Source organism: Brevibacterium spongiae (assembly GCF_026168515.1).
GTDB classification, from domain to species: Bacteria; Actinomycetota; Actinomycetes; order Actinomycetales; family Brevibacteriaceae; genus Brevibacterium; species Brevibacterium spongiae.
The window spans coordinates 2814325-2927955 of sequence record NZ_CP093443.1 but is presented as its reverse complement, the minus strand read 5'-3'; the positions used below and the strand labels follow the sequence as shown (position 1 = coordinate 2927955).

The 113631-nt window shown below is 65.3% G+C and carries 111 protein-coding genes and 3 tRNA genes (2 of these 114 cut by a window edge); 53 read left to right on the top strand and 61 right to left on the bottom strand.

Translation table 11 applies throughout. The annotated features are described in order from the left end of the window. Both L1F31_RS13185 and L1F31_RS13180 read right to left on the bottom strand, forming a co-directional pair. Window positions 1-462, bottom strand: the 5' portion of a protein-coding gene (locus L1F31_RS13185; RefSeq protein ID WP_265417733.1) for a DUF58 domain-containing protein. It extends 423 nt beyond the left edge of the window; the window shows 462 of its 885 coding nt (coding positions 1-462); it begins with the start codon at window positions 460-462; its stop codon lies beyond the left edge, outside the window. Window positions 463-474: 12 nt separating this feature from the next. Then, the gene (locus L1F31_RS13180; RefSeq protein ID WP_265417732.1) at window positions 475-1470 is read right to left on the bottom strand and encodes an AAA family ATPase; all 996 of its coding nucleotides are present in this window, start codon (window positions 1468-1470) and stop codon (window positions 475-477) included. 597 nt (window positions 1471-2067) lie between these two features. Between L1F31_RS13180 and nrdH the strand changes: the two genes are divergently transcribed. From nrdH to L1F31_RS13155, 5 genes are all read left to right on the top strand, one after another. Then, window positions 2068-2313 (top strand): glutaredoxin-like protein NrdH, encoded by a 246-nt coding sequence (gene nrdH / locus L1F31_RS13175; protein ID WP_265417731.1) that lies wholly within the window; start codon window positions 2068-2070, stop codon window positions 2311-2313. Window position 2314: 1 nt separating this feature from the next. Next, entirely contained in the window at window positions 2315-2728 is a 414-nt protein-coding gene (gene nrdI / locus L1F31_RS13170) for a class Ib ribonucleoside-diphosphate reductase assembly flavoprotein NrdI (protein ID WP_265417730.1), read from the top strand. A gap of 5 nt (window positions 2729-2733) precedes the next feature. Continuing rightward, window positions 2734-4860 (top strand): class 1b ribonucleoside-diphosphate reductase subunit alpha, encoded by a 2127-nt coding sequence (gene nrdE, locus L1F31_RS13165; RefSeq protein WP_265420443.1) that lies wholly within the window; start codon window positions 2734-2736, stop codon window positions 4858-4860. A 197-nt stretch (window positions 4861-5057) separates the two neighbouring features. Continuing rightward, entirely contained in the window at window positions 5058-6029 is a 972-nt protein-coding gene (gene nrdF / locus L1F31_RS13160; protein WP_265417729.1) for a class 1b ribonucleoside-diphosphate reductase subunit beta, read from the top strand. A 146-nt stretch (window positions 6030-6175) separates the two neighbouring features. Next, window positions 6176-6682, top strand: a complete 507-nt coding sequence (locus L1F31_RS13155) for a hemerythrin domain-containing protein (RefSeq protein WP_265417728.1) — start codon at window positions 6176-6178, stop codon at window positions 6680-6682. Between the two features lie 93 nt (window positions 6683-6775). Here L1F31_RS13155 and L1F31_RS13150 read toward each other — a convergent pair whose 3' ends face one another. The 6 genes from L1F31_RS13150 to sdhC all read right to left on the bottom strand — a co-directional run bounded on the left by L1F31_RS13150 (window position 6776) and on the right by sdhC (window position 12133). Then, window positions 6776-6946 (bottom strand): hypothetical protein, encoded by a 171-nt coding sequence (locus L1F31_RS13150; RefSeq protein ID WP_265417727.1) that lies wholly within the window; start codon window positions 6944-6946, stop codon window positions 6776-6778. A gap of 390 nt (window positions 6947-7336) precedes the next feature. Further along, window positions 7337-8566, bottom strand: a complete 1230-nt coding sequence (locus L1F31_RS13145) for a D-alanyl-D-alanine carboxypeptidase family protein (protein ID WP_265417726.1) — start codon at window positions 8564-8566, stop codon at window positions 7337-7339. Between the two features lie 180 nt (window positions 8567-8746). Further along, window positions 8747-9535, bottom strand: a complete 789-nt coding sequence (locus tag L1F31_RS13140) for a succinate dehydrogenase iron-sulfur subunit (protein ID WP_265417725.1) — start codon at window positions 9533-9535, stop codon at window positions 8747-8749. Further along, a complete protein-coding gene (gene sdhA, locus L1F31_RS13135) occupies window positions 9535-11295 on the bottom strand; it encodes a succinate dehydrogenase flavoprotein subunit (RefSeq protein WP_265417724.1) in 1761 nt (586 codons plus the stop codon). The genes L1F31_RS13140 and sdhA overlap by 1 nt, the downstream gene beginning before the upstream one ends. Window positions 11296-11304: 9 nt before the next feature. After that, window positions 11305-11754, bottom strand: a complete 450-nt coding sequence (locus tag L1F31_RS13130; protein ID WP_265417723.1) for a succinate dehydrogenase hydrophobic membrane anchor subunit — start codon at window positions 11752-11754, stop codon at window positions 11305-11307. 1 nt (window position 11755) lies between these two features. Beyond that, entirely contained in the window at window positions 11756-12133 is a 378-nt protein-coding gene (gene sdhC / locus L1F31_RS13125; protein ID WP_265417722.1) for a succinate dehydrogenase, cytochrome b556 subunit, read from the bottom strand. Window positions 12134-12467: 334 nt separating this feature from the next. On the opposite strand from sdhC, the gene L1F31_RS13120 reads away from it, so the two are divergent. The 5 genes from L1F31_RS13120 to L1F31_RS13100 all read left to right on the top strand — a co-directional run bounded on the left by L1F31_RS13120 (window position 12468) and on the right by L1F31_RS13100 (window position 17793). Then, window positions 12468-13577, top strand: a complete 1110-nt coding sequence (locus L1F31_RS13120; RefSeq protein WP_265417721.1) for a mannose-1-phosphate guanylyltransferase — start codon at window positions 12468-12470, stop codon at window positions 13575-13577. Window positions 13578-13799: 222 nt separating this feature from the next. Next, window positions 13800-14972 (top strand): amidohydrolase, encoded by a 1173-nt coding sequence (locus tag L1F31_RS13115; protein WP_265417720.1) that lies wholly within the window; start codon window positions 13800-13802, stop codon window positions 14970-14972. A gap of 92 nt (window positions 14973-15064) precedes the next feature. Further along, on the top strand, window positions 15065-16210 hold the full coding sequence (locus L1F31_RS13110; RefSeq protein ID WP_265417719.1) for a BMP family ABC transporter substrate-binding protein: 1146 nt from the start codon (window positions 15065-15067) through the stop codon (window positions 16208-16210). A gap of 42 nt (window positions 16211-16252) precedes the next feature. Next, the gene (locus L1F31_RS13105) at window positions 16253-17356 is read left to right on the top strand and encodes an adenosine deaminase (protein WP_265420442.1); all 1104 of its coding nucleotides are present in this window, start codon (window positions 16253-16255) and stop codon (window positions 17354-17356) included. Next, complete coding sequence (locus L1F31_RS13100) at window positions 17353-17793, top strand: hypothetical protein (RefSeq protein ID WP_265417718.1); 441 nt, start codon at window positions 17353-17355, stop codon at window positions 17791-17793. Before L1F31_RS13105 ends, L1F31_RS13100 begins: the two co-directional genes overlap by 4 nt. Window positions 17794-18025: 232 nt before the next feature. Here L1F31_RS13100 and L1F31_RS13095 read toward each other — a convergent pair whose 3' ends face one another. The 4 genes from L1F31_RS13095 to L1F31_RS13080 form a co-directional block, all read right to left on the bottom strand. Further along, the gene (locus L1F31_RS13095; protein ID WP_265417717.1) at window positions 18026-19261 is read right to left on the bottom strand and encodes an FAD-dependent oxidoreductase; all 1236 of its coding nucleotides are present in this window, start codon (window positions 19259-19261) and stop codon (window positions 18026-18028) included. 213 nt (window positions 19262-19474) lie between these two features. Further along, window positions 19475-20185, bottom strand: a complete 711-nt coding sequence (locus L1F31_RS13090) for a hypothetical protein (protein WP_265417716.1) — start codon at window positions 20183-20185, stop codon at window positions 19475-19477. A 177-nt stretch (window positions 20186-20362) separates the two neighbouring features. Then, a complete protein-coding gene (locus L1F31_RS13085; RefSeq protein WP_265417715.1) occupies window positions 20363-21052 on the bottom strand; it encodes a GNAT family N-acetyltransferase in 690 nt (229 codons plus the stop codon). A 74-nt stretch (window positions 21053-21126) separates the two neighbouring features. Beyond that, window positions 21127-21621, bottom strand: a complete 495-nt coding sequence (locus tag L1F31_RS13080) for a MarR family winged helix-turn-helix transcriptional regulator (protein ID WP_265417714.1) — start codon at window positions 21619-21621, stop codon at window positions 21127-21129. 197 nt (window positions 21622-21818) lie between these two features. Here L1F31_RS13080 and sucC point away from each other — a divergent pair, with 197 nt between their 5' ends. The 3 genes from sucC (at window position 21819) to L1F31_RS13065 (ending at window position 25387) form a co-directional block, all read left to right on the top strand. Next, entirely contained in the window at window positions 21819-22988 is a 1170-nt protein-coding gene (sucC, locus tag L1F31_RS13075) for an ADP-forming succinate--CoA ligase subunit beta (RefSeq protein ID WP_265417713.1), read from the top strand. A gap of 18 nt (window positions 22989-23006) precedes the next feature. Further along, the gene (gene sucD / locus L1F31_RS13070) at window positions 23007-23903 is read left to right on the top strand and encodes a succinate--CoA ligase subunit alpha (RefSeq protein WP_265417712.1); all 897 of its coding nucleotides are present in this window, start codon (window positions 23007-23009) and stop codon (window positions 23901-23903) included. Window positions 23904-24244: 341 nt separating this feature from the next. After that, on the top strand, window positions 24245-25387 hold the full coding sequence (locus L1F31_RS13065) for a threonine aldolase family protein (RefSeq protein WP_265417711.1): 1143 nt from the start codon (window positions 24245-24247) through the stop codon (window positions 25385-25387). Between the two features lie 58 nt (window positions 25388-25445). On the opposite strand, the gene L1F31_RS13060 is transcribed toward L1F31_RS13065, so the two are convergent. Both L1F31_RS13060 and L1F31_RS13055 read right to left on the bottom strand, forming a co-directional pair. Continuing rightward, entirely contained in the window at window positions 25446-26615 is a 1170-nt protein-coding gene (locus L1F31_RS13060; protein ID WP_265417710.1) for an RtcB family protein, read from the bottom strand. Window positions 26616-26994: 379 nt separating this feature from the next. After that, window positions 26995-27405, bottom strand: coding sequence for a universal stress protein (locus L1F31_RS13055; RefSeq protein WP_265417709.1), 411 nt, complete (start codon window positions 27403-27405; stop codon window positions 26995-26997). A gap of 327 nt (window positions 27406-27732) precedes the next feature. Here L1F31_RS13055 and L1F31_RS13050 point away from each other — a divergent pair, with 327 nt between their 5' ends. The 7 genes from L1F31_RS13050 to L1F31_RS13020 all read left to right on the top strand — a co-directional run bounded on the left by L1F31_RS13050 (window position 27733) and on the right by L1F31_RS13020 (window position 36995). Next, window positions 27733-29109 carry an MFS transporter gene (locus L1F31_RS13050; RefSeq protein WP_265417708.1) on the top strand — a complete coding sequence of 459 codons (1377 nt, stop codon included), beginning with the start codon at window positions 27733-27735 and terminating at the stop codon, window positions 29107-29109. Between the two features lie 244 nt (window positions 29110-29353). Next, on the top strand, window positions 29354-30148 hold the full coding sequence (locus L1F31_RS13045) for a DeoR/GlpR family DNA-binding transcription regulator (protein WP_265417707.1): 795 nt from the start codon (window positions 29354-29356) through the stop codon (window positions 30146-30148). Next, window positions 30145-31236, top strand: a complete 1092-nt coding sequence (locus L1F31_RS13040; RefSeq protein ID WP_265417706.1) for a 1-phosphofructokinase family hexose kinase — start codon at window positions 30145-30147, stop codon at window positions 31234-31236. Before L1F31_RS13045 ends, L1F31_RS13040 begins: the two co-directional genes overlap by 4 nt. Then, window positions 31233-33503 carry a PTS fructose transporter subunit IIABC gene (locus L1F31_RS13035; RefSeq protein WP_265417705.1) on the top strand — a complete coding sequence of 757 codons (2271 nt, stop codon included), beginning with the start codon at window positions 31233-31235 and terminating at the stop codon, window positions 33501-33503. Before L1F31_RS13040 ends, L1F31_RS13035 begins: the two co-directional genes overlap by 4 nt. A gap of 29 nt (window positions 33504-33532) precedes the next feature. Next, window positions 33533-35203 (top strand): phosphoenolpyruvate--protein phosphotransferase, encoded by a 1671-nt coding sequence (gene ptsP, locus L1F31_RS13030; protein WP_265417704.1) that lies wholly within the window; start codon window positions 33533-33535, stop codon window positions 35201-35203. A gap of 161 nt (window positions 35204-35364) precedes the next feature. Continuing rightward, complete coding sequence (locus L1F31_RS13025) at window positions 35365-35646, top strand: HPr family phosphocarrier protein (protein ID WP_265417703.1); 282 nt, start codon at window positions 35365-35367, stop codon at window positions 35644-35646. A gap of 53 nt (window positions 35647-35699) precedes the next feature. Beyond that, window positions 35700-36995, top strand: coding sequence for a methyltransferase (locus L1F31_RS13020; RefSeq protein ID WP_265417702.1), 1296 nt, complete (start codon window positions 35700-35702; stop codon window positions 36993-36995). 86 nt (window positions 36996-37081) lie between these two features. On the opposite strand, the gene L1F31_RS13015 is transcribed toward L1F31_RS13020, so the two are convergent. From L1F31_RS13015 to L1F31_RS13005, 3 genes are all read right to left on the bottom strand, one after another. After that, window positions 37082-37513 (bottom strand): nuclear transport factor 2 family protein, encoded by a 432-nt coding sequence (locus L1F31_RS13015; protein ID WP_265417701.1) that lies wholly within the window; start codon window positions 37511-37513, stop codon window positions 37082-37084. 107 nt (window positions 37514-37620) lie between these two features. After that, entirely contained in the window at window positions 37621-38592 is a 972-nt protein-coding gene (locus L1F31_RS13010; RefSeq protein ID WP_265417700.1) for an HAAS signaling domain-containing protein, read from the bottom strand. Next, window positions 38589-38936, bottom strand: coding sequence for a PadR family transcriptional regulator (locus L1F31_RS13005; protein WP_265417699.1), 348 nt, complete (start codon window positions 38934-38936; stop codon window positions 38589-38591). The genes L1F31_RS13010 and L1F31_RS13005 overlap by 4 nt, the downstream gene beginning before the upstream one ends. Window positions 38937-39030: 94 nt before the next feature. On the opposite strand from L1F31_RS13005, the gene L1F31_RS13000 reads away from it, so the two are divergent. Both L1F31_RS13000 and L1F31_RS12995 read left to right on the top strand, forming a co-directional pair. Next, window positions 39031-39660: an HAD family hydrolase gene (locus L1F31_RS13000; protein ID WP_346732465.1), complete on the top strand. Its 630-nt coding sequence runs from the start codon at window positions 39031-39033 to the stop codon at window positions 39658-39660. 17 nt (window positions 39661-39677) lie between these two features. After that, a complete protein-coding gene (locus L1F31_RS12995) occupies window positions 39678-39866 on the top strand; it encodes a hypothetical protein (protein ID WP_265417697.1) in 189 nt (62 codons plus the stop codon). Between the two features lie 14 nt (window positions 39867-39880). Here the strand turns inward: L1F31_RS12995 and L1F31_RS12990 are convergent, their stop codons facing one another. Both L1F31_RS12990 and L1F31_RS12985 read right to left on the bottom strand, forming a co-directional pair. Next, window positions 39881-41248 carry an APC family permease gene (locus L1F31_RS12990; protein WP_265417696.1) on the bottom strand — a complete coding sequence of 456 codons (1368 nt, stop codon included), beginning with the start codon at window positions 41246-41248 and terminating at the stop codon, window positions 39881-39883. A 120-nt stretch (window positions 41249-41368) separates the two neighbouring features. Beyond that, window positions 41369-42250 (bottom strand): carbon-nitrogen hydrolase family protein, encoded by an 882-nt coding sequence (locus L1F31_RS12985; protein WP_265417695.1) that lies wholly within the window; start codon window positions 42248-42250, stop codon window positions 41369-41371. Between the two features lie 99 nt (window positions 42251-42349). Here L1F31_RS12985 and L1F31_RS12980 point away from each other — a divergent pair, with 99 nt between their 5' ends. From L1F31_RS12980 to L1F31_RS12970, 3 genes are read left to right on the top strand one after another with little or no spacing between them, the layout of a single operon-like run. Next, window positions 42350-43171, top strand: coding sequence for a FadR/GntR family transcriptional regulator (locus L1F31_RS12980; protein WP_265417694.1), 822 nt, complete (start codon window positions 42350-42352; stop codon window positions 43169-43171). Then, a complete protein-coding gene (locus L1F31_RS12975; RefSeq protein WP_346732464.1) occupies window positions 43168-43713 on the top strand; it encodes an ASCH domain-containing protein in 546 nt (181 codons plus the stop codon). Before L1F31_RS12980 ends, L1F31_RS12975 begins: the two co-directional genes overlap by 4 nt. Continuing rightward, window positions 43710-44339, top strand: a complete 630-nt coding sequence (locus L1F31_RS12970; RefSeq protein ID WP_265417693.1) for a maleylpyruvate isomerase family mycothiol-dependent enzyme — start codon at window positions 43710-43712, stop codon at window positions 44337-44339. The genes L1F31_RS12975 and L1F31_RS12970 overlap by 4 nt, the downstream gene beginning before the upstream one ends. A 55-nt stretch (window positions 44340-44394) precedes the next feature. Here the strand turns inward: L1F31_RS12970 and L1F31_RS12965 are convergent, their stop codons facing one another. Beyond that, window positions 44395-44835, bottom strand: coding sequence for an anthrone oxygenase family protein (locus tag L1F31_RS12965; RefSeq protein ID WP_265417692.1), 441 nt, complete (start codon window positions 44833-44835; stop codon window positions 44395-44397). Between the two features lie 147 nt (window positions 44836-44982). On the opposite strand from L1F31_RS12965, the gene L1F31_RS12960 reads away from it, so the two are divergent. Continuing rightward, window positions 44983-45615, top strand: coding sequence for a MerR family transcriptional regulator (locus L1F31_RS12960; RefSeq protein ID WP_265417691.1), 633 nt, complete (start codon window positions 44983-44985; stop codon window positions 45613-45615). Here the strand turns inward: L1F31_RS12960 and L1F31_RS12955 are convergent. From L1F31_RS12955 to L1F31_RS12915, 9 genes are all read right to left on the bottom strand, one after another. Then, window positions 45593-45931, bottom strand: a complete 339-nt coding sequence (locus tag L1F31_RS12955; protein ID WP_265417690.1) for a hypothetical protein — start codon at window positions 45929-45931, stop codon at window positions 45593-45595. The genes L1F31_RS12960 and L1F31_RS12955 overlap by 23 nt on opposite strands. Then, a complete protein-coding gene (locus L1F31_RS12950) occupies window positions 45928-46392 on the bottom strand; it encodes a GNAT family N-acetyltransferase (protein ID WP_265417689.1) in 465 nt (154 codons plus the stop codon). Before L1F31_RS12950 ends, L1F31_RS12955 begins: the two co-directional genes overlap by 4 nt. 213 nt (window positions 46393-46605) lie before the next feature. Beyond that, window positions 46606-46687, bottom strand: a tRNA-Leu gene (locus L1F31_RS12945). A 164-nt stretch (window positions 46688-46851) separates the two neighbouring features. Further along, entirely contained in the window at window positions 46852-47325 is a 474-nt protein-coding gene (gene bcp, locus L1F31_RS12940) for a thioredoxin-dependent thiol peroxidase (protein ID WP_265417688.1), read from the bottom strand. A gap of 132 nt (window positions 47326-47457) precedes the next feature. Continuing rightward, complete coding sequence (locus L1F31_RS12935; protein ID WP_265417687.1) at window positions 47458-49227, bottom strand: acetyl/propionyl/methylcrotonyl-CoA carboxylase subunit alpha; 1770 nt, start codon at window positions 49225-49227, stop codon at window positions 47458-47460. A gap of 3 nt (window positions 49228-49230) precedes the next feature. After that, window positions 49231-50916 carry a 5-oxoprolinase subunit B/C family protein gene (locus L1F31_RS12930; RefSeq protein WP_265417686.1) on the bottom strand — a complete coding sequence of 562 codons (1686 nt, stop codon included), beginning with the start codon at window positions 50914-50916 and terminating at the stop codon, window positions 49231-49233. After that, the gene (locus tag L1F31_RS12925; protein ID WP_265420440.1) at window positions 50913-51689 is read right to left on the bottom strand and encodes a putative hydro-lyase; all 777 of its coding nucleotides are present in this window, start codon (window positions 51687-51689) and stop codon (window positions 50913-50915) included. The genes L1F31_RS12930 and L1F31_RS12925 overlap by 4 nt, the downstream gene beginning before the upstream one ends. A 56-nt stretch (window positions 51690-51745) precedes the next feature. After that, window positions 51746-52528 carry a LamB/YcsF family protein gene (locus L1F31_RS12920; RefSeq protein ID WP_265417685.1) on the bottom strand — a complete coding sequence of 261 codons (783 nt, stop codon included), beginning with the start codon at window positions 52526-52528 and terminating at the stop codon, window positions 51746-51748. 17 nt (window positions 52529-52545) lie between these two features. Next, window positions 52546-53853 (bottom strand): NRAMP family divalent metal transporter, encoded by a 1308-nt coding sequence (locus L1F31_RS12915; RefSeq protein WP_429860928.1) that lies wholly within the window; start codon window positions 53851-53853, stop codon window positions 52546-52548. Between the two features lie 210 nt (window positions 53854-54063). Here L1F31_RS12915 and L1F31_RS12910 point away from each other — a divergent pair, with 210 nt between their 5' ends. Then, window positions 54064-54702 carry a GntR family transcriptional regulator gene (locus L1F31_RS12910; RefSeq protein ID WP_265417684.1) on the top strand — a complete coding sequence of 213 codons (639 nt, stop codon included), beginning with the start codon at window positions 54064-54066 and terminating at the stop codon, window positions 54700-54702. 413 nt (window positions 54703-55115) lie between these two features. Here L1F31_RS12910 and L1F31_RS12905 read toward each other — a convergent pair whose 3' ends face one another. The 11 genes from L1F31_RS12905 to L1F31_RS12855 form a co-directional block, all read right to left on the bottom strand. Beyond that, window positions 55116-57797 (bottom strand): phage tail tape measure protein, encoded by a 2682-nt coding sequence (locus tag L1F31_RS12905; RefSeq protein ID WP_265417683.1) that lies wholly within the window; start codon window positions 57795-57797, stop codon window positions 55116-55118. 702 nt (window positions 57798-58499) lie between these two features. After that, window positions 58500-59234, bottom strand: coding sequence for a hypothetical protein (locus L1F31_RS12900; protein ID WP_265417682.1), 735 nt, complete (start codon window positions 59232-59234; stop codon window positions 58500-58502). 24 nt (window positions 59235-59258) lie between these two features. Next, the gene (locus tag L1F31_RS12895; RefSeq protein ID WP_265417681.1) at window positions 59259-59498 is read right to left on the bottom strand and encodes a hypothetical protein; all 240 of its coding nucleotides are present in this window, start codon (window positions 59496-59498) and stop codon (window positions 59259-59261) included. 26 nt (window positions 59499-59524) lie between these two features. Then, window positions 59525-59998 (bottom strand): hypothetical protein, encoded by a 474-nt coding sequence (locus L1F31_RS12890; protein WP_265417680.1) that lies wholly within the window; start codon window positions 59996-59998, stop codon window positions 59525-59527. A 348-nt stretch (window positions 59999-60346) separates the two neighbouring features. Continuing rightward, entirely contained in the window at window positions 60347-61639 is a 1293-nt protein-coding gene (locus tag L1F31_RS12885; protein ID WP_265417679.1) for a DUF3631 domain-containing protein, read from the bottom strand. Beyond that, a complete protein-coding gene (locus L1F31_RS12880) occupies window positions 61636-61986 on the bottom strand; it encodes a FliH/SctL family protein (protein ID WP_265417678.1) in 351 nt (116 codons plus the stop codon). Before L1F31_RS12880 ends, L1F31_RS12885 begins: the two co-directional genes overlap by 4 nt. Then, window positions 61979-62317 carry a hypothetical protein gene (locus L1F31_RS12875; RefSeq protein ID WP_265417677.1) on the bottom strand — a complete coding sequence of 113 codons (339 nt, stop codon included), beginning with the start codon at window positions 62315-62317 and terminating at the stop codon, window positions 61979-61981. The genes L1F31_RS12880 and L1F31_RS12875 overlap by 8 nt, the downstream gene beginning before the upstream one ends. Continuing rightward, window positions 62310-62543 (bottom strand): hypothetical protein, encoded by a 234-nt coding sequence (locus tag L1F31_RS12870; protein ID WP_265417676.1) that lies wholly within the window; start codon window positions 62541-62543, stop codon window positions 62310-62312. Before L1F31_RS12870 ends, L1F31_RS12875 begins: the two co-directional genes overlap by 8 nt. Then, entirely contained in the window at window positions 62540-62926 is a 387-nt protein-coding gene (locus L1F31_RS12865) for a hypothetical protein (RefSeq protein ID WP_265417675.1), read from the bottom strand. The genes L1F31_RS12870 and L1F31_RS12865 overlap by 4 nt, the downstream gene beginning before the upstream one ends. Then, window positions 62923-63396, bottom strand: a complete 474-nt coding sequence (locus tag L1F31_RS12860; RefSeq protein WP_265417674.1) for a hypothetical protein — start codon at window positions 63394-63396, stop codon at window positions 62923-62925. Before L1F31_RS12860 ends, L1F31_RS12865 begins: the two co-directional genes overlap by 4 nt. A 415-nt stretch (window positions 63397-63811) precedes the next feature. Then, a complete protein-coding gene (locus L1F31_RS12855) occupies window positions 63812-64045 on the bottom strand; it encodes a helix-turn-helix transcriptional regulator (RefSeq protein WP_265417673.1) in 234 nt (77 codons plus the stop codon). A 108-nt stretch (window positions 64046-64153) separates the two neighbouring features. On the opposite strand from L1F31_RS12855, the gene L1F31_RS12850 reads away from it, so the two are divergent. Together L1F31_RS12850 and L1F31_RS12845 are read left to right on the top strand one after the other, a co-directional pair. Then, window positions 64154-64975 carry a helix-turn-helix domain-containing protein gene (locus tag L1F31_RS12850; RefSeq protein ID WP_265417672.1) on the top strand — a complete coding sequence of 274 codons (822 nt, stop codon included), beginning with the start codon at window positions 64154-64156 and terminating at the stop codon, window positions 64973-64975. Beyond that, window positions 64968-66149 (top strand): tyrosine-type recombinase/integrase, encoded by a 1182-nt coding sequence (locus tag L1F31_RS12845; RefSeq protein WP_265417671.1) that lies wholly within the window; start codon window positions 64968-64970, stop codon window positions 66147-66149. Before L1F31_RS12850 ends, L1F31_RS12845 begins: the two co-directional genes overlap by 8 nt. 80 nt (window positions 66150-66229) lie before the next feature. Here the strand turns inward: L1F31_RS12845 and L1F31_RS12840 are convergent. The 6 genes from L1F31_RS12840 to L1F31_RS12815 all read right to left on the bottom strand — a co-directional run bounded on the left by L1F31_RS12840 (window position 66230) and on the right by L1F31_RS12815 (window position 71443). Beyond that, window positions 66230-66302, bottom strand: a tRNA-Lys gene (locus L1F31_RS12840). A gap of 155 nt (window positions 66303-66457) precedes the next feature. After that, complete coding sequence (locus tag L1F31_RS12835; protein WP_265417670.1) at window positions 66458-66778, bottom strand: GroES family chaperonin; 321 nt, start codon at window positions 66776-66778, stop codon at window positions 66458-66460. After that, window positions 66771-67055 carry a DUF3618 domain-containing protein gene (locus L1F31_RS12830; protein ID WP_265417669.1) on the bottom strand — a complete coding sequence of 95 codons (285 nt, stop codon included), beginning with the start codon at window positions 67053-67055 and terminating at the stop codon, window positions 66771-66773. The genes L1F31_RS12835 and L1F31_RS12830 overlap by 8 nt, the downstream gene beginning before the upstream one ends. 96 nt (window positions 67056-67151) lie before the next feature. Continuing rightward, a complete protein-coding gene (locus L1F31_RS12825; protein ID WP_265417668.1) occupies window positions 67152-67871 on the bottom strand; it encodes an ASCH domain-containing protein in 720 nt (239 codons plus the stop codon). A 36-nt stretch (window positions 67872-67907) separates the two neighbouring features. Next, window positions 67908-69521: a hypothetical protein gene (locus tag L1F31_RS12820; RefSeq protein ID WP_265417667.1), complete on the bottom strand. Its 1614-nt coding sequence runs from the start codon at window positions 69519-69521 to the stop codon at window positions 67908-67910. A gap of 224 nt (window positions 69522-69745) precedes the next feature. Then, on the bottom strand, window positions 69746-71443 hold the full coding sequence (locus L1F31_RS12815) for a hypothetical protein (RefSeq protein WP_265417666.1): 1698 nt from the start codon (window positions 71441-71443) through the stop codon (window positions 69746-69748). A gap of 225 nt (window positions 71444-71668) precedes the next feature. Here L1F31_RS12815 and L1F31_RS12810 point away from each other — a divergent pair. The 5 genes from L1F31_RS12810 (at window position 71669) to L1F31_RS12790 (ending at window position 76632) form a co-directional block, all read left to right on the top strand. Further along, window positions 71669-71741 (top strand) — tRNA-His (locus L1F31_RS12810). A 252-nt stretch (window positions 71742-71993) separates the two neighbouring features. After that, window positions 71994-72422, top strand: coding sequence for an organic hydroperoxide resistance protein (locus tag L1F31_RS12805; protein ID WP_265417665.1), 429 nt, complete (start codon window positions 71994-71996; stop codon window positions 72420-72422). 20 nt (window positions 72423-72442) lie between these two features. After that, complete coding sequence (locus L1F31_RS12800; protein WP_265417664.1) at window positions 72443-73282, top strand: PfkB family carbohydrate kinase; 840 nt, start codon at window positions 72443-72445, stop codon at window positions 73280-73282. A 75-nt stretch (window positions 73283-73357) separates the two neighbouring features. Then, on the top strand, window positions 73358-74281 hold the full coding sequence (locus L1F31_RS12795) for a dihydrodipicolinate synthase family protein (RefSeq protein ID WP_265417663.1): 924 nt from the start codon (window positions 73358-73360) through the stop codon (window positions 74279-74281). 212 nt (window positions 74282-74493) lie between these two features. Next, window positions 74494-76632 carry a choice-of-anchor I family protein gene (locus tag L1F31_RS12790; protein WP_265417662.1) on the top strand — a complete coding sequence of 713 codons (2139 nt, stop codon included), beginning with the start codon at window positions 74494-74496 and terminating at the stop codon, window positions 76630-76632. A 131-nt stretch (window positions 76633-76763) separates the two neighbouring features. Here L1F31_RS12790 and L1F31_RS12785 read toward each other — a convergent pair whose 3' ends face one another. Together L1F31_RS12785 and L1F31_RS12780 are read right to left on the bottom strand one after the other, a co-directional pair. Continuing rightward, the gene (locus L1F31_RS12785; RefSeq protein ID WP_265417661.1) at window positions 76764-77585 is read right to left on the bottom strand and encodes a siderophore-interacting protein; all 822 of its coding nucleotides are present in this window, start codon (window positions 77583-77585) and stop codon (window positions 76764-76766) included. A 168-nt stretch (window positions 77586-77753) separates the two neighbouring features. Beyond that, the gene (locus L1F31_RS12780) at window positions 77754-79085 is read right to left on the bottom strand and encodes a glutaminase (RefSeq protein ID WP_265417660.1); all 1332 of its coding nucleotides are present in this window, start codon (window positions 79083-79085) and stop codon (window positions 77754-77756) included. Window positions 79086-79305: 220 nt separating this feature from the next. On the opposite strand from L1F31_RS12780, the gene L1F31_RS12775 reads away from it, so the two are divergent. Genes L1F31_RS12775 through L1F31_RS12765 form a run of 3 tightly spaced genes read left to right on the top strand, consistent with a single transcriptional unit; the run spans window position 79306 to window position 80945 of the window. Continuing rightward, window positions 79306-79827, top strand: coding sequence for a hypothetical protein (locus tag L1F31_RS12775; protein WP_265417659.1), 522 nt, complete (start codon window positions 79306-79308; stop codon window positions 79825-79827). A gap of 18 nt (window positions 79828-79845) precedes the next feature. Further along, window positions 79846-80214 carry a hypothetical protein gene (locus L1F31_RS12770; RefSeq protein ID WP_265417658.1) on the top strand — a complete coding sequence of 123 codons (369 nt, stop codon included), beginning with the start codon at window positions 79846-79848 and terminating at the stop codon, window positions 80212-80214. Window positions 80215-80255: 41 nt separating this feature from the next. Then, on the top strand, window positions 80256-80945 hold the full coding sequence (locus L1F31_RS12765) for a hypothetical protein (RefSeq protein ID WP_265417657.1): 690 nt from the start codon (window positions 80256-80258) through the stop codon (window positions 80943-80945). Between the two features lie 93 nt (window positions 80946-81038). Here L1F31_RS12765 and L1F31_RS12760 read toward each other — a convergent pair whose 3' ends face one another. From L1F31_RS12760 to L1F31_RS12730, 7 genes are all read right to left on the bottom strand, one after another. Beyond that, window positions 81039-81392 (bottom strand): antitoxin, encoded by a 354-nt coding sequence (locus L1F31_RS12760; protein ID WP_265417656.1) that lies wholly within the window; start codon window positions 81390-81392, stop codon window positions 81039-81041. Between the two features lie 288 nt (window positions 81393-81680). Beyond that, complete coding sequence (locus tag L1F31_RS12755; protein ID WP_265417655.1) at window positions 81681-83273, bottom strand: SulP family inorganic anion transporter; 1593 nt, start codon at window positions 83271-83273, stop codon at window positions 81681-81683. Window positions 83274-83299: 26 nt separating this feature from the next. Continuing rightward, window positions 83300-84538 carry a M20 family metallo-hydrolase gene (locus tag L1F31_RS12750; RefSeq protein ID WP_265417654.1) on the bottom strand — a complete coding sequence of 413 codons (1239 nt, stop codon included), beginning with the start codon at window positions 84536-84538 and terminating at the stop codon, window positions 83300-83302. Between the two features lie 81 nt (window positions 84539-84619). Next, entirely contained in the window at window positions 84620-85357 is a 738-nt protein-coding gene (locus tag L1F31_RS12745; RefSeq protein ID WP_265417653.1) for an LmeA family phospholipid-binding protein, read from the bottom strand. Beyond that, window positions 85357-86076, bottom strand: coding sequence for a LutC/YkgG family protein (locus tag L1F31_RS12740; RefSeq protein ID WP_265417652.1), 720 nt, complete (start codon window positions 86074-86076; stop codon window positions 85357-85359). Before L1F31_RS12740 ends, L1F31_RS12745 begins: the two co-directional genes overlap by 1 nt. After that, the gene (locus L1F31_RS12735) at window positions 86073-87596 is read right to left on the bottom strand and encodes a LutB/LldF family L-lactate oxidation iron-sulfur protein (RefSeq protein WP_265417651.1); all 1524 of its coding nucleotides are present in this window, start codon (window positions 87594-87596) and stop codon (window positions 86073-86075) included. Before L1F31_RS12735 ends, L1F31_RS12740 begins: the two co-directional genes overlap by 4 nt. After that, window positions 87593-88588, bottom strand: a complete 996-nt coding sequence (locus tag L1F31_RS12730; protein WP_265417650.1) for a (Fe-S)-binding protein — start codon at window positions 88586-88588, stop codon at window positions 87593-87595. The genes L1F31_RS12735 and L1F31_RS12730 overlap by 4 nt, the downstream gene beginning before the upstream one ends. Window positions 88589-88877: 289 nt before the next feature. On the opposite strand from L1F31_RS12730, the gene L1F31_RS12725 reads away from it, so the two are divergent. Then, window positions 88878-89798, top strand: coding sequence for an SCO6745 family protein (locus L1F31_RS12725; protein ID WP_265417649.1), 921 nt, complete (start codon window positions 88878-88880; stop codon window positions 89796-89798). 24 nt (window positions 89799-89822) lie between these two features. On the opposite strand, the gene L1F31_RS12720 is transcribed toward L1F31_RS12725, so the two are convergent. The 3 genes from L1F31_RS12720 to orn all read right to left on the bottom strand — a co-directional run bounded on the left by L1F31_RS12720 (window position 89823) and on the right by orn (window position 92595). Beyond that, a complete protein-coding gene (locus L1F31_RS12720; protein WP_265417648.1) occupies window positions 89823-91487 on the bottom strand; it encodes a SulP family inorganic anion transporter in 1665 nt (554 codons plus the stop codon). Beyond that, window positions 91484-91855, bottom strand: coding sequence for an ArsR/SmtB family transcription factor (locus tag L1F31_RS12715; protein ID WP_265417647.1), 372 nt, complete (start codon window positions 91853-91855; stop codon window positions 91484-91486). The genes L1F31_RS12720 and L1F31_RS12715 overlap by 4 nt, the downstream gene beginning before the upstream one ends. 155 nt (window positions 91856-92010) lie before the next feature. Then, on the bottom strand, window positions 92011-92595 hold the full coding sequence (orn, locus tag L1F31_RS12710; RefSeq protein ID WP_429860969.1) for an oligoribonuclease: 585 nt from the start codon (window positions 92593-92595) through the stop codon (window positions 92011-92013). Window positions 92596-92811: 216 nt separating this feature from the next. On the opposite strand from orn, the gene L1F31_RS12705 reads away from it, so the two are divergent. The 3 genes from L1F31_RS12705 (at window position 92812) to L1F31_RS12695 (ending at window position 97300) form a co-directional block, all read left to right on the top strand. Beyond that, a complete protein-coding gene (locus tag L1F31_RS12705) occupies window positions 92812-94431 on the top strand; it encodes a DUF8094 domain-containing protein (protein ID WP_265417645.1) in 1620 nt (539 codons plus the stop codon). A gap of 146 nt (window positions 94432-94577) precedes the next feature. Beyond that, entirely contained in the window at window positions 94578-95564 is a 987-nt protein-coding gene (locus L1F31_RS12700) for a tetratricopeptide repeat protein (RefSeq protein ID WP_265420438.1), read from the top strand. Between the two features lie 167 nt (window positions 95565-95731). Beyond that, window positions 95732-97300, top strand: a complete 1569-nt coding sequence (locus tag L1F31_RS12695) for a hypothetical protein (protein WP_265417644.1) — start codon at window positions 95732-95734, stop codon at window positions 97298-97300. Window positions 97301-97364: 64 nt separating this feature from the next. Here L1F31_RS12695 and L1F31_RS12690 read toward each other — a convergent pair whose 3' ends face one another. Then, complete coding sequence (locus L1F31_RS12690) at window positions 97365-97757, bottom strand: hypothetical protein (protein ID WP_265420437.1); 393 nt, start codon at window positions 97755-97757, stop codon at window positions 97365-97367. Between the two features lie 38 nt (window positions 97758-97795). Continuing rightward, on the bottom strand, window positions 97796-98146 hold the full coding sequence (locus L1F31_RS12685; protein ID WP_265417643.1) for a hypothetical protein: 351 nt from the start codon (window positions 98144-98146) through the stop codon (window positions 97796-97798). Window positions 98147-98260: 114 nt separating this feature from the next. Between L1F31_RS12685 and L1F31_RS12680 the strand changes: the two genes are divergently transcribed. The 10 genes from L1F31_RS12680 to L1F31_RS12635 all read left to right on the top strand — a co-directional run bounded on the left by L1F31_RS12680 (window position 98261) and on the right by L1F31_RS12635 (window position 111582). Then, a complete protein-coding gene (locus L1F31_RS12680; protein ID WP_265417642.1) occupies window positions 98261-99472 on the top strand; it encodes a cysteine desulfurase family protein in 1212 nt (403 codons plus the stop codon). Further along, complete coding sequence (mnmA, locus tag L1F31_RS12675) at window positions 99469-100689, top strand: tRNA 2-thiouridine(34) synthase MnmA (RefSeq protein WP_265417641.1); 1221 nt, start codon at window positions 99469-99471, stop codon at window positions 100687-100689. The genes L1F31_RS12680 and mnmA overlap by 4 nt, the downstream gene beginning before the upstream one ends. A gap of 60 nt (window positions 100690-100749) precedes the next feature. Next, window positions 100750-102864, top strand: a complete 2115-nt coding sequence (locus L1F31_RS12670) for a S9 family peptidase (RefSeq protein ID WP_265417640.1) — start codon at window positions 100750-100752, stop codon at window positions 102862-102864. After that, entirely contained in the window at window positions 102830-103966 is a 1137-nt protein-coding gene (locus tag L1F31_RS12665) for a uroporphyrinogen decarboxylase/cobalamine-independent methonine synthase family protein (protein WP_265417639.1), read from the top strand. Before L1F31_RS12670 ends, L1F31_RS12665 begins: the two co-directional genes overlap by 35 nt. Beyond that, complete coding sequence (gene ligA / locus L1F31_RS12660; RefSeq protein ID WP_265417638.1) at window positions 103963-106131, top strand: NAD-dependent DNA ligase LigA; 2169 nt, start codon at window positions 103963-103965, stop codon at window positions 106129-106131. Before L1F31_RS12665 ends, ligA begins: the two co-directional genes overlap by 4 nt. Window positions 106132-106352: 221 nt before the next feature. Next, complete coding sequence (locus L1F31_RS12655; protein WP_265417637.1) at window positions 106353-106865, top strand: hypothetical protein; 513 nt, start codon at window positions 106353-106355, stop codon at window positions 106863-106865. A gap of 156 nt (window positions 106866-107021) precedes the next feature. After that, window positions 107022-107327, top strand: a complete 306-nt coding sequence (gene gatC, locus L1F31_RS12650) for an Asp-tRNA(Asn)/Glu-tRNA(Gln) amidotransferase subunit GatC (RefSeq protein WP_265417636.1) — start codon at window positions 107022-107024, stop codon at window positions 107325-107327. Between the two features lies 1 nt (window position 107328). Continuing rightward, entirely contained in the window at window positions 107329-108831 is a 1503-nt protein-coding gene (gatA, locus tag L1F31_RS12645) for an Asp-tRNA(Asn)/Glu-tRNA(Gln) amidotransferase subunit GatA (RefSeq protein ID WP_265417635.1), read from the top strand. Continuing rightward, on the top strand, window positions 108828-110309 hold the full coding sequence (gene gatB, locus L1F31_RS12640; protein WP_265417634.1) for an Asp-tRNA(Asn)/Glu-tRNA(Gln) amidotransferase subunit GatB: 1482 nt from the start codon (window positions 108828-108830) through the stop codon (window positions 110307-110309). Before gatA ends, gatB begins: the two co-directional genes overlap by 4 nt. Window positions 110310-110547: 238 nt before the next feature. Further along, on the top strand, window positions 110548-111582 hold the full coding sequence (locus L1F31_RS12635) for a hypothetical protein (protein ID WP_265417633.1): 1035 nt from the start codon (window positions 110548-110550) through the stop codon (window positions 111580-111582). 4 nt (window positions 111583-111586) lie between these two features. Here the strand turns inward: L1F31_RS12635 and def are convergent, their stop codons facing one another. Continuing rightward, window positions 111587-112159 (bottom strand): peptide deformylase, encoded by a 573-nt coding sequence (gene def / locus L1F31_RS12630; protein WP_265417632.1) that lies wholly within the window; start codon window positions 112157-112159, stop codon window positions 111587-111589. A 324-nt stretch (window positions 112160-112483) separates the two neighbouring features. Here def and cysK point away from each other — a divergent pair, with 324 nt between their 5' ends. Continuing rightward, window positions 112484-113410 carry a cysteine synthase A gene (gene cysK, locus L1F31_RS12625; protein WP_265417631.1) on the top strand — a complete coding sequence of 309 codons (927 nt, stop codon included), beginning with the start codon at window positions 112484-112486 and terminating at the stop codon, window positions 113408-113410. 118 nt (window positions 113411-113528) lie between these two features. Beyond that, a protein-coding gene (gene epsC / locus L1F31_RS12620) for a serine O-acetyltransferase EpsC (protein WP_265417630.1) crosses the window boundary here: on the top strand, window positions 113529-113631 show its 5' end (the start). Its footprint extends 644 nt past the window's final position; only the first 103 of its 747 coding nucleotides appear in the window; it begins with the start codon at window positions 113529-113531; its stop codon lies beyond the right edge, outside the window.

Below are 113631 nucleotides of genomic sequence, written 5' to 3'. Positions count from 1 at the left end.
GCCGGATTCGGCGAGGATCTGCTGCAGAAGATGTTCGAGGTGGGCTTCGCTGCCCTTCCGGGGTGAGGCGGTGGTGCGGTCGGCATCGCCATGGATGAGCATGACGTCGTCGCCGTGGCGCACGGCGAGGTAGCCGACCATCCCGGCCATGAGGATCGCCAGGTGACGTTTGTCCGCACCGGCTGACGTCACGGCGTCGAAGTTCCGGGACGAGTCGACGACGAGGCCGAGGATGTGCCGACGGTGGGCGACATAGCGCTTGACCAGGGGCTCCGTGTGCCGTGCCGTGGCCTTCCAATCGATGTCGCGGATCTCGTCGCCGGGAATGTAGTCGCGCAGGTCATCGAAGTCGAGGCTGTGGCCGTGGAACACCGACGAATAGTCGCCGTCGAGGAGGCGCCGGGTCCGCCGGTGGGCATGGATGGTCATCCGCGCCTTGATGCGATTGAGCAGGACAGTCATCGGTGCGGCCGATCAGGGGGTGGGCACAGCCATGAGGAGGGCATCGACGACCTGGGCGCTCGTGATGTTCTCGGCGGCGGCTTCGAAGTTCAGTTGGACTCGGTGGGCGAGGACCCGGTGGGCGAGGTCCTTGATGTCTTCGGGGATGACGTAGTTGCGGCCGCGGATCATCGCCAGCGCCCGGCCGGCATTCGTGAATGCGATCGACGCACGCGGGCTGGCCCCGTACTCGATGAAGGGAGCGAACCGGCCGAGATACTTGCCCGTATTGCGGGTGGCGTGGACGAGTTCGACGAGGTACCGGGTGATCGCCGGGTCGATGTAGATGGTGCTGGCATAGCGCTGCATGGTGACGACGTCGTCGAGCGTGCAGGCAGGTTCCGGGACCGAATCCTTGTCGAAGACACCCGAGTCGAGGCGGGAGAGGATCTCGACCTCCTCGTTCGGACTCGGGTGGGTGAGCAGATCCTTGATCATGAACCGGTCGAGCTGTGCTTCGGGCAGCTGATAGGTGCCCTCCTGCTCGATCGGGTTCTGCGTGGCCATGACGAGGAAGGGGCGGGGGAGTTCGAAGCGTTTGCCTCCGATCGTCGTCTGCTTCTCCTGCATGGCTTCGAGCATCGCCGACTGGGTCTTCGCCGAGGAGCGGTTGATCTCGTCGAGGAGGACGATGTTGGCGTGCACGGGACCGAGCACGGTGTTGAATGAGCCCTCGTGCGCGTTGTAGATCTGTGAACCGATGATGTCGGCCGGCAGCAGGTCGGGAGTGCACTGGATGCGGGAGAACTTGCCGTCGACGGCATTGGCCAGGGCCGCTGCGGCAGTGGTCTTCGCCAGACCGGGGACGCTTTCGAGCAGCAGGTGACCGCTGGAGAGGAGGCCGATGAGCAGTGACTCGCGCAGACGCTGCTGGCCGACGACGAAGTGGTCGAGGTAGGACTCCAGGCCTTTGAGGATCGACTGTGCGTGTGCGATCTCCTGAGTGTTCGCCGGTGCCGTTGCCGTCATAGTCGTGGGCCTCTCGATTCGTTTCGGTGTGGTCTCCAGCATATTGGCTGGGACTGACACAGCGACAGCCGAAGTCGTTGCAGAGCTGACACACGTCGTCATCCCGGCGGTCTTGCGGGGGCTGGGCTCAGGACTCAGGCGATTCTCATGTCAGGACCGAGCTGTAGCGTCGATGGGACCGCGGAAGGAAGGGCCGCGGTCGAAGTGAAACGAGAGGAGGCGATGTGCGGAGCATGAATGGTCCCGACACACCCACAGGCAAAAATTTTTCCTGTGGAAAGCGGTGGATAACGGAGGTGGAAAATGGGCCGAGAAATGCCTCGTCGATGACTGTTCCCAGTGTCCGCGCTGGTGATCGAACTACAAGGGTGTTGTTCACAGCCTGTGGACGAATGTGGACGGTGAGGACACAGGGTGTGGAAGCTTCGAATGACACTGGTGTAACACTGGATATAGGGGTAAGGTCGTACCCGAACACAACATCTAGTGGTCACCCCTGAGCCAGCGCCTCGTGATTTTCATCATGATTCGCGGGATCGAGAGGGTCGGCCGCATCACACAGAACGCGGAGCCGCAAGGCAGAATGAAGGAGTCGTCATGATCACCGTGTACACCAAGCCAGCTTGCGTCCAGTGCAATGCAACCTACCGCGCGCTCGACGCCAAGGGCCTGAAGTACAAGTCGGTCGATCTCAGCGTCGATGAGAACGCTCTCGACGTCGTCAAGGCCATGGGCTACATGCAGGCCCCCGTCGTTGTCACCGACAACGATCACTGGTCGGGATTCCGACCGGACAAGATCGCCACCCTCACCGGCGAGCAGAACGCTTCCGTCGTGGCCTGAAATGCTTCTCGTCTACTACTCCAGTAGCTCAGAGTTCACACACCGCTTCGTCGGCAAGCTGCGCCATCCGGGTCGCCGGATACCGGTGCTGACGAAGCAGGAGACACTGAGAGTCGATGAACCGTTCGTCCTCATGACTCCGACCTACGGGGCCGGCCGCAATCAAGGAGCCGTCCCCAAACAGGTCATCAAATTCCTCAATATCGAAGAGAACAGGCGCCACCTCATCGGCGTCATCGGAGCCGGAAACACGAACTTCGGCGAAGATTACTGTCGCGCGGCCAAGAAGGTCGCCGCCAAATGTCAAGTACCCCTCATGTACCGAGTCGAACTCCTGGGCACCCCGGAGGATGTCGACGCTGTGAATCTAGGATTGGACAAACTGTGCGCGAGCTCGCTGAAGACCGCAATGTAGAGGACATCATCCGCGAAGAGACGGATCTGGACTACCATGCGCTCAACGCCATGCTGAATCTGTACGACGAAGACGGACGGATTCAGTTCGAACGTGACAAGCAGGCTGCCCGGCAGTACTTCCTGCAGCACGTGAATAACAACACAGTCTTCTTCCATGACCTCAAGGAGAAGCTGGACTACCTCGTTGAGAAGGACTACTACGAGCCCGAAGTCCTCGAGCAGTATTCCTTCGACTTCATCGAGACGCTGTCGAAGCGGGCGTATGACCACAAGTTCCGCTTCCAGACGTTCCTCGGCGCCTTCAAGTTCTACACCTCGTACACGCTGAAGACCTTCGACGGCAAGCGCTACCTCGAGCGCTTCGAGGATCGCGTAGTCATGGTCGCTCTATTCCTCGCCCGCGGCGATGAGACGCTGGCGACTCAGCTCGTCGACGAGATCATCAGCGGTCGCTTCCAGCCGGCCACTCCGACCTTCCTCAACGCCGGAAAGCGCCAGCGCGGTGAGCTCGTCTCGTGCTTCCTGCTGCGTATCGAAGACAACATGGAGTCGATCGGCCGGTCCATCAACTCGGCTCTGCAGCTGTCCAAGCGCGGCGGCGGTGTGGCCTTCGCGCTGACGAACATCCGTGAGTCCGGTGCCCCGATCAAGAAGATCGAGAACCAGTCCTCCGGTGTCATCCCGGTCATGAAGCTGCTCGAAGACTCCTTCTCCTACGCCAACCAGCTGGGAGCCCGTCAGGGTGCCGGTGCCGTGTACCTGCACGCCCACCACCCCGACATCTACAAGTTCCTCGACACCAAGCGTGAGAACGCCGATGAGAAGATCCGGATCAAGACCTTGTCTCTGGGCGTCGTGATCCCCGACATCACCTTCGAACTCGCCAAGCGCAACGAGGACATGTACCTCTTCAGCCCCTACGACGTCGAACGCGTCTACGGTGTGCCCTTCTCCGACATCAACGTCACCGAGAAGTACACGGAGCTGGTCGACAACGCAGCGATCAAGAAGAAGAAGATCAACGCCCGCGAGTTCTTCCAGACGCTTGCCGAGATCCAGTTCGAGTCCGGCTACCCGTACGTCATGTTCGAGGACACGGTCAACAAGGCCAACCCGATCGACGGCAAGATCATCATGTCCAACCTGTGCTCGGAGATCCTCCAGGTCTCCGAACCCAGCAAGTACGACGATGATCTCGGCTACGACGTGGTCGGCAAGGACATCTCCTGCAACCTGGGATCGCTCAACATCGCGCTGACGATGGATTCGGAGAACTTCGGACAGACCATCGAGACCGCGATCCGCGGCCTCACCGCCGTCGCCGAGACCTCGGACATCCAGTCCGTTCCGTCGATCGCACGCGGCAACGACATGTCGCACGCCATCGGCCTGGGCCAGATGAACCTGCACGGCTACCTCGCCCGTGAGCACGTCTACTACGGCTCCGACGAGGGCCTGGACTTCACGAACATGTACTTCTACACGGTCGCCTACCACTGCGTGCGGGCGTCGATGGAGATCGCGAAGGAGCGCGGCGAGACGTTCGCCGGCTTCGAACGCTCGAAGTACGCCACCGGCGAATACTTCGACAAGTACACCGATGAGGTGTGGCAGCCGCGCACCACGCGCGTCAAGGAGCTCTTCGACGAGGCGGGTGTGCACATCCCGACCCAGGAGGACTGGCGCGAGCTCAAGGCCCAGGTCGCCGAGCACGGCATCTACAACCAGAACCTGCAGGCCGTTCCGCCGACCGGTTCGATCTCCTACATCAACAACTCGACCTCGTCGATCCACCCGGTGGCCTCGAAGATCGAAATCCGCAAGGAAGGCAAGGTCGGGCGCGTCTACTACCCGGCTCCTTTCATGGACAACGACAACCTCGAGTACTACCAGGACGCCTACGAGATCGGCTACGAGAAGATCATCGACACCTACGCCGAGGCCACGAAGCACGTGGACCAGGGACTGTCGCTGACGCTGTTCTTCATGGACACCGCCACCACTCGCGATATCAACAAGGCGCAGATCTACGCCTGGCGCAAGGGCATCAAGACCATCTACTACATCCGGCTCCGGCAGCTCGCACTGCAGGGCACGGAGGTCGAGGGCTGCGTCTCCTGCATGCTCTGATCCACAGGCACGGCGGACCGATGAGAATCGGTCCGCCGGCTTCGTGCAGGGTCCGCTCGGTTCGTGGACTGCTTGGACACAACGAACAGTGAGACCCGCAATTCGGATATTCGTCTGCAGAGCAGACCGCTGAACCTCAGCACGAAGATGACTTCGTGACTATCGCAGAACAAGACTTTTTGGGAAGAGAGATTGCGTTGGAGAATCTGACTCTGGCTTCGCATGTCGACGCCATCAACTGGAACCGCGTCGTCGATCCGATCGACGACGAGGTGTGGGACCGACTGACCGGCAACTTCTGGCTGCCGGAGAAGGTGCCGCTGAGCAATGACATCCCTTCGTGGGCGACGCTGACCGATGACGAGAAGACGCTGACGATGCGTGTTTTCACTGGCCTGACCCTGCTCGACACGATCCAGGGAACGGTCGGGGCGATTTCGCTCATCCCCGATGCCGTCACCCCGCACGAAGAGGCGGTGCTGACGAACATCGCGTTCATGGAGAGCGTGCATGCGAAGTCGTATTCCTCGATCTTCTCCACCCTGTGCTCGACGAAGGAGATCGACGAGGCGTTCCGCTGGTCACGTGAGAACACGTACCTGCAGTCGAAGGCCGACATCATCCTCAGCTACTACCGGGGAGACGATCCGCTCAAGCGCAAGGTCGCCTCGACGCTGCTCGAGTCGTTCCTCTTCTACTCCGGCTTCTACCTGCCCATGTACTGGTCGGCACACGCGAAGCTGACGAACACCGCCGACCTCATCCGGCTGATCATCCGCGACGAGGCCGTGCACGGCTACTACATCGGCTACAAGTACCAGAAGGGTCTGGAGTCGCAGTCCGAGGAGCGCAAGCAGGAGCTCAAGGACTACACGATGAACCTCATGTTCGAGCTCTACGAGAACGAGGTCGCCTACACCCACGACATCTACGATTCGGTGGGATTGGCCGAGGACTGCAAGATGTTCCTCCACTACAACGCCAATAAGGCGCTGATGAACCTCGGCTATGAGGCGATGTTCCCCAAGGAGGTCACGAAGGTCAACCCGGCCATCCTCGCGGCGCTCTCGCCCGGCAGCGATGAGAACCACGACTTCTTCTCCGGTTCGGGTTCGTCCTACGTCATCGGCAAGGCAGAGAACACCGAAGACGACGACTGGGACTTCTGACCCAGTCTCTGAGACCAGAGATTCGAAGCGGCCCACTCGAGCGATCACGCTCGGGTGGGCCGTTTTCATACGTGCGGAAATCACAGTGGCACAATCGGAAGACGAGGACGATGTCCTCAGGTCGAGAGTCGAAGGAGTTGCACATTATGACGGACTCAGCAGCAGACGAGAGCGCAGGCCTCAGCGTCGGTGAGGTACTTGAGCGCGATCACCACCGCATCGACGGATATTTCGAGAAATTCGCGCAGTCTCTGTCAGGAGATGGGCCGATCGATGTCGAGGCGTTCACCACGGGTGCGGCAGGGCTGCGACACCATATCTACGTCGAGGAGGTCCTGCACTTTCCGGCGATGAAGGCCGGAGGGCTGATGGGTCCGGTCTTCGTCATGCTCCGTGAACACGGGGAACTGTGGGATCGCATGGACGAGATCGCAAGCAAGCTGGAGGCGGGCGCGAGCAGCGGTGAGATTGCTGCCCCGGTCTGGGAGGCCCTTGAAACCGGTCTGGAAGCGCACAATGACAAGGAGGAGAAGATCCTCTACCCGGCCGGCGACGATCTGCTCACCGCCGACCTCGGCGAGGAGATCCTCGAAACGCTGGCGAACCCAGATATCCCAGAAGGGTGGACCTGCGAGATGTCAGGTCGCAGCTGACCGGAACTGTGAATGACTGACGCCCACCCGCTGCGTAAAACCCGGCAGCGCGTGGGCGTCCTCTTCAGTTCAAGCGATCAGACGATCACGCCTTCAAGCGGCGGCCATCGGCGTGATCTCACGCAGCGAATTGCCGGTGAAGACCAGGATGCGACCGGTCGCATCCTTGATGGTGACCTCACCGGGGGACTGGCGGCTGATCTTGGGTTCGATCATCTTGGCGTGGTCGAGTCCGCGCTGGACCCACTGTGGGAACTCAGACATGGTTCCCTCCTTTCTTCAGTTGTGAATAGCAGGCATCGACGCGAGCTATTCCTCAGGTTCAAAAATCGGCGACTGGGTGATCGCCATGGGGATCTGCGATTCGAAGAGATACGGTGTCCGGAACATTCATCTGCAAAGTCAAACCATGATCGGGGCCTGCGACTTCAAAACATGTCGTCAGGAGCAACGCAACGATCGGTTCGATGAATGCGGACAACTTCGAACGCAGAACACCACTCTAACCTGCCGGAGCGGACAATGTCCACTCGATTTCCGATGTCCTCCCCGAGGCGGCCCTGAGACAGCCCCGAGGTGGCCCTGAAGCGACTCCGAAGCGACCCCGTTGTCGGCTCTAGACCGACCCACCGCCGAGGTCATGTCATCGTGTCGTCAGCGACGGCCCTGAATGCGCGCCCTGAGCCTGGCCCAGAACACAGCGGTGAGGACGAGCAGGACGATCCCTGCGGCGAGCAGCCCGAGGGCCAGCGGATTGTCCATCGCCGCACTCAGGGATCGTGATGCCACCGTGGTGGCCGAGTTTTCGGTCCCACCTGCGGATGACTTGTCCGCAGACTCCTCGGAAGCTCCGTCTGCGGCCCCTCCGGCGTCGCTGCCGGTGCCCGAGGCGGTGGGTTCCGCCTCGGCAGAAGCTTGGACTCCCACCGGCACGGTCTGCAGCGATTTCGGCTTCTTCTGCGCGAAGTCCCATTCGAGGAGATCGACGGCGGCCTGCCGGGAATTGTTGTCGATGCCGAGCATCGTCGCCACCACCCGGTGCCCGTCGCGTTCGGCCACAGCGACATACGAACCCTTCGCCGCGCGGGTGAAGCCGTTCTTCAGGCCGAGACCGCCATCGACCTGGCCGACGATCTTCGTATGATTCTGGATCTCGTAGCCTGCGAACTTCTCCTTCGTCTGCGGGTTCTTCCCGCCGGGGAACTTGAAGGTCTCCGTCCCGATGACCTTCATCAGATAGTCGTCCTCACAGACGGCCCACGCGATCTTCATGAGATCCTCGGCGGTCGTGTACTGCCCCTTCGCGTCAAGGCCGGAGGTGTTCTTCGCGTGCGTGTTCTGCAGGCCCAGCTCCGCAGCCTTGTCGTTCATCAGCTGCACGGCCTTCTTCTGTCCGCCGGCAGCTCGGCCGAGGGCGTTCGCGGCGTCATTGGCACTGGACATGAGCATGGCGTGGAAGAGCAGATCGACCGTGTACTTGTTCGTCTGCATGAGACCGACCTTCGTTCCGTCGACCTGCATGTCCTCGAATTCGGCGGTGACCTTCTGCTGCTTGTCATCGAGCACGTCGACCAGCGCAAGGGCCGTGAGCAGCTTGATCGTCGAAGCTGGTGCGTGGCGTTTCTCGATGTTCTTCGCGGAGTGCAGGTTCCCGTTGTCGAGGTCGCCGACGAGCCAGGACACTCCGACCGGCTTCGGCGGCTTCGACCCGTCGCCGAGGTCGGCGGGAGACTCGTACGCCGGAGCCGTCGTCTCTGCCCGCTGGGGCGCCGTGTGCGCAGGCGCGGGGGAAGAGAGGAGCGGGACCGAGATCAGGAGGAGCACGAGGACGGCACCGAGGAAGACGACGGACGGTGAGGAAGCAGTCGAGCGGGTGAAACGCATGCGCACCAGTGTACTTTCGGCTCGTGCCTTCTGTCCTCAGGTTTCACTCACCGGCACACACGACAGCGGCCCGGCACACACGTAAGCGGCCCGGCACACACGTAAGCGGCCCGGCACACACGTAAGCGGCCCCGCACCAACAGGTGCGGGGCCGCTTACGTGTGTCTCAGGCAGACGCGATCAGAACGCGCGCTGCAGGATCGCCTGCTTCACCTCGGCGATGGCCTTGGTGATCTCGATGCCGCGAGGGCAGGCCTCGGTGCAGTTGAAGGTGGTGCGGCAGCGCCACACGCCTTCTTTGTCGTTGAGGACCTCGAGGCGCATGTCGCCGCCCTCGTCACGCGAATCGAAGATGAAACGGTGCGCGTTGACGATCGCAGCGGGCCCGAAGTACTGACCGTCGGTCCAGAACACGGGGCACGAGGAGGTGCACGCTGCGCAGAGGATGCACTTCGTGGTGTCGTCGAAGGCCGCACGCTGTTCGGCGGACTGCAGACGCTCACGCGTGGGTTCGTGACCGGAAGTCACGAGGAACGGCATGACCTCGCGGTACGACTGGAAGAACGGCTCCATGTCGACGATCATGTCCTTCTCGAGCGGAAGGCCCTTGATCGCCTCGACGGTGATCGGCTTGGACGTGTCGAGGTCCTTGAGCAGCGTCTTGCAGGCCAGGCGGTTGCGGCCGTTGATGCGCATCGCATCGGAGCCGCAGACGCCGTGAGCGCAGGACCGGCGGAAGGACAGCGAACCGTCGATCTCCCACTTGATCTTGTGGAGGGCGTCCAGCACACGGTCGGTGCCGTACATCGTGATGTTGTATTCCTCCCAGTGCGGCTCCGAATCGAGTTCGGGGTCGAACCGTGCGATCCGGAAGGTGCAGTCGAAGGACGGAATGCTTCCGCCTTCGCCGGAGACATGCGTGGGCAGGTCGATCTTCGACGCTGGCTCTGGGGTGGTGTCGGTGCTCATCAGTACTTACGCTCCATCGGCTGGTAACGGGTGACGATGACGGGCTTCGTCTCAAGACGCATGCCCTTGATGCCGTCGGTCTCCGCTTCGGGATCGAGGTAGGTCATCGTGTGGTGCATGAAGTTCTCGTCGTCACGATCCGGGAAGTCCTCACGGAAGTGTCCTCCACGTGATTCCTTGCGGTGGATGGCGGCGACGGAGATGACCTCGGCGAGCTCGAGCAGGAAGCCCAGCTCGACGGCCTCGAGCAGATCGAGGTTGTAGCGCTTGCCGCGGTCCTGGATGCCCACGTTGTTGTAGCGTTCGCGCAGCTTGGCGATCTCGTCCAGGGCTTCCCGGAGAGTCTCGTCGGTGCGGAACACCTGGACGTTGGCGTCCATGATCTCCTGCAGGTCCTTGCGGATTGCTGCGATGCGCTCGGTGCCGTCCGAGGTGCGCATCTTCTCGAGCATGTCGACGACCTCGTTGGCCGGGTTCTCCGGGAGTTCGACGACGTCGGCGGTCTTCGCGTATTCCGCGGCGGCGATGCCGGCGCGCTTGCCGAAGACGTTGATGTCGAGCAGCGAGTTCGTGCCCAGACGGTTCGAACCGTGCACGGACACGCAGGCGCATTCGCCGGCGGCGTAGAGGCCGGGGATGACGGTGTCGTTGTCGGCGAGCACCTCGGCTTCGATGTTCGTCGGGATGCCGCCCATCGCGTAGTGCGCGGTCGGGAACACGGGCACCGGCTCGGTGTAGGGCTCCACACCGAGGTAGGTGCGTGCGAACTCGGTGATGTCCGGCAGCTTCGCGTCGATGTGTGCGGGCTCGAGGTGGGTGAGGTCGAGCAGGACATAGTCCTTGTTCGGTCCGCAGCCACGGCCTTCGCGCACCTCGTTGGCCATCGAACGGGCCACGATGTCACGCGGAGCGAGGTCCTTGATCGTCGGGGCGTAGCGCTCCATGAAGCGCTCACCCTCGGAGTTGCGGAGGATTCCGCCCTCACCGCGTGCCGCCTCGGACAACAAAATGCCCAGTCCGGCAAGGCCTGTGGGGTGGAACTGGAAGAACTCCATGTCCTCCAGCGGGATGCCGCGGTTGTAGGTCACGGCCATGCCATCACCGGTCAGCGTGTGTGCGTTCGAGGTGGTCTTGAAGACCTTGCCGACACCGCCGGTGGCGAAGACGACCGACTTGGCCTGGAAGACGTGGATCTCGCCGGTGGCAAGTTCGTAGGACACGACGCCGGCCGGACGCTTGACCCCGTCGACCTCGGTCATGAGGAGGTCGAGGACGTAGAACTCGTTGTAGAACTCCACGCCGTGCTTGACGCACTGTTGGTACAGGGTCTGGAGGATCATGTGGCCGGTGCGGTCTGCTGCATAGCAGGAGCGGCGCACGGCCGACTTGCCGTGGTCACGGGTGTGACCACCGAAGCGACGCTGATCGATCTTGCCTTCGGGGGTGCGGTTGAACGGCAGCCCCATCTTCTCGAGATCGAGCACGGCGTCGATGGCTTCCTTCGCCATCACCTCGGCGGCGTCCTGGTCGACCAGGTAGTCACCGCCCTTGACGGTGTCGAAGGTGTGCCATTCCCAGTTGTCCTCTTCCACGTTCGCCAGCGCGGCGCACATTCCGCCCTGGGCGGCGCCGGTGTGCGAACGGGTGGGGTAGAGCTTGGTGAGAACGGCTGTGCGAGCGCGCTGGCCCGATTCGATGGCCGCACGCATGCCGGCGCCGCCGGCACCGACGATGACGACGTCGTAATGATGTACCTGCATGTTTCTCCTTTAGGCCTTGCAGAACTCAGCCAGGACCGAGGGGTCCGCTCCGGCCGGGCAGGGATCGAACGTGAAGATGACGAGAGTGCCGAGCACGATGACGATGAGCGAGGCGATGTAGAGGATCACCTGCAGAGCCATGCGGGTGCCGGGCTTCTCGGAGTAGTCCATGATGATCGTGCGCAGGCCGTTGGTGCCGTGCAGCATCGCCAGCCACAGCATGAGCAGATCCCAGATCTGCCAGAACGGGCTGGCCCACTTGCCTGCGACGAACCCGAAGTCGATGGCCTGGACGCCGTCGCCGGCCCACAGGTTGACGAACAGGTGGCCGAAGATGAGGATCACGAGGATGACGCCGGAGATGCGCATGAACAGCCATGCGAACATCTCGAACTTCGAACGCGTGGACTTGTGCCGGGAATAGCCGGTCCGCGGAGCCGGAATGGATGTTGTGCTCATGTCAGCCTCCGAAAGTGTGCATCAGCTGGCGGGGAATGAAGGCGATCATGATGATGAGCCAGAGGATCATGACTCCCCAGAACAGCTTCTTCTGATTCTTCGGGCCACTCTTCGAGAAATCGACGAGAATGACACGCAGACCGTTGAACGCGTGGAACGCGATTGCGGCGACCAGGGCGATCTCACCGAATGCCATGACTGGTGTCTTGTAAGTTCCGATCACTGCGTTGTAGGCCTCGGGCGAGACGCGGACGAGGGCAGTATCGAGCACGTGGACCAGAAGGAAGAAGAAGATTCCGACGCCTGTGACGCGATGCGCGACCCAGGACCACATTCCTTCGTTTCCTCGGTACAGAGTGCCCGTAGACGCTTTGGCCACGGAGCATCCTCCATCTTGAGTATTGGGGTGTGTACGTCTAGAAACTACGCCGAAGACCGCTCCGGTGCCAGTCGAGACACCCCGGAGCGCGCCGGATCACACCGCAACCCTGGCAATTCCCTCAAAAGTGGGATTCGGTGTCTCATGGAATTTCATTTACGTCACAGACGTGTGCGCTAAATGGTGCGATTTCCGTTCTGACCAGTGCAGGTCCGCACCATCACCGAGGTGGCCCTCAGGTGAGGCTGTCCCCACCCTCATCCTCCGGCCGAGCCCCTCCGACACGGCGGACAGCCTCGGGGAAGCGGTGCCCGAACTCTGAGACACTGAATTCGTGAATACGCACTTCCACGCCATCATCCCCGCCGGCGGTTCGGGAACCCGTCTCTGGCCGCTGTCCCGTCGCGCGAACCCGAAGTTCCTCCACGATGTGCTCGGTCTCGGCCGCAGCCTGATCCAGGCCACGTGGGACCGGGTGGCACCGATCGTCGGTGAGGAGAAGGTCTGGGTGGTCACCGGAGAGAGCCATCTCGACCAGGTCGCCGCCCAGCTGCCGGAGATTCTGCGCACGCAGATCATCGCCGAGCCCTCACCCAAGGACTCCGCAGCGGCCATCGGACTGGCCACGATGCTCATCGCCCGCGAAGATCCCGAGGCGATCGTCGGATCCTTCTCCGCCGATCACTCGATCACGAACGTCGACGAGTTCCGCCTCGTCATCGACCAGGCGGTCGCGGCCGCAGCGACCGGAGACATCGTCACCGTCGGCATCATGCCCCGGAACCCGGCCACCGCCTACGGCTACATCAAGACCGGGGACCTGCTCGGCCTCGACGGTGCCCCGACAGCTCGTCGCGCCCTGGCGTTCGCGGAGAAGCCTGCCGCGTCGACGGCTCGTCGGTACGTGAACTCCGGACGCTACCGCTGGAACGCGGGCATGTTCATCGCCAAGGCCGAATCCCTGCTCGAGATCCTCGCCGAGGAGGACCCTGCCCTCTTCGCCGGACTCTCCCGGATCGCCGAGGCCTGGGACACCCCCGAGCGGGCCGATGTCCTTGCCGCTGTCTGGCCCGGGCTGGAGAAGCGTGCGATCGACTACGTCGTCGCCGAACCGGCCGCTGCCGCCGGTCGCGTCATCGTCATCCCCGGTGACTTCGGCTGGGACGATGTCGGCGACTTCGACTCCGTGGCCAGGCTGCGTCAGCCCGTGCCCGGAGAGCCGCGTGGAGTCATCTCCATCGGCGGCAACACGGATCTGCTCGAGGTCGACGCCTCGGGTGTCGTGTTCTCGGAAGGACCGCGGACCGTCGCCATCGTCGGACTCGAGGACCTCGTCGTCGTCGATACCGACGATGTCCTGCTCATCACCTCGCGCTCGCACGCACAGGATGTGAAGAAGGCAGTGTCCGTGGCCGGGGAGCGCGGCCTCGACGACCTGCTCTGAGACTGGCCGGCCGCCTTTGGGGGCGGACGGATCTGAACCTGGTCGTGCACGCCAGGGACAGGCGGACCTGAACGGCGCGCCCGCCTCGGTGAAGGTGGGAAGCACAGCGGGAAGTATGTCGAAATTGGTCGCCATCGGGACAATTGTGACGACCAGTGCCTAGCATTGCTTGCAATGTTCGACATCTCCCATCCTCGACCCGTGCTTCCCGAAGGACCCGACGTGATCAGCTCGACAATCGCTGAGATCGGTGCAGAGCTCATCGATTTCCGCCGCGACATCCATGCCCATCCGGAACTGTCCTTCCAGGAATTCGAGACCACCGACAAGATCGTCGCCCGCCTCGAAGCCGCCGGTCTGAAGCCGCAGCGCCTCGAGGGCACCGGAGTCGTCTGCGAGGTCGGGGACGGACCCGTGGCGGTGGGACTGCGTGCCGATATCGACGCCCTGCCCGTCGATGACCTCATCGAGGAGGATTTCCGCTCCACAGTGCCCGGGGTCGCCCACGCCTGCGGCCACGATGTGCATCTGACGTCCCTCATCGGCGCCGGAATCGCACTGCAGAAGATCCACGAGTCCCGTCCCGGCGGCCTCGGCGGTCGTGTCCGTCTGATCTTCCAGCCCGGCGAGGAGGTCACCCCGGGAGGGGCGCTGCGCGTGATCTCCCAGGGAGTCCTCGACGATGTGCCCGAGGTCTACGCCGTCCACTGCGACCCGAACGTCGACATCGGCAAGGTCGGCTCACGCATCGGTGCGATCACCGCCGCCGGTGACACCGTCATCATCCGCCTGTCCGGTCACGGCGGGCACACCTCACGTCCCCACCTGACCGAGGACCTCGTCTACGCCCTCGGCAAGCTCGCCACCGATCTGCCCTCCACGCTGGGCCGCCTCATCGACCCCAGGCACGCGATCTCGCTCGTCTGGGGTGAGATCAGCGCCGGTCATGCCGCGAACGTCGTCCCCAGCGAAGGGATTCTGCGCGGGACCCTGCGCTGCCTCGACGTCGACGGCTGGAACCAGGTCGCCGAGGTGCTGCCCGAGCTCGTCGATCGCATCGCCGGTCCGTACGGAGTTGAGGTCGATCTCGAGCACCGCCGGGGAGTTCCTCCCGTCGTCAACACCGAAGACCAGGTCACGCTCATCGAATCCGCGGTCCGCGGGGAGCTGGGGGAGAACTCGGTGCAGCTGACCCCGCAGTCGATGGGCGGTGAGGACTTCGCCTGGTACCTCACCCACTGCCCCGGTGCGCTCATCCGACTGGGCACTCGCACGCCCGGCGGCATCACCTACGACATCCATCAGGGTGATCTGCTCATCGACGAACGCGCCGTGGCCATCGCCGCCCGCGTCTTCACCGCCACAGCGCTCAAGGTCCTCGACCGGGACCGCTGAGTTCCCGTCGACTGATCAGCTGATCGACCGATTCGTCCTGCCCGCGATCGCTGATTACCCAGCGCGTGCGGCGGGCCGATAATCTTGGACACATGAGGAACAGAGCCCGGAGCACCCTGCTGGCCGCACTCGGCGCGGTGAGCACTCTGGCGCTCGCCGCCTGCTCCGTGACCGCTCCCGAACCCCTCGAGGAGTCGCGGCTGGGCTGCCTCGTCTCCGCTCCCGCCGGATTCGACGACCACGGAGCCGGTGCCCTCACCCTCGCCGAAGCGGAGCTGGCCCGTGGGGCCGGTGTCTTCTCGGGCACCTCGAGCCAACGGGTGTCGGGAGGATCGGCCACCTCGGCGGCCTTGGATCGGATGCACGGGCAGGACTGTGCGCTGACCACGGTCATCGGGCCCGGCGGTGCCGACGAACTCGCCGACTTCGCCGCCGCGCACCCGAAGGAGCTGTTCCTCGGGGTCGCCAGCGGCACCGATGACCTGCCGAAGAACGTGCTGAGCATCGATTTCGACCTCATCCCCCCGGCCTTCATCGCCGGATACACCGCAGCAGCCGCCTCGGAGACGGGGAAGGTCGGGGTCGTCGTCTCCCACGGATTCCAGCAGTCGGAAGCCATCCTCGACGCCTTCGACGACGGTGTCGATCTGTACAACGACGAGAAGGACGAGACGGCGAAGACGGTGAAGTCCTACCGCGGTGCCGCCTCGGCGAGCAGGTCGATCTCCGATACGCGGGCGGCCGGTGAGGAGTACTTCGAGCAGTCGTTCGACGAAGACGTCGACGTCCTCGTGCCCTTCGGTTCGGCGGCCGCGATGGGCGTGGTGACCGCGGCGGACGAGAAGCAGAAGGACCTGATCGCCGCCACCGACGAGGCGGAAGACGAGGACGAGGAGGCCCCGAGCCTGCCGAAGCTCGTGTGGTACGGCACCGCGGGCGGATTCTCGAAGACGATCGTGGCGAGCATCGAACCCAACGTCCGGCGCGGACTGCGCACGATGTTCCCCGACTGGCCGCAGAGCAAGAACCCCGACGAGGTGGCCCCCGCGCAGGACGAGCCGCCGGAGGAGATCGGCGGCTTCAGTGTGGGGGACCGGCACTACATGGGTACACTCGACAACGGCGGGGTGCGCATCGTCGCCGAGGACGGGTTCCTCTCCCGCGTCTCCGACGCCGGTCGGGGCATCACGGATCTGCGGGAACGGATCAAGAGCGGGGACATCGACCTGGAGAAATGATGAGGGACCGGCGGGCGCGTCATCGGATAAGCTGAGACGGTGATGAATGTACCCGCCGGCGTCGCATCCGACGACCCCATCCTGCAGCTGCCCAAAGTCTCCCTCCACGATCACCTCGACGGCGGTCTGCGCCCGTCGACGATGCTCGAACTGGCCGAGAACATCGGCCACACTCTGCCCGCCGCTGATGCGGAATCGCTGGGCCGGTGGTTCTCGGAATCCGCGAACTCCGGTGACCTCGTCCGCTACCTCGAGACCTTCTCGCACACCGTGGCCGTGATGCAGACCGAGGACAATCTGCGCCGCGTGGCCAAGGAGTGGGTGCTCGACCAGGTTGCCGACGGCGTGTTCTACGCCGAGGCACGGTGGGCGCCCGAGCAGCACCTCGAAGGCGGGCTGACACTCGACGCCGTCGTCGAAGCCGTCCAGGACGGACTCGAGGCCGGTGTCTCGGAGGCCGCATCCGGGGGCAAGTACATCCGCGTGGGACAGCTCATCACCGCGATGCGTCAGGCCGACAACTCCCTGGCGATCGCCGAACTGGCCATCCGGCACCGTGAGAAGGGTTCGGAGTCCGGTGTCGTCGGCTTCGACATCGCGGGACCGGAGAACGGCTTCCCGCCCTCGGCGCACCTGTCTGCCTTCAACGCCCTCCACCAGGCCTATGTGCCTGTGACGATCCATGCCGGCGAGGCCGCGGGCAAGGAATCCATCCACGAGGCGATCACCATCTGCCACGCGCAGCGTCTGGGCCACGGCGCCCGGATCGTCGAGGACATGGACATCGTCGAGGGTGAGGGCCAGCTCGGCAGCCTCGCCGCATGGGTCCTCGACCAGCAGATCCCGCTGGAGCTGTGCCCGAGCTCGAACCTGCAGACCGACATCGGCGGCACCATCGCCAGCCACCCGATCACGGGCCTGAAGGACCTCGGCTTCGCCGTCACCATCAACCCCGACAACCGGCTGATGTCCGGAACGTCCGTATCGCGGGAGATGCGTCTGCTCGTCGACGAGGCCGGCTGGACGCAGACGGACCTCGAGTGGGCCACCGTGAACGCCGTGACCGCTGCCTTCCTGCCGCTGGATGTGCGTGAGCGCATGCTCGACGAGATCCTCATCCCCGGATTCGCTCGGGTGACCATTTGAGCTCTCGCAGTGACCGGTCTGCCGTGCCTGCAGGCTCTCCGGAGCCTGACGGGCACGGTGTCCCGACTCCGCGGGCGATGCTGCTGGTCGTCGTCGTGCTCGGCATTCAGGCCCTGGCCCTGGTCGGTTCGGCGGTGTCGTTCATCATCACGGCCATCGGCGCCGGTCAGCTGGCCACATCGCTCATCGGCCTGGCCATCATGTTCCTCATCTTCGCGGCCGGAGTCGGTGCCGCGGCCCGTGGGGCATGGCGACTGCACCGGTGGGCGAGGCCCGCGGCGATCGCATTTGAGCTGCTCGTCATCGTCTTCGCCTTCAGCGTCATCGGCGGTTCCCTGTGGCTGGGGTTGGCCTGCCTCGTCACCGCCATCGCCGTGCTCATGGGATTCTTCCTGCCTCCGGTCGTAGACGCCTACAACCGCGCCCTGACTGACTGACTGACTCGCGCTCGCTCGAGAATAGGTCACTATCGGATACTTCTGAACGAAAAAAGTATCCGATAGCGACCTACTTTTAGGCTTCCCGCCCGGTGAACGCGTTAAGTGTGCGCAGATTGCCAAAAAACGGCGTCTGACGGACATTCTTCCAACACTTAACTCAAGCGAGGGCGGCGGGCCTGCAGCACAAGACAGCGAGGTCGACCGACACCTCAGTCAGAACCAGGCATCATCACACCGGTGGCGGGGACCATTTCTGGACGCTCGCGGCCTGCGCGGCGATGAACCTCGACGGCACTGCGGAGAAGATTGCGTCGCGCAATCCCGCCAGCAGCGGTGACTCGAGTTGGAACACCTGCCCCATGAGGCGGGACTTCCGGGCGATCGCCTGAGTCCGCGGCCGGCGCAGATCGTCGCAGCTCTGCAGCGCCGTTTCGACAGCGCTGCCGGCCCGGTGACCTGCGAGCAGCGGGGTGAGCAGGACGGTGAGCGTCGCCGCGTCCTCGAGCGCTTGGCCGCCTCCCTGCCCCAGGTTCGGTGTCATTGCGTGCGCGGCATCGCCGAGGAGCACGACACGACCACGGTGGAACCTGGCCAACCGGCGGGAGAGGTCGGAGATCGCGGTGCGGCGAACCTCCTCGGCGGGGGTGGCGGCGATGAGCTCGGCGATGGGGGAGTGCCAGCCGGCGAACATCTGCTCGACGGTCGCCTTCTCATCGGCGAACACCGCATCCTGGGGCATGTTCGCCACGGCGAACCAGTAGACGCGGCCGTCGGCCAGCGGGGCGATGCCGAAGCGGCGCCCGCGTCCGACCGATTCCCCGGCTTCGCCGGACAGATCCACCGGCACCGAGGTGATGCCCCGCCACGCGGAATAGCCGGAGTACCGTGGTGCGACCGGTTCACCGCTAACGACCGATCGGACTCGGCTGTGCAGGCCGTCGGCGCCGATGACGAGGTCGAAGGGCACCTCAGCGGAGGGCAGCGATGCGGTAGCCGAGTCGGTGGAGGCGGCGGAAACGGAAGCGGCCGAGACAATGGCGGTATCGGAATCGACGAATCCGGTGGTGAAGGTCAGTGTTCCGTCGGCTCGGGCAGAGGCCACCTCGGCGTTCGTGCGAATCGTGCCGGGTGTCAGAGCCTCAAGGAGGATCAAGTGCAGATCGGCACGGTCGACGATGCGCAGCGCACCGACCGAATCATTGGGGACCTGAGCGATCCAGCGACCGTCGGCGCGACGCTGACCTGCGGTGAAGCCCTCGACACTAGCGTCGGTCACGGCATCGAACGCCTCGCTCAGCCCCAGAGTCTCCAGAGCCGCAAGGCCGTTGGCGAAGATCGACAGACCCGAACCTCCGGCCCTCACCTCGGGTGCGCGTTCGAACACGGTCACCTCGGCACCGGCTCTCTGCAGGCCCACGGCAGCGGAGAGCCCGCCGATCCCGGCCCCGATGATCGCGATTCTCATAAGCGCATCATCCCACGGCGCCTGCAGGCTGCTTAAGTGGTCGAAATGGTCACGCCGGCCGCGGTTGGGCGTGACCATTTCGACCACTTAAGAGGCACAGCGTGTCTTCGACCACCTCAGCGATACGGTACGTCGCTGTTTCTCCGGAATTCAGGTCGCTATCGGATAGTTCTCGGCGCGGAGAGTGTCCGTTGGTGACCTACTGTTGGTGACTTACTGCAGGAATTCGCCGCAGGCTTCGGTGAGGTAGTCGCCGGCGACTCCGCCCTCTTCGCCGAGGCTGATGGCCGTCTTCTGGATGCCCCACCACACGCGCGGCGAGCCGCCCCACTGCTGGCGGAACTCTTCACGGCGACCGGGGTCCTCGGCGAGGTCGTCCGCGGCGAGGCCGATTCGTGCCTGTGCGTCCTCGGCAGTGCACCGCTTCTCGTCGTCCGGGCCCTTGGGGTCGAGTTCGGGGATGTCCTCGTCGTCGACGGTCTTGAGCGTGTATGCGGAATTGCCGATCTCTTCGACCTCGAAGGTGCCGTGGATGAGCAGGAACGGGGAGAGGTCGTCATCGACGTTCTTCGAATCCACGGTGACGCTGACACTGTCGGGGCTGTCGGCGGTGACTGTCATCTCGCCGGAGTCGGGCACCTCGGGGTTGCCGGTGTGCACGTAGACCTTGAGATAGGCCTCGGACTTCTTCTCAGCCGCCTCGGCGAGGCCCTGCCACAGTGGATCTGTGTCCTTCGCGCCTCCCGGTGAGGAATCGACGACGGACACCTTCGGCGCATCCTTGGGCGTTTCGATCGGGGTGACCTCCTCCTTGCTCACCGAGGGGCGGGGCTGCGGCCGGGTCTCTTCGGGAGTCGACACGCAGGCCGTCGTCGTGGCCAGCATGGCAGCGGCGGACAGAAGGGCAAGGGAGCGAAGTCGCATGGTTCCTCGAGGTGTCGTCGGGGTCCGAGTGGTGTCGCGTCCAGCCTAATGTGGAGGAACCCTCGAGCCCGGGTGGACGCGCGGCGAGACGGCGAAAGCGCCGGCCGGCGGCCCCTCAGCCTCGGTGGGGCGGGCACTCAGGCGGACGCAGCCGTCAGCACCTCAGCCCCGGGAACCTCAGCCTCGGCGGGATTCGGCGATGAGCTCGCGCAGGCTCCGGCGCTGGCGTCCCGAGGCATCGAAGTTCGCCTCGTCGAACCATGCCCGGTAGGCCTCTCGCAGTCCCGGCCATTCGCTGTCGATGATCGAGAACCACGCCGTGTCGCGGTTGCGGCCCTTGACCACGAGGTGCTGCCGGAACACTCCCTCGAAGGTGAAGCCGAAGCGCTCGGCCGCCCGCTTCGACGGTTCGTTGCCGTCATCGCACTTCCACTCGAACCGGCGGAACCCCGAGTCGAAGGCCAGCTCGGCACAGAGGAAGAGCGCCTCGGTGGCGGCAGCGGTCCGGGCCAGGCTCGGGCCCCAGAGGATGTGCCCGATCTCCATCACCCCGTTCGCGGCATCGATGCGCATGAGCGCCTGCCGACCCACCGCCCGACCGGTGGACCGGTCGACGACGGCGAAGAAGAGGGGATCGGAGCTGACGGCCGCCTCGGCGATCCAGGCGTCGAAGTGCCCGCGATCAGTCTGCGGGGTCTGCGGGAGGTACCGGAACCGGTCGTCGATCCCCTCCGGCACCGACACCTCCGTGAAGAGGTCGTCGCCGTGCGCGGCCGGATCCAAGGGGACGAGGTCGACGAGGCGACCGTGGATCGTCTCTCGCCGAGGCGGCTGTGCGCCGGTGAAATTCGTGAGCTCTGCGGTCATGGCTGAGTCCTCGTCGTCGGGGTGCGTGCTGTGGGCAGATGTGACGGATGCGTCGACGTCAGTCCTCGTCGCTGTCAGTCCTCGTCGCCGTCGAATCCGGTGGACAGTTCGCGCAGCAGTGAGGCGAGGTTGCGGCGTCCGGCGGCGGTGAGCCCGTCGAGGATCTCGTGTTCCTTCACGAGCAGATCGGCCAGTGCCGAGTCGACTGTGGCACGGCCACTCTCGGTCAGATGGACGAGCACACCACGACGGTCGCCGGGATCCGGTCGGCGTTCGACCCAGCCGCGGGCGACGAGGCGGTCGATGCGATTGGTCATCGTGCCGCTGGTGACCAGTGTCTCCTGCAGGAGAGTCGAGGGGGAGAGCTGGTAGGGCTCACCCGAGCGGCGCAGAGCGGAGAGGACGTCGAAGGCCCATCCTTCGATGCCGTAATCGGAGAAGCTCGACTTGCGGGCCAGATCCAACTGCCTGGCCAGGCGTGACACGCGAGAGAGGATCTCCATCGGGGAGACGTCGAGATCCGGGCGCTCACGCCGCCAGGCTGCGACTATGCGATCCACTTCGTCCATGAATCGATTTTACGTCCATATCAAGAATCTTGACCACAAAGATACTTTTTTGCGAGAGATTGCTTACGCTCAGCCGCTATTTGACATGCGCGTTTGGATGGACGGGTGCGTTTGGGAATATGGTTGTCCTTGGTTGTTGCATCCGTCAACGAACCTGCAGGGGCCAACCACCCGGCAGCAGAAGCGAAGGAATACACGTGGATCTTTTCGAGTATCAAGCACGTGACCTGTTCGAGAAGCACGGAGTGCCCGTGCTCAAGGCTCAGGTCGCGACGACACCAGAAGAAGCGAAGAAGGCAGCCGAGGATCTCGGCGGCGGAGTTGTCGTCGTCAAGTCTCAGGTGAAGATCGGCGGCCGCGGAAAGGCCGGCGGTGTCAAGGTCGCGAAGAACCCTGACGAGGCAGAAGCCCGCGCCAAGGACATCCTCGGACTCGACATCAAGGGCCACATCACCGAAAAGGTGATGATCGCCGAAGGTGCCGACATCGCGGAGGAGTACTACTTCTCCGTCCTCCTCGACCGCTCCAACCGCACCTATCTGGCCATGTGCTCGAAGGAAGGCGGCATGGAGATCGAGCAGCTGGCCGTGGAACGCCCGGAAGCGCTCGCCAAGATCCCCGTTTCGGCCATCGACGGCATCAACGATGCCAAGGCTGCCGAAATCGCCGAGGCGGCCGGCTTCGACGCCGACACCGCCGCGAAGATCGCCCCCGTCCTGACAAGCCTGTGGACCGTGTTCGAGAAGGAAGACGCGACACTCGTCGAGGTCAACCCGCTGGTCAAGACGGGTGCCGGTGACATCATCGCCCTCGACGGCAAGGTCTCTCTCGACGACAACGCCGACTTCCGCCAGAAGGAGCATGAGGAGCTGCGCGACATCAGCGCAGAGAACCCGCTCGAACTCAAGGCCAAGAAGCTCGACCTCAACTACGTCAAGCTCGACGGCGAGGTCGGAATCATCGGCAACGGTGCGGGTCTGGTCATGTCGACCCTCGACGTCGTCGCCTACGCCGGTGAGAACCACAGCGGCGTCAAGCCCGCGAACTTCCTCGACATCGGAGGCGGCGCCTCGGCCGAGGTCATGGCCAACGGACTCGACGTCATCCTCGGCGATGATCAGGTGAAGTCCGTCTTTGTCAACGTCTTCGGCGGAATCACCGCCTGCGACGCAGTGGCCGACGGCATCGTCAAGGCCCTCGAGATCCTCGGCGATCAGGCGACCAAGCCGCTCGTCGTCCGCCTCGACGGCAACAATGTGGAAGAGGGCCGCGCCATCCTCGAAAAGGCCGCGCACCCGCTCGTCACGCTCACTGACACGATGGACGGTGGAGCCGACAAGGCCGCCGAACTGGCTGCTGCCAAGTAAGGAAAGGTCTTTACAACAATGTCTATCTTTCTGAATTCCGATTCGAAGATCATCGTCCAGGGCATCACCGGCGGAGAGGGCTCGAAGCACACCGCTCGCATGCTCGCCGCCGGATCGAACGTCGTCGGCGGAGTCAACGCCCGCAAGGCCGGCACCACCGTGAAGCACAACGACAAGGACGGCAACGAGGTCGAACTCCCCGTCTTCGCCTCCGTGTCCGAAGCGATGGAAGCCACCGGAGCCGACGTGTCCGTGGCCTTCGTGCCGCCGGCATTCTCCAAGGACGCCGCGATCGAGGCCATCGACGCGAAGATCGGCCTGCTCGTCATCATCACCGAGGGCATCCCGGTGCAGGACTCGGCCGAGGTCTGGGCCCGTGCGCAGGCGGCCGGAAACGCCACCCGCATCATCGGACCCAACTGCCCGGGCATCATCACCCCCGGTGAGTCGCTGGCCGGCATCATCCCGTCCAACATCACGAAGAAGGGCAAGCTGGGCCTCGTCTCGAAGTCCGGCACCCTGACCTACCAGATGATGTACGAACTGCGCGACCTCGGCTTCTCGACCGCCATCGGCATCGGCGGAGACCCGGTCATCGGCACCACGCACATCGATGCGCTCGAAGCGTTCGAGGCCGACCCGGAGACCGAAGCCATCGTCATGATCGGCGAGATCGGCGGCGACGCCGAGGAACGTGCTGCGGCCTTCATCAAGGAGAACGTGACGAAGCCGGTCGTCGGCTACGTCGCAGGCTTCACCGCTCCCGAAGGCAAGACCATGGGCCACGCCGGCGCCATCGTCTCCGGTTCCTCGGGAACCGCTCAGGCCAAGAAGGAAGCCCTCGAGGCTGCAGGCGTCAAGGTCGGCAAGACCCCGACCGAGACCGCCGAGCTCATGCGCGGACTCCTCGCCTGAAGGTGCTGAGACTCTGAGTCGCCGAGACTCCGACGTCGGGCCGGGACTGCTGTGGCAGTCTCGGCCCGACGTCTTTCTGTCTTTCTGCCGCGACGCACCGGTGCCGGCTGCTTCGACAGGTGCCTCAGCATCAGCCACCCTCGGCGGCTTCTCCTACAGGTGCTGCACCATCCATCACCGTTAGCGACAGAACACCCCGGTGCAACGGTGCCGTGTGGAGCTGTCGGTGGGTGATGCTCGGAGCTGTTCGAGGACGACAGCGGCTGACGAGGACGACAGCGGCTGACGAGCACAATCCTCGGTGTTGAGTTCGGCCGCCGATGAGGGACTAGTCTGAGGATGTGAACTCCCAGACATCTGATCAGACAGCGCAGTCGAAGAACCCCGCGGATACCCTCCCCAACACCGGCACCGCAGCCCCGCCCGTCGACACCAATCCGGCCGAGCATCCGCGCAACTTCGGCTCGGACAACTGGGCCGGAGTCCACCCCGAGGTGCTCGCGGCCATCGCCGAGGCCAACGTCGGCCACACGCCCGGATATGGCGGCGACCCGTGGACAACCCGCTTCCACGACATCATGGCCCACCACTTCGGGCCCGAGACTCAGGCGTTCCCTGTCTTCAACGGCACCGGTGCGAACGTGCTGGCTCTGCAGTCGGCGCTGCCGCGGTGGGCAGCGGTGATCACAGCCGCCTCGGCGCACATCAACTACGACGAGACCGGCGCACCCGAAAAGGTCGGCGGCTTGAAGATCGTCGGCGCCGCCACCGAGAACGGCAAGCTCACCCCAGACACGATCAAGGGCGCGATCATCGGCCGCGGCCACGAACACAATGCGCAGCCGCTGGCCGTGAGCATCTCCCAGTCCACCGAATGGGGCACGACCTACACTCCCGAAGAGATCGCGGCGATCGCGACCACCGCCCACGACCTCGACATGATCCTCCACGTCGACGGTTCCCGCCTCGGAAACGCTGCGGCCCACCTCGGCGTCGGACTCGGTGACATCACGTCCGCGGTCGGTGTCGACATCGTCAGCCTCGGCGGGACGAAGAACGGCCTGCTCGGTGCCGAGGCCGTCGTCGTTCTCAACCCCGACATCGGCCACGGCATGCGCTTCCTGCGCAAGATGAACCTGCAGCTGGCCTCGAAGATGCGCTTCCTCTCCGCACAGCTGAATGCGCTGTACGAAGGCGAGCTGTGGCGCACCTCGGTCACCCGGTCCAACGCAATGGCGCAGTACCTTGCCGACACCCTCGCCGAGGCGGTCGAGGGCGGCCGTGTCCCCGGAGTCGAGATCGTGCAGAAGGTCGAATCGAACGTCGTGTTCGTGGCCATGCCCGCCGAGGTGGCCGCCCGGGCCCGGCAGAAGTTCGCCTTCGCGGACTGGCCCTTGGAGAAGGACATCGTCCGCCTCATGTGCGCCTTCGACACGACACGAGAAGACGTCGACGCCCTCGTCGCCGCGATCGTCGGGGACTAAACCGACCGCCTCGGCGAGGGTGGCCCGGTCACCTGACGTGAGCCGGGCCACCGGCGAATCAGTCGCCCTTGACGTTGACGAGCTGACGCAGGGTGTGGCGGATCTCGACGAGATCGGCCGCGTCCTCCATCACCTGGTCGATGGGCTTGTACGCCTGCGGGATCTCATCGATGAACGCCTCGGTGTCGCGGTATTCGATGCCGGTCATCGCCTCACGCAGCTGATCGCGGGTGAAGGTCTTGCGCGCCTGCGTCCGAGAATACTGACGCCCCGCACCATGCGGTGAGGAGTTCAGAGACACCGGGTTGCCACGGCCCTCGACCACGTAGGACGCGGTGCCCATGGACCCGGGGATGAGTCCGAGGCGACCGGAATCGGCCTCGATTGCGCCCTTCCGAGAGACCCACACCGTCTTCTTGAAGTGAGTCTCGGACTGGGTGAAGTTGTGGTGGCAGTTGATGCGCGCCTCCTCGACCACGGGCTCGCCCATGGTCTCGGAGACCTGCCGGGCCACCCGATCCATCATCTCCTCGCGGTTGAGCAGGGCGAAGTGCTGCGCCCATTTCAGCTGCCGGATATAGGCGGTGAACTCCGGGGTGCCTTCGACGAGGTAGGCCAGATCCGGGTCCGGCAGCTCGATCCACCACTGCTTGCACAGCCGGGCCGCGACCTTGATGTGGTGCATGGCGATCTTGTTGCCGATGCCCCGGGATCCGGAGTGGAGGAACATCCACACCCGGTCGGACTCGTCGACGGAGACCTCGATGAAGTGGTTGCCGGAACCCAGGGACCCGAGCTGGTGCCGCCAGTGCCCGGCATAGTCGCACGGGTCGAAGCCGGCCGCCTCGGCCAGCTCTTCGAGCTCGGCGATGCGCGGGGCAGCAGTCTTGACGATCTTCTTGTTGTAGGCACCTGCCGAGGTCGGCACGGCTCGCTCGATGGCCTTCCGCAGACCGGTGAGGTCACGGGCTTCGAGCTGGTCGCGGGTGAACTGGGTGCGCACCGCGATCATGCCGCAGCCGATGTCGACTCCGACGGCGGCGGGAATGATCGCGCCGAGGGTGGGGATGACCGAACCGACGGTCGCTCCCTTGCCCAGGTGCGCATCGGGCATGAGCGCCAGATGGGGGTAGATGAACGGCATCCGCGCGGTCGTGTGCGCCTGCTCCAGGGTCTTCTCATCGAGCAGAGACGCCCAGGAGATCAGCCGTGTGCTGAGTTTCTTCATAATCCTTTCCTTGCTGTGTTGGTGAGGTCCGGGACCCGTGGTCGGATGACCAGGGAACGCAGACCGTGAGGTCCGGGACCCACATCGCACAGATCGGAAAGCCATGGCTGCGATATGAAAAATGCCCCGGACCGAATTCGGTGCGGGGCGATGAGGTGCGCAGTCTCAGCGCCGACGCAACCGAAGGGTCGACTGATGAAGGGATTCGAATTGCTTCGATCCCTGGAGTTCGCGCGAATTCGCGACACCGTTCATCAGTGGATTCCTTCGGATTTGTCGACCGCGCCGAGGTGGTGCGGTCCATGCGTCGAATCGACGCTTCACCTGCGCCGAGGTGGCGCAGACGTTCGACTATACACGAACCGAACGGGTTCGTGCCTTACTTCTTCTTGCGGCGGTCGACCTTGACGGAGACGACGGGGACGTCGGAATCGAGGATGATCCGCTGCGCCGTCGAGCCCATGATGAGCTTGCCGACGGGGGAGCGGCGACGCGATCCGATGACGATCATGCGGGTGTCGGCGGTCGCCTCGGCGAGGGCCAGGAGCTCTTCGACGGGATCATTGCCGCGGAGGAATTGCAGGATCTCGTGCGAGACCTCGGACGACTTCAGGGTCTCCTTGAGCTCCTCGATGTCCTTGCTGGTAGCCACACCGCGCTCGTCGGGGGTCTCGCCGATTCCGGCATTGAGCACGACGAGGACGTCGTCGAATGCGCGGGCCTGCTCGATGCCGAATTCGACAGCGGCTTTGCCTTCGGGCGAGGGGGAATAACCGACGAGGACTGTCATGATCTCTCCTGGTGCGACATTGGACGAAGCTCCCTCAATTTGTAGCACATCTGCCCTGTTCGAACGGGCCGCGGTTCACGTCGTGAGGTGAGAACCGGGCGGCTGCGGACGAGATCTTCCTCACGTGCACGGTGCGGGGCCGGTCGCCGCCGGAGAGAGCCGACACGGATTCGGCACGGATTCAGCGCCGATTCGGCACGGTTTCGGCGCCGATTCGGGCATCCGGGCGGGCATCTCAATTACTGACCGACTCGTCAGCCGCCTTGCCACAGCAGTAAGGTGACCTGGGCGCTCTGCGCCTCGTGTGCGAACTAGAAAGAAGAATCAGTGACCGATCAGAATACGAATCTCGGCCAGGCGAAAGCCGGTGGGACCCAGACACAGCAGAAATCCGAATGGCAGACGATCAAGTCCATATTCGCGGCCTCGTCAGGCAACCTCGTCGAATGGTTCGACTTCTACATCTATGCCTTCTTCAGCGTCTATTTCGCTGAACAGTTCTTCGTCGAGGGCAACCCGACCCTCTCGCTCATGCAGTCCGCCGGCGTCTTCTTCGTCGGCTTCCTCATGCGTCCCATCGGCGGATACGTCTTCGGCCGCGCCGCAGACCGCATCGGCCGCAAGAACTCCATGCTCATCTCGATTCTGCTCATGTGCGCCGGTTCGCTGATGATGGCGATCCTGCCCACCAGCGAGACCGTGGGCTCTTGGGCTGCCATCCTGCTGTTGTTGGTGCGGATGATCCAGGGACTCGCTGTCGGCGGCGAGTACGGAGCGACCGCCACCTACATGTCCGAGGTCGCCACCGAGGGCAAGCGCGGTTTCTACTCCTCGTTCCAGTACGTCACCCTCATCGGCGGCCAGCTGCTGGCGAGCCTGCTCGCGGTCATCATGACCCACACCCTGGGCACAGACCAGATCGAGGGCGGATGGTGGCGTCTGCCCTTCGTCATCGGTGCTGCGGCCGCCGTCGTCTCGCTGTGGCTGCGCCGCGGACTCGAGGAGACCACCTCGACCGAGACCCGCGAGAACGAGAATTCCGGAAGCTTCCGAGAAGTCCTGCGCCATCCTCGCTCGTTCTTCGTCGTCCTCGGCATCACCTGCGTCGGCTCGCTCGTGTTCTACGTCTTCACCACGTACATGCAGAAGTTCCTGCTCCTGCAGAACGAAGGCACCCCCGGCGAGGAGACCTTCAACAAGGGGTCCATCGCCGACCTGATGACGGTCTGCCTGCTCATCTTCGTCGTCATGCAGCCCATCGCCGGAAAGATCTCGGACAAGATCGGCCGCAAGAACAACATGCTCATCTTCGTCATCGGCATGATCGCCCTGCCGATCCCGCTGCTGTCGATGATCGGCAAGTCCCAGTCGATGGTCACCGCCGGCATCCTCATCGTCATCGCCATGGTCTTCATCAGCATGTACACCTCGATCTCCGGCATCGTGAAGGCGGAGATGTTCCCGGCCCACATCCGCGGCATCGGCGTCGGCTTCACCTACGCCATCGGCAACTCGCTCTTCGGCGGATCCGCCGAGTACGTCGCCCTGTGGTTCCGCAATGCCGGGATCGGCACCTGGTTCGCCGTCTACGTCGTCGTCATCGCGATCGTCGGTCTCATCGCGGTGCTGTTCATGCACGACAACCGCAAGCACTCGACGATCGACAACGCCCATTCCTCGGCGTACAAACGCATCGGAAGCTGAGCTGATCGTCAGCTGACCCCATCACCGAGGCGGCTCACCCCGACCGCGAATGACGAGTGCCCCAGAACGCTGAGTTCTGGGGCACTCGTCGTCTGACTCGCCTCGCGATGTTGGAATAAGTGGATATGTGTTGGAATGTGATTGACGGTTTGTGAATAGCGTCATAAGATCGGTCGAACCAACAGATAACCACGTGGTTATTCGTCCGCATCGATGACGAACCGCGCGAAGGAAAGGGCCGGACGTGTTCGCTGAAGAACGGCAACGACGCATCGCTGATCTGGTCAGCGAAGCGGGCCGGGTCAATGTCACCGACCTGGCCGCCGATTTCGACATCACCACGGAAACCGTCCGCCGTGACCTCGCCGCTCTCGAGAAGGCCGGCGCCCTCCAACGCGTCCACGGGGGAGCAGTGCCCTGCCGTGCGCACAGCCTCGAAGAACCGACCTTCGACGACCGCGAGATCCACAACCTCGACGAGAAGACGACGATCGCCCAGACCGCGCTGAACCTGTTGGACGAGACGATGAGCGTGTCCTTGGATGGAGGCACGACCTGCGCGGCATTCGCCCGCGCGATCGCACGCGAAGCCCACGAGCGCCACTCTGCTGGGACGAGCCCTCGCCAGCTGCGCGTGATCACGAACTCCCTGTCGGTCATCGACGCTCTCGCCGGTGCGCCCGGGGTCGAGATCTTCGTCCTTCCCGGCCGTTTCCGGCCTGTCACGCGCGCCATGGTCGGACCGCAGACGGTCGCGGCTATCGAAGGCCACCGCGTCGACCTCGCCGTGCTCGGCACCAACGGACTCAGCGACGACGGCGTCTCCACCCCCGACCACGATGAGGCGGCGACGAAGTCGGCCTTCGTGAACTCCGGACGCAAGGTCGCCGTGCTCGCCGATTCGGCGAAATTCGGTGCGGTCTCCCTGGTCCGGTTCGCTGCCCTGGACCAGATCGATGTCCTCCTCACCGACGCCGCGCCCACTGAGCCGATGTCGACCCACCTCGAGACCGCGGAAGTCGAGGTCGTCACTCCATGATCCTCACCCTGACAGCGAATCCGAGCCTCGACCGGACCATCGAACTGCCCGGCCCCGTCCTCCGCGGCCAAGTCCAGCGGGCAGTCTGGGCTGGACAACAGCCCGGCGGCAAGGGAGTTAACGTCTCCCGCGCAGTGGCAGCAGCAGATCGAAGGACCTTGGCGGTTCTGCCCGGAGACGGAGACGATCCAGTGCTCACCGGCCTCGATGCGATCGGACTGGCCCATCGCTCCGTTCCCACCGGCACACCGCTGCGGTCCAATATCACCGTCACCGAACCCGACGGCACAACGACGAAGATCAACGAACCCGGCTCTCCTCTCAGCCCGAACAGCCAGGCCGATCTGCTCGACCTGGTGGCGGGCCTGGCCGCCGGCGCGGACTGGGTCGTCCTGGCAGGGTCTCTGCCGCCGGGCGTCGACGACGACTTCTACGCTCGCGCCATCGACCGCATCCGCGAACTCGACGAACCACCGCTGATCGCCGTCGACACCTCCGGCGGCCCCTTGGCCGCGGCGCTGCAGGCATCACCGGATCTCATCAAACCGAACGCGGAAGAGCTCGCGGAACTCCTCAGCGCCGCAGGGCTGCTGCAGACCGCCGGGCTCCGCGAGGACGATGAGGTCCTCGATCCCGCCGCACTGTTCGAGATCGCCGACAGACTGGAAGCCTCACCGCAGCTGACCGCCCGCGCCACGTCGGCTCTGCTCGCAGCAGTCGGTCCTCGTCCTCGTTCGATCCTGGCGACCCTGGGGGCCGGAGGGGCGGTTCTCGCCCTGCCCGAGACCGCCTGGCATGCCCATCATCCGCCGATGGACGTCGTGAGCACCGTGGGCGCAGGCGACTCCACTTTGGCCGGGTACCTGCTGGGACTGACCGACGGCAGCGAGCCCGGCGATGCACTGGCCCGCGCCGTCGCCTATGGAGCCGCTGCCGCCCGGCTGCGCGGCACCGGGGTGCCGAGCCCGGAGGATGCACGCACCGACGGCGTGACCGTCACGGCCCTGACCGAAACAGCACTGATCGACGACTTTTCCCACGCACATCAGCACAAGGGCACAGCCCCTGAAGCCGAGGAGGCACGATGACATCGCTCATCACAACAGAACTGGTGATCCTCGACGCGGATCAGGGGACGGAGTCGTCCGCTGTCATCCGCGCCCTGGCCACCGCCGTCGCCGATCAGGGCCGCGCGAGCTCCGCCGAAGGACTCGCAGTCGCCGCGATCGCCCGCGAAGAGAAGACCCCCACGGGTGTTCCGGGAGGCATCGCCATCCCGCACGCCCGCACCGAGGCGGTCACCACCCCGAGCCTGGCGATGGCCCGACTCAACCCATCCGTCGACTTCGGCGCCAAGGACGGTCCCGCCGACCTCGTGTTCATGATCGCCGCCCCCGACGGCGCCGGGAAGGACCATCTCAAACTGCTGTCGAAGCTCGCCCGGTCCCTGGTGAAGAAAGACTTCGTCGCCTCCCTGCGCGCGGCCGCGACCGAGCAGGACGTCGTCGACCTCGTCGAAACCGCCCTCGGCCTCCGCGAGGCAGGAGAAGAGACGACCACCACCGAGGCCGCCCCGGCCGCAGCCGCCACCGACGCGGCCGCAGCCGCCTCTGCCGACCCCGGCACCGACACAGCTACCACCCCAACAGCAGCCGAGGCTCCCCGTCGCGTCGTCGCCGTCACGGCCTGCCCGACGGGAATCGCCCACACCTATATGGCCGCCGACGCCCTCGTCCAGGCCGGATCCGACATGGGCATCGACGTCGTCACCGAGACTCAAGGGTCGAGCGGCACGACCCCGATCGACCAGTCCGTCATCGACGCTGCCGATGCCGTCGTCTTCGCCGTCGACGTCGACGTCCGCGACAAGGCCCGCTTCGCCGGCAAACCCTATGTGCAGGTGCCGGTCAAGGCCGGAATCGACGATCCGCAGGGACTCATCCGCAGGGCCCTCGCCGAGGCGGACGCCCCGAACGGTGCCAGGCTCGCCGCCGCTCACGCCGCCGAGGCCGACTCTTCCGCAACACAGTCCGGCTCACGGGAAAGCATCGGCGCCCACCTCAAACGCGTGCTGCTGACCGGCGTCAGCTACATGATCCCCTTCGTCGCCGCCGGCGGCCTGCTCATGGCTCTGGGCTTCCTCCTCGGCGGATTCGACATTCCCGACTACGCCGAGGACATCGTCCTGGGCAATTCCCTGTGGAATCTGCCCACCGAATACGGTGACCTGGCACTGGGACCGGTCGGCGCCTACCTGGGAGCCGTGGCCTTCCAGATCGGCAACCTGTCGATGAGCTTCCTCGTCGCCGCATTGGCCGGCTACATCGCCTACGGAATCGCCGACCGCCCCGGAATCGCTCCCGGATTCACCGTCGGTGCCGTGGCCGTGCTCATGGGCGCCGGGTTCATCGGCGGCATCATCGGCGGACTCCTCGCCGGCTATATCGCCCAGTGGATCGGATCCTTCGCCGCGCCGAGGTGGCTGCGGGGTCTCATGCCGGTCGTGATCATTCCGCTGGTGGCCTCCCTCGTCTCCTCGGGGCTGATGTTCATGGTCCTCGGCGGACCGATCAGCGCCCTGACGAAGGGCCTCGACAGCTGGCTGAGCTCGATGACCGGCACCGCCGCTGTCGTCCTCGGACTCATCCTCGGCGTCATGATGGCCGTCGACCTGGGCGGACCCGTCAACAAGGTCGCGTACTCCTTCGCCGTCGCCGGACTCGCCGCGGGCTCCGTGGAGAACCCGGTGCCGTGGGAGATCATGGCCACGGTCATGGCCGCCGGAATGGTTCCGCCCCTGGCCATGGCGCTGGCCACCGCGCTGCGCCCCCGTGCCTTCTCGCAGGCGGAGAAGGAGAACGGCAAGGCCGCATGGCTGCTCGGTGCCGCGTTCATCTCCGAGGGTGCGATTCCCTTCGCCGCCTCCGACCCGCTGCGCGTGATCCCCGCCTCGATCGTCGGCGCCGGAGTCACCGGCGGGATGACCATGGCGTTCTCCGTGACCAGCCAGGCCCCGCACGGCGGAGTGTTCGTCTTCTTCGCCATCGACTCGTTCCTGCTGTTCCTGCTCTCCGTCGTCGTCGGTACGATCATCAGTGCCCTGTTGGTGCTGGTGCTCAAGATTGTCGTCCGCAAGGGCGGTGCAGCAGGCCTCGCCGAGGCGGCCGATCCGAAGGCAGCGGATACGACAGTGACCGTGTCGACCGATTCGACCACCGATTCGACCGCTGGAACCGGTGCTGCCGCTGTAAACAGCAGGGCCGCCGGAACCGGTGCGACTGCCGGAACCGGTGCGGCCGATGAGGCGCAGGCGACCGAACCGGCGTCTGCCAACGCTGACCCTTCGCGAGTCTGAACGTGTCGGCACGAGAGGAAGGAGTGGGGATGTCCGCAGAGTTCTCAGGTATCGGAGTCGTGCCCGGACGGGTCGTCGCCCCGGCACTGACCATGCCCGAACCAGTGTCCGCGCCCGTGGCGAAACCGGCCCCGGCCGACCCGGACGCCGAAGCGCAGAGGATCCGGGAGGCCTCGGCCGCCGTGCACGCCGAACTGCGTGAGCGGGCCGAAACGGTCACCGGAGACGCCCGCGACGTGCTCAAGGCCACGGCCCTCATGGCCAAGGACCCCACCCTGGTGAAGACGGCGATCAAACGCCTGTCCGAGACCGACGCGGAGACCGCGATCTGGACGGTGGCCGCAGAGACCGCGGCCCAGCTGGAGAAGCTGGGCGGCTATATGGCCGAACGTGCCGCCGACGTCCTCGATGTGCGCGCCCGCCTCGTCGCCCGGCTGCGCGGAGTCCCGGCACCTGGCCTGCCGCATTCGTCCGAACCGTTCGTGCTCATCGCCACGGATCTCGCTCCTGCCGACACTGCCACGCTGGATCCCGGACTCGTGCTCGGCCTCGTCTGTGAGGAAGGCGGGCCGCAGAGCCATACGGCCATCCTCGCCCGGTCGTTGGGCATTCCCGCTGTGGTCGCGGCCGCCGGGGTCCGTGACATCGCTGAACACACCCCCGTCTTCGTCGACGGCGGCACCGGTGTCGTGCGCACCGGGCCCGGAGACTCGGAGGCCGAGCTCGTCGCGGCGTGGAAGGCGACCGTCGATCGGCTGAAGTCCTTCACCGGACCGTGCCTGCTTGCCGACGGCACCCGGATCCCGCTGCGCGCCAACGTCGGCGACGGTGCTCAGGCGCGGGCGGCGGCTGCCGCTGGTGCCGAGGGCGTCGGCCTTCTGCGCACGGAGTTCTGCTTCCTCGATCGTGACACCGAACCCAGTGTCGAGGAGCAGGCCGAGGCCTACGGTCAGGTGTTCGCCGCCTTCGACGATCACAAGGTCGTTGTGCGCACCCTCGACGCCGGAGCCGACAAACCCCTGCCGTTCCTCACCGACACTGATGAACCGAATCCGGCCCTCGGCGTGCGTGGGTTCCGGACCAGCCGCAAGGCCCTGGGCGTGCTCGAACGTCAGCTGGAGGCCATCGCCGTGGCCGCTGCGAAGCATGCGGTCACCGTGCATGTCATGGCTCCGATGATCGCCACGGCCGACGAGGCCAGGCAGTTCTCGGAACTCGTCCACGCGGCCGGTCTTCCGGTCGCCGGCGTCATGGTCGAGGTCCCCTCGGCGGCGCTGCGGGCGGCTTTGATCCTCGACGAGGTCGAGTTCGCCTCCATCGGCACGAACGACCTCACCCAGTACGTCATGGCCTCGGACAGGATGCTCGGCGGTCTGGCAGAACTCAGCGACTCGTGGCAGCCGGCCGTCCTCCAGCTCATCGGCATGACCGCGTCCCAGGGCGCTGGTGCCGAGAAATCGGTAGGCGTCTGCGGGGAGGCAGCGGCGGATCCGGCACTGGCCGTCGTCCTCGTCGGGTTGGGCGTCACCAGCCTGTCAATGGCCCCGCGGGCGCTGCCGGCTGTCGCAGAAGTCCTCGCCGGGGTCACCGTGGAACAGGCACGGCAGATCGCCCGTCGTGCACTCGCGGCACGCGGCCCGGCCGAGGCGAAGGCCGCGGTCCGCGCAGACCTGCCGATACTTAACGAACTCGGTCTGTGAGACCGCCCGTCGTAGTGTGAACTCACGACACCGCCCACCACAACCACACACCGCGCACCATAACTACGAACCGCGCGTCACAACCGCGCACCACCACAATCAGCATCATCGCAGCACTCGACCGGCCCAGACGCGGCCGGTCTGAACAGGAAGGAAGCGTTATGGCAGAGACCACCGCAACAGTTGGAAGCACCGTCGGCCTGCACGCCCGCCCAGCAGCTCTGCTGGCCGAGGCCGCCGCAGACTATGATCTCGAGATCACCATCGCCCTCGAGGGCGAACCGGCCGAGGATGCCCTCGACGCGGCCAGCGTGCTCTCCCTCATGGGTCTCGGCGCCGAATACGGTCAGAAGGTCGTCCTGCGCGCTGACGGTGACGGTGCTGACGAGGCACTGGCGGCTCTCAAGCAGCTCATCGAGACCGATCACGACGCTGAGGGCTGAACTGGATACGGTCGAGGAGGCGGCAAGCGGTCCGCGCAGTTTAGACTGATCGAATGTCCGCCTCCCTGCTGCTCCCTGACTCTGCCGCCGCACATCGCAGTCGGGATCTGCTGGCGGAATTTCCGCAGCTGCACGACGTGCCCGGTCTGCCGCAGGCGCGCATGCTCGTCGAATACATCATCGGCCGGCGCCTGCGTGAACTCGACGTGTCCGGTCGTGACGCGGCCGGTGCCTTCATCGACGCCGAGGCGACCGCCGACGTCCCGCACCACATCATCGTCGTCGACGATGCCAAGGGCATCCAGATTGCGCTGCTGCGCCGCCTCGCCGAGGTGGCCGTCTACCACGATCGCATCGACGAGTCCCGTACCGCCGCCCTCATCGCTGATCGTCCTGAGAGCCCGGACAGGTCCGAACTCTTTGATGTCCACCACATCTCCGAACTCAGCCAGCTGGGAACCGAATTCGCCGGCTTAGGGTGGGCCACCTCGGCGGGGGAGGGGAACGCGGAGACGTGGGCGGTCATCAACGCCCCGAAGGCCGCGAACGCACTGGCCGAATCCATCGCCGCCCTGCAGGCCCACGTGTCGACGATCATCGTCATCGGACGCAGCGACGCGATGAGCCGAGCGGTGAATAAGGAGCTTTCCCGCGGTTTCGGCCGCGTCGACGTCTCGCCGGGAGTGGGCAAGCACCGGATGATCATCGGCAGCCGACCGCTATCATCACCGAGCCTGCCGAGCTTCCCGAAGCACGGAGTCATCGCCCACTCGGGCGTCGGAGACCTCGAGGTCAGAGCGCACGGCGCCTGCTTCTCCGGGGTGCGCAGCGACGAAGGCTCGACGCTGCTCCTCGACGCACTTCTGGAGACTCTGCCTGATGCCGGAGCCAAGCCGGAGTCCGTCCTCGATCTCGGGTGCGGAAACGGGTGGCTGCTGACCGCAGCGATGCGTGCCACGGGAGCGTCTCGGGGGACCGGAGTGGATGTGTCGAAGGCGGCGGTCGCCTCGGCGAGGGCGACAGCGGAGGCGAACGGAGTCGACGTCGACGTCGACGTCGACATCGTCCTCGGCGATGCGGCGAACCCCGAGGATCCGGCCGTGGCCGGGCTCGGCACGTTCGACCTCGTCGTGCTCAACCCGCCGTTCCATCAGGGCACGACGATCGAGACAGAGACCGCCGAGGCGCTCATGGCCACGGCCGCGGCACATCTGTCCCCGGGCGGTCAGGTGGTCACCGTGTTCAATACGCACCTGCGCTACCGGGACCGCCTCGAGACCCTCATCGGACCCAGCGAGCAGCTGGCGCGGAACACGAAGTTCACGGTCATCTCCAGCCGCGCCGGCTGAACGACCGCGCCGGACGAACGACCGGCCAGACTCGACCCGAACGATCGGTACACACCCGAGCCTGAACGACCGGCCCCCGCGCCCGCTCACCGGCGGCGGGCACGGCGGAACTTCAGCCGGCCGAACCCGAGGGTGATCCCGCCCAAACCGCCGGGACCATAGGGTTCGTAGGCCTGCCACCGGGTGACTCGGCCGTCCGCCGTATCGACGACGAAGCATTGACCGAACTCAAGCACCCGTCCGCCGGCGAGCACGTGCCGGGACGAGACCTCGACGGCTGCGCTCGTCCCGTCCTCGCTGAATAACCACGAGTCGATCGTGAAATTGAGTTCGCGCATTCCGGCGAAGACCCATTGGAAGCCTTCGCGGATCTCGGTGTGGCCGGCCATGCGGGGGCGGGGGTAGTGCGGGTCGATGAGGACCCCGTGCGAGGCGAAGGCGGAGACGGCCGCCTCGACGTCTTTGGCCGTGACGGCGGCCAGGTTGTCGGTGATGAGCGTGTGCAGAGACGTGGACATGATTCCTCGATTCTCCGGCGCTGTGCCCGGGCCGCGGAGTGCGGTTCGGTCTGACACGGCTGCCCGAGGCGGTCATCTGCGTTCCGCCTCTGCTTTGATGATAGGCCTCAGGCCCGAGCGCGGCGAGTGATCTTCCAGGTGCTTACTTGGTCCCAGACGGTGATGATCCAGATGGCTGCGACCGTGATGATCTGCTGGATATCGGCATTCGCGGTGTTCGTGAGCTCGGGATGGAGGACCGGCTGGGTGAGCAGGGCGATGGTGAGGAAGACGGCCATGGCCACATCGATGATCCCGCCGATGAGCGCCACACTCGGTTTCGCCGAGGCGGTCGTGAGCTTGATGATCTCGACAGCGGCGAGGAGCGCGAGGAAGGCCCAGTAGCCGAGCAGCCAGCCGGTGCCGAGATCCGGGTTGATGAAGGTTCCGCCGCGGTTGAGATGGCCGACGTAGAGCAGGGTCGTCGGGATGAACGGAACCAATGCCAGGGTCACGATGAAGACCAGCCCGAGGGCCGCCTCGGCGCGGATCTGCGTGCTGCGGGCATCACGGCGATCGAGGTCATCGACAGTCCACGGGCCTGACCTCCGTTTCCGGAGCGCTGTCGATGCGCCGCCCTCGTTGCTGTGGTCGACGAGTCCGATGATGATCGTGATGACGGCGAAGGTGGTCAGCAGGGCGGTGACGGTGTTGCCGATCGCCGGTCCGATGGCCTGGCCGAGCTGGGTATCCGGGGCCGTGGCGAAGGTGGTGATGAGGCTGGCGGTCAGGGAGATGAGGCCGATGATCGGCAGCACCCAGCGCAGCGCCCAGATGAAGAGCGGAAAGGAATTCGGGCCGATGAGGTGCTGCGGGGAGTTCGCATACTCCCGCGACAGAATCACCGGATCGCCGAGTTCTTCGAGGACTTCGCGTTCGACTGTTGCCGTGCGTTCGGGGTTCGGCTCAGGTTCCTCGCCGAGGCGGTCGTCGACCATATCGTCGATCGTTGCGGTGATCTCGGCGGCGATGTCCGGGCGGGAGTCTTCGGGGAGGTGGCGGGTGACGTTGTCGACGTAGATTTCGGTGAGCGCACTCATGGTGTGCCGTCCTTCCAGAGCTTGGTGATGCTGGAGTTGAGTTCGAGCCAATGGCGGTGCAGTGCGGCGGCGACTTCGGCGCCGCTGTCGGTGAGCGTGTAGTACTTGCGAGGTCGAGCCTGCTCGGTGTTCCACTCGGCGGTGAGAAGGCCTTGTTTCTCCAGTCGTCGCAGCAGGGGGTAAAGGGTGTTGGCCTCGGTGGGGATCCCCGCCTCGGTGAGCGTCGTCAGAAGCGAATAGCCGTACTGCGGGCGACGGCAGGCGACGAGGCTGGCGAAGACCACGGTGCCGCGTCGCAGCTCCTGCTCGTGGGTGGCCAGTGCTTTCTCTGCATCCTCGTTCATGCGTCACACGATAGTGTGTGCCACACAGTATTACAAGAGGCGGGGTATGGGTTTGTTCGGCAGATTCCCGGCAGTTGGCAGGTAGGCTTGCTGCATGGGATCACAGAAGTGGGTGCTCTTCGACATCGGGGGAGTGCTGGAGATCGTCGACGATGACGCCGTGTGGCCGCAGTTCCAGAGTCGGTGGCAGGAGCGATCCGGATTTTCCGCTGAGGAGTATCGGTCGCGTATCCGGGCGGCAGATTTGCCGGTCATCGATTGTCGAGCGGACACGCGGACCGAGTATTGGTCGAAAATAGGACGAGCGCTCGAGATGGATTCGAGCCTGGTCGAGGCCATGCAGGCGGATATGTGGGACGAATACTGCGGGAGGCTCAACGTCGAGCTCTTCGACTATGCGAAGTCGCTGAAGTCACGCATTGGAGTCGCGATTCTATCGAACTCAGTCGACGGCGCCCGTGACGAGGAGGAGCGGAGATTCGGATTCAGTGCTGTCTTCGACCCGATCATCTACAGTCACGAGAGCGGCCTGCTCAAGCCTGAACCTGAAGCCTACGAGAATGCGCTCGAACGATTGGGCGCCGAACCCGCGGATGTGCTTTTCATCGATGATCACGAAGTATGCGCCGGCGGTGCCCGTGCTGTGGGAGTAAACGGGATCGTCCATTGCGACAATGCTTCGACGATTGCGGCGATCGAGCAGTTTCTTCGGCAGAAGAAGTGAGTCAGAGAGGAGGGGGGATGTCGAAGGACAATGGTTTGTCCGGATTGGTTCTTGGGCTGGCGGAGTCTGCAACTGTGCTCATTTTCCTGATTCCGCGACTCTTCGATGGTCCTGAGGTGTGGCAAGTCTGGGGTGTCTGGGTGACTGCCGGCGGTGTCATCGCCTGCGGCGTCGGGACCGTGATGTCTCGACGCCGCGGACGATGATTGAGGCACACGGCTCAGGGCAGTGGTGCGGTGTCAGCCGGTTCTGAATCAACCGAGTCGACGGCGAGCTCTGAGGGCTGGGTGCGGAAGCCCTTCGTCGTGACAGCGAGGATCACGGCACCGACGACGAGCCAGATAGCGCCGAGCGTGATGGCGTGGATATCGAGCTGAGTGAGCAGGAAGCCGATGACGATGACCCCGATGATCGGGCACACGAGGTAGGTCAGGACATTGTGCGACCGGCCCGCACGACGCTCGCGCGCCCAGAAGACGATGACCGAGACATTGACCATGATGAACGCGAGGAACGCCCCGAAGTTGATGAACGACGTCGAGGTGGCCACGTTCATGAAGATCGCAATGAGACCGATGGCGGCGATGGCCAGAAGCGACAGCACCGGGGTGTGGAAGCGCGGGCTGAGCTTGCCGAAGAAGCTGCGCGGAAGCACACCGTCCCGCCCCATCGCATAGAGCAGACGACTGCCGGCGGCCTGTGCCGCGATGCCCGACGTGAACTGAGCGATGACGAGGGCGGCGAGGAAGACGGCCCCGAAGAGGTGTCCGCCGATGCTCCGGGCGATCTCGAACCCTGCCGCATCGGAATTCTCGAAGACTCCGCCGGGGTGGACGAGCTGAACGGCGTAGGCCACGACAACGAAGATTCCGCCGCCGATGAGCGCAATGAGCATGATTGCCTTCGGTACGGTGCGCCGGGGCTCGATGGTCTCCTCGGTGAAGGTGGTCACGGCATCGAAGCCGAGGAAGGAGTAGGCGGCGACCGCGGCGCCACCGCCGATGGCCACGAGCGTGGAGTCGATTCCGGTGAACGGGGACGCGCTGATCAGTCCGGCCCCGCCCTCGGAAGCGAAGACGTCGGCCAGTGACAGCGCGACGAAGAAGACGATGACGAGGATCTGGAACGACATGAGGATGAGGTTGACCCGGTCAGCAACCTTGATGCCCACGACGTTGAGCACCGTGGTCAGCACAATGAAGCCGATGATCCACACCGCCATCGGCACAGCCGGGAACTGTGCCTGCAGATACGAGCTGCCGATCAGCCAGATGACCATCGGCAGGAACAGATAGTCGAGCATCGTGGCCCAGCCGACGAGGAACCCGACGCGTCCATCGATCGTCTTGCGCACGTACGTGTAGGCCGACCCCGCGACCGGGTAGGCCGCGGCCATACGGCCGTAGCTGTTGGCCGTGAAGAGCATTGCGCCGAGCGCGAGCAGGTACGCGCTCGCGCTCGCCCCATTCGTCTGTGAGGCGATGACGCCGAAGATGCCGAGGACGATGAGCGGGGTGAGGTAGGCGAGGCCGAAGATGACCAGTGAGGGCAGTTTCAGGGTCCGGTTGAGTGCGATGGGGTCTGACATGATCGCTCCATTGTCGATGCAAGAGGTGTGGTGGCGGGGCGGTGCAGCGGCGGCTGCGGTGGAGAATTGAGGTGAGGCGGTTGAGCTTGTGCGGGACCTGCGGGCGAAGATGTGGTCGGTTCAGGGTGTGCTGTGTCCGGGGGACCAGCGCTTCGGATCGAGTGCGCCTCCGTAGAGAGGGAGTGGGATCGGGTCGTCGTCGGGGTTGAACTGCGACCAGACCCGATTCGTCCCCGCGGTGCCGACGGCGCGGACCTGTCTGACCCGTTCGGGGTCGACGCGGACGATGATCGTGTCCTCGCCGAGTCCGGCCTCGCCGAGGACGAGGCCTTCGGGGTCGACGGCGATGGACCGCCCGCGGCCTACGGGTTCGGCGCAGTTGACGCTGAGCATGTAGACCTGGTTGACGATCGCGTTTGCTCGCGCCAGGACAAGCTCCTGCTCGCGGTCTTGGCTGGTGGTCTTGACGATGTTGAGGATCGCGTCAGCGCCCATCCAGCTCAAGTGCCTGGAGTGTTCCGGGAACCACGCGTCGTAGCAGATCGAAAGTCCGAAGCTGCCGTGGTCGGGGGTAGGGGCGACGACGAATTCGGTGCCCGGCCGATGTGGTTCGAAAGGGCGCCAGGGAAACATTTTGCGATACGTGGAGACGAGCCTGCCGCTCGGCGAGAAGAGCAGCTGCGTGTTGAAGAAGCTGCCGTCATCGGCGATCTCGCCGATGCTGCCCGGGCACAGCCAGATGGCGTGCTCTGCCGCGATCCTGCCGATCGCGGCTACGAATTCCGTGTCGAGACTCACGGCTTTCTGCCGCAGTGCATCGGAGCGCTGTGCGGCCGGCAGGTCATCGACGCCGTGCAGGTGGAGCTCGGGGTAGATGAGCATCTCGAGTTCGGGATATCTCGCCGAGGTGGCCGCCACGTCCGCGCGGAAGCCGGCAAGCGGATCCCGGTCGGTCAGTGGTGCTCGCTGAGCCAGGCCCACTGCCATTTCGGTGGAGTCCACGCTGGTCCCTTCGCTGGGTTGGTGCGATGGTCGTCATCCACCGCTTTTATAATTGATCAGTTTGATCACTATAGACTTGTGTGACGTTAGACTCAAGACATGGCGGCAGGAAATTCTTCGACACCCGAAGCAGCGGGAACGGATTCGGACCCGGCCGGAGTGGGCTCGATCGAAGTGGACTCCGCGCAGGCTGATGCGGTCGATCGCACTCTGTTCGCCGCACCCGGAGCCGCAGAACTCACACGTCTGTCCGCCGTCGACACCGTCCGCGCCCGGGTGCTCCTCTCCATCGAGCACGCTCTGCTCTCGCCAGGCAGCAGGCTGCCGAAGACCGAGCTTCTGGCTGCGGGGCTCGAAGTCAGTGTCATCACCGCGCGACGGGGGCTTGAAAGCCTTGTCGACGACGGAGTCCTTGTCCGCAAGCGCGGTCGCGGTGGCGGCACATTCGTTGCCGACGACCCGCCGCATCTCAACGATTCAGCCGTCACCGCCTACCGTGCCGATTCCGACGCGATTCACCGGCTCATCGATCAGCGCAGCCTGATGGAATCGGCCATCGTCGCGGCGGCTGCCCTGCGCGCGACCTCTGAGCAGTGTGATGAGCTGGACTCTCTCATCCAGGCCTCGGCCGAGGCAGCTGACTGGCACGAACACCACATCCCCGACACCCGATTTCACCGACTCATCGCCGACATCAGCGGACTGCCGGAAGTGCCGACCTATCTGGCCTGCTATGGGGGACTGACGAAGTACTTCGTGCCCTACCCCCAGGAGCAGCTCGAGGAAGGTCGCGATCACCACCGGAAGCTCGTGGCAGCCCTCCGGAGCCGCGACCCTATGGCAGCTGTAGAAATCACCCGGGTGCACGTCGATGCTCTGCGGCGTGAGATGTTCGTCGGTCTCGAGGGCAGCGCCAAATGACCAGCTCCGAGGCGATGAACAGTCAGCTCGAAGACTTCTGGTCGACGGTCAAGCATCGCCTCCAGGATCTGCCCGAACAGATCCCCGAAGCCTGGGCCTTCGGTGCGACTCCCGAGCACGCCGACGAACTTCTCGCTCTCGTTCTGAATGGCACAAAGACGGGCACCGCCTCGGCACTGTGGGATATCGAAGACGAGGGTGAGGCCGTCCCCGCGGTAGGTGAGTTGAGCATCATCCTCGACGGTCGAAGTCGACCGCGTGCGTTGATCGAAACCACCGCGATCGACATCGTCCCCTTCTCCGAGGTGACCGCCGAGCACGCCCATTCCGAGGGCGAAGGCGACCGGACCTTGGCGGACTGGCGCGAGATCCATGAACGCTTCTGGCGGGAACACGGGAGCCGCGGATACTCCGCCGAAATGCCGGTCGTGTGCGAACGCTTTCGGCTGCTCTTCCCAGTCGGCGACGCCCACGGCGACAATGCCGCCAGCCACACGTGCGGTGAGCAGCGCATCGATGAGTCCGAAGGAGAGACCGCATGAACGAAGGTGACTACTGGGCACTCATCCACGCCGAGCGGGCACGCCTCGCCGACCTGCTGGCCACGCTCGAACCTGAGCAGTGGGAGCCGCCGACTCTCTGCGAGGATTGGTCGGTCGAGCAGGTCGTCGCCCACCTGACGGCAGCTGCGAACACCGGCCGCTGGGCATGGATAGCGAGCATCATCCGCGCAGGCTTCGACCCTGCCAAGCACAATGCGCGATTGCTCAAGCGCCATCTCGGCGCCACACCAGGGGAGACCCTTGCGAACTTCCGCACCTCGATCAATGCGACGATCGCCCCGACGAAGGACTATCCGGCCTTCCTCGGCGAAGTCATCGTCCACGGCCAAGACATCGCCCGACCCTTTGGGCTCGAACTCCGGCCCGACACCCAGGCGATCGCCGAGGTGGCACGGTACTTCGCCGCCAAGGACTTCGCCGTGAACTCGAAGACCCAGGTGGAAGGGTTGACGCTGCGTGCCGTTGACGCCGACTTCGAAACCGGTGACGGGCCCGAGGTGACCGGTCGCATCCTCGACCTTGTCATGGCAATGGCTGGCCGACCGGAAACGCTGGCCAGCTTATCGGGAGCAGGTGTCGCTGAGCTCCGGCGCCGCATGAACTGAACCGTCCTCGGGTGGCCCCCACTGCAGCGCAGATCCCGAACGGTGACGCAATGTCTCAACTGAACCCGACAACCCCGACCGCCACCAAGACGAACCCGAGCAGCTGCAGCGAGGCGCGCACAATCTGGAAGACGTCCCACCTCCTGCGCATCGCGATGAAGCCCTCTGGGGCGGCCTCCTTGGTGATGCGTCCCGTCCGCGCGTTGATCGGGACATTGCCGATGATCGTCACGACCAGAGCGATGCCGAGGCTGATGGCGGCAGAGACCAACCAGGCATTCGGATCATCGATGGCGATGATGATGGCCAGCACGGCTGCCGCTGTCATGCCCACCGGCATCACCCGACCGAACGTTTTCAGCAGGCCCTTCTCCATGATCAGCTGATCGTTCGTCTTCAGCCTGCGGATCACGGGGTGAACCAATACGGCCGAACCGAATTCCGCCGAACCGACGAAACCGGTGACGAGAACCGCTGCCAATGCGAGGGCGTCCATGGGTTTCCTTCTAATAGGTAGTCGAGCTATCCATAACAGATAGTAGAGGTATCTGCTATGGTCGAGCAAGATCAGATCGAAAATACTGATGGCCGTATCAGGAGGGGATCGACGGTGCAGGAGCCGATGGTGCGTTCGGAGATGAGGATGGCAGAGCTGTCCCGCCGTTCCGAACTCAGGGTGCCGACCATCAAGTACTACCTGCGTGAAGGACTGCTGCCGCCGGGGCGTCGGACAAGCGTGAACCAGGCGGTCTACGATCAGACCCACCTCGATCGGCTGCGTCTCATCCGGGCGCTGACGTCAGTCGCCGGCCTGCCCCTGGCGAAAGTGCGCGCCGTCATCGACGCGGTGAACGGACAGGCATCGGAGATCGACGCGATGGCCGTCACCCAAGACACGCTCATCGGCAACGTCGGCACCGACATCGAGGTCGAAACCGAAGACACCGAATCCGCAGCGCTTCTCGACCAAGCGATCACCGCACGAGGGTGGCGTTGCGAGACCTCGTCACCGGCCTACAAAGCGGCCGTCAACGCAGTTGCTCTGCTGAGCACGGAGGAGCTCACACCGATACTCGACCGACTCGACGCCTACGTCGAAGCCGCCGAAAGAGTCGGCAGGAACGATCTCGAGGCCATCGGCGATGCGGACAGCCTGGAGGAGCGGATCCGCGGGGTCGTCCTCGGCAGTCTGCTGCGCAGGCCGCTGCTCGAGGCCCTGGTCCTCCTCGCCCAGCAGCACTTCGCGCAGAACCTCAATCGGGTGGAAGAAAGCTGACCGGAAACAGCTCGGTCCGGGCGATGACACGATCGCGTTCGACAGCGTGGGCTGTCCGTCGCGGGTCGCTGAGGTAGGAATCGAGTGAAGCCTGTGAGGGGAAGCGGTAGAACTGCACCTCATCGGGATGGCCGTCAGCCCCGTCGCTCTTGGCACGTTTGACGACCTGCCCGCCGTGGTCCGAGATCAGATCCAGGACGCCGTTCTCATAGGCGGTCAGCGCAGCAGCCTGGCTATCGCGGGCCCAGAGCAGACAACACAGCAGGATCTCCTGATCGGCTGACGGAGCCGTCGCACGCCCGCCCTCCGCGTTCATGACTCCGCCGGCTTCGCGTCGTAGGTGACCCAGTTCGTCTTCGCGGCGACCTTGTCATAGAGCACCTGTGCCTGCTCATTGTCCGCAGCGGTGATCCACCGGACGACGGAGCAGCCCTCTGCGGCAGCGACTTCCTGCAGTCGGGCGATGAGGGCGCGTCCGGCACCGGTACCGCGCGCCTCGGGGTCGGTGAACAGATCGTCGAGCCAGATTCCCGTCGACCCGGTCGACGGGCGGGCGAACCGACGGAAGTCGGCGATGGCGACGATACGTCCGGCCGCCTCGGCGACGAGACTCTGCACCTCATGATCAGGATCGGTGATCCACGACCATACACGGTCGACGATCTCCTCGGATTCGGGCAGATGGTAGAACTCGCGGTAGGCGCGGAACAGCTCACGCCACCGGGCTTCGTCGGCGGGGGAGGTGGGGCGGATCGTCAGCGCTGAGGAATCCGGCATCGGCTGTCCTTTCTCAGATTCTGGGGCACTGACCACACTACGTCCTCTGCATCAGTTCGCATCCTGATGAGACGGACCGGAACTGGTGGCCGGCGGACGAAAAGTGGTGGGGCACGGACGGATTGTGGTGAGGCGTGCACCTTCTGTGTTCGGCGCCGGAGAAGAAAAGTCCCCGGCACGGAAGCCTGTCGACTTCCACACCGGGGACCGAGGTACGCGAGAGGGGACTTGAACCCCTACGTCCGAAGACACTGGAACCTAAATCCAGCGCGTCTACCAATTCCGCCACTCGCGCTGAAGCGGCCGAATCAGCGGCCGCGACGCCCTCAAGATTAGCAGGGGCGGCCCGAGTTGCTGAAAACTCGGGCCGCCCCGTCTCTCGCCAGGCCGCCTATCAGTCCGCCCGGGCACCCGCCCAACCGGACGTCCGGTTACCCGGGCGGCAGGCCTGCAGCCGACTCAGGCGGCGTCGATGCCGAGTTCCTTGCGCACGCGGGCGACGTGTCCGGTGGCCTTGACGTTGTACTGGGCGAGTTCGACCTTGCCCTCGGCGTCGACGACGACGGTTGAGCGGATGACGCCCTGGACGACCTTGCCGTAGTTCTTCTTCTCGCCGAAGGCACCCCACTCGGTCATCATCGTCTTGTCCTCATCGGAGAGGAGGTCGAAGTTCAGGCCCTCCTTCTCGATGAACTGCTGGAGCTTCTCCGGCTTGTCCGGGGAGATGCCGACGACGGCGATTCCGGCGGCCTTGAGTGCCGAGAGCGAGTCGCGGAAGTCGCAGGCCTCGGTGGTGCAGCCCGGGGTCATGGCGGCCGGGTAGAAGTACACCACGACTCGCTGACCCTTGAAATCGCTGAGGCTCACGGACTTTCCGTCCTGGTTGACGAGGGTGAAATCCGGGGCGGTGTCGCCGACTGACAGACGTGACATGTGTGCTCCTCCTTGAATAGGCAGTCCCGATGTGGGCTCGGTTCGCGAAGAACCGATGACGACCACCACTCTATTCCGTGACGGCGACCGATCCCAATGCGCTCAATTCCCGCACCGAGGCGGCCCGCCGAATCACTCGACCCGTGCGATCGTCTCCCCGACGTTCACCGCATCACCGATGGCAGCGACCTGCCGGAATGTGCCCGCTGCTGGTGCTTCGACCCGAGTCTCCATCTTCATCGCCGAGAGCACGGCGACCTCGTCGCCCGCCGCAACCTGTGCACCGTCCTCGACGAGGAAATCGACGAGGCTGCCAGGCACAGGTGCGCTCACGTCCCCGGCACTCGCCGAGGCGGCTCCGCCGTTTCCAGCCGAACTGCCGTCACCGTCCTGACCGGCATTGCCCTGACCGGATCCACCGGCCGAGCCGAGTGCCGCGAGCAGTCCTGCGGGCAGGCCGATGGTGGTGAGCTTCCCATCGATCTCGATGGTCATCCGCTGCATTTCGGCCTCACCGGCAGGGACCGGCCGGTCCTGGGCGTCGAGGCGCGGCAGCAGTTCGGATTCAATCCACTGCGTATGGATTCCCGCGACGCCTTCGGTCCCGAGACCGGTGAATGCCTCGTCGCCGAGGATGGCCAGTGAGCACGGCAGCACCGTGGCGACCCCTTCGACATTGAGTTCCTTGGCCGCGGTGATGGTCCGCGCGATCGCGGCGTCACGGTCGGGGCCATGGACGATGAGCTTCGCGAAGAGGGAATCGAAGGCCGGCTGCACGGTGTCACCGGCGCGGACGCCGGAATCCCAGCGCACACCCGGACCGCCGGGCGCGTCGAGGACGTCGATGCGTCCCGGTGTCGGCAGGAACCCGCGGCCGGGATCCTCGGCGTTGATGCGCAGCTCGATCGCGTGACCGCGTGGCTCCGGCGTCGCTTCCAGGGACAGGCCCTGTCCGAAGGCGATGCGGAACTGTTCGGCGACGAGATCGACCCCGGATGTCACCTCGGTGACCGGATGCTCGACTTGGAGTCGGGTGTTGACCTCGAGGAACGTCATGGTGCCGTCGGCGGCGAGGAGGAATTCGACGGTGCCGGCACCGCGGTAGTTCACCTCGGCGCAGATGGCTTCGGCCGACCGGTGCAGCCGCTCACGCTGTTCCTCTGACAGACCGGGAGCAGGTGCTTCCTCGATGAGTTTCTGATTGCGGCGCTGGGCCGAGCAGTCGCGGTCACCGACGGCCACGACGCGGCCCTGCCCGTCGCCGACGATCTGGACTTCGATGTGCCGCGGTCGTTCGAGGTACTTCTCGACGAAGCATTCGGAGCGACCGAACGCCTCGGTGGCCTCGCGGGTCGCCGAGTCGAAGGCCCCGGCCACCTCGGACAGCTCATGGACGATCTTCATGCCGCGGCCGCCGCCTCCATGGGCGGCCTTGATGATGATCGGCAGTCCCGCCTCGGCGGCGAAGGATTCGACCTCATCCGCATTCTCCAGGGGACGGTCGATGCCCGGTGCCAGGGGAGCGCCGACCTTCTGCGCGAGCTGGCGGGCGGTGACCTTGTCGCCGAGGGCCGTGATGGTCTCGGCGCTCGGTCCGATCCAGGTCAGACCCGCAGCTTCGACGGCGGCGGCGAAGTCGGCGTTCTCGGACAGGAATCCGTAGCCGGGGTGGACGGCATCGGCGCCGGCGGACTTCGCGGCGGCCAGGATCGCGTCGATGCTCAGGTAGGTGTCTGCGGCGGTGGAGCCGGGCAGGGCGAAGGCTTCGTCGGCGAGGCGCACGTGCAGGGCGTCGGCGTCCTGATCAGCGTAGACGGCCACCGATCTGTGCCCGTGTTCGGCACAGGCGCGGATGATGCGGACGGCGATTTCGCCGCGGTTGGCGATGAGGATTGTCGACATTGTTCAGCTTTCGTTCGCAGGAGCCTGGTCGTTGTGTGCGGGGTCGGCCGTCGTGAAGCGCAGCTTCACACCCGGGGCCAGCTGCGCGGCGATGTCGGTGTCGTCGACGCTGGCGATGATCGGGTAGCCTCCGGTGAGCGGATGATCGGGCCCGAAGAGGACCGGCTGGCCGTTCGGCGGGACCTGGAGGGCTCCGGTGACCGCGCCCTCGCTGGGCAGCTCCCCGGTGCGGGCACGCTCGAGTGGAACGTCACCGTTGAGGCGCAGCCCGACCCGGTCGGATTCGTGGGTGACCGTCCATTCCTGGGACAGCAGGGTGTCGATGCCCGCGGCCGTGAACCAGTCTTCGCGCGGGCCCAGAGTCACGCTCAGTGTCACTGTCTCACCGGGCTGCGGCAGTTCACGGAGCGTTGCCGGAACGGGATCGACGAGGTGGGGCGCCGTGTGCGGATCGTGCACAGCCAGCGTGGCGCCCTTGTCCACAGCGGCCGGTCCGAGCCCGGCCAGAGTGTCGGCAGAGGCGCTGCCCAGGGCGGTCTCGACGTCGATTCCACCGCGCACGGCCAGGTAGCGACGAGTGCCGCGTTCGGCAGGACCGAGTTCGAGTTCGTCCCCGTCGGCGATCGCGAAGGCCTCGCCGAGGCGGGGTGTGAGAACCGTGCCGTCTGCCGCGGTCACGGTGATCGTCCCCTCGGCCCCGGTGACAGCGGCGACACCGTCGCCGGTGAACCGCAGGAGCGCTCCGCCGCCGAAGCTCTCAAGCCCGGCCGCGGTCTCGGCGTTGCCGACGAGACGGTTTGCGCTGGTCAGGGCGGTTCGATCGGCGGCACCTGCCCCGGAGACTCCCATCGACGCGAAGCCGGGACGCCCGAGATCCTGGACGAGCAGCTGCAGGCCCGGACGCAGGACCTCAAGGCGGAGGGGAGCAGTGCTCGCCGAGGCGGTCGACGCGTCATCGTCATGCGCGTTGCCGCCCTCGGCTGCAGCGTCTGACGACGCACCTGCGTCACTCTCGTTCGCCTCCGCCGCCGCTCCGACCGCCACGGTCTCGCGTCCCGCATCGGTGAACGTCACGATCGTGCCCGGTACGAACAGGGCCGGGGGTTCCCGGTCGAGGTCCCACAGCGTCGCGTCGGTGCGTCCGATGAGCTGCCAGCCGCCGGGGGAGGAGCGCGGGTAGACGCCGGTGAATTCCCCGGCCAGGGCCACCGCTCCCACGGGCACGCGGGTGCGCGGGGACGAGCGGCGGGGAACGTCGAAGAGCTCGTCGTCGCCGGCGAGGTAGCCGAAGCCGGGTGCGAACCCGGCGAATGCGACCTCCCAGGTCGCGGCCTGGTGGCGATTGATCACCTCAGCCGGGGAGACGGAGAGGAGGTCGGCCACCTCGGCGAGATCCTCCCCGTCATAGGTCACCGGGATGCTGACCTGGCGGGCTTCTTCCGTCGAGGATTCCGTCCGCGTGAGCCCGCGCACGGCTTCGGCTAGGGCGCTCGCCTGGGTGCGGACGGGGTCGAAGTCGATGAGCACGGTGCGCGCGGCCGGGATGAGCTCATTGACCCCGGGCAGGTCCGCGGCCTCGAGGCTGTGGTGCAGCGCCATCGTCGCGGCGAGGTCCGCGCACTCGACGAGGAGGTGGCGGCGGGATGCGGTATGGAAGGTCAGGGAGTCTGCCTGGGGTGTGTCAGTCATCGGCGGTAGGTGTCTTCCGGTTCGTCGGTGATGAACATCTTGCCTGGTGAGTGCGTGATCGCGAACGGCACACCCGAGGCTTGGATGGCTGCCTGCGGGGTGACTCCGCAGGCCCAGAACACGGGGATGTCACCGTCTTCGATGACCGGGGCGTCACCGAAATCCGGGGAGCTGAGGTCGGCGATGCCGATCTGGTCGGGTTCGCCGATGTGGACGGGAGCTCCATGGACGGCGGGGAAGCGGTCGGTGATGCGCACCGCCTCGGCGACCTGGGCGGCCGGGATCGGGCGCATGGACACGACCATATCGCCGCTGATCCGCCCGGCCGGGGCGCACGCGGTGGTGGTGCGGTACATCGGCACATTGCGGCCGGCGTCCTGGTGGCGGATCGAGATGCCCGCCTCGGTGAGCCCGTTTTCGAAGGTGAAGGAGCAGCCGATGAGGAAGGACACGAGGTCCGGGTGTTCGGCCCACGCCTGCGTGGCGTCGGTGACCTCGCCGGTGAGTTCGCCGTTGTTCCAGATCCGGTAGCCGGGGATGTCGGTGCGGATATCGCTGTAGGGGGCGAGTGCGGATTCGACCTGTCCGGGTTCGAGGACGTCGATGACCGGGCACGGCTTCGGGTTGCGTTGGGTGAACAGGAGGACGTCGAAGGCCCAGTCGGCGGGCACGGAGATGAGGTTCGCCTGGACGAGCCCCGGCGCCATCCCCGAGGTGGGGCCGTCGAATCCGGATCGGATCCGTGCGCGCGCTTCCGCGCCGGTCGCACGCATTGTGTCCATGGCAGAGGTGCCGGAGGTCGGCGTCGTTCGTGCTGGGGTCGTCGCACTCATCGTGCGGCTCCGGCGAAGGCGGCGATCGTGACGCCTTCGGATTCGAGGAGCTCACGGGCGGCACGGGCCATGTCGATCGAGCCTTGGCTGTCGCCGTGGAAGCAGATCGACTGGGCGTCGACGTCGACGAGGCTGCCGTCGATGGCTTCGACCTGGCCGGTCTGGACGAGGCGCAGCACCCGGGCGGCCACGGCTTCGGGGTCATGGAGGACTGCGTTGGGTTCGGACCGGGAGACCAGGGACCCATCGGGGTTGTAGGACCGGTCGGCGAAGGCTTCGGCAGCCACAGCCAGTCCCGCCTCGGCGGCGACGCGGTTGGCGACACTGCCGGCGAGACCGAGGAAGACGAGCGAGTCGTCGACGGCCTTGACAGCGTCGACGACGACCTTGGCTTGGGCTTCGTCGTGGACGATGGCGTTGTACAGGCCGCCGTGGGGCTTGACGTAGGCGACAGTGCCGCCGACGGCCGTGGTCAGGCCCAGCAGTGCGCCGATCTGGTATTCGACCTGAGCCTGCAGGGTCGCAGCCGGCACGTCGAGGGCGCGACGGCCGAAGCCCTCATAGTCGTCGTAGCCGGGGTGGGCGCCGATGACGACCCCGCCCTTCGTGGCGGCGTCGACGGTGGTGCGGATGCCCTCGGGGCTACCGGCATGGAACCCGCAGGACACGTTCGCGCTGGTGACCAGGCCGAGCATGGCCGTATCGTCGCTGACGATGCGGTCGGGGACGTTCTCCCCGAGGTCAGAGTTGAGGTCGATTGTCAGTTCGCTGGTGGTCATGTCAGTTGCAGGCATTGTCACCCTCCGATTCCGATCATTGCGAAGATGGGGCCGATGGACTGCACGGCCGTGTACCACGTGACCAGTGTTGCCGCGGTGCCGATGATGAGCAACCACTTCGGGTACGAATCCGTGCGCAGCAGGCGTGGTCTGAACCAGCCGATGTACATGAAGATCGTCAGGCCGATGGGCAGGATGAGGCCGTTGAAGCCTCCGACGAAGACGAGCAGCGTGGCCGGTGCCGTGCCGAGGACGAGATATGCCGCGAGCGAGACGACGATGAAGGCCACGGTCGCGATCTGCAGCGGCCAGCCGCCGGTGAGGCGTTTGGAGAACGCGGAGAGGAAGGTCGCCGAGGTGTAGGCGGCGCCGATGACCGAGCTCAGTGCCGCGGCCCAGAAGATCGCTCCGAAGATGCGCATCCCGGCATCGCCGAGGACGGCGGCGAAGGCCTGACCGGCCGGGTTCGCCACGCTCGAGTCGAGGTCGAGGGCGACTCCGGAGGCGACGACGCCGAGGATGGCGAGGAACAGGACGTAGCGCATGACGCCGGTGACGAGGATGCCCGAGAGTGCCGAACGCATGACCGAACCGGCGTTCTCCGGGCCGGTCTTGCCCGAGTCGAGGTAGCGGTGGGCGCCGGAGTAGGTGATGTAGCCGCCGACGGTGCCGCCGACGATGGTCGTCACGGTCGCGAAGTTGATGGTGTCGGGGACGAACGACTGCTTGATCGCCTCACCGACCGGCGGGTTCGACACGATGGCGACGATGCAGGTGAGGATGATCATCCCGATGCCGAGGATGAGCACGACGGTGTCGACGACCTTGCCCGCGCGTTTGAACAGGAAGATGCCGATGGCCAGGATTCCGGTGACCAGGCCGCCGAGCTTCGGGTCGATGCCGAGCAGGGCGTTGAGGCCGAGCCCACCGCCGGCGATGTTGCCGATGTTGAACGCGAGCCCGCCGACGACGATGAGGATCGACAGCAGGATGCCCGAGCCCGGGACCGCCGAGGAGGCCAGCTGCGCGGCGCGCTTGCCCGAGGAGGTGACCATCCGCCAGATATTGAGCTGGATGGCGATGTCGATGAGGATCGACACGAAGATCGCGAAGGCGAAGGCCGCACCCATCTGAGCCGTGAATGTGGCGGTCTGGGTGATGAAGCCCGGACCGATCGCCGAGGTGGCCATGAGGAAGATGGCGCCGATGATCGCGCTGCGGCTGATTTTTGCGCCGACGTCGCTCTTCGTCGCGTCGAGTCCGGCAGCGCTGGATCCGTCCGAGGGCGTGGATTCCGGCGGCTGGGATTCCGGTGCGTGTGACATGGGAGTCTCCGACTGTGTGGATGGTCAATTGTGCTTCGTGAGTGTGCCGCGGTGTGACGACAGCGATGTCTGTGTCCTGGACCACTTCACAGAAGTGGTAAACAATCTAGCACGCATTGTTCAACAAACATAGACGGAGGTCACATTTTATATTGCTGTCTGTTGATCGTGAGATCGCCGTCGACGCCGGGCTGTCGTTAGGATGGAGAGGTGAATCACGACATTTCCCTGGTCAACAGGCTGACCGACCGTCTCATCGCAGGAGAGCTGCGCCCCGGCGACCGTCTGTCCGAAACAACGCTGGCCAAGGAATTCGATGTCTCCCGCAATACGCTGCGGGAGGCTTTCCGGGTGCTCGGGGAGCAGGGGCTGGTCACGCACGTCCCGCACCGGGGTGTCTCAGTGGCCTCGCCGAGCACGGCCGATGTCGTCGACATCTATAGGGTGCGTCATCATGTCGAGTGCTCTGTGCTCGAACATGCGCCGCGCAACCATCCGAACGCCGCCCGGATGGAGGCGGCCGTCGACGCGGCGGAGAAGTTCGCTGCCGAGGAGAACTGGCTCGAGGTGGGCACGGCGAATATGGCCTTTCACAATGCCGTCGTCTCGCTCTCGGACAGCAGGCGGCTGATGCGGTCGTTTTCCAATGTGCTCGCCGAGCTGCGCCTGGCCTTCCTCAAGGTAGAAGTCCTCGACTTCCTCCACGCGCCCTTCATCGAACGCAACAAGGAAGTCGTCGAGGTCTACCGCACGGAGGGTTCGGCCGCTGCCGCAGTGCGGCTCGACACCTACTTGGGAGATTCGGAGCGTCAGGTCCTCGGTGCCTACGCCCGCGCCGGCCAGGCCTGAACTTCGCTGACGCCGGCCTCTTCTGGCCGCGCCAGGCCGGCCTGACCTACGCCCGCGCCGGGCAGACGGCAAAGGGAACACGTTTTTCTGAAAAGCACACAGAGGAACGTGAGCCGCTCAGAGGTGAGTGTTCCCATTGGGGCGAGTGTCGCCGCCTTACAGCACGAGGAACTCTATGAATGTGAAAGAACCGCCTCGGCGTGATGCCGGAAGCGGTTCTCTCTGTGCTGTGCACCCCCCGGGACTTGAACCCGGAACCCACTGATTTGGGTTCACTGTTTTCTGCGGTTTCCGTGGGGTTCCGACTTCCGCGAGAATCCGGGGCACCTGGCGGGTGAACACCCCGTATTGTTTCCGTTAGTTTCCGTGGGGTTCCATCCAATTAGGTGGGTAAACGTGGGGTGAGTCGAGTCTCAGACGCTCACACCGATGTATGCGCTCGCCTTCCTCGCGGTCTCGCTGGTCGGCTCGGCAACGGGGTTCGTGATGTTGAACGTGATGTTGCTCGATGGGTCGTGCTCGACCTGCGAGGCTCGATCCTTCCGGCCTGTCGCGTCGATTCCGACATCGGGTGCGCTGAACGCTGCTGCCTTCATGATTGCCTCGGTCTGACGGGCCACGTCGGCCTCCTTCGAGGCGATGCCGGCGGCCAGTCCCTCGGACATGGACTGACCCGAGTAGAACGTCCATCCCTTGCCCGAGAAGGGGCCTTCCTTGGCAGGCGAGAAGGGGAAGAAGTTCCTGATCCGGTTCAAGCCGTTCTTCACGGCGTTGACCGCGTTACTGAACGCATTGACGATACCGTCCTTGAAGCCTTGGATCATGGACCAGCCGGAGTTGTAGAGCTTGGATCCGATGTTCCCCAGCGCAGAGAGCGCACGACCGGGAAGCTGTCGAACGAAGTTCACCGCACCCGTGATCCCGTTGCTCACGGCGGTCTTGATCCCATTCCAAGCGCTTGAGGTCACAGACTTCACTCTCGCCCAAGCGTTCTGGATGCTGGACTTGATGAAGTTCACCCGCGCCTGAACATTTCGCACGACAGAGGTGAACACATTCGAGATCGCGGTCTTGATGGCATTCCAGACGTTTGAGGTCGTGGACTTGATCGTGTTCCAAGCCTTCGAGATCCACTCCTTGACCTTGTTCACGGCATCCGAGACCGAGGTGGTGATCTTGTCCCAGGTGCTCTTGATCCAGTCGACGATGGCATTCCAGATGTTGACGGTCGTGTCCTTGATCCACGTCCATGCGGTCTTGATCGCCTGCACGGTGGCATCGAACACGGCCACGGCAGTGGTCTTGATCCACTCCCAGGCAGCGGCCAGCCAATCGATAAAGCCTGACCATATCTGCTTGCCGACTTCAGTCTGGGTGAAGAACCAGATGAGGAAGCCGACGAGTGCGATGATCGCGGTGATGACGATGCCGATGGGGTTGGCGATCAGGGCGAGGTTGAAGGCACGCTGGGCAATGGCGGCCACCTTCGTCACGGCCGTCCAGGCGGTCGTGATCGCGGTCCAGGCGGCCATAGCTGCGTTGATGCCGAGTACTGCGGCCCCGAAGGCTCCCACGGCCAGCGTGATCGGTGCGATGACCGGCATAAACTGCTTGAGCATGTCGAGGACTGGCTGGATCATCGGGAGGATCTGCTGACCGATGCCGCCGAGCTGCTGGACGAACGAACGCTTGAGCTGGTCGAGCTGAGATCCGAGACCGGAGTTGAGCTCCTGGCCTGCCCTGGTGGCTGCGCCTCCGAAGTCTCCGAGGCCGTCACCGCCGGTCTTGAGGGTCTGCAGGAACTTCGGAATGTCCGCGGTCGACATGTCCTCAAGCGGCCCGCCGAACAGGTCGATAGCGGCGGATGCGCGCTTGCCCGGATCCTGGATGCCGAGCAGACCGTCGACGACTTCGTTCATGGCGCTGCGGCCGCGCTCGCCGCCCACGGCCATATCATCGGCCAGCGTGTCCATGTTGAGGCCCATAGAGCTGAGTGCATCGCTGGCAGTGGTGTCGGACTCGACCATGCGCAGGGAGAGCTCCTTGAGCGCATCGCCCGTCTTATCGATTCCGTACATGCCCTTCTCGGCACCCTGCACGAGCATCGACATGGCGGACTCGCCGGACAGTCCCAGTTGCTCGAAATACGGGCCGTACTCGTCGAGCGCATCGAGCAGGTCACCCTCAAGCCCATCGGAGACCTTCGACGCACCCTGAGCGATCATGTCGAATGCCGCCTGAGCGTCCGGGGCGAGGCCCTGGCGCATCATCTGGCCTGCCACCTGGGCGGCGCGGGATACGTCGATATCGAACGTCTCAGCGACTCCGAGGGCGGCCTCAGTGACCTTGGACAGCTCGGACTCGCTGGCGCCGCGCATGCCCTCCATGGAGCTGATGACCGCACTCACCGAGCCGGTGATATCGTCGATCGAATCACCGTAGCCGTCTGCGAACAGTCCGCCGGCGACCTTGCCGACCCGTGCCGATTCGGCCTCGGTCAGCTGCAGTTTCGCGGAGACTTTGTTCACGGCTCCATCGACGTTGATGGCCGAGGTCATGCCTATGCCGAGCCCGGCAGCGGCGGCGGCTCCTGCGGCGGTGCCGGCGGCCTTCCATTCGGTCGACGAGAGAGCCTCCATCGCGCTCTTGGCATCGCCGGAGAACTTCGAGTCGTCGAGAGTCAGCGCGGAGCTGGCCGCGTTGCTGGCGCCCTTGGCGGCACCGCGGAACTTTGACGGGCTGATCTCGTCGGCGGCGGCGTTCGCGTCTCCGGCGAACTTGCCTGAGTCGAGAGTCAGCGCGGAGGACGCGGCGGCGGAGGCTTCGCCGGCAGCTGCGCGGAACTCGGACGAGTTGAGCTGGTCGGCGGCTGCATCGGCATCGGCGGCGAACTTTGCATCATCGAGCGTGAGCCCGGACGATGCGGCGGCAGATGCCTGGTCGGCTGCGGCCCCGAACTCGGATGCATTGAGAGATCCCTGCGCTTGCTCGGCGTCGGCGTCGAACTTGCCCGAGTCGAGGGTGAGGTTGTCGCTGGCTGCATCGCCAGCCTGGTCGGCGGCTTTGCCCCAGGTGGCTGCCTTGAGGCCGTCCATGGCGTTCTTGAGGGTCGCCTGGAACTTGGAGTCATCGAGGGTGAGGGTGGCGACAAGTTCGCCTACGTTGAGAGCGATAGGTCATCGCCTCCTTTCGCCCAAGTGTGCGTTGAAGTGGTCACTCTCAATTCTACCTGCATCCACGCACATACCCCACCTGATCGTGTGCGAAAACGCACATACTCGCGGGCGCGTGTTTTTGGTCGGCAACCGTTGCCAACACCCCTAGTTCACGCGCACGCGTTTTTGTGATGGCACCGTGCCAACACCACTAATTCGCGTGCGCGTGTTTTTGTGCTGCGGACGTACGAACGGGGTGCCGTTTCAAACGCGACCCCTGTGTCTCCGCGGGCGCCCTCCGGTCTTTTTAACCGATCGGGTGAAAAGGCTTTCGACGCTGTGACCCTGTTTCCGCGGGCGCGTGTTTTTGTGCATGGTTCCGTGACTTCACCCTGTTTCCGCGTGCGCACGTTTTTGGCTTCGTACCGTGCGAACGAACGCTAATTCCCCTTCATCCGTGCGCGCACGTTTTTGTGTCCGGACAGTCCGTAACGAACGTCGAGTCTCCCTCATCCGCGTGCGCGTGTTTTTGGTTCCGAACAGTACGCAACGACCGTTTCCGGGCACACGAAAGCGCCCCCAGCCAACCTCTTGGAGTAGGCGCGCATCACCTGGGGGCGCTTCGTGGTCCAGCTTATCGGCTCACTCTGACACGGCGGCCTCAGCGCTGGTCTCGGTGGACTGGCTGGCGTCGTGGGTCTCGACAAGTGAGCCGGTGCCGTGCATGGCCTTGGCTTCGGCCTGTTGGGCCGAGACCGCCACGAAGATCGGGTCCATGCCGTGGTTGATGCCCTGGACATCCTGCTCGGCATACTTGAGCATCACGTCCGCGTGGGCATGAAGGCCGGCAGCATCCCGAGCTGTCTGCAAAGCGTTTGCAGCGGCGGTTCCACCGATCTCGGCAGCGCGGTCATCGACGGCACGGTGAACATCGGAGGTGTCGGGTGCTTCGTACTCCTGGCCACGGCCCAGCGCGGCCGCCTGCTGGGTCTCGGCGTAGTCAGTCCAGAACTCGTTGATCGCGACGAGAGTGGTGTTGTCGGCGGTGGCGATGATCTGGCCGATGGACAGGCCGGCGTCGAGCTTCCTCTCCACGGCTGCCCACTTCGCCTGCGCCTTGGCAACGTCCGCGGCTTTGTTCCAGTCGAGGCGGGGACGGTACTGGTCGAATGCCTTGGGGTCACGATCGTAGTAGAGCGCTTCCCGATGGCTTGCAACCTCCTTGGCGTACTTGCTGCGGGCGCGCTCTTCTAGCAGCTTGCGCGTCTTGTCGAGACCCTCCTGACTGTACATGTCGTCGGTGTAGCTGCGGGCGGCGCTGAGTTCTTCAGCGAAGCCGTCGATGGTCTTGCGGATCTGTTCTCTGCTGGTGCGCATGGTGGTGTTCCTCTCGGTGGGTGTTCAGTTGATGTGTTCGCCGAACCGGTGCGGTCCGGGGTCTGGGAGGCCGAGGTCGATGACGTGCTGGCGCCACATGGCGTAGGTGGGCCATTCGTCGGGTAGGCCGGGGCTGATGACCTCGGGGCCGTGGGGGTTCGCCTTACCGGCGTTCGATGGGCCGAGGAAGTCATCGTCGCGGGGGTCAACGGCTCCATCTCGAAGGCGTGACCCGATGCGATCGGGAGGCTGACTGACTGGCATCGCGTTTGACTCCTTTGGGTTTGATTTCACGACACACGATTGATGCCGAGGTTTCGGGCCATGATGTCCATGGCCGAGTCTTTGGGTGGCTTGCTCTTGGCGAGCTGCTGCTCGGCCTTCCGGCGCTGACTGATGACCTCGGCGATGTGTTCACCGAAGGCTTGAGTGATCCGGTAGCGCATCCGGCGCGAGTACCGCTTATCGATGTACCGGGCCTTCTCTTCGTACGATCCGGGCGAGTTGAGGAAGTGGTCGATCTTCTTCTGCACCTCGGCCTCATCGAGCGGGGGCAGCTTGTGGCGCTCGACGATGGGCCAGAAGGTCGCGTCGTCAATGTGGACGATCTTCGGCCAGGTACCGGCCAGCTTGTGCAGTTCTTCGGCGATCGCAGGAGTGTCGTAGTCGACGTAGACGATGCCGGGGGTCTTGGCGAGTCGATCATCGACGTGTCTTTCGCCTCGGCGGCGGCTGTCGATGGCGTTGGGGTCGCGGGGGTTCATGAGGTTCGGTCCTCCTTGGGCCGGTTGGTGGGGTTCTGTGGATTGCGTGGATTGTGTGGGGACGTTCTGGACTCTGCGCAGTCGAGGCAGAGGCGGGTGTGCCGGTCGACGAAGACGAACACTGATCCGAGCTCGAGACCGCATCGGGTGCATTCGGAGGTCACGATGACCACCCCACGGAAACGTCGATATTCGCTGACTCCCAATTGGCTTGATCTGGGGTCAAGTCTCGGCCAGAATGTGCGCGCTGACGATCTGACCAGGGGATATGGTGTGTGAACGATGCGGGCTGATCTGATACCGAGTCGCAAACCCCACGTTTACCCACCTGATTGGCTGAGAAAGCGGTCATGACGCCCGCCTATCACTGTTCGGGTTGACCCCCCAGAGCGGGGCAGGTTCTGCCGTCGGTTCGACGGTTCCGTCGGCTCCGTCGGTTCGCTCGGGAGGGGTGATGCCCATCCGACGCCAGACCGGCAGCAGCTTCGCACGGAAGTATCCACGGGGTGAGTCGCCCTGCCGGGTGGAGTTGATCGAGTAGGACGTGGCGAGCATCCGACCGAACCGTTGTGCGGTCAGCGGCTTCCCGAACGCCGAGTACTCACCCCACATCTCGGCATCGTGGGCAATGAGGCGGTCGACGAGTTCGCGGGTCGCCACGAACGGTTCGTCACCCCAGATGATTGCGAGGTGCTTGAGCAGCACCACGGCGGGCTTGTCGATGACCATGCCATCCTCCTTATCCTGCTTGAGTTGCTCGAGATCCGCTTGCGCGAGTTCGTCCACAATCTCGGGCCAGCGGCCGCCTGCGACAACGGCGATGCGCTTGAGCGGAGACCAGCGCTCCTTGGCCCTGCCGATCACCCCGGCCGGCAGGGGTGGACGCTGACCGCCGACCTCTTCGCGGTTGTACTCCGCCCACACCTCGATGCGCTGCTTGAGTGCTTCGGCATCTGCCTCGATGAGCTCCCAGTCCGATTCCTCGACGTTGCCTTCGAGGTCGGGCAGGAGTAGCACGCGGATGATCCGGCTCCGCGTGTCGTCTGGCAAGTTGGGGTTGTTGCCGGCCATGGCGACCGGGCTGAACGTCGGCATCTCCTGAGCGACCCAGCCCTTGTCCTTGTCGGGAGTGAGGACCGGGCGTGTCCCGCCTCGCTTGTATCCCGAGTTGAGGATCGCGAGCAATTCGGCGGTGCCATCGAGTTTCGGGTCAAGCGATCGGTCGGCTTCGTCGATCAGGACGGTGCGCATGCGATCGGCGAGCATCCGGGTCAGCAGCGCCGAGGAACTCAGTGATGCCGCCTGCACGGGGTCGAGGGCGAGGTGTCCCAGATGTTCGAGCACGGTCGTCTTGCCCGATCCCGGCACGGGCGAGTCGAGCAGCAGGCGCGGGGTCGTGTATAGGTCTGAGACGACGTGAGTGTGCACGGTCCACAGGGTGAGCAGGTCGAGGTCGCTGTCGTGCATGGTGTGCACGTAGCGAGCGAACCATGCCCGTACGTCGTCGAGCAGGCCGCCGTCGGTTGCCGCCGCCGACCCCTCTAGGGAACCGACGGGTCCGACGGAACCGCCAATCCGACGGGGTTCGTCGGCCGCGAACGAACCGTCGAGACCGTGTGATCCGTCGTAAGCGTCTGTCATGCTGCGTTCTCCTGTCGTCGGGCGCGTTCTCGTCGGGCTCGCACATCAGATCCATCCCTGCGACGCTTCGCGTCCAATGTGCTGATGAGGTTCTCGAGGAATGCGGCGCGGATCGTCATGATGTCGCCGTCCGCCTTGGCGAGCTCATCGGCGATGTGTTCCCTGAGCCCTCTCAGGAACTCGTTGTCGTTCGCCTTGGCTCGGGCGAGGGCCGCGTTCCAGCCGTCGAAGTGGCCGTCCTTGTGACCATCCCTGTAGCCGCGCTTGTAGCCCTGCTGCTGGCCGTATTCGGACGCGGAGAAGTAGACCCCGATCCAAGGGCGCGGGTCCGGCTTCGGCTCACTCATCGTCACCACCTCCGTCGAGGTCGCCGATGATCTTGTGCCAGCGTTCGCGCAGTGCCTCACGCGAGTCGATGCCGTGCTTCTCGAGGAAGTCGTAGGGTGCGCTGACCATGATGAGCAGCTGGGCGATCGTCACGGACAGGACGGGCATCATCATGGAGTCCGGGACGGCCTTGAGGTGGGGCACGATGTCGGACCACTCGGGGCTCTCGTCGCCGATGAGGTCGATGAGATCGAGGAAGAGACGACGTTGAACCTCGGCGGTCTCCGTGGCATCGCCGACACCGATGGGGATGCCGTTCTCGTCGTAGGTGATGTAGATCTTGTCAGACACCGAGACCGACCCCCTGGTGATTGTCACGAAGGCGTGCGACGAGATCCCAGCGGCCTGCGCGGCAGAGTGCGCGCTCGGCTGCGACCAGCGAAGGGAAGCCGGCGCGAGCGACGGTCATGCACGTCCAGACTTCGCCGAGGTCGGCCAGCCATTCGAGGGTTTCGATGCGGTCGTTGGCGCACTTGATGCAACCGGGGTGGAAGCCGAAGTGAGTATCGCAGTTCACGCCGACTCACCTCCCGGCATCGGGTGGAACATGCGACGAGTCGACGCCACAAGGTGCGTCATCCCGTCGTCGCCTGCGACCGGGACGGTGCAGTGCTCGTCGTGGTAGGCGGGCGAGCCGTCCGAATAGAACCGCGCCTGCTCATAGGTGTTGGAGTGCGGAGCCTCGGCGCCGCTCTCCGTGAGTGGAGGAGCGAGCCGGTAGGGCACCTGGGACTGCAATGCCGTGTGCATGGAGCTGCGGACGTTGGCGATCATCGTGAGGACGTGGGAGTCGTCATCCACGTCGTGATTGAGGGCCAGTTCCTCGGTGATGTAGTCCAGAATATCGATGCCGGCGAATGCGACGTGCTTGAGAGCGTCGAGCGGGGTAGGGGTGTTCATGCGGAGACCTCCGAATCGAGAGCGGTGGCGGCGTGGAGCGAGCGGCCGGTGGCGTCTTGGACCAGGGCGATCGGCAGATAATCCATTTCGAGCATCTGTCCATCTACGTTCTGCCGCCTCGGGTGTCGTCGCCACATGTCCGGAAAGAACACCTCTGCGGCGATAGCGTCTGCGGCAACCTCCCTGAGCACATCGAGCTCATCGGCGGTCGCGTCAGGAACGCTGCGCAGTTCGAGGTCGTAAGGCTCTGATCCGTGGTAGCGCCAGAACATACCGATGTGCACAAGCGCGGTGTCGTCGCTGATGCTGGCGATGTGCCGCCGCTGGAAGTTGCACTCTGCAAATCGGAGTCCGATCGCATCGGCGAACTTGGCGATAGCGTATGAGGACGCTCCCGATCCCTCGTGGGTGAAGAACTGCGGTTCGTAGATGCCGTGCCAGTCGTACGCGGCAAGCATGGTCGTGCTCATCGCTGACCACCCGCCTCGGAATCAAGGGCGCGGGTGCACGGGCAAGCTTCACCGACCTCGTGGTGGTAGCCGGCGCAGCGGTCGTCCGGGCAGCGGCAGTCGTCCTGTCGGTGGTCGACTGTAGAATCAGATGTAGCGTTATAGGTGGTCATTTCAGCTCCTTGCTGGATTGATCTAGGCGGCCTTGCCGGGGGACTGTTTGGCGACATTCCCGGCAGGGTCGTTTTCTTTGCCATGGCGCACTCGACAGACTGAACCGGCGCGTGCGCTGAGAGACTTCGGATCCCAGATCGGTTGATTGCAGTACTGGCAGCGGCCTGTCACAGCGAGTCCCAGGCTGTCCGCAATGTCGCGGAGCTCAGCGAGCCGCTGGTCCGTCTCTCGGGTGGATCGTTCACTGTTCATGGCGGTCCCCTCACGCTGCCGGCTTCGGGTCGAGCTGGGACTCTTCCCACTCGATGACGTCAGCGAGGCGGTAGCGGACGTGGCGGCCGATGCGCATGATGCGCGGGCCTGTGCCGTTCATGTTCCAGACGTAGACGGTCTGCAACGGCACACCCTCGCGCTCGGCGAGCTGGCGCGGCGTCAGGTGCGCACCGTTTACGTCCGTGACTGACGAGACGGATGCCTGAGCAGTTGATGCACTCACGGATCTCTCCTTTGCTGTTATGGGAAATTGTCGGTATCTCCGTGTCCCACAATGACACCGTAGCATAAATTGTTGACATGGGATAGAAACTCGCGGGAAGATGTAAATATGGGAAATGATGAATGGCGGAAGTCGTGGGTCGACACGATCGCCAAGCGAGTGAAAGAGATCCGCGCCGAGAAAGGTATGACGGGATCGGACTTAAGCGAGCGGACCAGGGAGCTCGGCTATGAGATCCCTCGGAGCACGCTCGCCAATATCGAGATCGGGCGCAAGAGTGCGATCGGCGTCCACGAAGTCGCCATACTCGCCGCTGCCCTTGATGTGCCACCCATAGCTCTCCTGTTCGACTACGCGACCGGAAAGAAGTTTGAGGTGCTGCCGGGGGTTGAGAGATCGGGCATCGAGGGGGTCGAGTGGTTCGCCGGCAACTGGCCGTTACTTCCAGCAGGGGGACTGGGCGCACTGCCGTCCGCGAGCCCATACGAGGGCGAAGCGTTCAGCCAGGGCGCGGACAAATGGGCAGATGAGATTGAGACCTCAAGGCTCTTGGCGCTCCGGAACTTCGAGGCCGCAATGGAGAGATATCATGGCGCCGTCAGCTTCCTTGAGAAGGTGGAACGAGACTACGAGGACGTGTCATTTGGGCGACCGCCTCGGTACGGTGCGGCATCGGCGCGGAATGCTCCGCGCACTCCGGACGACTATCGCGAAGAGGTCGACATTGCTCAGCAGAGGGTCGATCTGCGGCTAAGGGATGCAGTACAGGCGTTGCGCTCTGCATACATCTACGGCGTGATCCCACCTTCGATTGACGCCAAGATTCGGCGGGATACGACCGAGGGAGGCCTGTTCGACGAACGACTTGAAGGTTGGCTAGAAGAGCTCAAATTGCAGGTATTCGGGAACAGGGAGAATGACGATGAGTAGGCCACGGCTCGAGCTCGGCACATGGGGCAAGATCACGCGCACCGAGGTCGCAGACGGCAAATGGCGGGCTCGGGCACGGTTCCGCGACTTCACCGGCAAGACGAAGCAGGTCGAGGCATACGGTCCCAGTGGAGCCAAGGCCGAGAGGAAGCTGCTCGCGAACCTGCGCGGCCGCGTCGAGTCCGCCGGCGACACGATCAGCGGCAACACCACGGTGACCGCGCTCGGCAAGATCTGGACCGAGAACCTCCGCGGATCCGATGACCACACTGAGCAGACCCTCGAACGCTATGAGTCCATCGTCGAGAACATCATCGGCCCGGCGCTGGGGGAGTACCTCATCATCGAGGCCACGGTCTCCCGCGTCGACCAGTTCCTGCGCGCACTGGCCGGCAAGACGCCAGGCAGGGCCAAGACCACGAAGTCAGTGCTGACGAGCATGTTCGACCTGGCCGTGCGCCACGATGCTCTTCGCACGAACCCGGTGCGCGAGGTGCGCCTACCCGCCCGGAAGCGGAAGCCCGTGAAGGTGCTGACGATCGACGAAGTGAGTGAGCTGCGCGAGGGTCTGCGCAAGTGGCAGGGCGCCGAGGGCGTGAAGGGGCCGCGGCGATCCTCCGAGCTGCTCGACGTCGTGGACGTGATGCTCGGGACCGGGATGCGCATCGGCGAGGTGCTGGCCCTGCGCTGGTCCGATGTGGACCTCGGCGAGCACCCGAGCCTCACGGTCACCGGCACGCTGGTTCCGATCAAGGACAAGGGGCTGACTCGGCAGGCTCACACTAAGACGGCCAGCGGGTATCGTGTGCTCACCCTGCCGGCGTTCGTCGTCGACGTGCTGCTGCGCCGTAGCGTCGAGGCGATCCCCACGGAGACGAACGCGGTGTTCCCGTCTGGGGCCGGGACGTGGAAGTGGCCGAACAACTACCGGCGCACCCTGCGCGCTGCGCTCAAGGAGCTCGAGACTACGACGAGCATCACCCCGCACGTGTTTCGTAAGTCGGTGGCTACGCTCATCGACGCTGAGGCCACGCTCGAAGCTGCGGCGGCCGTGCTGGGCCATTCGGGGACCGGAGTCACCTCGGCGCACTATGTGGCGAAAGCGGCAACCGCACCTGATATGTCGTCAATCCTCGATCAGTTTGGCAGGAAGTCGAACGAAAAAGATGGGTAAGCGTGGGGTCGCTGACTCCGTATAGAAATAACGAAGGCCCCTCACCGGACGTTATGCCTGGTGAGGGGCCTTATTTCGTGTGCACCCCCCGGGACTTGAACCCGGAACCCACTGATTAAGAGTCAGTTGCTCTGCCAATTGAGCTAGAGGTGCGTGCCGCGCATGCCGCGCAACGAGAATTAATATTACTCAGGTGTCGACCGATCATGCAAACCGAGATCGGCCCATATTCGATTTTGTGATGAAGGTCGCAAGCCCCAGGTCAGAGGTGCGTTTCCGCCTCGGTGCCCTGCGGCCACGCGCAACCTCTACAGGTACATCCCGGAACTCGACTGCTCGGCCGGTTCGGAGATCGCGTGGACGTCGCGCTCACGCAGGAGCACGTACGCCCGCCCCTCGAGCTCCACCTCGGCGAGCTCCTCCGGATCGTAGAGGACGGTATCGCCGAGGTTGGCCTGCCTCACGTGCGGACCCGCCGCGACGACCTTGCCCCAGACGAGGCGTCGGCCCATGCTCGCGGTGGCAGGGATGACGATGCCCGCCGAGGACTTGCGCTCTCCGGCTTCCGCGCCGGGTTCGAGCAGGATCCGGTCATGGAGCATCCGGATCGGCAGAGCGGCATCAGCCACGCTTGCGCCCGGACAGACCGACGATGAGCGCTGCCACACCGAGCACGGCGCCTGCACCGAGAGCGATGATCTCGGGCTTGGGTGAACCGTCTTCCTCAACGACCTCGGACTTCGCCTTGTTGACGGCGCGGGTCGCCAGCACCTTCGGGTGGATGCGGCCGACGAGCTCGTCGATGTTGTCCGCGATGCGCTCCTCGCGCAGACGGATCGACTCCGCCAGCTGCGAAGGTGTTGCCTGGTCGACGGTCACATCTGAGGTGTAGACGTTGTCAGTCATCGGGTCGAGTCCTCCCGGTCGAGAATGCATTCCTGCGCCTGTGACCTTGTGCCACAGTGCTTCGCTGTCCAGCTTAGCCGCTGGGAACTGCGAGTGTCAGATATCGAGGGCGGTTCGACGGAATCTTAGGATTTCGACGGTCGCGTCGTCGGGCATGGCGGGGTAGTGCCCGTGCAGATTCGCGATGTACCGGTCGAGTGCTGACGCGCGACTGAGTCCGAGGTCGGTCGCGGTGAGTTCGTCGAGGCGCTTCGCGGTCACCGAGGTGATGTCGACAGGGACGGTGCCGTGATCAGTGTCCTCGAAATAGGCCAGTGCAGGACCCGGGCGATGGGCTTCGTTCCACCGTACCGTCAGCGTCTTCGTCCCATCGATGACCGAGCCGTGATAGCGGGCGTTGAATCGCAGCAGCCGCATGGGTGCGGCGTCGGGGTGGCGGTAGGCGTGGGGGAGGAGCGCGGGGATGGGTGCGATCGACCGTTGGCCTGTGGCGTCCGGGAACGCAACGAGGGCGTCGGGGTGGAGGTCGAGGATGACCTGCCGGCAGCGTCCGCAGGGAGCGAGCAGACCCCGATTGTGGTCGCCGACCGCGGCGATGGTGACGAGCGGGCCCGCACCCAGGGCGGCGGCAGCGCCGATCACCACGAGTTCGGCACAGGGGCCGCCGGTGAAGTGGTCGACGTTGACTCCGGTGTGAATGCGGCCTGTGGTGTCCATTGCGGCTGTGGCGACTGTGTGGTTCGCATCGGTCCCGAGCGTCCGGGCGAGGTCCTCGGCCGCAGCGATCACGCGCAGCTCGGAGTCGAAGAGATCCATGTCAGCGATCTTAGATGAGGATCGCCGAGGCGGGACTCAGTCCTGCTTTCCGCGACGTCCCATGAGGTAGATGATGAACCCGACCGCGGCCATGCCCGAGGCGGCCAGAACGAAGATGGGCCAGGAGCTCACGATCGTGGAGATGATGGACTCGCCGAACGAAGAGCCCGGGTTCTGATCGGCCCGTGGGGAGGGCTGGTCGCCGCCGGTGATGAGGTCGGTGTCGTCCTTGGGCGCCGGTTCGTCCGGGTTCTGCGGAACCGGGTCCGAATAGTCCGGGTGCCTTTCGGGATCGTCGTCCCCGGGCACCCACTCGTCGCCGGTGGTGCCGGGGATGACTTCGCGCCCGTCTTGGGAGCCGTTGCCGGTCGAAGGGTCCGGAGTGGTGCCGTCTGCATCGGAGCTGCCGAGCGTGGAACCGGAACCGTTCTTGTCCGAGTCCTTCTCATCGTCGCTGCCCGAGTTCGTATCGGAGTCGTTGGAGTCCGAACCCGAACCGGAGCCGTCGGAGTCGGTGCCGCCGGAGGAGTCCGCATCGGAGTTTCGGCCTTCGGAGTTCGCGTCCTGATTGCTGGAGTTCGAGTCCCGGCTATCGGCGTCGCTTCCGGAATCGCTGTCGGTGCGGTCATTCGACCCGGAAGTCGAGGCATCAGAGTCTGCCGAGGAGGCGCTGTCGGACGGGGTAGTGCCGTCCTTGGAAGCGGCTTTGTCCGACGATGAGCTGCTGTCACCGGAGCCCCCGTCCTTATCGGCCGAACCGCTGGTGCCGGCATCGGATGTCGCACCGTCGGCGTTGCTCGACGAGTCCGAGTCGCGACCGTCGTCCGCGGCAGTGAGATCTTTGTCGGCCGTGCCGTTGTCAGAACCCGAGGTGGAAGCTCCCGACGAAGCACCCTCTTTGTTGCCGCCGGCTCCATCGTCACCCCCAGGGGTTTCAGTGTAGCGCTCGCCTTTGGCCGTGATGGTCTTTCCGTTGGCGGTGAAGGTCCAGTCAGGGTCCGGCCCTGTGATGCCGAAGCCCTCGAACGTCATCTCCTTCTTGGTGTCGGCGTTGAGGATCTTGCCTTCACCATCGAACGTGAATGAGTCCGGCGCGTCGGCCTGCGCCGTGGCCTCGGCGACGGAGCGTCCGCTGTCGTCGGTGTCAGAATCACTGGTGGCCGAGCGGCCAGACCCATCGCCTGACGACCCCTGCCCCGACTGAGCCGGAACGCGGACCATGTCGCGCCCGGGGTTGTCGAACGACTCACCCACCCAGCTCTTGGGAAGGCTGCCGGGCTCGCCGTCCGGTGCCTTCACGGTCATTGTCTTTGAGAGCGGATGCCATTGAGTCGTCAGCTCCTCGGCGGTTTCACAGGGCCCATCGGTCCCCGGAATCGGTTCGTCGTCTTCAGGGGCTTTGCACGCCTTGTCGTAGTCGGGCTCCGGGTCGGTCTTGTCGTCCCCATCGTCCGCCGCGCCGTCATCCGTGCTGCCGGCGGAGGAGTCGCCGTCAGAACCGTCGGTGCCATCGGACGTCCCGGCCGCCTCGGTGTCGGCTGTCTCTGTCGCACCTGCCTCTGCGGATGGTGTCGGCTGGGCGAATGCGGGATCGATCGTGCCGGAGACCGGGAGTGCCACCAGGGCAAACGCAGCGCCGATAGCGGCCATCCTGCGACTGAACTGGCGTGTTACTGGCACTTCTTTCCTTCGCGGTGGGGATTCCGGCTGCATGGGGTCAAGGGGACATGACTGTGCGACACGTCGTTCACATCTTAATGTCTTGGACTCTTGTGATAAAGCCTCAGGGGTGATTCGCCGTGGCGAGACCCCGGAGACCAGCGGTGATTGTCGGGTATCGAGAGACCGCTGCGATCTCCGAGGGGGCGCTGAAATCAGCGATCCTGGGTGTCGGACTTCTTCGGGTAGGCCCGGATCGTGGAGTCATCACCGAGCACAATGGCTTCTCTGCCGTCACCGACGACGGCCAGGAGGTCGGTGTCGGTCTTGAACGCCTGTTTGCCGGCGAGCAGACAGGAGGTGTTCGTGTCCATGGTGCAGGGGACGATGGTGCCGCGCGGTTCGGAGAGGTGGATGTCACGGCTGGAGACATCCATGAGCAGCAGACCCGACTGCAGGTTGAAGAGGTAGGGGCCGATGTATGCGCGTTTGCCCCCTTGGCCGCGGACCCATGTCTTCTCGCCGACGATGTCGGTCGTCGTCGTCACGGTCGAGAGGATGGAGCCGTCCTCGAGGGAGTGGACGACGAGCTGGATCCGGTGCCCGGAGTTCGTCGAGGCGCCCTGTTCGCCCCACAGTGTGATGGCCTTGCCGTGGCCTGCGGAGATCCAGTCGATGATCTGGAGTTCGTCTGCCGGACGTTCGAGTTTGATGTCGCGTTCGGAACCGGTCTTGAGGTTCTTGGCCTTGACCGGGCCGTTCCAGTCTGAGCTGAAGAGCTCATCGTCGTCGATGGCCATCGGCGTGGAACCGGCCTGCGGCGTCGGGACGTCCTCAAGTCCGTCGGTGCCGAAGGTCGACAGCTTGTTGCCGGACTTGATGAGAACGCTCTTGCCTGCGGAGGTGATGCGGGCGTTCTCGGGCAGCTGGTAGGTCTTCGGCTTCTTGTCTCCGTCGAAGAGCGCCTCGGCGGTGTTGCCTGACTGCCACAGCAGGGCCGGACGGCCGTCGATGACGGTGTCGACGGCGAACGTCGGCGATTTGCTGATCGAATCCTTGTACCGGGATTTGCCGGTATCTGGGTCGAGGACTTCGAGCTTCCCGTCGTTGACGAGGAGGACGCCGCGGTCTGATGCGGTCACCGAGGCGTGTTTGGGCACCTCGGCCTCCCACTTGGGGGAGTTGTCGAAGCTCGGCACGACGTCGCGGGTCTTGTCGACGGAGAGGTCCGAGGCCGGATTGACCTGCTGCTCGGAACCGATCGTCTGCGGGGCGTCATCGGATTCGACGGGGACGATATTGGGGACGACGAACGCGCCGACCATGAGAATCGCCAAGCCGATGAGCACGAGGCCGGGAACCGTGATCTTCTTCAGACGCTGCGGGCGATTGCGGGAAGCGCGCTTGCGCGGCTGGGTCTTCGTCACCTTCGGTGCGGTGGCGGGAGCTGGACCGGAGAACGGTGTGCCCTGCGGGTAGGCGTCATTGCTGGAATTCGCAGGCTCGGTCCGGGCTGCGGCAGAATCGTGCGCGGCCGAATCGTGTGCGGCGGGGTCCTGCGCGGCAGAGCCCTGTGGGGCCGAGCCCCGCGCAGTCGAATCGTGCGCGGAGGACCCGGCGGCCGCCTCGGCGCTGGAGTTCGTCTGAGCTGTTGGAGTGGTGTCCCCGGTCGCGGAGTGTGCGCCGCCGGTCTCTGGTTTCGGTGCGGACCCGACCTTGCCCTGTGCATCGATGGAGATGTCGGTCTTCTTTTCTCCGTCGTCGATCGTCACTGTCAGCGGCGTGGCGGTCTCCCGGGCATAATCGCCGAGGTAGGAGATGGCCTGGCCGGTGTCCGAATAGCGACTCGTCGCCCCGTTGAGGGAGATGTAGGTGAACCCGTCATCGGAGACGGAGATCAACGCACGAGTCATGTACAGGGTTCCTTGAGGCATATCGAGGACGGGACCGAATCAATCCTAATGAATGTCGAGGGCTGCTCCTACCGCTTTTCCGAAACCGTTATACAACGCTATGGAATCGTTGCACGCAGGGAGATCTGCGTCTCATTGTCGGTGATGTGCCGTTCTGGTTTGCCCGTGCCGACGGGGTGCGGTTAAGATGTATTTTGCTGTCTGCGCCGAGGCGCAGCGCATGTGGTGGGTATAGCTCAGCTGGTAGAGCGCCGCGTTGTGGTCGCGGATGTCGCGGGTTCAAGTCCCGTTACTCACCCCGATCGGGAAGCCCCGTGATCTGCTGGAACAAGCAGATCACGGGGCTTCCTTCGTTGTCGGCCGGGTCTGAGCGCGAGACGACTCCTCGGGGTTATAGGGGGATGCGGACCGATGGACGTTCGCTCATCGACACGGCGTGGAGACAAGGCATGGACTTCCGGCGGAGAAGTGACAATACTCGGCACCAGGAGCCTTCCTCGTGAAGGTCCTGCTGACGCACAGAGTCGATTCGACGAACAGGAGACGTGCAATGAACACCCCAGAGAACATCGCATACACCGCAAAGGCCGAGATCACAGGGGGCCGTGACGGTCACGGAGCCACCGATGACAAGGTGCTCGACGTCGACCTCCGCAGCCCCAAGGAGATGGGCGGCCCCGGCGGTGCCACCAATCCGGAGCAGCTCTTCGCCGTCGGCTACGGGGCCTGCTTCCAGGGTGCAATGGCACTGGCCGGCAAGGAGCTCGGCGTCGACACCTCGAAGTCCGTCGTCAACTCCGAGGTCGGAATCGGCAAGGAGGGCGAGAGCTTCGGCCTCAGCGTCAAGCTCACCGTCACCGTCCCCGGCGTCGACCAGGACACGGCGCAGAAGGTCGCCGACCGCACCCACGAACTGTGCCCCTACTCGAAGGCCACGCGCGGCAACATTCCCGTCGAGATCGTCGCCGTCGCCTCCTGAGCCGAGGGCCGAGCCTGAGAATGGACGTGGACCTCGCAGTCGTCGGCAGCATCAACGCCGACATCACCGCCACCACCTCCCGCCTGCCCGCCGCCGGTGAGACCATCGGCGGCGGCAGGCTCACCCGGTCGCCCGGCGGGAAGGGAGCGAATCAGGCTGCCGCTGCGGCCCGCCTCGGAGCGCGCACCCGGATGGTCGGCGCCGTCGGTGCCGACGCGGAGGGGCGAGCGATGGTGCGGGCACTCCGCGCCGCCGGGGTCCGAACCGATGCCATCGCCGAGGCGGACACGGAGACCGGGACCGCGCTCATCATGGTCGACGCGCAGGGTGAGAATCAGATAGCCGTGTGCGAAGGCGCGAACGCTCGGGTCAGCCTCGACGGGGTCGAATTCGGTGAGGACGAAACCGTGCTCACCCAGCTCGAGATCTCACTCGACCTCATCGTCGAACTTGCCCGGCGGGTTCCGGGATACTTCGTCATCAACGCTGCCCCGGCACTCGCCCTGCCCGCCGAGGCGGTCGACCGTGCCGATCTCATCATCGTCAACGAAACCGAATACTCCCACCTGCCGCAGCTGCAGGACGCGAAGCATGTGGCCGTGACCTATGGCGCCCGCGGTTCGGCACTGCTCTCCCGCGGTGAGCAGATCGCCTTCGCCGAGGCGCTGCCGAGGAACCCGGTGAGCACTGTCGGTGCCGGTGACGCGTTCTGCGCGGCACTGACCATCGGACTGCGCAGCGGGTTCGAGCCCGCGCAGGCGCTGCGTGCGGCGAACGCCGTCGGTGCGGCGGCCGTGATGGACGTCGCCGCTCAGCCGTCCTTCGATTCGCTCGAGACGTACCTGTCCGGCGAGGTGTGACCTGGCAGACTGGAGTGCATCGGACTCGTCCGCCGCAGTCCCGCCACGCCACCATCCGCCCCACGAGGAGGACACTTGACGAGCACACCCGCATACGATCCTTCGCTCCTCACCGGATTGAGCGCGTTTCCGCTCACCCCGCTGACAGGCGAGACCCTCGACGAGGATTCCTACACAGGGCTCATCGAGCGCCTCGTCCTCGCCGGGGTCGACTCGATCACCGCACTCGGATCGACCGGGTCCTATGCCTACCTCGACACAGAGGAACGCGCGCGGGTCGCGCAGCTGACGGTCGATTCCGCGCTCGACATCCCCGTCCTCGTCGGAGTCGGAGCACTGCGGGCGAGGGACGTGCTCACCAATGTCCGCTCCGCCGAAGACGCCGGTGCGCAGGGTCTGCTGCTCGCGCCGGTGAGCTATCAGCCGCTGACCGAGGACGAAGTGTTCGAACTCTTCCGCACAGTCGCGGATTCCACGGATCTGCCGATCGTCGTCTACGACAATCCGGGCACCACTCATTTCACCTTCACCACCGAGCTCTACGCCCGACTCGCCGCACTCGACGGAGTGGCGTCGATCAAGATCCCCGGCTTCCCGCTCTCACCGGCCGGGTGGGATGAGCGCATCGGCGAGATCCGTGCCGCCGTGGGCAATGAGGTGACGATCGGGATCTCCGGCGATGCCCACGGCGCGGAGGGACTCATCGCCGGCTGCGACGCCTGGTACACGGCAGTGGGCGGCACAGTCCCCGAACCCCTCCTCGAAATCACCCGAGCGGCAGAACTCGGCAACGCCGACCAGGCACGTGAGCTCTCCGCCGGCCTGCAGCCGCTGTGGGATCTTTTCGCCGAGTTCGGCGGCAGCCTGCGGGTGAGCGCCGCCATTGCCGAACATCTCGGTCTCGTGGGTGCAGACAGTCTGCCCCTGCCGGTCCGTGACCTCGATGCGAGTGCGAAGCGGAAAGTCGCCGAGGTGGCCGACCACCTCGACCTCGGCTGAACGCGCCTTCCGCCGACCGCTCAGGTTACCGCCGACCGCTCACCGCGCAACGTGATACAGCGGCGGCAACGTGTGCGGTCGGTGACGGATCGCCGAGCTGAGTGTGTTCACCACGTGTCCATCTGCGGTTCGGGACCAGTCCATTCCGGGTGCCTATGAATGAGTGGTTGCGGGTCCGGTCGGCCCGCACCCGACTCGATCCCGGAGAACCGATGACGAAACCTCTGTCCGTGAAGATGCTCACCGCTTCGGCGGCTTCCCTCCTGCTGGCCACCGGATTCGTCGGCGGCACCGCAGCGTTGGGAACCGATGCCGCCCACGCCGCAGAAGTGCCCGAGCCCATCAGCTCCTCGGCCTCCGACGCGCAGATCGAGATGGGGTTCCTCGGCTCGTATGAGACCGGACAGTTCGACGAATCCGCCGCCGAGATCACCGCCGTCCACGGCGACACCGTCTTCACGGTCAACGCGCAGGCCGCAACCGTCGATGTCATCGACGCCTCGGACCCGAAGAATCCGAAGAAGATCTCGGAGATAACCGGCACCGGCGTGGCGAACTCGATCGCCATCCGCGACGACGGACTCGGCGTCATCGCCCTCGAGGACGAGGACAAGACGAAGCCCGGTTCGGTGATGTTCTTCGACGCGAACAACCCGGAGGCGGACATCCTCGGCGAGGTTCCGGTCGGCTCCCTGCCGGACATGGTCACCGTCACCCCGGACGGCACTCACGCACTGGCGGCGAACGAAGGTGAGCCGGCCGATGATTTCTCGACCGATCCCGAAGGATCGGTGTCGGTCATCGATCTGCCCGCCGAGGTGGCCGCCGCCTCGGATGAGGACGTGCACACCGCTGACTTCCACGACTTCGAAGACGGCGGGTCGAAGACACTGCCCGATGATGTGCGGATCTTCGGACCCACACCGGAATCGGACCTGCCGATTTCGCGGAACCTCGAACCCGAATACATCACCGTCACCGGTGACAAGGCGTACGCCACCCTGCAGGAGGCGAACGCGATCGCGGTCGTCGACATCGCCTCGGCCACTGTGGAGAAGATCCTTCCGCTGGGGCTCAAGGACCACGGGCAGGCCGGCAACGGAATCGACGCCTCGGACCGCGACCCCGAGGACGCTCCGACCGTGAACATCACGGAGTACGAGGGGCTCAAAGGCGCGTACATGCCCGACACGATCTCGAGCTTCACCTCAGGCGGCACTGACTACCTGGTGACCGCGAACGAAGGCGACTCGCGGGAGTGGGGCGACTTCGTGGATGCGGCCAGGGTCAAGGACCTCGGCGAAGACGGGCTGGCCCCGGTGTGCGAGACCTCGCCCTTGGCCGACGAACTCGACGATGAGGACCTCGGCAGGCTGAACATCATCACCGACATGGGACTGAGCGAGGACGGCGACTGCTACGAGGAGCTCGTGGCGTTCGGCGCCCGGTCGTTCTCGGTGTGGACGACCGACGGGAAGCTCGTGGCCGATTCCGGGGATGAGTTCGAGAGACTGACCGCCGAGGCGGCACCCGAGTTCTTCAACTCCAACCACTCCGAGTCCAACCTCGAAGGTCGCAGCGACGACAAGGGCCCCGAGCCCGAGGCGCTGACCATCGGCGAAGTGGGGGAGAAGACGTACGCCTTCGTCGGCTTCGAGCGGGTCGGCGGAATCGCGGCATTCGACCTCAGTGATCCGAGTGCGCCGAAGTTCGCCACCTACTTCAACAACCGTGACTTCTCGGTCTCCGTCGAGGACGTGATCGAGGATGCCTCGGACCCGGCGGCGCTGCTCTCGAGCGCCGGGGATCTGGGTCCGGAGGGCATCACGTTCCTGTCCGCTGATCAGTCGCCTTCGGGTGAGGCCGCGCTGGTCGTCGGCAATGAGGTCTCGGGAACCACGAGCCTGTATTCGGTGGCGGACCTGGCCGACGGCGGTGGAGATGACAGCGCTGAAGACGACGGGGACGAGAACGCCGGGGCTGACGAGGATGCGGGTGCCGGTGCGGACGCCGCGGCCGGCGCCGATGGTTCCGAGGCTGATGAGGACGCCGGTGCAGAGTCTGCCGCCGGCGGTACCGGTTCCGATTCAGCAGGCACCGGCTCGGATTCCGACGCCGGAACCGCCGGTTCGAGTGCGTCGTCCGGGACCGATGAGGCTGCCGACGGCTCCGAGGACACCGCGAACGCCGAGGGTTCTGCGGAAGGCTCCCAGGACTCTGCGGACTCCGATGGGGACCCGCTGCCGCGCACGGGAGCTGACCTCGGTCAGTACCTCATCCTCGGCGGCATCGCCCTCGGACTCATCGCCATCGGAGTCGCAGCCTTCCTGCTGACGCGCCGCCGCCGCTGACAACACGCGCCGCCGCTGACACCAAACGCCGACCGCTCATGGTGCCGTCGCTGTACCGCGTTATGCGGTGAGTGTTCGACTGCAGCATGAGCGGTCGGCGAATGTGGGTGTCTCGGAGGTGGACGCTCGCCTCAGTCGATCTTGCCGATGGGTTCGCGCTTCTCGGCCTGGAACTGGTCCTCGGCACGGCCATCGGCCCAGTAGGCCGAGATCGACAGAGCCTCTCGCGGCACTTCGCGTTCCTTGAGCACCTTGCGGATCGACTTGATCGCCTCGCGCTCGCCGTGGGCGAAGACCTGCGGGGTGCCGGGAAGCCACTCCAACTCCTGCACGGCGCTGATGAGCTCGTCATAGGAGTCCACCCACTTCACCTCGATGCCGGCAGGCACCTCGGGCAGAACTCGGTCGGCCGCCTCGGCGACATGGGCGATGATGGCTCCGCGCGCATCGGCAGGCATCGCCTCAAGGGCTGTGCTCACCGCGGGAATCGCTGACAGGTCGGCGATGAGCAGGTGCCAATCGGACTCGGCGGCGGGAGCGTACTTGCCGCCGGCTCCGAAGAGCACGAGCCTGTCACCGGGGGCGGCGTTCTTCGCCCAGGGACCGGCGACGCCAACGTCGTCATGGATGACGAAGTCGATGCTCAGCCATTTCTCGTCGACGTCGATCTCACGGAGCGTGTAGGTGCGGCGACTCGGCAGCTTCTCCGGAGCCTGCTCGCGCAGCTCGTCGAGATCATAGGGCGGGACGAGTCCGTGGGCGGGGTCGGCGAAGAGGAGTTTGACGTACTTGTCTGTCGCATCGTTGACGGTGATGTTGTCGAAGGTGTCATCGCCGCCGAGGCGGATCCGCACCAGGTGCGGGGTGACTTCGGTGACCTCGAGGACGGTGAGGATCGCCTGCGCGCGGGCAGGTCGGGCGGTGCGCTCGGGGGTGTTCGGTGCGGTCGTCATCAACGGCCTTTCTCAAGCGGGGTACCCCTGCAGGCTCGAGGCCGGGTCCGGACGGCGAAGCCGCCTCGGCGCAGGAATTCGGTTAGGCTCACCTTATCAAATGCCGTTCAGTGCCCACCGTACGGGTTCAACCAGTCGGGAGACCCGACTCCGCCCGGCCCGACTGAACTACCTGATGCGTTCGGCCATCTCCCGGCGGCGATCGTCGCGGACGCGTTTGAGTCCCTTGACCGATTTGAGCGAATCGAGGATCTCCACCCCGGGCAGCGCCGAGTTCGGACCCTTGCACTGCATCAAGTCGTCGGGATCCATGAGCACCACACGGGTGCCGTCGTCCTCGAGGCGGGACAGCGCCTCGGTGAGCATGTACCTGGCCACCGAGTTGATCTCATTGACCCGACGCAGGTCGAGGACGAACGTGTCCGTGGTCGAATCCGGCTCGTCCATCGCGCGCAGGACGTTCTCCGACCCGCTCCACTGGATGAGTCCCTGGAGGCTGCAGATGCGGACCATGTTGCCCTCACCGTCGACGAAGCGGCGGTCGCGCCGGATGATCGAACGGGCCGGTTCGGGGGCGTCCATGATGTGCAGGCTCAGCCGGTCCGAGAGGTCTCGGAAGATCTTCGCCCCGCGCACGCTCGTGCCGTGTCTGTCCAGGCGCGGGGAAAGGGTCGCAATGCCGACCTGACCGGGCATGACTCCGAAGACTCCGCCGGAGACGCCGCTCTTTGCGGGCATCCCGATCTCCGTCATCCAGTCGCCCGCAGCGTCGTACATGCCGCAGGTCATCATGACCGCGAGCACCTGCCGGTTGACCCTGGGGGAGAGCACCTGTTCGCCGGTCAGCGGGTTGAGGCCGCCTCCGGCGAGGGTGGCGGCCATGATCGCGAGGTCCTTGACCGTGACGAGGATCGAGCACTGCTCGATGTAGCCGCGGACCACCTCATCGGGGTCGTCGTAGAAGATGTCGTAGGACCGGAGCATGTTCGCGATCGCGACGTTGCGGTAGGCCTCACGCCATTCGCCGTCGGCGACGTCTTCGTCGATGGTCAGCTCCCGCCCGGCGAAGCGGGAGAGGCCGGAGCGGACGATCTCGGTGCGTTCGGCCAGGCTCGCCCCCGGATCGCCGAGGATGGAGTGGATGGTCATCGCGCCGGCATTGATCATCGGGTTGAGCGGCCGACCCGACTTCTTGTCGAGGGAGAGCTCGTTGAACTTCTCCCCGCTGGGTTCGACGCCGACCTTTTCGAAGACTCCCGCCAGGCCCTCCTGTTCGAGGGCTAGGCCATAGATGAACGGCTTCGACATCGACTGGATGGAGAACGCATGCTCGGCATCGCCGGAGGTGTATTCGACGCCGTCGAGGGTGGAGATGCAGATCGCGAGCTTCTCCGGATCGGCGGCGGCGAGAGCCGGGATGTAGTCCGCATTCTCACCGGACCGGTCGGGACGGAAACGATCAAGCGTCTCATCGAGGAAATCCGGAATGGGCGATCGCATGGCACCTCCTGCTGAAATCGGGGTCGGACGGCACAGCGTGGCTTGACGCAGACTGCCATTCTCACACACTCTCCCGCCGCCTGCCGCCCGTGGTGACTGAGCTGACAGTTCCGCCGATCCGGTCCCTTGCGGCAGAACCCTGACGCCGATGCCGGCGGTGTTCCAGGTCTGGCACCGAATGTGCGGCTCCTGTGACGGGACCTGGCCATAGTGTGATGACATGACCCGCCCCAAGCTGTTCCTCCTCATCGGCATCGCGTTCGCCGTCGTCGTCATCGGCGTCATCGTGACCGCGCTGGTGCTGCGATATGCGCTGCCCGAGCCGGTGACCGACAGATTGTCCGAGCATGCGCTCACCCCGGAAGAGACCTTCACCGAGGTGGCCCCGCACAGAGACGGCTCAGTGCAGATGCGTCAGAGGCTGATCTTCGAGTCCCCGAGCGATGATGGAGGACCGGTGGGGCTGTGGATCAGTGATGCTGCATTGGGGCGGAATGTTCAGTCTGGCAACCGTCTGGCGATGATGCCGAAGATCTCTTCGCTGAGCGCCGTCGAACTGAGCACGGCCGACGATTCGACTCGGAGCTCGCCGAAGACACTCGGAGAGTTGGATATCACGGTCGACGAGAAGAAGACGGAGGGCTTCGACCATCCGGCTGCGCACTTCATGTTCAGCCCGAAGGATTCTCAGGACGCGACCGTGGAATGGAGCAAAGGCCGTCATGTCATCGAACTCGAATAGGTCCTCGATGAGGTGTTCATGACTGTGGCCGGTGAGGAATTCTTCGCCCTGCCCGTGCCGATGCTCGGCACCGGCCACCTCACACTGGAGACGCACACTCTGAGCATCGACACCGTCGGGCCGGTGTACTGTCCGGCCGCCAACGTCGACTTCGACCTCGGCGACGGCTGCGACGCCGCAGCATTCTCACGGGTCCGGGACAGTGGCGCGGCCAACAATGGTGACGCGGCCAACAATGGGGAGGCGGCCGACAATGGTGACGCGGCCGAAGATGGAACCAAGGTGGTCTGGCGGAAGTCATATACCGACAGTCGTGAGGTCATCGCGTTCGATCCTCCTGCGGGAATGACCGCATCCCCGGTCCACGCATATGAGAGGCAGGGGTGAGAATGATGAGACGACCACACCGGTCCAGACGTGCGTTCGCCATGTTGGCAGCGCTCGCTCTGACTGTCACGATCGCGACCGCGGTGGTCGTGTCCAGTGGGGCGGATGCAGCGGTGCCTCCGGTGCGCAACAGCGCCACGGTGCACACGCTCAGCATCGCCGCGGACGGCAGCTACTCGGTGCGGATAGACGAGAGGCTGGACTTCATCCGGGACACGAAGTGGTCGTTCGGCGGTGACATCCATGACGGATTCCGCCTGCCCGACTCCGAGTCCCTGCTGCCGCCGTATCTGCGGGCGCACTATTCGAATCCGCAGGGAAGCATCGATTCGAGCCCAGCGGAGGCGAGCATCGAGTCAGAGATACATTCGGTTGATATCGGCTTCTCCACGGATGAGCTCGCTGTCGGATCGCACCGAGGAGTCCTCGACTACGAGGTTGCCGGGGCAGCCGTGCCGGCAACAGTCGTGCACGGGGACGAGGGCCGCGGCGTCGTCGTGTACTTCCGCCCGTTGGATCGCGGAGACCTCGTCATCGAGTCCGCGGCACCGATCACTGCCGTCGACTGCGAGGTCTTCTCTCCGCGCGGCGAGCCGTGCGGAGAGACGAAGGGAGACGGCTGGACGGTATCGGGCGAGGAGCTGCTGAACGATCACGCCGTCATCGACGCAGTGCGGATCACGATCGACGCCGACCCGAAGTCCCTGCCGACCCCGGAGATCGATTCCTGAGTCCGTGCCGACGACTCAGCCGTGCTGTCGAAACGAACCGAGCCCCTGCCACGGTCGGCAGGGGCTCGATGAGATGAAGCAGAAGGTCCGTGATCAGCGATTTCCGGCAGATCCGTTGTCGCTGTCGAAACCACCGTCGCCGCGATCATCTCTGCGGACTTCGTCTCCGTGGACATCGTCTCCGCGGGCCTCGTCTCTGCGAACATCGTCGCCGCGGTTCGCTCCACCGGGCTGGCCACGGTCCGAACCGATCGCGTTGTCGGCGGCATCACGGGCCTTCTTGATCTTGTCCGAGTGCTTGCCGCCGGTCAGCGACTCTGCGACGCCTGCCGCTTTGTCGAGGATCGAATCGGTGACCTTCTCGGCCTTCTCCGAATTGAGCTTGTCCTTGACCTTGGGGTCGTTGGCGAGGTTCTTGGCTTTGTCGAGGAACTTGTCGAATGCCATGGCACGGTCCTTCGTGTCGGTCGAATGCTCTGTCGATGCTGATCGCGGGGATGGAACTGGGTACGCCTCGAAGCCTAGTGGGGCAGTCTGTGACGAAACTGGCAATCGCGTCGCGCCAGCGAGAGATAAGTGGGGACAGATTGCCCGCTTCGGGCGCTGAAATGGCAATCTGGCCCCACTTATCGGGGGAACTGAGTGCGGCTGCCATCGGGGGAACTGAGTGCGGCTGCCCCGAACCAGCTGGGCTCTGCCACCGCAGACCGGACTGCTGCCCCAGCCCGCCGGACGCTACCCCAGTCCACCCGACAGTCGAGCGTGGAGTGCCTCGGTGTACTCATTCATGCCGCGGAGTTCGACCTTGGTGCCCAACGCTTCGTACTTCGTCACGATCGCGTCGAGAGCGGCCACGGTCGAGGCGTCCCAGACGTGCGATTCTGTCATGTCGATGACGACCCTGCCCGGATCGTGGGTGTAGTGGAACTGCGTGGTCAGGTCGTTCGAGGAGGCGAAGAAGAGTTCGCCGCGGACAACATAGTGGGCGACCGCCTCGGTGTCGGTGGAATCGGCGCCGGCCACGTCCGCAACAGTCGCGGCCGCGTCCGCAGCGGTCCCGGCCGCGTCAGGATCGGGCGGGACGATCGCGCGTTCGACGGTGACGAAATGGGCGACACGGCGGACGAAGAGCACACTTGCCACGAACACGCCGACGACGACTCCGATGGCGAGGTTGCCGGTGGCGACGACGACCGCGACGGTGGCTATCATGACGAAGGTCTCGGACTTCGGCAGCGTTCGCAGCGTCGAGATCCGGATCGAATGCCACTCGAAGGTGTCGATGCAGACCATCATCATGATCGCAGCGAGCGCGACCATCGGGATCATGCCCACGATGTCGCCGAGGACGACGACGAGGACGAGCAGGAACGCTCCGGCCATGAAAGTCGAGATCCTCGTCCTCGCCCCGGAGGCGCGGACGTTGATCATCGTCTGTCCGATCATCGCGCAGCCGCCCATGCCGCCGAAGAGGCCCGAGAGCATGTTCGCGGCCCCCTGTCCCCAGGACTCGCGGGTCTTGTTCGAGTGGGTGTCGGTGATCTCGTCGACGAGCTTCGCAGTCATCAGCGACTCCATCAGCCCGACCAGAGCCATCGCCAGCGAATACGGGGCGATCGTCGAAAGCGTCTGCCAGGTCAGCGGAACATGGGGGATGAAGAGCTCGGGCAGGCTGCGCGGCAGTTCGCCCTGGTCGCTGACGGTGGGAACGTCGATGGCGAAGACGACGGCGATGCCGGTGATGAGCACGATCGTGACCAGCGGTGCCGGCACGACCTTCGTCAGCTTCGGCATGAACACGAGGACTGCGATGCCGATGGCCAACAGCGGGTAGACCATCCAGGGGACCCCGATGACATGGGGAACTTGGGCTGCGAAGACAAGGATGGACAGGGCGTTGACGAAGCCGACCATCACGCTGCGGGGGATGAAGCGGATGAGCTTCGCAACCCCGAAGACGGCCAGCAGGATCTGGAACACACCGGCGAGCATGACGGTGGCGATGAACATGTCCATCCCGTGTTCGCGGGCCACCGGAGCGATGACGAGGGCCACCGCGCCGGTCGCCGCGGAGATCATGGCCGGACGCCCGCCGAGGAAGGCGATGGAGGTGGCCATGATGAAGGCGGAGAACAGGCCCACCTTCGGGTCGACCCCGGCGATGATCGAGAACGCGATCGCTTCGGGAATGAGGGCCAGCCCGACGACGAGGCCGGCGAGGACCTCTCGGGTGAGCAGCCTCGGCGAGGTCAGTGCCGTGAGCACTGAGGGATCGGGGCGGTACCTGCGAGCGTCGTCGGCCGTTTCGGCGGGGATGGGAGTCGTCACGTCCGGAACATTACCCGCCCGTGTGATCAGTCGCGACCGCGACGGTCGATGCGCAGAACGGTCTCGAGCAGGACTGAGATCCCCGGGGTGATGTCGGCGAAGTCGGTGAATTCCTCTGGGCAGTGGCTGCGCCCGTCGACCGAGGGCACGAAGATCATGCCGACCTGGGTCTTCGCGGCGATGATCCCGGCATCGTGCCCGGCGCCGGAGAACATGGTGGCACGGGTCAGTCCGAAGTCGTCGGCCACCTCGGTGATGGTGGAGGTGATCGGCTCATGCAGGGGGACGGGCGCGTCATCGGTGGTCCATTCGACTTCCACCTCGACTCCGCGCTTCTCAGCTTCGGTTCCCGCCGCTGCGGCCAGACGACGCTGAGCCTCATTGAGCCAGGAGCCGTCGGGGCCGCGGAACTCGCCTTCGAGGCTCGCAATCTGTGAGACGACGTTGACGGCTTCCGGGGTGAAGCGGAGCTGTCCGCTGGTGCCACGGGTGTTCGTTCCCGATTCGGCGATGGATTCCACCGCGAGCACTGTCCCGGCGGCGGCACAGCCGGCATCGGCGCGGACGTCCATCGGCGTTGTGCCAGCGTGATCCTGGCGACCGATGAAGAGGGCCCGGAAGTGATTGATTCCGGTGATGGTCTCGACGACGCCGATCTGCCGTTCTGACCTCTCGAGTTCGGGTCCCTGCTCGATGTGAAGTTCGAGGAATGCGGTCACCGGTGTGAAGTCGTAGGCGGCCGTGAGGAATTCCTCGGGATCGATTCGTGAGTCCGGAAGCGCGTCGGCGAGGCTGCGACCGGTGGGGTCCTGCAGCGCCAAGATGCTTCGGTCGACCTGACCGGTCATCGCCCGGGAGCCGACGCAGAAGAGACCGAAGTCGTTGGGCTCCTCGTTGAAGAATACGACGATCACCAGATCGTGGTCGACACGGATGTTCTGCTCACGGATGAGCCGCACCACTTCGATCGCGCCGAGGACTCCGACAATCCCGTCGAAGCGTCCGCCGCCGTCGACGGTGTCGGTGTGGGATCCGAGCATGATCTGACGGCCACCGAGGCGGCCGGGCAGGACCCCGATGACATTGCCGGCGCCGTCGATCCGGGTGTCCATCCCGGCCTGTTGCATGAGCCTTCGGGCGAATTCGCGACCCGAGACGTCGAATTCGCTCAGCGCACGCCGTGTCCAACCGGGACGATCGGAGTCGGTCAGCGTCGACAGTTCGGTGAGTTCGGAAGCGACACGGTCGCGTTGGGGAGTGATCATGCTCATCATTGAGTCCTCTCTCTGATTGGTGCCGGGACGTCCGTGCAGTCGATAAGGCGTCGCCGAGGCGGCCCTGTCCGTCTACTCCAGCGTGACCCCGGATCCGTGGAGGCGGACCTTGAGCCCCGCCTCGGTGGCGGTGATATCGGTGAGTTCGAGTCCGGCGGGCAGGAAGTCGAGGTCGATGACGATATCGGAGATCGCCGAGGTGAGGAACCCGGGCAGACGGTCGACGGGGATCTCCGCCGAGCCGAGGCGGATCGTCGTTGCATCGACGACTGCCCGTCTGCCCTCGGCCTTCGGATCGATGCCGATGAGCAGATCCTGGCCGAGCATCGAGCCTTTGAGGAAGAGCTCACCGTCGACGGTCGTGAACGTCATCCCCTCCGGCAGGTTCGCGTGCTCGGCGGCGAGCTCGTCGAGAGTGGAGTGGGGGAGGACCGCGGTGGCATCGACGGTGCCGATGGGATGCGTCGTGTCGGTCGGGACGTCGAAGAGCTTCGCGTCGACATTCGTGAAGTCGACGCCCTCATAGGTGGCCTCATCAGCGGTGATATGCACTTCATTCAGTTTCCCGGCGGCCATCTGGGTGAGCACGGGGAAGCCTTCGACCGAGACGTCGGCCTCACCGTAGTCCGTCAGGCCCTGCGCAATGCGCTGCTCGGTCGTATAGTCGACGATCCGATCGGCCGCGATCGCTCCGATGATGAGGGTGAGGACGATGACGATCGCCGAGACGATGAACGTCGTCCTCCGGCGCCGCCGCGGCGGTCGACCGTTGTCAGGCTGAGGGTATTCGAGGGTCCTGGCCGTGGTCATCAGTCGCTGAGGATGATGACGTCGAGGGTGCGCGGACCGTGCACTCCCTCGACCCTGCTGAGTTCGATGTCGCTCGTCGCCGACGGACCGGAGATGAAGGTCAGGGGCGCGTGGGCGTCGAGGCGGGCGATCCCTTCGGGCACGATGTCGACGATGTCGCGGGTGCGCACGACGCACACATGGTGGTCGGGCACAAGGGTGATCGCCCGGCGTCCGCACTCATCTGATCCGTCGAGGACGATGGTGCCCGTCTGCGCGATCGCCACCGCCGAGGCGGTCACCACTCCACCCTGAGCGTCGAGATCGTCGACGCTGAGTTCCTCGCCCGGGGCATCGACGCGGATCCCGCCGGAGAAACCGGCCAGCCAGGAGGAGTCGAGGCCGGTGGGCACGACGACCGAATCATGCGCCCCGATCAGCTGTGCGATCGTCTCGCTGGGATCGCCGGAGGCGCGGTGGACGTTGGCCTTGTAGTCGACGAGGCGGTCGATGAGGAGCTCGACGAGGTCCTCGCCCGTGTGCGTGCCCTCATGGTGGTAACCGGAATCGGCAGCGGTGGCGGTCACCTCCGCCGAAGCGGTGTCAGCACCGTTCGCTGCCCCGGGACCGTTGGCCGGTGCGGAGCTGCGCGGCGTCGAGGACACGTACTCTCCGCCGCCGCGGCGACCGAGAGCCTCATTGATGCGGGCGAGGATCTCCTCGCGGGCGGTGTCGGTCATTTCTCGCCTTCCTCTTCGCGGCGATCCGCTTCCTCTTCGGCCCACTGCTGCCGGAAGCTCTTCTCCGGCAGGGCCGGGATGTCACGGCTCGACGTCCAGGCGCCGGCGATGCCGGGCAGAGAGTTGATCTGCTCACCGCCGGTGACCTTGTGCGCCAGGGGCAGACCCTTCTCGGCTGCGGTCATCCGCTTGCCGTCTCCCATCATCCATGACGCACCGGTGAGGGCGGCATCGAGCTGGGAGGACACGGGGGAGTGGTTGGCTTTGACATCCTCGTTGCGCAGGTGGACGAGGATCTCAGGGATATTGATCTTCACCGGGCACACGTCGTAGCAGGCTCCGCACAGGCTGGAGGCGTACGGCAGGGAACCGTTGCCCTGCTCTTCGACGCCGGTGAGCAGCGGGGAGAGGATCGCGCCGATCGGTCCCGGATAGGTCGACCCGTAGGCGTGCCCACCGGTGCGTTCGTAGACGGGGCACACGTTCATGCACGCCGAGCAGCGGATGCAGTTGAGTGCGGTGCGCCCGTGCTCATCGGCAAGTGCCCGGGTGCGACCGTTGTCGAGGAGGACGAGGTGGACGTTCTGCGGCCCGTCGCCTTCGGACCGGCCGGTCCAGAACGAGGTGTAGGGGTTCATCCGCTCACCCGTGGACGACCGCGGCAGCAGCTGCATGAACACTTCGAGATCGGCGAACTTCGGCAGCAGCTTCTCGATGCCCATGACGGTGATGAGCGTCTCCGGCAGGGTCAGGCACATGCGGCCGTTGCCCTCGGATTCGACGACGCCGAGAGTGCCGGTCTCCGCGATGCCGAAGTTCGCTCCGGAGATCGCGACCTTCGTGGTGAGGAACTTGTGGCGCAGATGTTTGCGCGCCGCCTCGGCCAGTACCGCCGGTTCGTTCGTCAGCTCACCGGCATCGGGCATCTTGTCCATGAAGATCTCACGGATCTCATCCCGGTTGCGGTGGATGGCGGGGACGAGGATGTGGCTGGGCTTGTCCTCACCGAGCTGGACGATGAGCTCTGCCAGGTCGGTTTCGAAAGCGTCGATGCCCTGCGTCTCCAGGTGTTCGTTGAGGCCGATCTCCTGTGTGGCCATCGACTTGACCTTGATGACCTCCCGGCGACCGGACTCGAGCACAGGAGCATTGTCCTCGACGAGTTCGGTGACGATGGCGTTGGCCTCGTCGGCGTCCCGGGCCCAGTGGATGATGCCGCCGGCGGCGGTGAACGCCTCCTCGAACTGCGCGAGGTACTCGGGCAGGTTCTCCATCACCTCGTTCTTCGTGGCCTCACCGGCGTCGCGGAGTGCCTCCCAGTCGTCGAGTTCGGAGACCACCTCGGCGCGCTTCTCCCGGATCGTCGAGGTCGCATGACCGATGTTGTTGCGCAGCTGCTGATTCGACAGGTGCTGATGCGAAGCCTCCGGGAAGGCTTCGGCTTCGATGAGATTGCCCTGCCCGCCCGGCAGGTCGCTGCGTCGCTTCGACGGCAGCAGCGGCATTCCCAGAAACGTCATCGCAGGCTCCCTCCGCTCACTTCGGCTCCTTCACTCGGCACCCGCAGCGGGTCCTCCTTCGTCGAGGCGAGGATCCGGGCCAGATGCACCGCGGCCTGACCGACGCGGAACCCGGACTGGGATCGGCTCGGCTCCACCGGTGAGGTGCCCTGTTCGCCGGGCGTCAGGTGGTGGTCGTCGTCGGCGCCGACGACGGTCGTCAGCTTCTCAGTCGTGTGTCCCTGAGCGTCGGTCGAGCTCGTCTCCTTGACGTGGACGGCGGTGACGTCCGGGGCACCGTCGAAGCTGCCGGTGCGTTCGAAGCGGGAGATCCCGCCGCCGATGTGCAGCAGGCAGGAGGCGTCGCCGCCGGTGCAGACGTCGGCGTTCGTGGCCTGGATGGTGCGCACCTTGTCCGCGAGCATCGCCGAGGACACCTCCGGGTTCTTCACGGAGAAGGTGCCGCCGAACCCGCAGCACGAATCGGCCAGGGGCAGTTCGACGAAGTCGATGCCCTCGACGGACCGGACGAGGGAGGACTGCCGGTCGCCGAGGCGCAGCAGTCGCATTCCGTGGCATGAGGGGTGGTAGGTCACGCGGTGCGGGAAGTACGAACCGAGGTCGGCTGCGGCATCCGTCACGCCCTGGACGTCGGTGAGGAACTGGGTGAGCTCATAGGTGCGGTCGGCAACGTCGGCGGCTTCCGAGGCCAGGACGTCGTTGCCCATCCTCCTCGCGACCATCGGCTGCTGGTGTCCCAGGGAGGCCACGCAGGAGGCGGAGGGGGCGACCGCGACGTCCCATTCGGTGTCGGTGAAGGCCCGGACGTGGTTGGCGATGACCGGTTCGGCCTGCGCGAATTTTCCGGAGTTGATGTGCATCTGCCCGCAGCAGGACTGGCCTTCGGGGAAGATGACCTCGTGGCCGAGGCGACGGAGCACCCGCACGGTTGCCTGTGCAACCTCGGGATACATCGCATCGACGATGCAGGTGGCGAACAGTGCGATCCTCATCTGACCTCCAAGCCGGACGATATGCGGTTGCGGCAGCCAGGATCGCACTCCGACCGAGCGAGGTCGGAAACGGTCCTTGTCACTCCGTGCTCTGACCGTAGCACCGCGCCGCGACAGCGCAAACACCTGCGCTGTCGCGGCGCGGCCGGGTGCCGAATCGATGCGGAACGACTCCGCTCGCACCGGTGGCGCAGCGATTTACGTCGCATCCGTCTGCGCTAAATTCCGACACCGAGGCGGCCCGCTGACACCCATTTACCTGGGACGTCGCCCACCCTAGGATGACGATATGGAATCCCAGCGCACACAGAACATCCGAGCGGTCTCCGCCCGAATCAACTCATTCCACTCGTCGATCTACTTCTCGCAGACCGTCGGCGCCGTCTACGCGAAACAGGGACTCGAACCCGGCGTCGAAGGCAATATGGCCGCCCGCTCCGCGCCGCTGGGCCGGGTGAACCCCGGGGTCGTGTCCGCCGCGTACTACAACTACTCCCCGAACTTCATCGCCGAGATGCTTCCCCGCCTGTGGGACACGGTCACTCCGGAGCAGATGGTTCAGGCCCGCTTCGACGCGGTGAGCGCGTTCATGGCCGAGCTCTTCGGCGACCGTGATGACATCGCTCTGCTCACCGAGGCGGCCACGCAGGTGTCGGAGGCGCTCGCCCCCGTGCTCGCGGCCATGGACTTCGCCGGGCGGACACTGTCGGCGGCCACCGCCGATGTCATCGGCGCTCACGAGCCGAGCACCGCGTTCGAGGCGCTGTGGGATGTGGCGACCGTGGCGCGCGAGTTCCGCGGCGACGGTCACGTCGCCTCGCTCGTGACCGCCGGTGTTCCCGGCATCGACGCGCTCATGCTCGATGTCGCGACCGGCGCCGGATTCCGTCCCCGAGCGGCGCAGAAGACCCGCGGCTACACCGATGAGGAATGGCAGTCCGCGCAGGCCAAGCTCGCCGAGGCGGGGCTGATCACCGTGGAGACCGACGATCGCGGCTTTGACCTTCCCGTCATCACCGAGGCGGGACGTGAGCTCAAGGAGCAGGTCGAGCAGCTCACCGACGGCACCGTGACCGCTGCCTGGTCCGTGCTCGATGATGATCAGATCGAAGCGCTGCTCTCACCGAGCCGCACCATCATCAAAGTCATCGCCCAATCCGGGGCATTCCCTGCGAACATCTTCGCGCGACCGGAGAAGAAGGCCGGCTGACTCTGCCGCCGCGCCTGCTCCACCTCAGCTCGCCCGCGCCCGCTCCACATGGGAGCGGGCATGGGCGATCGCCGAGGGCAGATCGTCGAAGAGATGCGCTTGGTGACGCAGGGCTCGCAACACCCCGACCTGCCGAAACAGACCCGCATGCCCGTCCTTGACGCCCTTGATGAGCACCGTCTTACCGCGGCGTTCGAACCCTGTGACGATATCGGCGAGGATATGGGCTCCGGTGGCGTCGACGAGTTCGAGCTGAGACATCCGCAGCACGACCACGCTCACGCCGTCGAGGGCCATGACCTCATCGAAGATCCGATCGGCGGAGGCGAAGAACAGCGGTCCCCGGAAGGCGACGATCGCAATCGACTCATCGCCGGCCTGGGCATCGTCGGACTCTGAGAGGCGTTCGATGCTCACGGTCGTCGTCGCCGAGAGCTTGCGCAGAGCGAAGTATGCGGCCACGATGACACCGATTCCCACAGCCACGATGAGATCGAAGGAGACCGTGATGAGCGCGGTGATGACGAATCCTGCGGCATCGGACTTCGTCGAGGCCAGGATCGATCGCATCGTGCCGACATTGATCATCCGCACTGCGGTGACGAAGAGGACGCCGCCGAGGGCTGCGAGCGGGATCTGGCTGACCGGGGCTGCCGCGACGAGCACGATGAGCAGCAGCACGAAGGCATGGACGATGGAGGCCAGTCGGGTGCGTGCTCCCGCGCGGATATTCACCGAGGTGCGGGCGATGGCGCCGGTGGCGGGGATGCCGCCGAAGAGCGATGACCCGATCGACGCGATGCCCTGACCGACGAGTTCACGGTCGGGCTGGTACGCGCCGGCATCCGACATCGACGAGGCGACCCTGGCCGAGAGCAGCGATTCGATCGCCGCCAGCGCCGCGATCGTCCCGGCAGCCGGAAGCAGGCTGGGCAGGGCAGTGAGGTCGAGGCTCGGCAGGCTCGGAGCCGGCAGGGACTGCGGGATGGCGCTGATGGTCGCCAGCGGATTCGGGACGAGTCCGGCGAGGACGGTGACGACGATGATGCCGATGAGCGAACCGGGGATCGCATGGTGGATCTTCGGCGCGATGATCATGCACACGGCCACGATCGCCACGGCGGTCAGGGAATACGGCAGATACGACCAGGCGGCCGAGGACACGAGCTGCACCGCGGCGACGAAGGCGTTCGTGCTCACTTCACCGGGAGCGAGATCGGCGGGAGTCGTCACGAACGGCACCTGCTGAAGGAAGATGATGGCCGCGATGCCCACGGTGAAGCCTTCGATCACCGGCCAGGGGATGAACGACACGCTGCGGCCCAGTCGCAGCAGACCGGCGAGAGCGACGATGATGCCGGCGACGAGGGTGACCGCGATGACCGCATCGGCCCCGTGGCTGGCGACGATGGGCACGAGCACGACCGCCATGGCTCCCGTGGGGCCGGAGACCTGCAGGTGCGAACCGCCGAAGACGGCGGCGAGGAAACCCGCGATGATCGCGGTGATGAGGCCCTGTTCGGCGGTCAGGCCCGAACTGACACCGAAGCCCAATGCCAAGGGCAGGGCGACGATGCCGACGGTGGCGCCGGCGAGCAGATCCTTCGGCCAGGACCGCCGGGTCTCACGGTAGTCGGCGGGAGAGGGCAGCAGCGACCGCGCATGGCGAGTCAGGGGAGTGGCGTTCATGCAGTGTCCGTCCCGGGGATCCGGGGCAGGGAGCGGGCCTCGGCGAGGCGCTGCTCGTCGTCTTCGAGCATGTTCAGCAGCAGGCCCCTGGCCACCGCGAGCAGTTCGGCGGTGCGTCGGTCGGCCAGTCGGTAGTAGACATGACTGGCCCGGCGTTCGGACTCGACGAGGCGGTGCCGGCGGAGGACCGCGAGGTGCTGAGACAGGTGTGAGGCTTCGAGTCCGGTCTCGTTCTGCAGATCGGCCACACTGACCTCGTCATTGCCGGAGAGGAGTTCGAGGATGCGGATGCGAAAAGGATGAGCGAGGCCTTTGAAGAGGTTCGCCTTGACCTCGTACAGGGGCGTCTGAGACTGATTCAATGGCATGATGAAACCATCATACCGAGAGGTCGAGGACGCCGGTTCAGAGTCTCATGAGGCAGTCAGTGGGAGTCTCGGGCAGTGAAAAGCCCGGTCCCGCAACTGCGGAACCGGGCTCTGCTCACGATCGCTGCCCTCACGATCGCCTGGGAAGGCGGCGGTCAGCTCTCGTCGGTCTGCTTCGGGTAGTTCTCGGCCACCTCGGCGGCGATGGACTTCGCCTCATCGGAGCTCGGCCCCTCTGCGGAGAACACGGCCTTCCGGTAGTACTGGAGCTCGATGATCGAATCGATGATGTCTCCGAGCGCGCGGTGCCCGCCGTGCTTGGCGGGGGCCTGGAAGTAGGCGCGGGGGAACCACTGCTTGCTCAGTTCCTTGATCGAGGAGACGTCGATGATGCGGTAGTGCAGGTGCTCGATGAGCTCGGGCATCTGCTTCGTGAGGAACACCTTGTCGGTGCCCACGGAATTGCCGCCCAGCGGTGCCTTGCCGGACTCGGGGACGTGCTTCTTCACGTACTCGAGGACCTTCGCCTGCGCCTCGGCGGCGGTGGTGCCCGCATCGAGTTCGGTGATCAGACCGGACGTGGTGTGCATGTTCGTGACGAATTCGTTCATGTTCGCCCGTGCCTCGGCAGAGGGTCTGATGACGATGTCGATGCCGTCGTCGAGGGGGTTGAGCTCGAAGTCGGTGACGATCGCGGCCACCTCGATGAGTTCATCCCGGACTTCGTCGAGGCCGGTCATTTCGCAGTCGATCCACACTATTCTGTCGTTGCTCACCTGCCCAGCTTAGGGCACACGCCGCGAACGGGGCATTTCGGGGTGGCTCTTCCCGCGTGCGAATGTGAACGTCGACACACACTGAACGTGCGCACAATGGGGATGTCGGGTCGGTGACTTAAACTTGGAGAGTCCCCGAACCAGGGGTGCCATTTTGCTCGGCTGAGGGAAGGTACGCACGTGCGTTACACATTCGCTGTGATTCTCATGGTGGTGGGTGTCGTCGTCGGTGGCCTCGGCATCCTGCAGAAGACCCTGTGGGCGCCGGAGGATACGATCACTGCCACCGCGCAGATCGACGCCGACAAACCGGCGGTCATCGTCGACCCCGGAATGCTCAACCTCTACGACACTCCGGCCACTCTCACGGCCAAGGGCAGCGGTGACCTCACGATCGCCCAGGCCCCGATCGAGAACGTCGAAGCCTGGGCCGGCCAGTCCGCCTACGACCGTGTCACCGGCCTTGCCGAGGGCGGCAAGCTCACGACCAAGGCCACAGACGGCGAAGGCAAGGTGCCTGATCCGGCCGGTGCCGACCTGTGGCAGTCCGAAGTCACCGGCACCGATTCGGTGGAGTTGGAATGGAACGACGACGCCAACCGCACCGGCTTCCTCATCGCCGGCGACGGTGAGGCAGGAGCGGTCGAATCCGTGACCCTGACCTGGCCCAACCATGCCGAGACCCCGTGGGCGCTGCCGCTGATGATCATCGGCGGAGTCGTCTTCCTCGGCGGTCTCGTGCTGCTCTTCCTCGGTGCGAACCGGTCGAAGAAGGAAGCCAACCGTCGCAAAGCGCGGCAGGAGCGTCGCCGCAAGCTCGCCGAATACGGCACCGCCTTCGCCATCGTCCCCGTGCTGGCACTCAGCGCTTGCGGACCCGAAGAGCTGCCGAAGCCCGAACCCTCCGAGGCCCCATCCTCGGCGGCCGCGGGCGTTACCGATGATCAGGCCAAGCGGATCCTCGACGCGGTGGCCGACGACGTCAAGAACGCGGACAAGAAGACCGATAAGAAGGCCCTGGCCGAACGTGCCGCCGGTCCCGCGCTGAAGCAGCGCGAAGATCTGTACAAGGTGAAGAAGGACGTCGAGGATCAGAAGATGCCTCCGGCTGTGGCCACCGAGGAGATCGTTGCGAACTACACGGCCGCCACCGATGCCTGGCCGCGGGTGACGAGCCTGATCACTTCTGCCGGAGGAAATTCGCAGCTGCTCGTCCTCACCCAGGAAGATCCGCGCAGCGATTACAAGCTGTGGTCGCAGACCCAGCTGACCGCAGGTACGAAGCTGCCCGAACTGCCCGATTCCCGGCAGGGCGCGAAGATGCTCGAACCCGGTGCCAAGGGCTTCGCCACCACTCCGGAGAAGGCCGTCGCCGACTATGCGAAGGCACTCGGCAACGGAGAGGATTCGAAGGAAGCGAAGAAGTTCGACGCCGACGAATTCTCGAAGTCGATCTGGAAGAATCAGAAGGAGCAGAAGGCCAGTGCCGAATCCGGCAAGGCCGAGGTGAAGTACAAATACACCCCGGGCAAGGAACTCGTCGCTCAGGACACCGCCGGAGACGCCGCCATCGTCACCGGTGTCATCAACGCCGAATCGACCATCAGCCCCGAGTCGAAGGACGGCCGCACGGGCACCCTGACCCTGTCCTCACCGCAGAAGGAGCTGCTGGGCGCCTCGTCGACCAAGAGCCCGGTGACGACGAAGACCACCCAGGTGCTCACCTTCCTCGTACCCAAGGACGGCAAGGTCAAGCTCATCGGCGGCCTCGAGACGCTCGCCGGGGCGGAGCAGGGCTGATCACCGGTTCGGCACCGCTGCGTCTCCGGTGAGGAAATAGCCGCAGGCACCCCGGTGTTGATACCTTCTGTTGGATAAGCATGGACCAGGTGCGGGGCGGCAGCAGCGGCTCTCACCGATCGCGTCACAAAGGAGACCACGTGTCAATGGATCCCTCGCAGGAGCGCGCACAGCAGAATCAGGGCCTCGACCTGTCTGCCGTGCGCAGCAAGAACCTGCCCCACGAGCAGACCGGCCAGCAGGGACAGCCGGGACAGGCACCTGCAGGTGCCGGCGGACCGGCCGGTCCCGCCGGTGCTGCAGGGGCCCAGGACCCGAACGCGGTCGCCGTCCCGTCTCTGGTCTTCGACGTCGATGAGGCGAGCTTCAACGGCCTCGTCGCGATCTCCGACCGTGTGCCTGTCGTCATCGACCTGTGGGCCGAATGGTGCGAGCCGTGCAAACAGCTCTCCCCGATCCTCGAACGCGTCGTGCCGGAATACGGTGGGCGCCTGGTGCTGGCGAAGGTCGATGTCGATGCGAACCCGCGTCTGCAGCAGGCCTTCGGTGTGCAGTCGATCCCCACGGTCGTCGCCCTCGTCAAGGGGCAGCCTGTGCCGCTGTTCCAGGGAGGCCTGCCCGAACCGCAGGTCAAGGCCTACTTCGATGAGCTGCTCAAGCTCGCCGGGGAGAACGGCGTCACCGGCTACGCGACCGCAGGCGGTGCCGAGCCCGAACCGGCAGGTCCCGCCCACCCGGAGGCCGAAGAGGCCCTGGCGAAGGGGGACTTCGACACCGCGGAGAACCTGTTCAAAGCAGCTCTCGCGTCCTCACCTGCCGACGAGGAGGCGAAGTTCGGACTCGCCCGTGCAGGTCTGGGCCGTCGCCTCATCGACCAGGAGCCGACGCAGCTCATCGCCGCCGCCGATGCGAACCCGTCCGACATCGAGGCCGCGAAGGCCGCGGCAGACGCCGAAGTCGTCAGCGGCAATGCCGCGGGCGCATTCACTCGACTCATCAATCTCATCCGCACCACCGCCGGCGATGAGAAGGAATCCCTGCGCCTGCGCGTCCTCGAGCTCTTCGAGGTCCTCGGAGCCGACGACCCAGCCGTGACCAAGGCACGGACCGCACTCATGAGGGCATTGTTCTGATCCAGCGAATTCGACTCATCACTGCCATCCTCTTCGGCGTAGCGGCTCTCACGCTGGCCGGACTGGTCATCTCCGCGCTCTCGGTCGTCGGCACCGACGAAATCACCGAGACCCCGACCTTCAAGGTCAATGACGGTGCCTATGCCGTCGTCCTCGACGAGGCGATCGTGCCCTATTCGGGCTCGAGCGTGACCGTGACGGCGAAGAATGCGAACGGCACGGAGCTGTTCGTCGGCACCGCCAACGGGGTCGACACCGACAGCTACCTCGACGGTGTGGCCCAGGAGCAGATCAGTGATGTGTCGTTCCCCAAAGCCACCGATCACCGGTACATTCCGGGGGATGCGAAGCCCGAGGCCGATATCGCCGATCGCGACTGGTGGATCAGCAAGGACACGGGGAAGACGGTCGCGAAGACGTTCGATCTCGATGCAGAACCGCAGGTCCTCGTCATCGCCCCGGCGAACCCCGATGACACTCTGGAGGGAACGACGGTGAGCATGGAGATGCCGGTGAAGGGTGTGCTCGGACTCAGTCTGCTCGGCATCGCCGGCGGAATCCTGCTGGCCGGACTCTCACTGTTCTTCTTCATCAGCTGGTGGCAGCAGCGCATCCGCCCGCCGAAGAAGAACCACGACGGCCGCGGCGACTCGGAGCCGAACGGCGAGCCCGGTCCTGCGACTCAGCCGATCTCGACCGTGCAGCCGGACACGGCGACGGGAGCACCGCCTCGGCGACGGGATCTGCGGAACCGCAGGTCATTCACGGCCGTCACCGCCGGACTGATCGGCACCGGGATGGTGCTCAGCGGGTGCGCGAGCATGCCGATCGCCAAGCCCAGCAACCCCGACATCACCCCGTACGAACGCCCCGCGCTGCGTGCCGGTGAAGCCGGGACATTCATGACGAACTACACCGAGTCGCTGGACAAGACGCTCGGTGACAAGGGCACCGACCTCGACAAGATCCAGGCGGCACCGCTCATCGACCACACACGTGCGCAGATCCAGATCGCGGACAAAGCCAAGCAGAAGCTGCGTGCGCCGAACTTCACCGAGGTGGTCGCCGGCAGCCCCAGCTTCTCGAAGTACCCGATGTGGTTCTACGCCTTCGGCACCACAGACAAGAAGTCCACCGACGGCGACAAACCGCTGACGCAGGTGATGCTCGTGACGCGGGAATCGGCGTCGACCGATCCGCTCGTGCGTTCAGCGTCCTATATTCCGACCGACCAGATGCCCACGCTCATGGCCGACGGGCAGGGAGCAGTCGAACCGGGGCCGAAGGACTTCGACAAGGAGATGACGAGCTCGGCCGATGACGTTGCGTCCTACCTCGTCGACGGCAAGGGCAAGGACGGTGCCCCCGACGGTCTCAAGGAGGGCGGTTTCAAGGGATTCCGCGACTACCTCGGCGGTCTGCGGGACAAGGACTCCGGATTCGACAAGGTCGACGTCGACTGCAAGCCGTACGAGGATCTCTCCTTCGAGGACATGACGCTGAGCACGGAGCACGGCGCGATCGGCATGGGCGAGGTCCGCTGCACGCTGACGATCAAGGTTCCCACCGACTACGCGCTCGACCTCGGCGACACCGTCGAAGCTGTGAAGACCAACGACAAGGACGGCGACACCGTCAAGGTCGAGACCGCCCACCCCTACGTGCTCATGCAGACCGGGGACGAGGTCACGGCCGTCGCCACCGACTGGAACGTGCTGTCCTCCCGCGTGGAGTGATTCGGCTCCGGCTGCCGCGTGTCGGGACCCGCGGCTCAGTCCCGGTTCGCGCGGCGGCCGACTTTCAGCCGCGGTTCGCGCGACGGCCGACGCGCAGCAGCCACCACAGGCCGATGATCGGCAGGATGAGCGGGATGAACCCGTAGCCGCTGCCGAAGTTCGACCACACCGAGGGCTTCGCGAAGTCCTCGGGATGGGTGTGGCTGAGGATGCCGACGACGATGACGCCGACGAACTCGATCGTGCAGGCGCTCAGCGCGATCCGGTGCGAGACGCGGTTGCCGATGACCAGGCAGATCGTGGCGAGGATGTAGACGACCGCGGCGAAGGCCGAGAGCGAGTACGCGATCGGGGCGACATCGAATTCGCGGATGAGCTGGTAGCCGGCCCTGGCCGTGGCCGAGAGCGCGAAGATCCCGTAGACGGCGGTCAGCGCCCGCCCGGGCCCGCTGTGCATCGCCGAAAAGGGGGAGCGGTCGCTTGTCCTGCGTTTGGTCACTGCCAAATCTGGTCCAATCTCTCGATCATCACGACCACCGTCAGCCCTGCCGCTGCCAGCACTCCCGGCCCCCAGCGGCTCAGTTCCGCGAACGCCCAGAACCCGGCCAGCGCCATGACGAGGATCGCGGTGATGATGTAGCCGAAGTAGAGCAGCGGGTCGACGTCATGCGTGGAGCCGAAGGTGGCGATCGAGAGGATCAGCTGCACGATGAGCAGCAGAAGCAGGAACGCAGCACCGGCCAACAGAGCCTTGCCCGCCGGTCGGTTACGGATGGTCTCGACGATCGACCACACGGTCAGGATGCCCGTGACGGCATAGAGGACGATGGTGAAAACGGTGAACACCCGACACAGTTTAGTCGGCCTCGCGGCCCGACCTGTGCCCCCGTGTGCTCCGACGGCGGGTGAGATGCCGCACGGATCCTAGCCGTAGCGTGGCTCACCCCCTAAAATTGCAGGGTGCCCATCTATCTCGATCACGCAGCCACCTCGCCGATGCCCGCCGAGGTGCTCGAGGTGTACACGAAGGAACTGGCCAGGCGTGCCAATCCTTCGGCCCTGCACGCCGTCGGACAGGCGGCTCGGATGCGCATCGAAGAAGCACGTGAGGACATCGCCCGCGCGGTCGGCGCAGCCACCTCGTCGGAGGTGATCTTCACTTCGGGAGGCACCGAGGCGGACAATTTCGCACTCAAGGGCCTCTACCTCTCCCGCAACAACTCCACATTCACCGCCCCCATCCGTCCTCGCGTGCTCACGTCCACGATCGAACATCCGGCGATCCTCGAGACCGTGGAGTGGTTGGAGAGCCTCGGCGCCGAGGCGGTCTACCTCGACGTCGATGAGACCGGACGACTCGACCTCGATGCGGCCGTCGCTGAACTGCGCCGGGATCCCGAGCGCACCGCGCTCATCAGCATCATGGCCGCGAACAACGAGATCGGCACCCTGCAGCCGATCCGCGAGATCGGTGAGGTCGCCGCCGAACTCGGCATCCCCTTCCACATCGACGCCGTCCAGGCACTCGGACAGATCCCGCTCGACTTCGCCGCCTTCAAGGCCACCGCGATGACGATCACCGCGCACAAGATCGGCGGACCCGTCGGCATCGGCGCCCTCCTGCTCGACCGCTCCGCCACCCCGACGGCCATCCTCCACGGCGGAGGACAGGAACGCGGTGTGCGCTCGGGAACCCTCGACGTCGCCGGGGCGGTCGCCTTCGCAGCCGCCGTCGACCTCGTCACGGGAGACCTCGAAGCACGAGCGGCACGACTGTCCGCACTCCGCGACCGCCTCATCGCCGGCATCGAATCGAGCATCGACGGTGCCGTGCTGTCCGGCCCGCGCGGAGCCGACCGGCTGCCGGCCAATGCGCACTTCACCTTCACCGGGTGCGAGGGGGACTCGCTGTTGTTCGGCCTCGACGCCCGAGGCCTGGCCACCTCGACGGGTTCGGCCTGCTCGGCAGGGGTCTCACGTCCCTCGCATGTGCTGCTGGCCTGCGGACTGACCGAGGACGCGGCCCGGACCACTCAACGTTTCACCCTCGGTCACGATACGACCGAGGACGATGTCGATGCCCTGCTCGCGGCCCTGCCCGAGGTCGTCGACCAGGCACGCCGAGCCGGGATGGTTTCGGCAACACCCCGATGGATGCAAGGAGCATCATGAGAGTACTCGTCGCCATGTCAGGCGGAGTCGATTCCTCCGTCGCAGCCGCTCGCGCCGTCGACGCCGGACACGAAGTCGTCGGCGTCCACTTAGCCCTGTCCCGAATGCCCGGCACCCTGCGCACCGGATCGCGCGGCTGCTGCACGATCGAAGACTCCCGCGACGCCCACCGGGTGGCCGGGATGCTCGACATCCCCTTCTACGTGTGGGACTTCTCCGAACGGTTCAAGGAAGACATCGTCGATGACTTCATCGCCGAATACGCTGCCGGCCGCACCCCGAACCCGTGCATGCGCTGCAATGAGCGCATCAAGTTCGCCGCCCTCCTCGACCGCGCGCTGGCACTCGGCTTCGACGCCATCGCCACCGGCCACTACGCCGAGGTGCTCCGCGACGACGAAGGCCGGCCCGAGCTGCACCGCGGTGAGGACCTGGCCAAGGACCAGTCATACGTCCTCGGTGTCCTCACCTCCGACCAGCTCGAGCACTGCTACTTCCCGATCGGTGCCACCGCATCGAAGGCCGAAGTGCGCGCCGAGGCGGCTGAGCGCGGATTCTCCGTGGCGAACAAGCCCGACTCCTACGACATCTGCTTCATCCCCGACGGGGACACGAAGGCGTGGCTGGCCGATAAGATCCCGATGCGTCCCGGCCTCATCAAGGACTCCGAGGGCGAGGTCCTCGGTGAGCACGACGGAGCGATGACGTACACGATCGGTCAGCGCAAGGGCCTGGGCATCGAGAAGCCGGCAGCCGACGGCAAGCCCCGCTTCGTCACGGGCCTCGACCCGGCGACGAACACCGTCACCGTGGGGTCGCGTGCCGATCTCGCCGTCTCCCACCTGACGGGCATCCGCACCTCCTGGGCGGGTGCCGCCCCTTCGGACATGGGGCAGACACCGGAGACCGGTATCGACTGTGAGGTCCAGATCCGGGCCCATGCCGATCCGGTGCCGGCCCGTGCATGGCTCGGCGAATTCGTCGCCGAGGCGCCCGAACACGAAGCCAATCCCGTCATCGACGAGGTCGAGGTGCCCGCGGCCCGCCCGGCCGGGCAGCTCATGCACGTCGACGTCGATGAGGAGCTCTCGGGCGTGGCTCCCGGGCAGACCATGGTCATCTACCGCGGCACTCGCGTGCTCGGGCAGGCGACCATCGACGCCACGGCGAAGGATCGTGTCACCCCGGCCCCGGAGGCAGTGCTCGCTGAGGCCTGAGCCGGCTGGTTCGCTGCGGACCTCCTCAGGCGCGGCCGTCCCGGGCGATACTGTGGTGGTATGAAGGAAAGTCCCCAGGACGTCGTCACGGCACCGTATGGAACGTGGTCGTCGCCCCTCACCGCCGCCGAGGTCGCCGCCGGTGCCGCTCCGATCTTCGATGCTGCGTTCCGCGGCGACGAGATCTTCTATTCGACGAAGATCCCCTCCGAGAAGGCACGCACCGGACTCGTCCGCACCTCACTGTCGCGTCCCAGTGCGCGTGAGCAGATTCTGCCGACCGGTTTCAACATCCGCTCCGCCGTCCACGAATACGGGGGAGGGGCCTGGGCGCTGGACCCCGACAGCGAGGTCATCTATTTCGTCAATGCCGCCGATCAGCGGGTGTGGCAGATCATTCCCGGTCGGGCACCGCATGCGCTGACGCCGGACACGTCGGGCCGCATCCGCTACGGCGATCTGCACATGACCCCGTGGGGTCTGCTGTGCGTGCGTGAGGACTGCCGATCCACCCGCCGGCAGCGCGCGATCGTGCTGCTGACCAAGCACGGGACGACGAACGTGCTGTCCACCCTCTCGCATTTCATGGCCTGGCCCCGCCTGTCACCGGATGGCAGCACACTGGCCTTCATCGGCTGGGAGCACCCGAACATGCCGTGGGACGGTACGAATCTGTGGCTGGTCGATGTGCGCACTCCTGCCGCCCCGGCCATCGCCGTGCTCAGGGGCGATCCGATCGAACGCCCGCGACAGGCCCCGCCCACGCTGCCCGGCCCCGTCGATGGGGGAATCTCCCTCCTCCAACCCGAGTTCACCTCGGACTCGTCTCTCCACGTCCTCTCCGACCATCGAAGGCACTGGGCGCTCTACGGCCTCGACTTCGACCCCGTCGCGCCGCGCCGCCTCACAACAGCCCCGAGCCACGCTCCGGCTGCCGAGGAGCTGGGGACAGACCGGCTCCGAACCGTGCTCGACACCGGAGCCGAGATCGGCGGGGCTCTGTGGCAGCTGGGTGCCCGATGGCACTTCCACGAGTCAGGTGAGGTGTGGGCGCATACGCAGTCGGCGACGGCCACGCTCGTGCGCTGCCGACCCACCGACGATGCACCGAGTTCTGTCGAAGCACCGGGCTCTGCCGATGCACCGAACTCCGATAATGCACTGAGCTCTGCCGATGCACAGGGGTCTGCCGATTCATCGTCGTCCTGGGAGCCGATCGACACGACGGGGGAGACGTTCGGCACGATGGAGATGCTCGACCTCGGCCGCACCCACCTGCTGCTCACGGCGAAGTCGACGAGGCGGCCCGGCATCCTCTATGCCGTGAACCGGGTGACCGGACTGTTCACCGAGATCGCCCACGAACGCCTCGACGCTCACCAGGGGTACTACTCCATGCCGCAGGTGACCGAGTTCGGGGGAGTGCCCGTCGTCATCCACCCGCCGCACAATCCCCGCTTCGCCGCCCCGGTCGACGAACTCCCGCCCTATGTCGTCTCGATCCACGGCGGACCCACAGGACAGGCGACCCCGGAGATGTCGGCGCGCACAAGCTTCTTCACCTCCCAGGGCATCGGCGTCCTCGAGGTCAACTACGGCGGCTCGACCGGATTCGGCCGGTCCTGGCGCAACCGACTGCGCGGACAGTGGGGGATCGTCGATGTCGCTGACACCGTCGCCGCCGTCGAAGGGCTCCTCGCCGCAGGTCTCGCGGACCCGCAGCGCATCGCGATCTCCGGAGCATCCTCGGGAGGCTGGACGGTGCTCTCCGCGCTCGCAGAGACGGAGATCTTCGCCTGCGGCACCTCGTACTTCGGCGTCACCGACCTCATGCGCTTCGTCGTCGACACCCACGACTTCGAATCCCACTACATCGACGGCCTCGTCGGCCCCTGGCCCGAAGCGCAGGACGCCTACATCCACCGTTCGCCGATCCGCCGCGTCACCGATATCAGTGTGCCCGTGGCAGTGATGCAGGGCGACCGCGACCCGATCGTCCCGCCCTCACAGGCCCAGGAATTCGTCGATACACTCGAACTGGCCGGAGTGGAGTACATTTACCGTCTGTACAAGGGCGAATCCCACGGCTTCGTCCGCGCCGAGACCATCATCGATTCCCTGGAAAGCGAGTTCGGATTCTATGTCGACGTCTTCGGAATCCCGCGCGGCCACTGAACCCGCCCCCGATGCGCCCACGACAGTTCTGCCCGCCGCCACGACCACAGGCATCTGGCTGCCCGGGGCCCGGGATCCGCACCGGAGCTATATCGCCACGAGTCCTGTCCGCGAAGCAGCTGCCGCCGGGTTCGACATCCTCGCCGACCAGCTGCCGCCCGTCCCGCTCACCGCGCACGCATCCGAGGGCCGGTGGGGTGCCGACGCCATCGGCCGCGCCGTCGGCCTGCTCACCGACCTCCACGTCGACCGCACCTCCTACGGATGGCGGCTGACTGCCTCGGCGGGCAAGGACGAACGACTCGAGGACTCGGCCTTGGTCGAGGCCTTCGACGCGATCGCGGAATACGGTCAGTCCCGTCCCGGACAGGTCCAGATCAGCCTGCCCGGGCCGTGGACGCTCGTGACCGCGCTGAGCCTGAGCTCCGGCGCCCGCGTGCTCGGCGACCACGGCGCCCGCCGCGATGTCGTCCAGGCCTACGCCTTCGGCATCGCCGCCTTCACCGACCGCATCGCGGGCCTGGGCATGCAGCCGACCGTCCGCCTCGTCGAATCCCGGCTGACCCCGGTCCTCACCGGCACGTGGCCGACCGTGTCCGGGTGGGCGAGCCTGCCCGCGATCAGCGAAACCCAGGTGTGGGCAGCGCTCGAATCGACGCTGCGCCACCTGCCGCCCACGGTGCTCGCCCTGCCGAACCTCGACCCCCTGCACCTGCAGGGCAAGGCGATCCCCGCCGTCGAGGCGGTCCAACGCACCGGAGCACACGCCGTGTCCGTGCCGTGGGCTAGCCTGAAGGCACAGAATTGGGAGCAGGCAGCCATCCTCGCCGAGGCGGGGCTCGGCGTCTGGTTCCACCTGCCCTCCGATGCCGGAACTCGTCCGGATGCGGTCAATCACTGGGTCGATCGCATCCGCACCCCCTGGTCGCGCATCGGCATGGGGGCGGCGAGTCTGCGCGACATCGGAATCATCGCAGGGCCCGAACTGCCGCTTTCCCACCCCCCGCTGCTTGATGAGAAGCACGAACTGAGCCCCGAGCACAACCGAGGAACCATGACCATCGCCGCCGGTCTGCGGCGCGCTCTTGAGGAGATCGAATGACCACGACACCGGAGAACGCAGATCTCTCGGATGCGTCCACCCGCTTACAGGCCCACGCACAGCTGACCGAGAGGATCGAGGAGCTGCGGGCCGCCTACTACCAGGACTCCCTGCTCGTCTCCGATGCCGAATACGACGAGCTCGTCCACCGGCTCGAAGACCTCGAGGCGAAGTTTCCCGAACTCGTCACGGACTCCTCACCGACGCAGACGGTCGGCGGTGTCGTCGACACCTCGACCTTCGACCCGGTCGAACACATCGGGCCGATGTACAGCCTTGACAACGTCTTCGACTATGACGAACTGCGGGCTTGGTATGAACGGGTCCGGTCAGCCACCTCGGCGAAGTCGAAGTTCCTCTGCGAACTGAAGATCGACGGACTCGCCGTCAATCTGCTCTACCGAAACGGCGAACTGGTCCGGGCCGCGACCCGCGGAGACGGGCGCATCGGTGAGGACATCACCGCGAACGTGCGCACCATCTCCGATATCCCGCACCACCTCGATACGGAGCACCCGCCGGCCGAGGTGGAGATCCGCGGTGAGGTGTTCTTCCCCGTCGAGGAGTTCGCCGAACTCAACGCCTCCCTCGTCGCCGAGGGCAAGGCGCCGTTTGCGAACCCGCGGAACTCTGCGGCAGGCTCCCTGCGGCAGAAGGACCCGGCAGTCACCGCACGCCGGCCCCTGCACATGCTCGTCCACGGCATCGCGGTGTGGACCCCGGCTGATGATTCGCACCCGGAACCGGCCCACCAGTCCGAGGTCTACGAACAGTTCCGGTCCTGGGGTCTGCCGATCAGCGACTACTTCAAGGTCCTCGACACCGTCGACGAGATCGAAGACTTCATCGCCCACTACGGCGAGCACCGACACGACGTGACGCATGAGATCGACGGCATCGTCATCAAGATCGACGACATCGCCGTGCAGGAGACTCTCGGCTACACCTCCCGTGCGCCGCGGTGGGCGACGGCCTTCAAGTATCCGCCCGAGGAGGTCACGACGAAGCTGATCGACATCCAGGTGCAGGTCGGCCGGACCGGACGAGTGACCCCCTTCGCCGTGATGGAGCCGGTGACCGTGGCCGGATCGACCGTGGAGCGGGCGACCCTGCACAACGGCTACGAGGTCAAACGCAAGGGTGTGCTCATCGGCGACACCGTCACCCTGCGCAAGGCCGGCGACGTCATCCCCGAGGTGCTCGGACCGGTCGTGGCCCAACGTGACGGGTCCGAACACGAATTCGTCATGCCCACCCACTGCCCGTCGTGCGGGACCGAACTCGGGGAGCAGAAGGAAGGCGATAAGGATCTGCGGTGCCCGAACTCGCGGTCGTGCCCGGCACAGCTGGCCAACCGCATCTTCTATCTCGCCTCCCGAGCCGCCTTCGACATCGAGGCTCTCGGTGAAGAGGCCGCAATCGCACTCACGGCCCCGGCCGAGCCCGAGACGCCACCGCTGACCTCGGAGGCCTTCCTCTTCGACCTCACCCCGGAAGCTCTCGCGGATGTGAAGATCTGGCGGGACAAGAAGGTCAAGGGCGTGGCAACCGGGGAGCGGGAGCTCGTGCCCTACTTCTATACGCGCGGGACCGCGAAGAAGCCGAGCGCTCCGAGCGCGAACACGAAGAAGCTCTTCGACGAACTGGAGAAGGCCAAGGACCAGGATCTGTGGCGGGTGCTCCTGGCCCTGTCGATCCGTCACGTCGGACCGACGGCGGCGCGGACTCTGGCCGCGAAGTTCCGTACGCTTCAGGCCATCCGTGAGGCCGGCGAAGAGGAGCTCTCGGATGTCGAAGGCATCGGGCCGACGATCGCAAAGAGCCTGCGCGACTGGTTCGACGTCGACTGGCACAACGAGATCGTCGACACCTGGGCGGCCGCCGGCGTACGGATGGAGGACGAGGAAGTCGAGACGGGTGCGCAGACTCTCGAGGGGCTGACGATCGTGGCCACAGGATCGCTGAGCACTTTCACCCGCGACGGGATCAAGGAGGCGATCCTCGGCGCCGGAGGCAAAGCGGCGGGCTCTGTGTCGAAGAAGACCGATTACGTCGTCGCCGGTGAGAACGCCGGATCGAAGCTGGAGAAGGCCGAATCACTGGGCGTGCCGGTGCTCGATGAGGACCAGTTCAGGGTCCTGTTGGAGACGGGAAGCCTCGACTGAACACGGACTGATCACTGAGTCCGCAGGTCTGAGCGTGCGGCTCGCCGAGGTCCCGGCTCTGAACTGCCAGCCGTGCCCGCTGCACCGGGCACACGGAGGGAATACATCCTCGGCGGGGGAGGTTCCATGGTGTGGCTGTGTACTCATTCGTGACCGAACTCGAAGTCGGGGTACAGACTCAGCCAAGCTCAGAGACAGCTTCGAATGGAAGAGTATGTGACATGAGATGGATTCCCCGACTCCTCGCCGGTACCTGCGTGGTCGTCGCCGCGGCACTGACGGCGGTTCCGGTGACGGCAGGACTGGCCGACCTGGTGCTCAACCCGGGGCCGCAGTCGACGAAACGCAACGCTCAGCCTGCCCTGACTTCCCTGCGCACGAACACACCGCCGGTCGCCCGCACCGAGGAGTCGGCCGTCGGAAGCGCCTCGCATGAAGTCATCGAGGGCACCATCGTCGATGACTCGGAAGCCACCGGCACCGACTCAGCCGGCACCTCCTCAGCCGGCACCGACTCAGTTGGCACCGACTCAGCCAGCATCGCCTCCGCCGGCACCGAACTCGTCGCGGCCACGGCATCCGACGCCCACGCCCGCGTCACCGAACTCGCCGCTGACCTGCAGGCCGGAGTCGCTGCCGGTGAATTCGCCCAAGCCGATGCCGACAGGGTCCTCGCCGATATCGCCGGCTACATCCACGGCGACCGCACCTGGCCCGAACGCCTCTCCGCCTGACCCCCATTACTACCCGACGGCGCCCCAGCAACCTCGCGCCAGGTTGCTGGGGCGCCGTCGGGTAGTTCCGGGGAGGGTCACATCACGCCCACGAAACCGCGTCCGGTGAAGAGACTAGACTGGGATGCGAGTGTTAACGACGATGAAAGGCAGGGAATGACGGAGTCTTCCGCAATCACCCCCGAACAGGTGGAGCATCTGGCTGCACTGTCTCGGATCGCCATGAGCGAGGACGAGCTGAAATCGCTCGCCGGTGACCTGAGCACAATTCTGGGAAACGTCGCCAGGATCAACGAAGTGGCCGGTGACGACGTGCCCGCGACCAGCCACCCGATCCCGCTGACGAACGTCATGCGCCCCGACGTCGTCGGTGAGACGCTGACCAGCGAGCAGGCCCTGGCCTCGGCTCCGGCCGCAGCCGATGACAAGTTCCTCGTCCCGCAGATCCTCGGGGAGGAATGAGATGGCCGAAATGACGAACAAGAGCGCACTCGAACTCGCGGCAGGACTGAAGTCCGGCGAGTTCTCCTCCGTCGAGGTCACGCAGGCGCACCTCGACCGCATCGCCGCCACCGAGGATGACTTCAACTCCTTCATCACCGTCACCGACGAGCTCGCGCTCGAGACCGCGAAGGTCGTCGACGCCAAGCGCGCCGCCGGTGAGGACGTGCATGCGCTCGCCGGTGTGCCGGTCGCGCTCAAGGACCTCATCGTCACCGAAGGTGTGCGCACCACCGCCGGTTCGAAGATGCTCGAGAACTGGGTGCCGCCGTATGAGTCGACGGTGCACAACAAGGTCAGGGCCGCAGGACTGCCGGTGCTCGGGAAGACCAACCTCGACGAATTCGCAATGGGATCGACGACCGAGCACTCGGCCTTCGGCGACACCCGCAACCCATGGAACCTCGACCACGTTCCCGGTGGTTCCTCCGGAGGTGCGGCAGCCGCACTCGCCGGATTCCAGGCCCCGCTGTCCGTGGGCACCGACACCGGCGGTTCCGTCCGCCAGCCCGCCGCGTTCACCGGCACCGTCGGAGTGAAGCCGACCTACGGGTCGATCTCGCGCTTCGGCATCATCGCCATGGCCTCGAGCCTCGACCAGGTCGGCCCGATGGGCCGCTCGGTCGCCGACGCCGCGGCCCTGCACGAACTGCTCGCCGGTCACGATCCGCTCGACTCGACCTCGCTGCCCGACCCTGTCGGCGGATTCCTCGATGCCGCACAGACCAGCGAGCTCAAGGGCAAGAAGCTCGGCGTCATCAAGCAGCTGGCCGGTGAGGGCTACCAGGACGGAGTCCGCACCGCGTTCACCGCAGCCCTCGAGGCCGCAGCAGCCGCCGGTGCCGAGATCGTCGAAGTCGACTGCCCGGCGATCTCCTACGCACTCGACGCCTACTACCTCATCATGCCCTCCGAGGTGTCCTCGAACCTCGCCCGCTACGACGGCATGCGCTACGGCCTGCGGGTCGAACCCGAATCGGGACCCGTCACCGCCGAGACAGTCATGTCTGCCACCCGCGCCGCCGGTTTCGGTGATGAGGTCAAACGCCGCATCATCCTCGGCACCTACGCCCTGTCCGCCGGATACTACGACGCCTACTACGGCTCGGCGCAGAAGATCCGCACGCTCGTGCAGAACGACTTCGCCGAGGCCTTCGCCGCGTGCGACGTCCTCGTGTCCCCGACGGCCCCGACGACCGCGCTGAAGTTCGGTGCGGAGAAGGCCGCGGATCCGATGGCCCTGTACCTGGGCGACGTCGCGACGATCCCGGCGAACCTCGCCGGCATCCCCGGTCTGTCGCTGCCGGCAGGACTGGCCGACGGTCTGCCCGTCGGGTTCCAGATCCTCGCCCCGGCCCGCGAAGACATCAAGCTCTACGAGGTGGCCGGACCGCTCGAAGCCGCACTCGAATCCGCCGGCGGACGCGTGCTCGACACCCTCGCGGAAGGACTGGAAGCCAAGTGAAATACGAAGACGCGATCAATAAATACGATCCGGTCATCGGCATCGAGGTCCATGTCGAACTCGGCACCGCGACCAAGATGTTCGACGCCGCCCCCAACAGCTTCGGCGGGGGACCGAACACGAACGTGACCCCCACGTCACTCGGCCTGCCCGGGTCCCTTCCCGTGGTCAACGAGAAAGGTGTGGAGTACGCGATCAAGATCGGTCTGGCGCTCGGCTGCGAGATCGCCGAGACCTGCCGGTTCGCCCGGAAGAACTACTTCTACCCGGACGTGCCCAAGGATTTCCAGACCAGCCAGTCCGATGAGCCCATCGCCTCGGAGGGTCAGGTCGAGGTCGAACTCGAGGACGGCACCATCTTCACCGTCCCGGTCGAACGCGCCCACATGGAAGAGGACGCGGGCAAGAACACGCACGTGGGCGGGGCCACCGGCCGCATCCAGGGTGCTGATCATTCGCTCGTCGACTACAACCGCGCCGGTGTTCCCCTCGTCGAGATCGTCACCCACCCGATCACCGGGACAAGGGAGAGGGCCGCCGAGGTGGCCGCCGCCTATGTGCGTACGCTGAGGGACATCTTCCGCGCCCTCGACGTCTCCGAAGCCCGCATGGAGCAGGGCAACGTCCGTGCCGATGTCAATGTCTCGCTGCGCGAGAGCCCCGAGGCACCGCTGGGTACGCGCACGGAGACGAAGAACGTCAACTCCTTCCGCTCGATCGAACGCGCTGTGCGCTTCGAGATCGCGCGCCAGGCGACCCTGCTCGAAGCCGGTGAGAAGGTCGTCCAGGAGACCCGGCACTTCCACGAGGAGACCGGTGAGACCTCCTCGGGACGTCCGAAGTCCGATGCCGATGACTACCGCTACTTCCCGGAGCCGGATCTCGTTCCGCTCCAGCCCAGCCGCGACTGGGTCGAGGAGCTGCGGGCGACCCTGCCCGAGCTGCCGGCGCAGAAGCGCAGGCGGCTGCTCGCGGAATGGAAGTTCAGCGACCTCGAGATGCGCGACATCGTCAACGCCGGCCTCCTCGAGGCCATCGAGGACACCGTCACCGCCGGTGCGAAGCCTGCGCAGGCACGCAAATGGTGGACCGGTGAGGTCGCCCGCCTGGCCAACCAGGAGGAGAAGCACCCCACCGAGATCGTCACCCCGGCTCAGGTGGCCGGGCTCGTCGAACTCATCAAGGCGGGCAGACTCAACGACAAGCTGGCCAAGGATGTGCTCTCCGGAGTCGTCGCCGGTGAGGGCGAGCCCGCTGAGGTGATGAAGGCCCGCGATCTCGAGATCGTCGAGGACACCGGTGCGCTCGAAGCCGCAGTCGAAGAGGCCATCGCGGCCAACCCCGATGTGGTCGAGAAGATCAAGGGCGGAAAGATGCAGGCCATCGGAGCGCTCATGGGTCCGATCATGAAGGCCACCCGTGGTCAGGCCGATGCCGGAAAGGCCAAGGACCTCATCCTCGCCAAGATCAACGGCTGAGGCCGGTCAGGTCATCGGGCCGCGTCCGACAGCGCGCCCGACCCGGGCTTGCACTGTGACCTGACCACAACTCAGGATTGATCCAGCCACACCCTCTAGACTGTGCGTCCAAGGGAGCCGACCGGCTCCCGAGCACAGCGGAGGGTGTGGCTGTTCGCATTCTCCGTGACGGCGGCGGCCGGACCGGACCGGCCGCATGAGAGTCGTCTGCGTGCACCACACGCGTGGAGGTGAAGCGGTGTCTGAGTGGAAGTCTCTGTGGAAGAGAGAATGCGGGAAGTCGGCCCCGATCTACCGGGTTCTCGTGCCCGAAAGCGTCAATGATGATGTGATGCGAGCGTGGAACGCTCGCGGATACCGCTACACGGCCGGGGCACCGAGCGCGATCATGCTCACCGGCGGGATGGGACGCAACTTCTTCCGCTCCAGCGTTCTCTTCAAAGGCGGCACCGCCGCAGGCACCGCCATGACCGCAGGTTTCGCAGCCCCCGGAGGGCTCGCGCTGCTGTCCGGGTTCGGAGATGCCGCACTGACCTTCGGCGGAATGGGTGCGGCAACGGCGGTGGGCACAGGCGTCTTCGCCGCCGTCACCGGACCGAAGTACCTGCGCGACCCGAAGCGACTGAGCAGGAGAGCCCGACGCAAGGTCACCGGTGCCCGCTGGATCACCCCGCAGAGTCTCGGCTACATCGCCGGACGCAAGGACGGCCGTGACACCGATGAACAGCGCCTGTTCCACCTGGCTGTGATGATCGCCCGCAAGATCGTACGGACCCGGGCATGGACCCACCCGATACTGAAGGACCACGTCTCCCGCGTCGACCTCGACCACGCCGTGGCCTCCATCGGCGTGCGCCTGCAGGAGCTCGTGAGCCTGCGCGAGGAGATCGAGGGCATCCGCGATGCGGGAACCGCGAAGTCGGTGGAGACCTACCTGTCGAAGCTGGCCGTCGCCTTCACGTCGATGGCGCGTCGGGTCGAGTCGATGCACGAGTACTTCGAGCGGCTGCTCGAACTCGATGAGCAGCTCATGCTGCTGCACAATTCCGAACGCTCCCGCGAACTCGGCGACCGGGTGCTCGATGTGCTCTCACGCACGGCCGCCGACGATTCGGCCGACTGGCAGTTCCGCGAGCTGCGCATCGACGCGGAATCGCAGTCGTCGATCATCTCCGGTCTCGTCGCCGAACTCGATGAGACCGCCGACGATTTCGACGACTTCGACTCCAGACTGGCTGCGGCACAGAAGTCCGTGGACGAACTCGAGGCCTGACCTCTCAGTGCCCAAAGGGGTCGGGATCGACTCCCGGCATCCAGGACCGTCCCGGTTCATTGTAGCCATGGTCCGCCTGGGCCCTCTTCCACTTCTTCGACCACCGCTTGTCGAGGCGGTCGACGTAGAGAGTGCCCTGCAGGTGGTCGTACTCGTGCTGCATGATGCGGGCGAACCAGCCCTCCGCGGTGAGCGTCACCGGCTTTCCCGTCTCATCGACGCCGTTGACGGTGACACGCTCGGCGCGCTTGAGGGGGAAATCGAGGCTCGGCACCGACAGACATCCCTCGGTCTCCTCATCGGGGTCCGGGCGGGTGTCGGGGATCTTCGAGGCGATGAGGATCGGATTGACGAAGGTGCCGCGGCGCCGGACGCCGTGGTCGTCGTCGGCATTGAAGACGAAGATGGCCATGCCGATGCCGATCTGCGGGGCGGCGAGGCCGACGCCGTTGCTCGCATCCAGAGTCTCGTGCATGTCGGCGACGAGCTCGGCGAGACCGGCATCGAATTCTGTGATCTTCTCAGCGCGGCGATGCAGAACGGGCTCGCCATAGACGACGATGGGATGAATAGCCATGAGGTCAATCGTATCGGTATCCGCATCCGCTTCTGAGCCCGGTGGCAGCTGAGTCCGGACGACGATTCTGGGGCCTCAATTGCTCAGCGGTTGGCTGGGTCAAGTCGCTCTTGTACCTGATGGCGGCGGCTGAGGCTAGGGAGTATGACGCGCGAAGTCGAGAATTTTCGCCGCCAGCGAACAGTGATTGTTGAGCAACTATTCTGGGAACATGTTCAGGGACGGGGTGGTTATGATGAGCACAAGCCGTCTCGGACCACGAGATGCCAGCTGTCGCGAAAATGCCTGTCTGCACAGGTAAGCAAAAGCGTGAAAGGACTTACATTGACCATCTTCAACAATGTCTCCGATCTGGTCGGCCGTACGCCGCTGATCCGCGTCAACAAGGCCAGCGAGCGCTCCGGTGCCGAGATCATCGCCAAGCTCGAGTCGTACAACCCCGGCAACTCCGTCAAGGACCGGATCGGTGTGGCCATGATCGACGCCGCTGAGAAGTCCGGCGAGCTCAAGCCCGGCGGAACGATCGTCGAAGCCACCTCGGGCAACACCGGCATCGCCCTGGCGATGATCGGCACCTCCCGTGGCTACAACGTGAAGCTGACCATGCCGGAGTCGATGTCGAAGGAGCGCCGCGCGCTGCTTCGCGCCTTCGGCGCCGAACTCGTCCTCACCGACAAGGCCGACGGCATGAAGGGCGCCGTCGCCAAGGCGGAAGAGCTCGCCGCCGACGGTGCCGTGCTCGTGCGCCAGTTCGAGAACCAGGCCAATGCCGAGATCCACAGGACCACCACCGGTCCTGAGATCCTCGCCGACACCGACGGCAACGTCGACATCTTCATCTCCGGAATCGGCACCGGCGGCACCATCACCGGCGCGGGCTCCGCACTGCGTGAGGCCAAGCCCGAAGTGAAGATCATCGCCGTCGAGCCTGCCGCTTCGCCGCTGCTGACCGAAGGCAAGGCCGGCCCGCACGCCATCCAGGGCCTCGGCGCGAACTTCGTTCCCGGCGTCCTCGACACCGACATCTACGATGAGGTCGTCACCGTTGAAAACGATGCGGCCATCGAACGTGCCCGTGAGGTCGCGAAGGAAGAGGGCCTCCTCGTGGGCATCTCCTCCGGTGCTGCGCTCTCCGCCGCCGAGGCGATCGGTGCACGTCCGGAGAACGCCGGCAAGCGCATCGTCGTCATCCTCCCCGACTTCGGTGAGCGCTACCTGTCGACTCCGCTGTTCTCCGAATACCTCGACTGATTCCGAGCCAGCGGCACGAGGGCGTCAAACTCCGGTTTGGCGCCCTTGCCGTCTGAGGACCTCGAACTTCCGCACCCAAACAAAGAGCAAGGACGGACATCATGAAGGCACGGACATCATGAAGGCACTGTGGACGGCGGCCGCTGCAGCCGCGGGCGCTGCGGTCTACGGACTCAGCCGCCCGAAGGTGCGCACGACCCTGCGCGAAGACCTCGACACCG

Bases quoted from the DNA above. Each gene is read 5' to 3' on its own strand.
- L1F31_RS13180 (WP_265417732.1), bottom strand. From the start codon at position 1,470: ATGACGGCAACGGCACCGGCGAACACTCAGGAGATCGCACACGCACAG.
- nrdH (WP_265417731.1), top strand. From the start codon at position 2,068: ATGATCACCGTGTACACCAAGCCAGCTTGCGTCCAGTGCAATGCAACC.
- nrdI (WP_265417730.1), top strand. From the start codon at position 2,315: ATGCTTCTCGTCTACTACTCCAGTAGCTCAGAGTTCACACACCGCTTC.
- L1F31_RS13155 (WP_265417728.1), top strand. From the start codon at position 6,176: ATGACGGACTCAGCAGCAGACGAGAGCGCAGGCCTCAGCGTCGGTGAG.
- L1F31_RS13150 (WP_265417727.1), bottom strand. From the start codon at position 6,946: ATGTCTGAGTTCCCACAGTGGGTCCAGCGCGGACTCGACCACGCCAAG.
- L1F31_RS13145 (WP_265417726.1), bottom strand. From the start codon at position 8,566: ATGCGTTTCACCCGCTCGACTGCTTCCTCACCGTCCGTCGTCTTCCTC.
- L1F31_RS13140 (WP_265417725.1), bottom strand. From the start codon at position 9,535: ATGAGCACCGACACCACCCCAGAGCCAGCGTCGAAGATCGACCTGCCC.
- sdhA (WP_265417724.1), bottom strand. From the start codon at position 11,295: ATGCAGGTACATCATTACGACGTCGTCATCGTCGGTGCCGGCGGCGCC.
- L1F31_RS13130 (WP_265417723.1), bottom strand. From the start codon at position 11,754: ATGAGCACAACATCCATTCCGGCTCCGCGGACCGGCTATTCCCGGCAC.
- L1F31_RS13110 (WP_265417719.1), top strand. From the start codon at position 15,065: ATGAGGAACAGAGCCCGGAGCACCCTGCTGGCCGCACTCGGCGCGGTG.
- L1F31_RS13105 (WP_265420442.1), top strand. From the start codon at position 16,253: ATGAATGTACCCGCCGGCGTCGCATCCGACGACCCCATCCTGCAGCTG.
- L1F31_RS13095 (WP_265417717.1), bottom strand. From the start codon at position 19,261: ATGAGAATCGCGATCATCGGGGCCGGGATCGGCGGGCTCTCCGCTGCC.
- L1F31_RS13090 (WP_265417716.1), bottom strand. From the start codon at position 20,185: ATGCGACTTCGCTCCCTTGCCCTTCTGTCCGCCGCTGCCATGCTGGCC.
- L1F31_RS13085 (WP_265417715.1), bottom strand. From the start codon at position 21,052: ATGACCGCAGAGCTCACGAATTTCACCGGCGCACAGCCGCCTCGGCGA.
- L1F31_RS13080 (WP_265417714.1), bottom strand. From the start codon at position 21,621: ATGGACGAAGTGGATCGCATAGTCGCAGCCTGGCGGCGTGAGCGCCCG.
- sucD (WP_265417712.1), top strand. From the start codon at position 23,007: ATGTCTATCTTTCTGAATTCCGATTCGAAGATCATCGTCCAGGGCATC.
- L1F31_RS13060 (WP_265417710.1), bottom strand. From the start codon at position 26,615: ATGAAGAAACTCAGCACACGGCTGATCTCCTGGGCGTCTCTGCTCGAT.
- L1F31_RS13055 (WP_265417709.1), bottom strand. From the start codon at position 27,405: ATGACAGTCCTCGTCGGTTATTCCCCCTCGCCCGAAGGCAAAGCCGCT.
- L1F31_RS13040 (WP_265417706.1), top strand. From the start codon at position 30,145: ATGATCCTCACCCTGACAGCGAATCCGAGCCTCGACCGGACCATCGAA.
- L1F31_RS13035 (WP_265417705.1), top strand. From the start codon at position 31,233: ATGACATCGCTCATCACAACAGAACTGGTGATCCTCGACGCGGATCAG.
- ptsP (WP_265417704.1), top strand. From the start codon at position 33,533: ATGTCCGCAGAGTTCTCAGGTATCGGAGTCGTGCCCGGACGGGTCGTC.
- L1F31_RS13025 (WP_265417703.1), top strand. From the start codon at position 35,365: ATGGCAGAGACCACCGCAACAGTTGGAAGCACCGTCGGCCTGCACGCC.
- L1F31_RS13020 (WP_265417702.1), top strand. From the start codon at position 35,700: ATGTCCGCCTCCCTGCTGCTCCCTGACTCTGCCGCCGCACATCGCAGT.
- L1F31_RS13015 (WP_265417701.1), bottom strand. From the start codon at position 37,513: ATGTCCACGTCTCTGCACACGCTCATCACCGACAACCTGGCCGCCGTC.
- L1F31_RS13010 (WP_265417700.1), bottom strand. From the start codon at position 38,592: ATGAGTGCGCTCACCGAAATCTACGTCGACAACGTCACCCGCCACCTC.
- L1F31_RS13005 (WP_265417699.1), bottom strand. From the start codon at position 38,936: ATGAACGAGGATGCAGAGAAAGCACTGGCCACCCACGAGCAGGAGCTG.
- L1F31_RS13000 (WP_346732465.1), top strand. From the start codon at position 39,031: ATGGGATCACAGAAGTGGGTGCTCTTCGACATCGGGGGAGTGCTGGAG.
- L1F31_RS12995 (WP_265417697.1), top strand. From the start codon at position 39,678: ATGTCGAAGGACAATGGTTTGTCCGGATTGGTTCTTGGGCTGGCGGAG.
- L1F31_RS12990 (WP_265417696.1), bottom strand. From the start codon at position 41,248: ATGTCAGACCCCATCGCACTCAACCGGACCCTGAAACTGCCCTCACTG.
- L1F31_RS12980 (WP_265417694.1), top strand. From the start codon at position 42,350: ATGGCGGCAGGAAATTCTTCGACACCCGAAGCAGCGGGAACGGATTCG.
- L1F31_RS12975 (WP_346732464.1), top strand. From the start codon at position 43,168: ATGACCAGCTCCGAGGCGATGAACAGTCAGCTCGAAGACTTCTGGTCG.
- L1F31_RS12970 (WP_265417693.1), top strand. From the start codon at position 43,710: ATGAACGAAGGTGACTACTGGGCACTCATCCACGCCGAGCGGGCACGC.
- L1F31_RS12965 (WP_265417692.1), bottom strand. From the start codon at position 44,835: ATGGACGCCCTCGCATTGGCAGCGGTTCTCGTCACCGGTTTCGTCGGT.
- L1F31_RS12960 (WP_265417691.1), top strand. From the start codon at position 44,983: ATGGCAGAGCTGTCCCGCCGTTCCGAACTCAGGGTGCCGACCATCAAG.
- L1F31_RS12955 (WP_265417690.1), bottom strand. From the start codon at position 45,931: ATGAACGCGGAGGGCGGGCGTGCGACGGCTCCGTCAGCCGATCAGGAG.
- L1F31_RS12950 (WP_265417689.1), bottom strand. From the start codon at position 46,392: ATGCCGGATTCCTCAGCGCTGACGATCCGCCCCACCTCCCCCGCCGAC.
- bcp (WP_265417688.1), bottom strand. From the start codon at position 47,325: ATGTCACGTCTGTCAGTCGGCGACACCGCCCCGGATTTCACCCTCGTC.
- L1F31_RS12935 (WP_265417687.1), bottom strand. From the start codon at position 49,227: ATGTCGACAATCCTCATCGCCAACCGCGGCGAAATCGCCGTCCGCATC.
- L1F31_RS12930 (WP_265417686.1), bottom strand. From the start codon at position 50,916: ATGACTGACACACCCCAGGCAGACTCCCTGACCTTCCATACCGCATCC.
- L1F31_RS12925 (WP_265420440.1), bottom strand. From the start codon at position 51,689: ATGCGTGCGACCGGCGCGGAAGCGCGCGCACGGATCCGATCCGGATTC.
- L1F31_RS12920 (WP_265417685.1), bottom strand. From the start codon at position 52,528: ATGACCACCAGCGAACTGACAATCGACCTCAACTCTGACCTCGGGGAG.
- L1F31_RS12915 (WP_429860928.1), bottom strand. From the start codon at position 53,853: ATGTCACACGCACCGGAATCCCAGCCGCCGGAATCCACGCCCTCGGAC.
- L1F31_RS12905 (WP_265417683.1), bottom strand. From the start codon at position 57,797: ATGGACGGCCTCAAGGCAGCCACCTGGGGCAAAGCCGCCGACCAGGCT.
- L1F31_RS12900 (WP_265417682.1), bottom strand. From the start codon at position 59,234: ATGCGCACCAGCAGAGAACAGATCCGCAAGACCATCGACGGCTTCGCT.
- L1F31_RS12895 (WP_265417681.1), bottom strand. From the start codon at position 59,498: ATGCCAGTCAGTCAGCCTCCCGATCGCATCGGGTCACGCCTTCGAGAT.
- L1F31_RS12890 (WP_265417680.1), bottom strand. From the start codon at position 59,998: ATGAACCCCCGCGACCCCAACGCCATCGACAGCCGCCGCCGAGGCGAA.
- L1F31_RS12885 (WP_265417679.1), bottom strand. From the start codon at position 61,639: ATGACAGACGCTTACGACGGATCACACGGTCTCGACGGTTCGTTCGCG.
- L1F31_RS12880 (WP_265417678.1), bottom strand. From the start codon at position 61,986: ATGAGTGAGCCGAAGCCGGACCCGCGCCCTTGGATCGGGGTCTACTTC.
- L1F31_RS12865 (WP_265417675.1), bottom strand. From the start codon at position 62,926: ATGAACACCCCTACCCCGCTCGACGCTCTCAAGCACGTCGCATTCGCC.
- L1F31_RS12860 (WP_265417674.1), bottom strand. From the start codon at position 63,396: ATGAGCACGACCATGCTTGCCGCGTACGACTGGCACGGCATCTACGAA.
- L1F31_RS12850 (WP_265417672.1), top strand. From the start codon at position 64,154: ATGGGAAATGATGAATGGCGGAAGTCGTGGGTCGACACGATCGCCAAG.
- L1F31_RS12845 (WP_265417671.1), top strand. From the start codon at position 64,968: ATGAGTAGGCCACGGCTCGAGCTCGGCACATGGGGCAAGATCACGCGC.
- L1F31_RS12830 (WP_265417669.1), bottom strand. From the start codon at position 67,055: ATGACTGACAACGTCTACACCTCAGATGTGACCGTCGACCAGGCAACA.
- L1F31_RS12825 (WP_265417668.1), bottom strand. From the start codon at position 67,871: ATGGATCTCTTCGACTCCGAGCTGCGCGTGATCGCTGCGGCCGAGGAC.
- L1F31_RS12820 (WP_265417667.1), bottom strand. From the start codon at position 69,521: ATGGCCGCTATCGGCGCTGCGTTTGCCCTGGTGGCACTCCCGGTCTCC.
- L1F31_RS12815 (WP_265417666.1), bottom strand. From the start codon at position 71,443: ATGACTCGTGCGTTGATCTCCGTCTCCGATGACGGGTTCACCTACATC.
- L1F31_RS12805 (WP_265417665.1), top strand. From the start codon at position 71,994: ATGAACACCCCAGAGAACATCGCATACACCGCAAAGGCCGAGATCACA.
- L1F31_RS12800 (WP_265417664.1), top strand. From the start codon at position 72,443: ATGGACGTGGACCTCGCAGTCGTCGGCAGCATCAACGCCGACATCACC.
- L1F31_RS12790 (WP_265417662.1), top strand. From the start codon at position 74,494: ATGACGAAACCTCTGTCCGTGAAGATGCTCACCGCTTCGGCGGCTTCC.
- L1F31_RS12785 (WP_265417661.1), bottom strand. From the start codon at position 77,585: ATGACGACCGCACCGAACACCCCCGAGCGCACCGCCCGACCTGCCCGC.
- L1F31_RS12780 (WP_265417660.1), bottom strand. From the start codon at position 79,085: ATGCGATCGCCCATTCCGGATTTCCTCGATGAGACGCTTGATCGTTTC.
- L1F31_RS12775 (WP_265417659.1), top strand. From the start codon at position 79,306: ATGACCCGCCCCAAGCTGTTCCTCCTCATCGGCATCGCGTTCGCCGTC.
- L1F31_RS12770 (WP_265417658.1), top strand. From the start codon at position 79,846: ATGACTGTGGCCGGTGAGGAATTCTTCGCCCTGCCCGTGCCGATGCTC.
- L1F31_RS12765 (WP_265417657.1), top strand. From the start codon at position 80,256: ATGTTGGCAGCGCTCGCTCTGACTGTCACGATCGCGACCGCGGTGGTC.
- L1F31_RS12760 (WP_265417656.1), bottom strand. From the start codon at position 81,392: ATGGCATTCGACAAGTTCCTCGACAAAGCCAAGAACCTCGCCAACGAC.
- L1F31_RS12750 (WP_265417654.1), bottom strand. From the start codon at position 84,538: ATGATCACTCCCCAACGCGACCGTGTCGCTTCCGAACTCACCGAACTG.
- L1F31_RS12745 (WP_265417653.1), bottom strand. From the start codon at position 85,357: ATGACCACGGCCAGGACCCTCGAATACCCTCAGCCTGACAACGGTCGA.
- L1F31_RS12740 (WP_265417652.1), bottom strand. From the start codon at position 86,076: ATGACCGACACCGCCCGCGAGGAGATCCTCGCCCGCATCAATGAGGCT.
- L1F31_RS12735 (WP_265417651.1), bottom strand. From the start codon at position 87,596: ATGACGTTTCTGGGAATGCCGCTGCTGCCGTCGAAGCGACGCAGCGAC.
- L1F31_RS12730 (WP_265417650.1), bottom strand. From the start codon at position 88,588: ATGAGGATCGCACTGTTCGCCACCTGCATCGTCGATGCGATGTATCCC.
- L1F31_RS12725 (WP_265417649.1), top strand. From the start codon at position 88,878: ATGGAATCCCAGCGCACACAGAACATCCGAGCGGTCTCCGCCCGAATC.
- L1F31_RS12720 (WP_265417648.1), bottom strand. From the start codon at position 91,487: ATGAACGCCACTCCCCTGACTCGCCATGCGCGGTCGCTGCTGCCCTCT.
- L1F31_RS12715 (WP_265417647.1), bottom strand. From the start codon at position 91,855: ATGCCATTGAATCAGTCTCAGACGCCCCTGTACGAGGTCAAGGCGAAC.
- orn (WP_429860969.1), bottom strand. From the start codon at position 92,595: ATGACCGGCCTCGACGAAGTCCGGGATGAACTCATCGAGGTGGCCGCG.
- L1F31_RS12700 (WP_265420438.1), top strand. From the start codon at position 94,578: ATGGATCCCTCGCAGGAGCGCGCACAGCAGAATCAGGGCCTCGACCTG.
- L1F31_RS12690 (WP_265420437.1), bottom strand. From the start codon at position 97,757: ATGCACAGCGGGCCCGGGCGGGCGCTGACCGCCGTCTACGGGATCTTC.
- mnmA (WP_265417641.1), top strand. From the start codon at position 99,469: ATGAGAGTACTCGTCGCCATGTCAGGCGGAGTCGATTCCTCCGTCGCA.
- L1F31_RS12670 (WP_265417640.1), top strand. From the start codon at position 100,750: ATGAAGGAAAGTCCCCAGGACGTCGTCACGGCACCGTATGGAACGTGG.
- L1F31_RS12665 (WP_265417639.1), top strand. From the start codon at position 102,830: ATGTCGACGTCTTCGGAATCCCGCGCGGCCACTGAACCCGCCCCCGAT.
- ligA (WP_265417638.1), top strand. From the start codon at position 103,963: ATGACCACGACACCGGAGAACGCAGATCTCTCGGATGCGTCCACCCGC.
- L1F31_RS12655 (WP_265417637.1), top strand. From the start codon at position 106,353: ATGAGATGGATTCCCCGACTCCTCGCCGGTACCTGCGTGGTCGTCGCC.
- gatC (WP_265417636.1), top strand. From the start codon at position 107,022: ATGACGGAGTCTTCCGCAATCACCCCCGAACAGGTGGAGCATCTGGCT.
- gatA (WP_265417635.1), top strand. From the start codon at position 107,329: ATGGCCGAAATGACGAACAAGAGCGCACTCGAACTCGCGGCAGGACTG.
- def (WP_265417632.1), bottom strand. From the start codon at position 112,159: ATGGCTATTCATCCCATCGTCGTCTATGGCGAGCCCGTTCTGCATCGC.